The 111,324-nt window shown below is 65.8% G+C and carries 106 protein-coding genes, 2 tRNA genes and 1 other RNA gene (1 of these 109 cut by a window edge); 34 read left to right on the top strand and 75 right to left on the bottom strand.

What is annotated here, in order from left to right; genetic code table 11:
- From AC1Q7F_RS22320 to AC1Q7F_RS22310, 3 genes are all read right to left on the bottom strand, one after another.
- A protein-coding gene (locus AC1Q7F_RS22320) for a glutathione S-transferase N-terminal domain-containing protein (protein ID WP_492510744.1) crosses the window boundary here: on the bottom strand, window positions 1-234 show its beginning. The gene continues 378 nt to the left of window position 1, outside the view; 234 of the gene's 612 nt are visible here — the first part of the coding sequence; its start codon is at window positions 232-234; its stop codon lies off the left edge, out of view.
- Window positions 235-270: 36 nt separating this feature from the next.
- A complete protein-coding gene (gene gloB, locus AC1Q7F_RS22315) occupies window positions 271-1,041 on the bottom strand; it encodes a hydroxyacylglutathione hydrolase (protein ID WP_492510743.1) in 771 nt (256 codons plus the stop codon).
- 211 nt (window positions 1,042-1,252) lie between these two features.
- Window positions 1,253-2,914, bottom strand: coding sequence for an electron transfer flavoprotein-ubiquinone oxidoreductase (locus tag AC1Q7F_RS22310; protein ID WP_492510742.1), 1,662 nt, complete (start codon window positions 2,912-2,914; stop codon window positions 1,253-1,255).
- Between the two features lie 354 nt (window positions 2,915-3,268).
- Here AC1Q7F_RS22310 and AC1Q7F_RS22305 point away from each other — a divergent pair, with 354 nt between their 5' ends.
- Complete coding sequence (locus AC1Q7F_RS22305; RefSeq protein WP_492510741.1) at window positions 3,269-3,958, top strand: uracil-DNA glycosylase; 690 nt, start codon at window positions 3,269-3,271, stop codon at window positions 3,956-3,958.
- A gap of 49 nt (window positions 3,959-4,007) precedes the next feature.
- On the opposite strand, the gene AC1Q7F_RS22300 is transcribed toward AC1Q7F_RS22305, so the two are convergent.
- Window positions 4,008-6,050, bottom strand: coding sequence for an HWE histidine kinase domain-containing protein (locus AC1Q7F_RS22300; protein ID WP_492510740.1), 2,043 nt, complete (start codon window positions 6,048-6,050; stop codon window positions 4,008-4,010).
- A gap of 207 nt (window positions 6,051-6,257) precedes the next feature.
- Here AC1Q7F_RS22300 and trpA point away from each other — a divergent pair, with 207 nt between their 5' ends.
- From trpA to AC1Q7F_RS22275, 5 genes are read left to right on the top strand one after another with little or no spacing between them, the layout of a single operon-like run.
- Window positions 6,258-7,106 carry a tryptophan synthase subunit alpha gene (gene trpA / locus AC1Q7F_RS22295; protein WP_492510739.1) on the top strand — a complete coding sequence of 283 codons (849 nt, stop codon included), beginning with the start codon at window positions 6,258-6,260 and terminating at the stop codon, window positions 7,104-7,106.
- Window positions 7,107-7,109: 3 nt separating this feature from the next.
- A complete protein-coding gene (locus tag AC1Q7F_RS22290) occupies window positions 7,110-7,586 on the top strand; it encodes a hypothetical protein (RefSeq protein WP_492510738.1) in 477 nt (158 codons plus the stop codon).
- On the top strand, window positions 7,583-8,053 hold the full coding sequence (locus AC1Q7F_RS22285) for a hypothetical protein (RefSeq protein ID WP_492510737.1): 471 nt from the start codon (window positions 7,583-7,585) through the stop codon (window positions 8,051-8,053). The genes AC1Q7F_RS22290 and AC1Q7F_RS22285 overlap by 4 nt, the downstream gene beginning before the upstream one ends.
- Complete coding sequence (accD, locus tag AC1Q7F_RS22280) at window positions 8,050-9,003, top strand: acetyl-CoA carboxylase, carboxyltransferase subunit beta (RefSeq protein WP_492510736.1); 954 nt, start codon at window positions 8,050-8,052, stop codon at window positions 9,001-9,003. The genes AC1Q7F_RS22285 and accD overlap by 4 nt, the downstream gene beginning before the upstream one ends.
- A complete protein-coding gene (locus tag AC1Q7F_RS22275) occupies window positions 9,000-10,325 on the top strand; it encodes a bifunctional folylpolyglutamate synthase/dihydrofolate synthase (protein WP_492510735.1) in 1,326 nt (441 codons plus the stop codon). The genes accD and AC1Q7F_RS22275 overlap by 4 nt, the downstream gene beginning before the upstream one ends.
- Window positions 10,326-10,451: 126 nt before the next feature.
- On the opposite strand, the gene AC1Q7F_RS22270 is transcribed toward AC1Q7F_RS22275, so the two are convergent.
- Complete coding sequence (locus tag AC1Q7F_RS22270; RefSeq protein ID WP_492510734.1) at window positions 10,452-10,673, bottom strand: hypothetical protein; 222 nt, start codon at window positions 10,671-10,673, stop codon at window positions 10,452-10,454.
- A 260-nt stretch (window positions 10,674-10,933) separates the two neighbouring features.
- On the opposite strand from AC1Q7F_RS22270, the gene AC1Q7F_RS22265 reads away from it, so the two are divergent.
- Genes AC1Q7F_RS22265 through AC1Q7F_RS22255 form a run of 3 tightly spaced genes read left to right on the top strand, consistent with a single transcriptional unit; the run spans window position 10,934 to window position 13,597 of the window.
- Window positions 10,934-11,293 (top strand): DUF952 domain-containing protein, encoded by a 360-nt coding sequence (locus AC1Q7F_RS22265; protein WP_492510733.1) that lies wholly within the window; start codon window positions 10,934-10,936, stop codon window positions 11,291-11,293.
- Window positions 11,293-12,354 (top strand): quinone-dependent dihydroorotate dehydrogenase, encoded by a 1,062-nt coding sequence (locus tag AC1Q7F_RS22260; RefSeq protein WP_492510732.1) that lies wholly within the window; start codon window positions 11,293-11,295, stop codon window positions 12,352-12,354. The genes AC1Q7F_RS22265 and AC1Q7F_RS22260 overlap by 1 nt, the downstream gene beginning before the upstream one ends.
- Window positions 12,355-12,385: 31 nt before the next feature.
- Window positions 12,386-13,597, top strand: coding sequence for an EAL domain-containing protein (locus AC1Q7F_RS22255; RefSeq protein ID WP_492510731.1), 1,212 nt, complete (start codon window positions 12,386-12,388; stop codon window positions 13,595-13,597).
- A 4-nt stretch (window positions 13,598-13,601) separates the two neighbouring features.
- Here AC1Q7F_RS22255 and AC1Q7F_RS22250 read toward each other — a convergent pair whose 3' ends face one another.
- The 5 genes from AC1Q7F_RS22250 to AC1Q7F_RS22230 are packed head-to-tail and all read right to left on the bottom strand — an operon-like array spanning window position 13,602 to window position 17,768.
- On the bottom strand, window positions 13,602-13,874 hold the full coding sequence (locus AC1Q7F_RS22250; protein ID WP_492510730.1) for a transposase: 273 nt from the start codon (window positions 13,872-13,874) through the stop codon (window positions 13,602-13,604).
- A 26-nt stretch (window positions 13,875-13,900) separates the two neighbouring features.
- On the bottom strand, window positions 13,901-15,070 hold the full coding sequence (gene nagA, locus AC1Q7F_RS22245) for an N-acetylglucosamine-6-phosphate deacetylase (RefSeq protein WP_492510729.1): 1,170 nt from the start codon (window positions 15,068-15,070) through the stop codon (window positions 13,901-13,903).
- The gene (locus tag AC1Q7F_RS22240; protein WP_492510728.1) at window positions 15,070-16,110 is read right to left on the bottom strand and encodes an SIS domain-containing protein; all 1,041 of its coding nucleotides are present in this window, start codon (window positions 16,108-16,110) and stop codon (window positions 15,070-15,072) included. The genes nagA and AC1Q7F_RS22240 overlap by 1 nt, the downstream gene beginning before the upstream one ends.
- An 18-nt stretch (window positions 16,111-16,128) precedes the next feature.
- Complete coding sequence (locus AC1Q7F_RS22235) at window positions 16,129-16,896, bottom strand: GntR family transcriptional regulator (RefSeq protein WP_492510727.1); 768 nt, start codon at window positions 16,894-16,896, stop codon at window positions 16,129-16,131.
- Complete coding sequence (locus AC1Q7F_RS22230; RefSeq protein WP_492510726.1) at window positions 16,893-17,768, bottom strand: glucosamine kinase nucleotide-binding domain-containing protein; 876 nt, start codon at window positions 17,766-17,768, stop codon at window positions 16,893-16,895. The genes AC1Q7F_RS22235 and AC1Q7F_RS22230 overlap by 4 nt, the downstream gene beginning before the upstream one ends.
- 141 nt (window positions 17,769-17,909) lie before the next feature.
- Between AC1Q7F_RS22230 and AC1Q7F_RS22225 the strand changes: the two genes are divergently transcribed.
- The gene (locus AC1Q7F_RS22225) at window positions 17,910-18,788 is read left to right on the top strand and encodes an N-acetylmuramic acid 6-phosphate etherase (protein WP_492510725.1); all 879 of its coding nucleotides are present in this window, start codon (window positions 17,910-17,912) and stop codon (window positions 18,786-18,788) included.
- 71 nt (window positions 18,789-18,859) lie between these two features.
- On the top strand, window positions 18,860-19,324 hold the full coding sequence (locus tag AC1Q7F_RS22220; protein WP_492510724.1) for a hypothetical protein: 465 nt from the start codon (window positions 18,860-18,862) through the stop codon (window positions 19,322-19,324).
- Here AC1Q7F_RS22220 and AC1Q7F_RS22215 read toward each other — a convergent pair whose 3' ends face one another.
- Both AC1Q7F_RS22215 and AC1Q7F_RS22210 read right to left on the bottom strand, forming a co-directional pair.
- Window positions 19,325-20,125, bottom strand: a complete 801-nt coding sequence (locus AC1Q7F_RS22215) for a TrmH family RNA methyltransferase (protein WP_492510723.1) — start codon at window positions 20,123-20,125, stop codon at window positions 19,325-19,327.
- Window positions 20,126-20,128: 3 nt separating this feature from the next.
- Complete coding sequence (locus AC1Q7F_RS22210) at window positions 20,129-20,944, bottom strand: undecaprenyl-diphosphate phosphatase (RefSeq protein WP_492510722.1); 816 nt, start codon at window positions 20,942-20,944, stop codon at window positions 20,129-20,131.
- A 232-nt stretch (window positions 20,945-21,176) separates the two neighbouring features.
- On the opposite strand from AC1Q7F_RS22210, the gene clpS reads away from it, so the two are divergent.
- The 6 genes from clpS to AC1Q7F_RS22180 all read left to right on the top strand — a co-directional run bounded on the left by clpS (window position 21,177) and on the right by AC1Q7F_RS22180 (window position 31,514).
- Window positions 21,177-21,503, top strand: coding sequence for an ATP-dependent Clp protease adapter ClpS (clpS, locus tag AC1Q7F_RS22205; RefSeq protein ID WP_492510721.1), 327 nt, complete (start codon window positions 21,177-21,179; stop codon window positions 21,501-21,503).
- Between the two features lie 6 nt (window positions 21,504-21,509).
- A complete protein-coding gene (gene clpA, locus AC1Q7F_RS22200) occupies window positions 21,510-23,810 on the top strand; it encodes an ATP-dependent Clp protease ATP-binding subunit ClpA (RefSeq protein WP_492510720.1) in 2,301 nt (766 codons plus the stop codon).
- Window positions 23,811-24,298: 488 nt separating this feature from the next.
- Window positions 24,299-25,747, top strand: coding sequence for an NAD(P)-dependent oxidoreductase (locus AC1Q7F_RS22195; RefSeq protein WP_492510719.1), 1,449 nt, complete (start codon window positions 24,299-24,301; stop codon window positions 25,745-25,747).
- Between the two features lie 119 nt (window positions 25,748-25,866).
- On the top strand, window positions 25,867-26,526 hold the full coding sequence (locus AC1Q7F_RS22190; RefSeq protein ID WP_492510718.1) for a glutathione S-transferase family protein: 660 nt from the start codon (window positions 25,867-25,869) through the stop codon (window positions 26,524-26,526).
- A 2-nt stretch (window positions 26,527-26,528) separates the two neighbouring features.
- Window positions 26,529-31,070, top strand: coding sequence for a glutamate synthase large subunit (gene gltB, locus AC1Q7F_RS22185; protein WP_492510717.1), 4,542 nt, complete (start codon window positions 26,529-26,531; stop codon window positions 31,068-31,070).
- A 198-nt stretch (window positions 31,071-31,268) separates the two neighbouring features.
- Window positions 31,269-31,514 (top strand): hypothetical protein, encoded by a 246-nt coding sequence (locus AC1Q7F_RS22180; protein WP_492510716.1) that lies wholly within the window; start codon window positions 31,269-31,271, stop codon window positions 31,512-31,514.
- A gap of 13 nt (window positions 31,515-31,527) precedes the next feature.
- On the opposite strand, the gene AC1Q7F_RS22175 is transcribed toward AC1Q7F_RS22180, so the two are convergent.
- The 4 genes from AC1Q7F_RS22175 to rpoN all read right to left on the bottom strand — a co-directional run bounded on the left by AC1Q7F_RS22175 (window position 31,528) and on the right by rpoN (window position 34,551).
- Window positions 31,528-31,770 carry a hypothetical protein gene (locus tag AC1Q7F_RS22175; RefSeq protein WP_492510715.1) on the bottom strand — a complete coding sequence of 81 codons (243 nt, stop codon included), beginning with the start codon at window positions 31,768-31,770 and terminating at the stop codon, window positions 31,528-31,530.
- Window positions 31,760-32,218 carry a PTS IIA-like nitrogen regulatory protein PtsN gene (gene ptsN, locus AC1Q7F_RS22170; protein ID WP_492510714.1) on the bottom strand — a complete coding sequence of 153 codons (459 nt, stop codon included), beginning with the start codon at window positions 32,216-32,218 and terminating at the stop codon, window positions 31,760-31,762. The genes AC1Q7F_RS22175 and ptsN overlap by 11 nt, the downstream gene beginning before the upstream one ends.
- Before the next feature lie 69 nt (window positions 32,219-32,287).
- Window positions 32,288-32,905, bottom strand: coding sequence for a ribosome hibernation-promoting factor, HPF/YfiA family (hpf, locus tag AC1Q7F_RS22165; protein WP_492510713.1), 618 nt, complete (start codon window positions 32,903-32,905; stop codon window positions 32,288-32,290).
- 113 nt (window positions 32,906-33,018) lie between these two features.
- The gene (gene rpoN, locus AC1Q7F_RS22160) at window positions 33,019-34,551 is read right to left on the bottom strand and encodes an RNA polymerase factor sigma-54 (protein ID WP_492510712.1); all 1,533 of its coding nucleotides are present in this window, start codon (window positions 34,549-34,551) and stop codon (window positions 33,019-33,021) included.
- A 388-nt stretch (window positions 34,552-34,939) separates the two neighbouring features.
- Between rpoN and AC1Q7F_RS22155 the strand changes: the two genes are divergently transcribed.
- Window positions 34,940-36,229: an MFS transporter gene (locus AC1Q7F_RS22155; RefSeq protein WP_492510711.1), complete on the top strand. Its 1,290-nt coding sequence runs from the start codon at window positions 34,940-34,942 to the stop codon at window positions 36,227-36,229.
- A gap of 317 nt (window positions 36,230-36,546) precedes the next feature.
- Here the strand turns inward: AC1Q7F_RS22155 and lptB are convergent, their stop codons facing one another.
- From lptB to AC1Q7F_RS22120, 7 genes are all read right to left on the bottom strand, one after another.
- Window positions 36,547-37,323, bottom strand: coding sequence for an LPS export ABC transporter ATP-binding protein (lptB, locus tag AC1Q7F_RS22150; RefSeq protein WP_492510710.1), 777 nt, complete (start codon window positions 37,321-37,323; stop codon window positions 36,547-36,549).
- Window positions 37,320-38,285 (bottom strand): LptA/OstA family protein, encoded by a 966-nt coding sequence (locus tag AC1Q7F_RS22145; RefSeq protein WP_492510709.1) that lies wholly within the window; start codon window positions 38,283-38,285, stop codon window positions 37,320-37,322. The genes lptB and AC1Q7F_RS22145 overlap by 4 nt, the downstream gene beginning before the upstream one ends.
- On the bottom strand, window positions 38,282-38,965 hold the full coding sequence (lptC, locus tag AC1Q7F_RS22140) for an LPS export ABC transporter periplasmic protein LptC (protein WP_492510708.1): 684 nt from the start codon (window positions 38,963-38,965) through the stop codon (window positions 38,282-38,284). The genes AC1Q7F_RS22145 and lptC overlap by 4 nt, the downstream gene beginning before the upstream one ends.
- Before the next feature lie 122 nt (window positions 38,966-39,087).
- Complete coding sequence (locus tag AC1Q7F_RS22135; protein WP_492510707.1) at window positions 39,088-39,702, bottom strand: ribonuclease D; 615 nt, start codon at window positions 39,700-39,702, stop codon at window positions 39,088-39,090.
- A 170-nt stretch (window positions 39,703-39,872) separates the two neighbouring features.
- Window positions 39,873-39,957, bottom strand: a tRNA-Leu gene (locus AC1Q7F_RS22130).
- A 387-nt stretch (window positions 39,958-40,344) separates the two neighbouring features.
- Window positions 40,345-40,429, bottom strand: a tRNA-Leu gene (locus tag AC1Q7F_RS22125).
- A 152-nt stretch (window positions 40,430-40,581) separates the two neighbouring features.
- The gene (locus AC1Q7F_RS22120; RefSeq protein WP_492510706.1) at window positions 40,582-40,851 is read right to left on the bottom strand and encodes a hypothetical protein; all 270 of its coding nucleotides are present in this window, start codon (window positions 40,849-40,851) and stop codon (window positions 40,582-40,584) included.
- A gap of 121 nt (window positions 40,852-40,972) precedes the next feature.
- On the opposite strand from AC1Q7F_RS22120, the gene AC1Q7F_RS22115 reads away from it, so the two are divergent.
- The 3 genes from AC1Q7F_RS22115 (at window position 40,973) to AC1Q7F_RS22105 (ending at window position 44,465) form a co-directional block, all read left to right on the top strand.
- The gene (locus AC1Q7F_RS22115) at window positions 40,973-41,953 is read left to right on the top strand and encodes a complex I NDUFA9 subunit family protein (RefSeq protein WP_492510705.1); all 981 of its coding nucleotides are present in this window, start codon (window positions 40,973-40,975) and stop codon (window positions 41,951-41,953) included.
- Window positions 41,954-42,020: 67 nt separating this feature from the next.
- A complete protein-coding gene (locus tag AC1Q7F_RS22110) occupies window positions 42,021-42,740 on the top strand; it encodes a Bax inhibitor-1/YccA family protein (RefSeq protein ID WP_492510704.1) in 720 nt (239 codons plus the stop codon).
- Window positions 42,741-42,863: 123 nt separating this feature from the next.
- On the top strand, window positions 42,864-44,465 hold the full coding sequence (locus AC1Q7F_RS22105; RefSeq protein WP_492510703.1) for a glycosyltransferase family protein: 1,602 nt from the start codon (window positions 42,864-42,866) through the stop codon (window positions 44,463-44,465).
- On the opposite strand, the gene AC1Q7F_RS22100 is transcribed toward AC1Q7F_RS22105, so the two are convergent.
- The 6 genes from AC1Q7F_RS22100 to AC1Q7F_RS22075 all read right to left on the bottom strand — a co-directional run bounded on the left by AC1Q7F_RS22100 (window position 44,440) and on the right by AC1Q7F_RS22075 (window position 49,141).
- Entirely contained in the window at window positions 44,440-44,712 is a 273-nt protein-coding gene (locus AC1Q7F_RS22100) for a hypothetical protein (RefSeq protein ID WP_492510702.1), read from the bottom strand. The two genes, AC1Q7F_RS22105 and AC1Q7F_RS22100, sit on opposite strands and share 26 nt — an antisense overlap.
- A gap of 75 nt (window positions 44,713-44,787) precedes the next feature.
- On the bottom strand, window positions 44,788-45,744 hold the full coding sequence (locus AC1Q7F_RS22095; protein ID WP_492510701.1) for a metal ABC transporter permease: 957 nt from the start codon (window positions 45,742-45,744) through the stop codon (window positions 44,788-44,790).
- A complete protein-coding gene (locus AC1Q7F_RS22090; RefSeq protein ID WP_492510700.1) occupies window positions 45,741-46,643 on the bottom strand; it encodes a metal ABC transporter permease in 903 nt (300 codons plus the stop codon). Before AC1Q7F_RS22090 ends, AC1Q7F_RS22095 begins: the two co-directional genes overlap by 4 nt.
- An 8-nt stretch (window positions 46,644-46,651) precedes the next feature.
- Window positions 46,652-47,437, bottom strand: coding sequence for a metal ABC transporter ATP-binding protein (locus tag AC1Q7F_RS22085; RefSeq protein WP_492510699.1), 786 nt, complete (start codon window positions 47,435-47,437; stop codon window positions 46,652-46,654).
- Between the two features lie 12 nt (window positions 47,438-47,449).
- Entirely contained in the window at window positions 47,450-48,427 is a 978-nt protein-coding gene (locus AC1Q7F_RS22080; RefSeq protein WP_492510698.1) for a metal ABC transporter solute-binding protein, Zn/Mn family, read from the bottom strand.
- A 105-nt stretch (window positions 48,428-48,532) separates the two neighbouring features.
- Window positions 48,533-49,141 (bottom strand): HAD-IB family hydrolase, encoded by a 609-nt coding sequence (locus tag AC1Q7F_RS22075; protein ID WP_492510697.1) that lies wholly within the window; start codon window positions 49,139-49,141, stop codon window positions 48,533-48,535.
- 83 nt (window positions 49,142-49,224) lie between these two features.
- Between AC1Q7F_RS22075 and AC1Q7F_RS22070 the strand changes: the two genes are divergently transcribed.
- Window positions 49,225-50,166: a nucleoside hydrolase gene (locus AC1Q7F_RS22070; protein ID WP_492510696.1), complete on the top strand. Its 942-nt coding sequence runs from the start codon at window positions 49,225-49,227 to the stop codon at window positions 50,164-50,166.
- Between the two features lie 48 nt (window positions 50,167-50,214).
- Entirely contained in the window at window positions 50,215-50,997 is a 783-nt protein-coding gene (locus AC1Q7F_RS22065) for a polysaccharide deacetylase family protein (protein ID WP_492510695.1), read from the top strand.
- Here the strand turns inward: AC1Q7F_RS22065 and AC1Q7F_RS22060 are convergent.
- Entirely contained in the window at window positions 50,981-51,766 is a 786-nt protein-coding gene (locus AC1Q7F_RS22060) for a LytTR family DNA-binding domain-containing protein (protein ID WP_492510694.1), read from the bottom strand. The two genes, AC1Q7F_RS22065 and AC1Q7F_RS22060, sit on opposite strands and share 17 nt — an antisense overlap.
- Before the next feature lie 172 nt (window positions 51,767-51,938).
- On the opposite strand from AC1Q7F_RS22060, the gene AC1Q7F_RS22055 reads away from it, so the two are divergent.
- The 3 genes from AC1Q7F_RS22055 to AC1Q7F_RS22045 all read left to right on the top strand — a co-directional run bounded on the left by AC1Q7F_RS22055 (window position 51,939) and on the right by AC1Q7F_RS22045 (window position 56,659).
- The gene (locus AC1Q7F_RS22055; RefSeq protein ID WP_492510693.1) at window positions 51,939-52,730 is read left to right on the top strand and encodes a MipA/OmpV family protein; all 792 of its coding nucleotides are present in this window, start codon (window positions 51,939-51,941) and stop codon (window positions 52,728-52,730) included.
- 37 nt (window positions 52,731-52,767) lie between these two features.
- Window positions 52,768-53,937 carry a fumarylacetoacetate hydrolase family protein gene (locus AC1Q7F_RS22050; RefSeq protein ID WP_492510692.1) on the top strand — a complete coding sequence of 390 codons (1,170 nt, stop codon included), beginning with the start codon at window positions 52,768-52,770 and terminating at the stop codon, window positions 53,935-53,937.
- Between the two features lie 373 nt (window positions 53,938-54,310).
- Window positions 54,311-56,659, top strand: coding sequence for a hypothetical protein (locus AC1Q7F_RS22045; protein WP_492510691.1), 2,349 nt, complete (start codon window positions 54,311-54,313; stop codon window positions 56,657-56,659).
- A gap of 59 nt (window positions 56,660-56,718) precedes the next feature.
- Here the strand turns inward: AC1Q7F_RS22045 and AC1Q7F_RS22040 are convergent, their stop codons facing one another.
- The 4 genes from AC1Q7F_RS22040 to AC1Q7F_RS22025 form a co-directional block, all read right to left on the bottom strand.
- The gene (locus tag AC1Q7F_RS22040) at window positions 56,719-58,575 is read right to left on the bottom strand and encodes a ribonucleoside-diphosphate reductase subunit alpha (protein WP_492510690.1); all 1,857 of its coding nucleotides are present in this window, start codon (window positions 58,573-58,575) and stop codon (window positions 56,719-56,721) included.
- Window positions 58,576-58,948: 373 nt separating this feature from the next.
- Entirely contained in the window at window positions 58,949-59,899 is a 951-nt protein-coding gene (locus tag AC1Q7F_RS22035; protein ID WP_492510689.1) for a DUF2931 family protein, read from the bottom strand.
- Between the two features lie 106 nt (window positions 59,900-60,005).
- Complete coding sequence (locus AC1Q7F_RS22030) at window positions 60,006-61,292, bottom strand: phospholipase effector Tle1 domain-containing protein (RefSeq protein WP_492510688.1); 1,287 nt, start codon at window positions 61,290-61,292, stop codon at window positions 60,006-60,008.
- Entirely contained in the window at window positions 61,285-61,677 is a 393-nt protein-coding gene (locus AC1Q7F_RS22025) for a hypothetical protein (RefSeq protein WP_492510687.1), read from the bottom strand. Before AC1Q7F_RS22025 ends, AC1Q7F_RS22030 begins: the two co-directional genes overlap by 8 nt.
- A gap of 382 nt (window positions 61,678-62,059) precedes the next feature.
- Between AC1Q7F_RS22025 and AC1Q7F_RS22020 the strand changes: the two genes are divergently transcribed.
- Window positions 62,060-63,421: a CRTAC1 family protein gene (locus tag AC1Q7F_RS22020; protein ID WP_492510686.1), complete on the top strand. Its 1,362-nt coding sequence runs from the start codon at window positions 62,060-62,062 to the stop codon at window positions 63,419-63,421.
- Here AC1Q7F_RS22020 and AC1Q7F_RS22015 read toward each other — a convergent pair.
- On the bottom strand, window positions 63,399-64,238 hold the full coding sequence (locus tag AC1Q7F_RS22015) for a hypothetical protein (RefSeq protein WP_492510685.1): 840 nt from the start codon (window positions 64,236-64,238) through the stop codon (window positions 63,399-63,401). The genes AC1Q7F_RS22020 and AC1Q7F_RS22015 overlap by 23 nt on opposite strands.
- Before the next feature lie 165 nt (window positions 64,239-64,403).
- Between AC1Q7F_RS22015 and dgcA the strand changes: the two genes are divergently transcribed.
- Complete coding sequence (dgcA, locus tag AC1Q7F_RS22010) at window positions 64,404-65,405, top strand: N-acetyl-D-Glu racemase DgcA (protein ID WP_492510684.1); 1,002 nt, start codon at window positions 64,404-64,406, stop codon at window positions 65,403-65,405.
- Window position 65,406: 1 nt separating this feature from the next.
- Here the strand turns inward: dgcA and epmA are convergent, their stop codons facing one another.
- Complete coding sequence (gene epmA / locus AC1Q7F_RS22005; protein ID WP_492510683.1) at window positions 65,407-66,465, bottom strand: EF-P lysine aminoacylase EpmA; 1,059 nt, start codon at window positions 66,463-66,465, stop codon at window positions 65,407-65,409.
- A 65-nt stretch (window positions 66,466-66,530) separates the two neighbouring features.
- Here epmA and AC1Q7F_RS22000 point away from each other — a divergent pair, with 65 nt between their 5' ends.
- Window positions 66,531-67,499, top strand: a complete 969-nt coding sequence (locus tag AC1Q7F_RS22000; protein ID WP_492510682.1) for a lipid II:glycine glycyltransferase FemX — start codon at window positions 66,531-66,533, stop codon at window positions 67,497-67,499.
- Between the two features lie 204 nt (window positions 67,500-67,703).
- On the opposite strand, the gene AC1Q7F_RS21995 is transcribed toward AC1Q7F_RS22000, so the two are convergent.
- The 6 genes from AC1Q7F_RS21995 to AC1Q7F_RS21970 form a co-directional block, all read right to left on the bottom strand.
- On the bottom strand, window positions 67,704-68,585 hold the full coding sequence (locus tag AC1Q7F_RS21995) for a sigma-70 family RNA polymerase sigma factor (RefSeq protein WP_492510681.1): 882 nt from the start codon (window positions 68,583-68,585) through the stop codon (window positions 67,704-67,706).
- The gene (locus AC1Q7F_RS21990; protein ID WP_492510680.1) at window positions 68,569-69,033 is read right to left on the bottom strand and encodes a carboxymuconolactone decarboxylase family protein; all 465 of its coding nucleotides are present in this window, start codon (window positions 69,031-69,033) and stop codon (window positions 68,569-68,571) included. Before AC1Q7F_RS21990 ends, AC1Q7F_RS21995 begins: the two co-directional genes overlap by 17 nt.
- Window positions 69,034-69,268: 235 nt before the next feature.
- The gene (locus AC1Q7F_RS21985; protein WP_492510679.1) at window positions 69,269-69,766 is read right to left on the bottom strand and encodes a DUF6265 family protein; all 498 of its coding nucleotides are present in this window, start codon (window positions 69,764-69,766) and stop codon (window positions 69,269-69,271) included.
- Between the two features lie 124 nt (window positions 69,767-69,890).
- Window positions 69,891-70,361 carry a DUF6265 family protein gene (locus AC1Q7F_RS21980; protein WP_492510678.1) on the bottom strand — a complete coding sequence of 157 codons (471 nt, stop codon included), beginning with the start codon at window positions 70,359-70,361 and terminating at the stop codon, window positions 69,891-69,893.
- A gap of 42 nt (window positions 70,362-70,403) precedes the next feature.
- On the bottom strand, window positions 70,404-71,000 hold the full coding sequence (locus AC1Q7F_RS21975; RefSeq protein WP_492510677.1) for a glutathione S-transferase family protein: 597 nt from the start codon (window positions 70,998-71,000) through the stop codon (window positions 70,404-70,406).
- Window positions 70,997-72,154 carry a YbfB/YjiJ family MFS transporter gene (locus tag AC1Q7F_RS21970; protein WP_492510676.1) on the bottom strand — a complete coding sequence of 386 codons (1,158 nt, stop codon included), beginning with the start codon at window positions 72,152-72,154 and terminating at the stop codon, window positions 70,997-70,999. The genes AC1Q7F_RS21975 and AC1Q7F_RS21970 overlap by 4 nt, the downstream gene beginning before the upstream one ends.
- A 105-nt stretch (window positions 72,155-72,259) precedes the next feature.
- On the opposite strand from AC1Q7F_RS21970, the gene AC1Q7F_RS21965 reads away from it, so the two are divergent.
- Window positions 72,260-73,135: a LysR family transcriptional regulator gene (locus AC1Q7F_RS21965; RefSeq protein ID WP_492510675.1), complete on the top strand. Its 876-nt coding sequence runs from the start codon at window positions 72,260-72,262 to the stop codon at window positions 73,133-73,135.
- A gap of 37 nt (window positions 73,136-73,172) precedes the next feature.
- Here the strand turns inward: AC1Q7F_RS21965 and AC1Q7F_RS21960 are convergent, their stop codons facing one another.
- The 5 genes from AC1Q7F_RS21960 to AC1Q7F_RS21940 all read right to left on the bottom strand — a co-directional run bounded on the left by AC1Q7F_RS21960 (window position 73,173) and on the right by AC1Q7F_RS21940 (window position 77,577).
- On the bottom strand, window positions 73,173-73,427 hold the full coding sequence (locus tag AC1Q7F_RS21960; protein WP_492510674.1) for a hypothetical protein: 255 nt from the start codon (window positions 73,425-73,427) through the stop codon (window positions 73,173-73,175).
- Window positions 73,428-73,527: 100 nt separating this feature from the next.
- Window positions 73,528-74,166, bottom strand: coding sequence for an EF-hand domain-containing protein (locus tag AC1Q7F_RS21955; RefSeq protein ID WP_492510673.1), 639 nt, complete (start codon window positions 74,164-74,166; stop codon window positions 73,528-73,530).
- 70 nt (window positions 74,167-74,236) lie between these two features.
- Window positions 74,237-74,977, bottom strand: coding sequence for a hypothetical protein (locus tag AC1Q7F_RS21950; RefSeq protein ID WP_492510672.1), 741 nt, complete (start codon window positions 74,975-74,977; stop codon window positions 74,237-74,239).
- A 108-nt stretch (window positions 74,978-75,085) separates the two neighbouring features.
- Window positions 75,086-76,222 (bottom strand): pentapeptide repeat-containing protein, encoded by a 1,137-nt coding sequence (locus AC1Q7F_RS21945; protein ID WP_492510671.1) that lies wholly within the window; start codon window positions 76,220-76,222, stop codon window positions 75,086-75,088.
- Between the two features lie 224 nt (window positions 76,223-76,446).
- Window positions 76,447-77,577, bottom strand: coding sequence for a pentapeptide repeat-containing protein (locus tag AC1Q7F_RS21940; RefSeq protein ID WP_492510670.1), 1,131 nt, complete (start codon window positions 77,575-77,577; stop codon window positions 76,447-76,449).
- A gap of 230 nt (window positions 77,578-77,807) precedes the next feature.
- Between AC1Q7F_RS21940 and AC1Q7F_RS21935 the strand changes: the two genes are divergently transcribed.
- Window positions 77,808-78,335 (top strand): lysozyme, encoded by a 528-nt coding sequence (locus AC1Q7F_RS21935; protein ID WP_492510669.1) that lies wholly within the window; start codon window positions 77,808-77,810, stop codon window positions 78,333-78,335.
- A gap of 5 nt (window positions 78,336-78,340) precedes the next feature.
- Here the strand turns inward: AC1Q7F_RS21935 and AC1Q7F_RS21930 are convergent, their stop codons facing one another.
- Window positions 78,341-79,201 carry a TolB family protein gene (locus AC1Q7F_RS21930; RefSeq protein ID WP_492510668.1) on the bottom strand — a complete coding sequence of 287 codons (861 nt, stop codon included), beginning with the start codon at window positions 79,199-79,201 and terminating at the stop codon, window positions 78,341-78,343.
- A gap of 101 nt (window positions 79,202-79,302) precedes the next feature.
- Here AC1Q7F_RS21930 and AC1Q7F_RS21925 point away from each other — a divergent pair, with 101 nt between their 5' ends.
- Window positions 79,303-80,181 carry a LysR substrate-binding domain-containing protein gene (locus AC1Q7F_RS21925; protein WP_492510667.1) on the top strand — a complete coding sequence of 293 codons (879 nt, stop codon included), beginning with the start codon at window positions 79,303-79,305 and terminating at the stop codon, window positions 80,179-80,181.
- Here the strand turns inward: AC1Q7F_RS21925 and pal are convergent.
- The gene (gene pal, locus AC1Q7F_RS21920; RefSeq protein WP_492510666.1) at window positions 80,178-80,699 is read right to left on the bottom strand and encodes a peptidoglycan-associated lipoprotein Pal; all 522 of its coding nucleotides are present in this window, start codon (window positions 80,697-80,699) and stop codon (window positions 80,178-80,180) included. The two genes, AC1Q7F_RS21925 and pal, sit on opposite strands and share 4 nt — an antisense overlap.
- A gap of 179 nt (window positions 80,700-80,878) precedes the next feature.
- The gene (locus AC1Q7F_RS21915; protein WP_492510802.1) at window positions 80,879-81,457 is read right to left on the bottom strand and encodes a YqgE/AlgH family protein; all 579 of its coding nucleotides are present in this window, start codon (window positions 81,455-81,457) and stop codon (window positions 80,879-80,881) included.
- A gap of 160 nt (window positions 81,458-81,617) precedes the next feature.
- On the opposite strand from AC1Q7F_RS21915, the gene AC1Q7F_RS21910 reads away from it, so the two are divergent.
- Window positions 81,618-82,100: a peroxiredoxin gene (locus tag AC1Q7F_RS21910; RefSeq protein WP_492510665.1), complete on the top strand. Its 483-nt coding sequence runs from the start codon at window positions 81,618-81,620 to the stop codon at window positions 82,098-82,100.
- 308 nt (window positions 82,101-82,408) lie between these two features.
- On the opposite strand, the gene recN is transcribed toward AC1Q7F_RS21910, so the two are convergent.
- From recN to AC1Q7F_RS21785, 25 genes are all read right to left on the bottom strand, one after another.
- Window positions 82,409-84,100, bottom strand: coding sequence for a DNA repair protein RecN (gene recN, locus AC1Q7F_RS21905; RefSeq protein WP_492510664.1), 1,692 nt, complete (start codon window positions 84,098-84,100; stop codon window positions 82,409-82,411).
- 28 nt (window positions 84,101-84,128) lie between these two features.
- Window positions 84,129-84,956: an outer membrane protein assembly factor BamD gene (locus AC1Q7F_RS21900; RefSeq protein WP_492510663.1), complete on the bottom strand. Its 828-nt coding sequence runs from the start codon at window positions 84,954-84,956 to the stop codon at window positions 84,129-84,131.
- A gap of 162 nt (window positions 84,957-85,118) precedes the next feature.
- The gene (locus AC1Q7F_RS21895; RefSeq protein ID WP_492510662.1) at window positions 85,119-85,931 is read right to left on the bottom strand and encodes a substrate-binding periplasmic protein; all 813 of its coding nucleotides are present in this window, start codon (window positions 85,929-85,931) and stop codon (window positions 85,119-85,121) included.
- Between the two features lie 150 nt (window positions 85,932-86,081).
- Entirely contained in the window at window positions 86,082-86,501 is a 420-nt protein-coding gene (locus AC1Q7F_RS21890) for a hypothetical protein (protein WP_492510661.1), read from the bottom strand.
- An 85-nt stretch (window positions 86,502-86,586) separates the two neighbouring features.
- Window positions 86,587-87,480: a UDP-3-O-acyl-N-acetylglucosamine deacetylase gene (lpxC, locus tag AC1Q7F_RS21885; protein ID WP_492510660.1), complete on the bottom strand. Its 894-nt coding sequence runs from the start codon at window positions 87,478-87,480 to the stop codon at window positions 86,587-86,589.
- 381 nt (window positions 87,481-87,861) lie between these two features.
- A complete protein-coding gene (ftsZ, locus tag AC1Q7F_RS21880; protein WP_492510659.1) occupies window positions 87,862-89,514 on the bottom strand; it encodes a cell division protein FtsZ in 1,653 nt (550 codons plus the stop codon).
- 117 nt (window positions 89,515-89,631) lie between these two features.
- Window positions 89,632-90,912: a cell division protein FtsA gene (gene ftsA, locus AC1Q7F_RS21875; protein ID WP_492510658.1), complete on the bottom strand. Its 1,281-nt coding sequence runs from the start codon at window positions 90,910-90,912 to the stop codon at window positions 89,632-89,634.
- A 12-nt stretch (window positions 90,913-90,924) separates the two neighbouring features.
- Window positions 90,925-91,839, bottom strand: a complete 915-nt coding sequence (locus AC1Q7F_RS21870) for a cell division protein FtsQ/DivIB (RefSeq protein WP_492510657.1) — start codon at window positions 91,837-91,839, stop codon at window positions 90,925-90,927.
- Entirely contained in the window at window positions 91,827-92,762 is a 936-nt protein-coding gene (locus tag AC1Q7F_RS21865) for a D-alanine--D-alanine ligase (protein ID WP_492510656.1), read from the bottom strand. The genes AC1Q7F_RS21870 and AC1Q7F_RS21865 overlap by 13 nt, the downstream gene beginning before the upstream one ends.
- Window positions 92,763-93,001: 239 nt before the next feature.
- A complete protein-coding gene (murB, locus tag AC1Q7F_RS21860) occupies window positions 93,002-93,949 on the bottom strand; it encodes a UDP-N-acetylmuramate dehydrogenase (protein ID WP_492510801.1) in 948 nt (315 codons plus the stop codon).
- Between the two features lie 2 nt (window positions 93,950-93,951).
- Entirely contained in the window at window positions 93,952-95,376 is a 1,425-nt protein-coding gene (gene murC, locus AC1Q7F_RS21855; protein WP_492510655.1) for a UDP-N-acetylmuramate--L-alanine ligase, read from the bottom strand.
- A 3-nt stretch (window positions 95,377-95,379) separates the two neighbouring features.
- On the bottom strand, window positions 95,380-95,583 hold the full coding sequence (locus AC1Q7F_RS21850; protein WP_492510654.1) for a hypothetical protein: 204 nt from the start codon (window positions 95,581-95,583) through the stop codon (window positions 95,380-95,382).
- Entirely contained in the window at window positions 95,580-96,686 is a 1,107-nt protein-coding gene (gene murG, locus AC1Q7F_RS21845; RefSeq protein ID WP_492510653.1) for an undecaprenyldiphospho-muramoylpentapeptide beta-N-acetylglucosaminyltransferase, read from the bottom strand. Before murG ends, AC1Q7F_RS21850 begins: the two co-directional genes overlap by 4 nt.
- Window positions 96,683-97,807: a putative lipid II flippase FtsW gene (gene ftsW / locus AC1Q7F_RS21840; protein ID WP_492510652.1), complete on the bottom strand. Its 1,125-nt coding sequence runs from the start codon at window positions 97,805-97,807 to the stop codon at window positions 96,683-96,685. Before ftsW ends, murG begins: the two co-directional genes overlap by 4 nt.
- Window positions 97,808-97,809: 2 nt before the next feature.
- On the bottom strand, window positions 97,810-99,207 hold the full coding sequence (murD, locus tag AC1Q7F_RS21835) for a UDP-N-acetylmuramoyl-L-alanine--D-glutamate ligase (RefSeq protein ID WP_492510651.1): 1,398 nt from the start codon (window positions 99,205-99,207) through the stop codon (window positions 97,810-97,812).
- Between the two features lie 10 nt (window positions 99,208-99,217).
- The gene (gene mraY, locus AC1Q7F_RS21830) at window positions 99,218-100,303 is read right to left on the bottom strand and encodes a phospho-N-acetylmuramoyl-pentapeptide-transferase (RefSeq protein WP_492510650.1); all 1,086 of its coding nucleotides are present in this window, start codon (window positions 100,301-100,303) and stop codon (window positions 99,218-99,220) included.
- A complete protein-coding gene (locus tag AC1Q7F_RS21825) occupies window positions 100,293-101,771 on the bottom strand; it encodes a UDP-N-acetylmuramoylalanyl-D-glutamyl-2,6-diaminopimelate--D-alanyl-D-alanine ligase (protein ID WP_492510649.1) in 1,479 nt (492 codons plus the stop codon). The genes mraY and AC1Q7F_RS21825 overlap by 11 nt, the downstream gene beginning before the upstream one ends.
- Window positions 101,772-101,799: 28 nt before the next feature.
- Window positions 101,800-103,269, bottom strand: a complete 1,470-nt coding sequence (locus tag AC1Q7F_RS21820; protein ID WP_492510648.1) for a UDP-N-acetylmuramoyl-L-alanyl-D-glutamate--2,6-diaminopimelate ligase — start codon at window positions 103,267-103,269, stop codon at window positions 101,800-101,802.
- Window positions 103,269-105,092, bottom strand: coding sequence for a peptidoglycan D,D-transpeptidase FtsI family protein (locus AC1Q7F_RS21815; protein ID WP_492510647.1), 1,824 nt, complete (start codon window positions 105,090-105,092; stop codon window positions 103,269-103,271). The genes AC1Q7F_RS21820 and AC1Q7F_RS21815 overlap by 1 nt, the downstream gene beginning before the upstream one ends.
- Window positions 105,089-105,532: a cell division protein FtsL gene (gene ftsL / locus AC1Q7F_RS21810; RefSeq protein WP_492510646.1), complete on the bottom strand. Its 444-nt coding sequence runs from the start codon at window positions 105,530-105,532 to the stop codon at window positions 105,089-105,091. The genes AC1Q7F_RS21815 and ftsL overlap by 4 nt, the downstream gene beginning before the upstream one ends.
- Complete coding sequence (gene rsmH, locus AC1Q7F_RS21805; RefSeq protein ID WP_492510645.1) at window positions 105,529-106,494, bottom strand: 16S rRNA (cytosine(1402)-N(4))-methyltransferase RsmH; 966 nt, start codon at window positions 106,492-106,494, stop codon at window positions 105,529-105,531. Before rsmH ends, ftsL begins: the two co-directional genes overlap by 4 nt.
- The gene (locus tag AC1Q7F_RS21800; protein ID WP_492510644.1) at window positions 106,494-106,985 is read right to left on the bottom strand and encodes a division/cell wall cluster transcriptional repressor MraZ; all 492 of its coding nucleotides are present in this window, start codon (window positions 106,983-106,985) and stop codon (window positions 106,494-106,496) included. Before AC1Q7F_RS21800 ends, rsmH begins: the two co-directional genes overlap by 1 nt.
- A gap of 628 nt (window positions 106,986-107,613) precedes the next feature.
- Window positions 107,614-108,042, bottom strand: an RNA gene (gene rnpB / locus AC1Q7F_RS21795) — RNase P RNA component class A.
- A 43-nt stretch (window positions 108,043-108,085) separates the two neighbouring features.
- Complete coding sequence (locus AC1Q7F_RS21790) at window positions 108,086-108,826, bottom strand: N-acetylmuramoyl-L-alanine amidase (protein WP_492510643.1); 741 nt, start codon at window positions 108,824-108,826, stop codon at window positions 108,086-108,088.
- Between the two features lie 22 nt (window positions 108,827-108,848).
- Window positions 108,849-109,724 carry a DMT family transporter gene (locus tag AC1Q7F_RS21785; protein WP_492510642.1) on the bottom strand — a complete coding sequence of 292 codons (876 nt, stop codon included), beginning with the start codon at window positions 109,722-109,724 and terminating at the stop codon, window positions 108,849-108,851.
- Window positions 109,725-109,919: 195 nt separating this feature from the next.
- Here AC1Q7F_RS21785 and AC1Q7F_RS21780 point away from each other — a divergent pair, with 195 nt between their 5' ends.
- Window positions 109,920-111,230 carry a CAP domain-containing protein gene (locus AC1Q7F_RS21780; protein ID WP_492510641.1) on the top strand — a complete coding sequence of 437 codons (1,311 nt, stop codon included), beginning with the start codon at window positions 109,920-109,922 and terminating at the stop codon, window positions 111,228-111,230.
- Window positions 111,231-111,324: the final 94 nt, after the last annotated feature.

The following is a 111,324-nucleotide window of genomic DNA, read 5'->3' as shown; positions in this document are numbered from 1 at the left end:
GCCCTCATGCAGGCTGTCCAGATATTCCACGATGACCGGGCTGTCGAACAGCACCATGCCGTCATCGGTCAGCAGGGTCGGGATCTTGGACAGCGGGTTCTCCCGCACGATCGGGCTGTCGGGCGACCAGACATCGGTGGGTGACAGTTCGATCCGGTCGGCCAGGCCGATCTCATGCGCGACCATCAGCACCTTGCGCACGAAGGGGGAGGTCTGGCTGTAACGCAGCTTCATGTGGGCATCCAGTTTGGGGGGAGGGGGGCTTGGATATCAGCCCCGGAAATCATCCTTCGCCTTGCGGATGGCGGCAAAGACGGTGGCGGGATCGGCGCCGGTCAGGCCCATGCGGGCCGCCAGATCCGGATCATCGGCGCGCAGGAACGGGTTGGCCGCCCGCTCGTCGCCCAGGCGCGAGGGCACGGTGGGCAGGCCCTTGGCGCGCAGACGCGCCACCTCGTCGGCCCGCACTTTCAGCGCCTCATTGTCGGGATCGATGGACAGGGCGAAGCGGAGATTGCTGGTGGTATATTCATGCCCGCAATGGACCCGCGTGTCGCCGGGCAGGGCGCGCAGCTTCAACAGGCTGTCCCACATCTGCGCCGGTGTGCCCTCGAACAGCCGGCCGCAGCCTAGGGAGAACAGGGTGTCGCCGCTGAACAGCAGCCGCGCCTCCTCACAGAAGAAGGCGCAATGGCCGCGCGTATGGCCGGGCGTGTCGAAGACGCGCACCGTTTGCCCGCCCAGGGTGAAGACGTCACCCTCGCCATAGGTCGCGCTCATCTCCGGGATGCGCTCCACTTCCGCCTTCGGCCCGATCAGGACGGCGTGGCTGTCGGCGCGCAGGTCGGTGATGCCGCCGATATGGTCGCCATGATGGTGGGTGGCCAGGATATGGGTCAGCCGCCAGCCGCGCGTCGCCAGAAAGGCGCGAACCGGCCCCGCCTCGCCCGGATCGATGACGGCCGTCACCCCGTGCGGGGCGTCATGGATGATGTGGATGTAATTATCCGTCAGCGCCGGAACGACATGCACCTCGACCATGGGCGGGCCTTTCTCACATCCGTACCGACAGGGTCTTCACATCACAGGAATGGCATGATGCCATCCGTCGTCACCGGCGGCAAACCCTCCATCCTGGCCCGCATCTTTGGGCCAGGATGGTACAAGTGTGGACACACAGGCCGGAACGCTATCGACCCGGCCAAAACCTCAAAGCCACAGCTTGTTCAAACATGTGATCCCCGTCTGGGGATCACATGTTCGGATAGTTCGGGCCCCCGCCGCCCTCCGGCACGGTCCAGACGATGTTCTGGAGCGGGTCCTTGATATCGCAGGTCTTGCAGTGCACGCAGTTCTGCGCGTTGATCACGAAGCGCGGATGCTGGCCATTGTCGTCGCGCATCACCTCATACACCCCGGCCGGGCAGTAACGCTGCGCCGGCTCGTCGTAATTGGGCAGGTTGTGCTCGATCGGGATCGACGGGTCCTTCAGCTTCAGATGCGCCGGCTGGTTTTCCTCATGGTTCGTGTTGGAGATGAACACCGAGGAGAGGCGGTCGAAGCTGATCACCCCGTCGGGCTTGGGATATTTGATCTTCTTCGCCATGGTGGCCGGCTTCAGGCTTTCATGGTCGGCCTTTGTGTGGTGCAGCGTATAGGGCAGGAACTTGCCCAGGCCCAGATCATGCGCCCACATTTGCAAGCCGCCATGCAGGTTGCCCAGCATCAGCCCGGCCTTCAGGCCCGGCTTGACGTTACGGACCTTGTACAGGTCCTCATGCACCCAGCTGTCCTTCCAGGACTGCTCGTATGCCGTCAGCCGGTCGCCCGTACCGACACCGGCCACCAGCTTGTCGAACGCCGCTTCGGCGGCCAGCATGCCGGTCTTCATGGCATTGTGCGTGCCCTTGATGCGGGGCACGTTGACGAAGCCGGCCGAACAGCCGATCAGGGCGCCGCCGGGGAAGGTCAGCGTCGGGACGGACTGCAACCCGCCCTCATTGATGGCGCGGGCGCCATAGGACAGGCGTTTGCCACCCTCCAGATATTTGCGGATGAACGGGTGCTGCTTGAAGCGCTGGAATTCCTCGAACGGCGACAGATGCGGGTTCTGGTAATCCAGATTGACCACGAAGCCGATGGAGACCTGGTTATCCTCCAGATGGTACATCCAGGAACCGCCGGCCGTGCTGCCATCCAGGGGCCAGCCCTGGGTGTGCATGACCAGACCCTGGCTGTGCTTTTCCGGGTCGATCTGCCACAGTTCCTTGATGCCGATGCCGTATTTCTGCACGTCGCAATCGGACCGCAGATCGAACTTCTCCATCAGCAGCTTGGACAGGTTGCCGCGCACACCCTCGGCAAAGAAGGTGTACTTGCCGTGCAGTTCCATGCCGGGCGTGTAATTGTGGGTATGCTCACCATTCTTGCCGATACCCATGTCGCCGGTGGCGACACCCTTGACGCTGCCATCCTCATGGTACAGCACCTCGGCCGCCGCAAAGCCGGGATAGATCTCCACCCCCAGCTCTTCCGCCTGCGTCCCCAGCCAGCGGCAGAGGTTGCCCAGGCTGATGGCATAATTGCCGTCATTATGCATCAAAGGCGGCAGCAGGAAGTTGGGCATGCGGATGCCGCCCTTTTCCGACAGGATATAGAACCGGTCGTCGGTGACGGGCGTGTTCAGCGGCGCGCCCTTTTCCTTCCAGTCGGGGATCAACTCGTTCAGCGCCTTGGGATCGATGACATTGCCCGACAGGATGTGGGCGCCGACCTCCGATCCCTTCTCCAGCACGCAGACGCTGACTTCCTGGCCCTTCTCGGCCGCCAGTTGTTTCAGCCTGATCGCCGCCGACAGGCCGGAAGGGCCCGCACCGACGATCACGACATCATATTCCATCGATTCGCGTTCCATACCCCATCCCACCACTTGTTCTCAGCCTTGCCATGCGACCGTTCGTGCCTTTTGCGGGCACCGGGGGTCAGTCACATCGCGGCTGCCGGCCCTTCCAGCGGGGCCATTCCTCTACGATGCTGTTAAGACAGCATAGGCAAATGGTAGGGTCAAACCATGATTGGGCTTGTCGAATCCGTCTCCGCCCTGCGTTTCCTTCTGGATTGCGGGGTTGACGAGGTGATCGGGGAAGATCCGACCGATTGGTCGGCGCTTGCTCCCCACGCGCGTGCGAAAGCGGCCGTAGCGTCACCGGCCCCCGTCCCGCCGCCGGCCGCACCCGTCAGATCGCCCTCCATCGCCCCGGCGCCACAGATGGCACCGCGACAAAATGCGCCATCATTGCCGCCCGCCGATCCCGGTCCGCTGGGGGCCGCGGAGGCCGGGCAGTCGGCCCGCCTCGTCGCATCGGCGGCCCAAACCCTGGATGCGCTGAAGGACGCGCTGGCCGCCTTCGATGGCTGCGCGCTGAAGAAGACGGCGACGAACCTTGTGTTCGGGATGGGCAGCCGCACGGCCCGCATCATGCTGATCGGAGAGGCGCCGGGCGAGAACGAGGATCGGCAGGGCCTGCCCTTCGTGGGCCCGGCGGGGCAGTTGCTGGACCGCATGCTGGGCGCCATCGGGCTGGACCGCAACGCCGACGACCCGGCCAAGGCCGTCTATATCACCAATATGCTGCCCTGGCGCCCGCCCGGCAATCGCAGCCCGACCGACAGCGAGATCGCGGCCTGCATGCCCTTCATGGTGCGGCATATCGAGCTGCTGGCACCCGACTTCCTGATCTTTGCAGGCGGCATCAGCGCCAAGGCGATGTTGAACCGGACGGAGGGCATCACCCGCCTGCGCGGCCGCTGGTTCGATTATGGCAGTGCCGGGTTGAAGAAGCCGGTTGTGGCGATGCCCATGCTTCACCCCGCCTACCTGCTGCGCAACCCCGATGCCAAGCGCGAGGCGTGGAAGGATCTGCTAGCACTGAAGCTGCGGCTGGAGCAAGGGCAGTGATATTGTAGGTCGGGTCGAGCGAAGCGAGCCCCGACCTACGAACTGGCTTTCAAACCTGTGCTCCCAGCGGCAATGTGATATGGCAGCGCAGGCCAGTCGCGGCCCAATCCATATCGATCTTGCCCCCCAGCTGATGGCGCAGCACCTGGCCCAGCAAAGTGGAGCCAAAGCCCTGGCGTGTGGGTGGGGCCATCACTTCCGGTCCGCCCGTCTCCGTCCAGGTCAGGTCCAGCGTGCCGCGACGCACGGTCCAGTCCAGCGTCACTACGCCTTCCGGCCGTGACAGGGCGCCATGCTTGGCGGCATTGGTGGCCAGTTCGTGGAAAACCAGGCCCAATGATTGCACCATGTCGGCCCCCAGCCGCACGCGGGGGCCGCGCAGGGCCAACTGGCCGGGATTGACCGCGAAGGCCTGCACCTCATGCTCAACCAGCTTCTCCAGATCGGCACCCGACCAGGAGGCCTGGGCCAGCAGGCTGTGAGAGCGGGCCAGGGAGGAGATGCGACCCTCCACAGCGCTGGTGAAGGCCTCGATCGTGTCGGCGCGGCTGAGGCGCACGACAGCTTGCGCGACGGCCAGGGCGTTCTTGGCGCGGTGATCCACCTCGCGCATCAGCAGCCGCTGCCGGTCCTCCGCCTCATACCGGCCCGTCACGTCCATGGCGGTGGCGGTACAGCCGATGATGCGCCCATCCTCGTCCCGGATGGGCACGGCATTGACGGACAGGATTTGCCGCGCGCCGGTCTTGGGATCGCGCAGGGCATACTCGCCATCGCGCACCTCCTCCCCCGAAAGCGCCCGGGCGGTGGGGAAATCGACGCTGGACAGCGGGCGGCCATCCAGGCTGGTCGCCTGCCACAGGGCGGCGTCATGGCGTACGCCGATGATCGCAGCACGCGACAGGCCCAGGATGCGCTCCGCCGCCGCATTGACGTCGGTATAGCGGCCCTCCGGCCCGATCTCCATGATCGCCACGGGGGCGGTATTGACCAGCCGGCTCAACCGCTCCTCGCTGAGGCGCAGATCGTCCAGCGCGATGTCCAGATGGGCAGTGCGCTCGCGCACGCGCGCTTCCAGCGCCACGTTGGAACTGCGCAGCTGGCCCTGCGCTACCTCCGCCTGCCGGGTCTGCCGCAGCGCGATGACGGCCAGCGGCAGCAGCAGCAGCGTGGCCAGGATGGCGAAGCTGAAATGTCCCAGCGCTGCCCAGCCCCAGTCGGCCTGCAACCCGGCCGTGGAGATGCCATACACGATGCGCACCGGCACCCGGTCGACATCGGCAACGGCATAGAGCCGTTCCTGACCGTCGAATGGCGATGGTGTGGTCAGCAGGCCCGTGGTCGGGTCGCGGCGGCCGATCAGATCGGCGACATTGCCCAGGTTGGAACCTGACTCCACCGGTGCGGGGTGGCGAACCAGCACCTCGCCGTCGTCGCGGACCAGCATGACCTCCGCATCGGGATGGGCGGTGACGCTGGCATAAAAGCTCTCGAAATAGGCCGGCCGCAGAGAGACCTGCACGACGCCCAGGAAGCTGCCATCATCTCCCTCGATGCGCCGGGACAGGGCAAAGAATACTTCCGGATTCAGCCGGCCAGACAGGCGGGGGCTGACATGGGGGCCGACCATGCCGCCCTCATGCGGCATGAAATAGGCGCGATCGGCCACGTTCATGTCGGGTACCGGCCAGCGCAGCGTGCTGATCCGCACCTTGCCCGAGGCATCGACCAGCCAATAGGATTGCACTTCCGGCGCCTCGCCGGCCAGGTCGCGCAGCCATTCGAACAGGTGGGGCGTGCCGGACACGCCATCCCAGCCCTGGCTGCGCACCAGCCACTCGGCATTGCGCAGCACCAGGGCGTGGGCGCCCATCATGCGGGCGGCATGTTCGGAAAGCTGGTCGGCCTCTGCCTTGGTGTCGGTGGTGGCGCGTTCCATGACGCGGGCCCGGCCCAACAGCAGTTCCGCCGCGAACAGGGCAAGCGCCACCAGCAACGCCGTCAGCGCCAGCCAGACGACGGCACGTGACGGGTTGGCCGGGCGTGGCGCCGATCCGGACGGGGACGCCGGCTGTTCGAAGACATCCTGCAAATTGAACGACCTCGCTGGACACATGATTAGCAGATACGCGTGATACCGGCTTGCGTGAAGCTGTTTAATCGACAGAGGCCGACCTATGCCGAAGCGCATATGAGGCTTTACTTGCGCCGGTCGGACGCGCGTAAAGCGGCGTTGTTTCGCGCCTGAGCCGGGGCTATGGTGCGCCGCCTTTTCAAAGCCGTTTGGAAACATACCCGCATGACCAGCGCCCCGATCCAAGCCGCCACCCGCATCGACCGCCGCTTTGCCGCGCTGAAGGCCCAGGGCCGGGCCGGCCTGGTCACCTTCATCACCGCCGGTGATCCGGACCACGAGACCTGCCTGGCCCTGCTGAAGGGGCTGCCGGGTGCAGGTGCCGATGTCATCGAACTGGGCATGCCCTTCACCGACCCGATGGCTGACGGCCCCGCGATCGAGGCGGCGGGCCTGCGCGCGCTGAAGAACGGTGCCCGCATGACCCGGACGCTGGATCTGGTCCGCGGCTTCCGGCAGGGAGATGACGAGACGCCGCTGGTGCTGATGGGCTATTACAACCCCATCTATTCCTATGGCGTGGAACGGTTCCTGGCCGATGCCAGGGAAGCCGGGGTTGACGGTCTGATCGTCGTGGACCTGCCGCCGGAGGAAGACCGGGAACTGTGCGAGCCGGCACTGGCCGCCGGGGTCAATTTCATCCGCTTGACGACCCCGACCACCGACGATGCCCGCCTGCCGGCCGTGCTCGCCAATACGTCCGGCTTCGTCTACTACGTCTCCGTCACCGGCATCACCGGGGCCGGCAGCGCCAGCGCCGCCGCTGTTGACGAGGCGGTGAGCCGCCTGCGCCGCCATACCGACCTGCCGCTGGCCGTCGGATTCGGCATCAGCACCCCGGAACAGGCCGCCGCCGTCGCCCGCGTGGCCGACGCCGCCGTGGTGGGCAGCGCCATCGTGCGGAGGGTGGAAGCCAACCTGGATACCGAGGGCAAGCCGGCTGTCGGGCTGGTGGGCAATGTGCTAGACTTCGTGCAGGCGTTGTCCAAGGGAGTGCGTGCCGCCCGGGAGTAAGCCATGGCCTATGCGTTTGATCATGACGATGAAGTCGAACCACCCCCGCTGACACGGGAGGAGGTTGAAATAGGAATCGCCGAATGGCAGCATCGCTTGAGCGGTCTCATGGATTTGCTCCAGAGCTGGGTGCCTGATGATGGGAGATTTCGGGTAACCCGGAATAATACTTATTCCTGTGAGCCCAGAATGATGACAGTTGGCATACGGGAAGCCAGACCTTTTCCGGCGCTGACAGTGGAGCCCACGTCGCTAAAGCAAAGTGCCAGCCGCCCGATGCTTCATATCAATGCCGATGCGCGGTGGGTTTTGTTGACGATGGGTCGGCTTCGGGTCTTTCACCCCAAGGGCATGACCTATATCGAGGATCACGGCGAACCTGGCATTCCGGGATGGATCATCTACCCGCATCGGGATTTATTCAACGGTGTGCCATTATCCAGTCAGGAGATGTTGACGCTGCTGGATGATCTGTCGTGAAGCATTTCGAGGATATTGTTGCGGCGCACCTTGAAGTCGACCGTCTCATATCCGATTTGCCGCCCACGGCAGCGCCCGAACAGCCACTGTCGTCTGTACCGCGAGCGATCCTTGATGCGCGTACCGTAAATGATCAGGCTTACCTTATTCTACTGGTCGCTCAGCTCGACGATTTGGCTACCCGGTCGGTCGAACGCCTGATTTCGACGGCAAAACAATCGGTGGACTGGCGTCATCGGGAAGTTTGGCTTGCAATGGTTCCACGCACCAACCGCGTCCAGGATATTCCCTTCAGAACCCGTCTCGCACTGCTGGTTGACAGACAGAGGGTTGAGTATCGGGACGCCTGCGGACTATATGATGCCCGTAACAGGATCGCCCACGGCACGTTGGACAGCCAAGTGAGTATCCAAACAGCCATCAAGCAGCTGCGGGCCGTCGCGTCGCTTATCCAGGAAGTCCCATGAACTGGCTGACCAATTTCGTCAAACCCAAGATCCAGGCCCTCGTCGCGAAGAAGGAGGTCCCGGATAATCTCTGGCACAAATGCCCGGCCTGCGGCGCGATGCTGTTCCATCGTGACCTGGAGGAGCAGCTGCATGTCTGCCAGCATTGCGGCCACCATATGCGCCTGGACCCGGTGCGCCGGCTGAAGACCTTGTTCGATCCGGGCTATCAGACGATCGAGCTGCCCAAGGTGGTGGTCGATCCGCTGAAGTTCCGCGACCAGAAGCGCTATACCGACCGCCTGAAGGAGGCCCAGTCCAAGACGGGCCGTCAGGACGCCATCGTCGTCGCCCATGGCAAGATCAACGGCCAGGGCGCCGTAGCCGCCGTCTTCGACTTCAATTTCATGGGCGGGTCCATGGGCATGGCGGTGGGTGAGGGGCTTCTGGCCGCCGCCCGGCTGGCCGTGCTGCAGCAGGTGCCGTTGGTTGCCATCCCGTCATCGGGTGGGGCTCGCATGCAGGAGGCGATCCTGTCGCTGATGCAGATGCCGCGCACCGTCATCGCAGTGGAGATGGTGAAGGAAGCCGGCCTGCCCTATATCGTGGTCCTGACCGACCCGACCACCGGCGGCGTGACGGCCAGCTTCGCCATGCTGGGCGACATCCATATCGCCGAGCCCGGCGCACAGATCGGCTTTGCCGGTGCCCGCGTCATCGAAAGCACGATCCGCGAGACCTTGCCGGAAGGTTTCCAGCGGTCGGAATATCTGCTTGACCATGGCATGGTCGATATGGTCGTCCACCGCAAGGAACTGCGTGAGACGCTGGGCCGCGTCATCGACCTGCTGCGCCGTCCCGGCCCCAGCGCCGACATCGTGAAGATCGGCCGCGGCAGCGACCGGCCGGCCGGCCGCAAGGGCGGCGGTCCCGCCGTCAGTGCCATCCAGGGCGGCGCCGGATTCCAATGATCAAGGCGGCGCCGCTGGTGCCCGCCTCCCCCCGGCTGGAGGCGGCGCTGGATCGGATGCGGCGGCTGCATCCGGTGGTCATCGACCTGTCGCTGGGCCGGATCGAAGGGCTGCTGGCCCGCCTGGGCCATCCGGAGCGGCGCCTGCCGCCGACAATCCATGTTGCCGGCACCAATGGCAAGGGCAGCACGGTGGCCTTCCTGCGCGCCTTCGCCGAGGAGGCCGGGCACCGCGTCCATGTCTATACCTCCCCGCATCTGGTCCGCTTCAACGAACGAATCCGTCTGGCCGGATCGCTGATCAGCGATGACGAACTGGCGGATATATTGGAGGAGGTGGAGCAGGCCAATGATGGTCAGCCCATCACCTTCTTCGAGGTGACGACGGCCGCCGCCTTTCTGGCCTTCGCCCGCGTGCCGGCCGACCTGCTGATCCTGGAGGTGGGCCTGGGCGGGCGGCTGGATGCCACCAATGTCATCGACGCCCCCGTGGTCAGCCTGCTGACCCGCATCTCGCTGGACCATACGCAGTTCCTGGGCCCCACCTTGGCGGAGATCGCGGGGGAGAAGGCGGGCATCGTCAAGCAGGGTCGCCCCGCCATCGCGGGACCGCAGGCCGAGCGGCTGGTGGAGCAGGTGTTCATTGACCGTGCGGCGGCACTGGCCGCCCCTTTGTCGCTGTATGGGCGCGACTGGTCGGTGACGCCGACCCCGGCCGGATTCCGCTTCATTGACGCCTCCCGCACGCTGGACCTGCCGCCGCCGGGACTGCTGGGCGCGCATCAGGTGAGCAATGCCGGCCTGGCCATTGCCGCCACGGCCTTTCTGCCGCTGACCATCGGGGAGGATGCCATCCGCCGGGGGCTGGAAAGCGTGGAATGGCCGGCGCGGTTGCAGCGCCTGACCCATGGGCCGCTGACGGACACGATTCCCGCCGGCTGGGACCTGTTCCTGGATGGCGGGCATAATGACAGCGCCGGAGAGGTGCTGGCCGCGCAATTGGCGCGCTGGGCCGCCGATGGCCGGCCGCTGGACCTTGTGTTCGGCATGCTGGGATCGAAGCGGCCGCTGGATTTCCTGGCTCCGCTGGCCCCGCATGTCCGCCGGTTGCGCGCCGTGGCCATTCCGGCAGAGCCCAACAGCGTGACGGCCGACGATGCCGCCGGCTTCGCGCTGGAGGCGGGGATCGAAGCGTCCGCCGCCGCCGATGTCGATACGGCCGTGGCGGAACTGGCCGCCCTTGGGCGCGCGGGGCCGGCGGCCCGGCTGCTGATCTGCGGATCGCTCTATCTGGCGGGGACCGTGCTGGCCCGCAACGGGTGATGACGGGCGGCCTCAGCAAAAGAAAATGCCGTCCTTCCATGGTAATGGAGGGACGGCATGAAGTTTCCTCTGGGAGCAAAGAAAAGAAGAAAGCAGAGATGAAGACCAGATTGCGGGAAGCGGAAGTTAATCCGCCGCCCGCAACATGGCAGTGTAAACAGCCATCACGGACTCGATGCTGATGCCACCGGCGCGGGCGCCGGCCGTCAGCATCTCCTGCGTCGGCTTGACGGGAACGGCCGTCAGGCCGCGGATGCCCATCTGCTCCACCTCGTTCAATGCGAAGCGCATCCGCTCGCTGAGCATGGTTTCGCTGACGTCGTTGAACATGCGGGCCGCGTCCTTCATGGCGGTTACTCCTGACCCTAGGCTAGGCCGGGCCGGCGGTCGCAACACCGTCCCGCCCTGTGGATGAATGACTATAGGCGCAAGACCGGCATCTTCACTACTGTGCAGACGTATAGTTCGCATCATTACTGTTGGGTTCACATTCACCCGTGAATATTCTCGCGTCACTTGTGTCTCTTCCACGGATCATGGGCACGCTGGCGGTCGCATCGCTTTCGGATTAGGGTGGCGTCCTTCCTTTGTCTTTTCACATGAAGACCATGGCATCCCCGATCTTCCATATGTGCCGCGCCGATGAATGGCAGGCTGCCCAGACCACTGGCCGCTATGATGGCTCCTCCCAGGACCGGGCGGATGGCTTCATCCATTTCTCCACGGGCGCGCAGCTGCCTGAAAGTGCCGCCCGGCACCGGACGGGCCAGACCGGCCTGCTGCTGTTGACCGTCGATCCCGACAAATGTGGCGATGCGCTGAAATGGGAGGCGTCGCGCGGCGGGCAGCTGTTCCCGCATCTCTACGGTCCGGTGCTGCCCGATGCCGTCATCCGCGTCGATCCGCTGCCGCTGGGCGCCGACGGCCTGCACATCATGCCCGCCCATGTGGCGGGGGAGGGGGCCTGATGGTCGATCTCTATCCCCTGGCCCGTCCGCTGCTGATGGCCATGGATGCCGAACAGGCCCACAATCTGACTATTGCGGCGCTGAAGACAGGGCTGGTGCCCGGCGGGTCGCGGCGTGACCCGGATATCCTGGCCACCCGCGTCTTCGGTCTGGATTTCCCCAACCCCATCGGTCTGGCCGCCGGCTTCGACAAGAATGCCGAGGTGCCGGACGCCATGCTGAAGCTGGGTTTCGGCTTCACCGAATGCGGCACGGTCACGCCGCGCCCGCAGGATGGCAACCCCAAGCCGCGCCTGTTCCGGGTGCCTACGGCCCAGGCGGTGATCAACCGCTTCGGCTTCAACAACCAGGGCCTGGACGCCTATGCCAGGCGGCTGCTGGCCCGGTCGGACCGGCCGGGTATCGTTGGCGCCAATGTCGGCAAGAACAAGGATACGGTGGACGCCGCCAGCGACTACACCACCTGCATCCGCCGGGTGGCGCATCTGGCAAAATATCTTGTCATCAACGTCTCATCGCCTAACACGCCCGGCCTGCGCACCCTGCAATCGCGCGACGCGCTGGCCGACCTGCTGGGCCAGTGTCTGGCCGCGCGGGCGGAGACCGGCGTGAAGCCGCCGCTGCTGCTGAAGGTCGCCCCCGACCTCACGGACGAGGACAAGGCCGACATCGCCGCCGTCGTCCTGGACAGCGGCATTGACGGTCTGATCGTGTCCAACACCACCCTGGCCCGTCCCGCCGCCATTCCGCCGGCCCTGGCGGCGGAGGCGGGGGGCCTGTCGGGCCGGCCGCTGTTGGAACCATCCACCAGGGTGCTGGGGGAATTCTACCAGTTGCTGGGCGGCAGGCTGCCGCTGGTCGGCGTGGGGGGCGTGTCGTCGGGGGCCGATGCCTATACCAAGATCCGCGCGGGGGCCAGCTTGGTGCAGCTCTATTCCGCACTGGCCTATCAGGGGCCGGGGCTGGTGGGACGCATCAAGGCGGAACTGGCGCAGCGCCTGGCCGATGATGGCTATGCCCATGTGGCCGATGCCGTGGGGGCCGCCCACCGCAAGGGCTAGGGTCGGGGATAGGGCAGGGGGAGGATCGCGCATGCATTGGTTCCGCCATCTGGTGTTCGCCGCCGTCTATGTCGCCCTCGCCCTGGTCGTGGCGTTGACCCTGCCCCTGTCGGTCGGGGGCATGGATGGGCATACGGCGCTGCTGTTCGGGCTGGCCATCCTGACCTTCGGCGGCCTGCTGCACGAATTCTGGGCCCGCCAGGACGAGCGCAACCGGCTGGAGGCCCGCATCTGGGAACTGGAGGGGGGGCTGGAGGAGATGCGCCTGGAACTGGATGCCCAGCGGGGTCATTCCGGTGCCATGCCCGCGGACCCGTCGGAAGTGGCGGCCGTCCTGTCGGAGGCGCGGGTGCTGGAACGGCTGGCCGACCGGTTGCCGGCACCGCCCGGCCGCGTGGCCCCGGTGGTTGGCGGCGTGGATGCGGGTCCGCTGTTCGCGCCGCGGCCGCTGACCGCCCATCCGGCGGCACCGCCCGATGCGGCCGCCATTCTGGACCATGTGCGCGAGGCGTTGCGCACCGATCAGGTGGATATCTTCCTGCAGCCCGTGGTCAGCCTGCCGCAGCGCAAGCATCGTTACTACGAGCTGTTTTCCCGCATCCGCGCCGGGTTGGACGCCGAGGGCAAGCCGCACTACCTGCTGCCAGAGCAATATCTGGGCGTGGCGGCCGATGCCGGGCTGATCGCCACCATCGACAATCTGCTGCTGTTCCGCTGCATCCAGCTGCTGCGGGAGACGGAGAAGCGGCACCAGAATGTCGGCTTCTTCTGCAACATCTCCGCCGCCACCCTGAACGACGCCGCCTTCATGCAGGAATTCGTCACCTATATGGGCCAGAACCCCAATCTGGCGACCAAGCTGGTGTTCGAACTGTCCCAGGACGATCTGATGCAGGGCGGGCTGTTCGCCACCGGCTTTCTGGACGGGCTGCGGCGGCTGGGCTTCCATTTCTCCATGGACCAGGTGGTCAGCCTGGATCTGGACTGGAACGAGCTGGCGCGACACGAGATCCGCTTCGTGAAGCTGGACGCGGCCCGCCTGCTGGACCCCGATGGCCGCTTCGCCGATCCCCGTGTGGTGCGCGAACTGCGTCAGCAGTTGGACCGCAACAATATCGACCTGATCGTGGAGAAGATCGAGACGGAGGCGCAGCTGTTGGAGCTGCTGGACCTCTATATCGATTTCGGCCAGGGCTATCTGTTCGGGGAACCGCGTCTGGCCAAGAAGCAGACGATGGGGTAGGGGTTCAGGCCGCCACCGCGGCTTCCGGCCGGTAACCGGCGCGCAGAAGGTCGGCCAGCCGGCGGCGCAGGTCGCTATTCTCGCGCTCCAGCTGTTCCAGGCGGCGGACCATGGCCGGCTTTTCCCCGGCCTGATCCTGGCGCCAGCGGTAATAGGTGACGCGGGTCACGCCCAGCTCGCGGGCGATATCCACGATCTTGTAGCCTTCGTTCAGCAGCGCATCGGCAAGGGCCAGCTTCTGCTCCACCTCTGCGGCGGTGTAACGGCGCTTTGTCATGACCTTAGTCCTCCCTGTTGGTGGTTTCAGTCGGCGGCATCCCGCCATTGCCCGGCCACCCAGGTGCCGGCGACCTGCAGATGCTTGTCCAGCAGCACCAGATCGGCCTGGTACCCATCCTGGATGCGGCCCAGCCGGTCATCCAGGCGCAGGAAGCGGGCAGGGTAGAGCGATGCCATGCGCAGCGCCTCCTCCACACCCACCCCCATCAGGGCGATGGCATTGCGCACGGCCTGTGCCATGTCGATATCCGCCCCGGCCAGGGTGCCGTCATCGGTGACCAGCCTGCCGTCGCGGCGGTGGATGGTCTGGCCGTAGAGCTGGAAGCTGGTCACATCCGTGCCCGTGGGCGGCATGGCGTCGGTGACCAGCATCAACCCGCCCGGCCCCTTGGCGGCCAGCGCCAGGCGCAGCATGGCGGGATGCACATGCACCCCGTCGACGATGATGCCGCAGATCGTGTCGCGGGCCGACAGCGCCGCCCCGGCGATCCCCGGTTCCCGGTTGGCCAGCGGCGGCATGGCGTTGAACAGGTGGGTAAAGCCCGACAGGCCGGCATCCACCGCCGCCATGGTCTGGGCGAAGGTGGCGGCGGAATGGGCGCCGGCCACGATCACACCCGCCTTCACCAGCCGCTCGACATGGGCCGGCTCCACCCGGTCGGGCGCCAGCGACAGCAGCACCCGCGCCCCATCCCCGAACCGGGCAGGCAGGGCTGTCAGGAAATCCAGATCCGTCTGCGTCGCCACGCGGACATGGGCCAGCTTATGCACCCCCCGCCGCTCCGGCGTCAGGAACGGTCCCTCCAGATGCACGCCGATGACGCCCGTCCCTTGGGTGACGCTGGCCGAAGCGGCCGCCAGGGCCGCCGCCCGCATCCCTTCCACCGCGTCGGTGATGAAAGTGGGCAGCAGCGCCGTGGTGCCGAACCGCCGATGGGCCGCCGCGATGGCCAGGGCCGCCTCTTGCGTGGGCGTATCGTTGAACAGGACCCCGCCGCCGCCATTGACCTGGGTATCGATGAAGCCGGGCGCCAGCAGCGCATCCGCATCCAGCTGCCGTGTGGCCACGCCCGTCGGTGCGGGGGTACCGGGGGGCAGCACGGCGTCGATCCTGTCGCCCCGGATCAGGATATCGGCCGCGATGGTACGCGCACCGGTGAAGACACGCGCACCGGTCAGCAGGGTCCCCGTCATCACACCGTCTCCGTCACCTTGCGCAGGTTGGTCGGCACGTCGGGGTCCAGGCCCCGGCGTTGCGACACGGTATGGATGGCCATGTAGAAGCTCTGCACGGCGGCCAGCGGCGCCAGTTCCGGCGCCAGGCCGGGCACCGACGGCAGGACGGTCACGCCCGGTACGCTGTCATCGCTGCTGAACACCGGTGCGCCCAGCGACACGCAGCGGGCAATGGCGGCGCGCGTGGCGTCGGCCGTCGCATCTTCCTGGTTTATGGCCAGCACCGGGAAATCGGGGCCGACCAGGGCCAGGGGGCCGTGGATCACCTCCGCCGCGCTGAACGCCTCGGCATGCAGGCGGCAGGTCTCCTTGCATTTCAGCGCCATCTCCAGGATGGCGCCGGTGCCCACGCCGCGACCGATGACATAAAGGCCCGTTTTGTCCGTCAGGTTCAGCAGGGCAGGGGTCCAGTCCAGGTCCGCCGCCGCCGACAAGGCGGCCGGCGCCTGGGCGGCAGTACGGCGCAGGGCGTCGTCGCCTTTCCATTCCGCCACCATGGACAGGAAGGCGGCACAGGCGGTCAGGTAGGATTTGGTGGCGGCGACGCTGATCTCCGGTCCGGCGCAGAGCGGGATGAACAGGTCGGCGGCCTCTGCCAGGGGTGAGGTCTCGTCATTGACGAAGGCCACCACATAGGCGCCACCCTTCTTCGCGGCGGCGGCCAGACGCAGCAGGTCGGGGCTGCGGCCGCTCTGCGACACGGCCACGAACAGCGCACCCTGCACCTTCAGGTCGGTGTTGTAGAGCGACACGACCGACGGGCCGACAGACGCCACGGGCAGGCCCAGATGCGTCTCGATCAGGTATTTGCCATAGGTGGCGGCATGGTCGGAGCTGCCACGGGCGCAGGTGACGACCACGGACGGCTTCATCTCGCGCAGCCTGACGCCCAGTGCGGCGAACAGGGGGCCGCAGCGGTCGATCTGGCGCTGGATGGCGGCGGCGGATTCCGCCGCTTCCACGGCCATCTTGGTGCTGGTGCTGTCGGGCTTGGTCATGGGTCGGATCTCAAAACATCACGGGTTGGGCGGAGCGGTCAGGTTCAGCTCCACGATGAAGTCATAGGCATCGCCCCGGTACTGGCTGCGCACGAACTCCAGCGGGCGGCCATTTTCCAGGAAGCTGCGGCGTTCGATGAACAGGGCGGGGGTGCCGTCGGGCACCTGCAGGATGCCGGCCTGATCCGGGTTCAACAGGCCGGCCGACAGGCGCTGCAGCGCGCGGTGCGGCGGGTATCCCAGTCCGCGCAGCACGTCATAGAGCGAGCCCGTGACCAGCAGCGGATCGGGCAGGATGCGGGCCGGCACCACCGACAGTTCGATGGCCATCGGCGCCTCATCGGCCAGACGCAGGCGCCAGAGCCGGCTGACCTTCTCCCCCAGCGCCAGGCCCAGCACCATCGCCTCCTCCGGGCTGGCCGGCGCCACGGTGCGCGACAACCAGCGTGAGGAGGGTTCCAGGCCGCGCGAACGCATGTCTTCGGAAAAGCCGGTCAGCGCCGACAGCGGCTGTTCCACATGCGGGGCCTTGGCCACGAAGGTACCGGCGCGCGGGCGCTGATGCAGCAGCCCCTCATCCACCAGCGCCTGCACGGCCTTGCGGATGGTGACACGCGACACGGCGAAACCTTCGGCCAGATCACGCTCGGCCGGCAACGCATCCTCGGCCGCCAGGGTGCCGTCGCTGATCAGCCGCTTCAGATGCCGGGCCAGTTGCATATAGAGCGGCAGGGGGCTGTCGGCCGACAGGGCGGCGCTGTCGTAGAGCGGCTCTGCGATGCTCATCCCCGCACCCCCCGCATGGCCAGCAGCACGCCGCCCGCCATGGCATCGCCCTTGGGTTCCGCCAGCACCCGCTTGACCCAGGGCGGCATCCATTCCAGCAGCACCGGCCCCAGCCCGCCCATCAGGCAGATGGTGGGGGCCCCCAGTTCCAGCAGCCGGCGGATATGCATGACCAGATGGTCGGCCTGTTCGCGCACAATGCGCTCCCCCACCGCGTCTCCCTGGCGGGCATGGTCCAGCACCAGCGGCGCCAGGGCGCCGTAATCCCCCGGCCGGGCCGGCCCGACCCAGGCGACCACGGCCGGCGGATCGCCGCCCAGCCGTTCCATCACCGCCCGCGTCAGCCCGGTCTCCGGCCCCAAGCCATCATAGCCCAGCAAGGCGGCCCGCACCGCGTCGCGCCCCATGGCGGCACCGGAGCCCAGGTCCGACACCTCGAACCCCCAGCCGCCGATGCCGCGACCCTTGCCGCCGATGATGATCTGCGCCGCACTGCCGGTGCCGGAAATCAGGATGGCGCCATCGGCACCCGCATGGGCGCCCAGGCAGGCGGTGAAGGCGTCCGTGTCGGACAGGATGCCGGCGAACGGGGCCGGCGCGCTGGCCGCCACCCGTTCCTGGTCCGCCACCCCGGTGATGCCGGCCAGACCCAGGCCGATATAAGTGCGGGACAGCACCTCGCGCGTCAGCCCGGCCTGGGCCAGGGCCCCATCCGCCGCCTCCATGATCGCAGTCCAGGCGACATCCAGGCCCAGGCGGATATTGGCGGCCCCGCCGATGCCTTCGCCCAGCGTGACGCCGGCCCCATCCGCTAGCCGTGCCCGGCAGCGCGTGCCGCCGCCATCGATGCCCAGGAACAGGAGGGTGTTCATGCGGGTGCCTGTGGTCTGTATCCGATTTTGGCAGGTACGATACCAGATAAATACCAGATGGCAATATCTCCCGCTTCTCTTGGCGATGGAAAAATCATCTGGTATGGTCTGGGCCATAAGTTAACAAGACCAGAGCTTCATATGTCCGCGACGGAGAAGGTGGGCCAGCGTTTCCGGGAACTGGACCTCTGGTCCACGCCCGACATCCTGGAGGCGCTGTGGGGTGGGCAGGCGCGGGCCGTGTCGGCCTGTCTGGCGACCTTGCCGGCGCTGGGTCGGGCCGTGGAGGATGCCGCCGGCCGGATGGGGGACGCGGGCCGGCTGATCTATGTCGGCGCCGGCTCGTCGGCCGTGCTGGCGGCGCTGGACGGGCTGGAACTGCCCGGTACGTTCAGCTTCCCGCTGACCCGCGTGGAACTGGTGCTGGCCGGGATTTCCGACCTGCGCCAGGGCTTCGACGGGGCGGTGGAGGATGCGGGCGATGCCGGGGCCGATGCCGTGCGTGGGCTGAACCCCGGCCCCGTCGACATCGTCATCGGCGTCTCGGCCAGCGGGCGCAGCGCGTTTACCGTCGGCGCCCTGGACGTGGCGCGGGCGGAAGGTGCCCTGACCATCGGTATTGCCAGCAATGAAGCTTCCCCCCTGTTGCGGGCCGCCGAACATCCCCTGTTCGTGGATAGCGGGGAGGAGGTGATCGCCGGCTCCACCCGTCTGGCCGCGGGCACCGCGCAGAAGCTGCTGCTGAACCTGTTTTCCACGGCGCTGATGGTGCGGCTGGGCGGGGTGCATGGCAACCTGATGGTCAACCTGCAGGTCAATAATGTGAAGCTGCAGGCCCGCGCCCTGGACATTCTGCGCCAGATCACCGGCGCGGGTGCGGATACGGCGGCGCAGGCCCTGGCCGATTGCGGCGGGGCGCTGAAGCCGGCGGTGCTGGTGCTGTTGCGCGGGCTGGCGCCCGATGCGGCACGGGCGGCGCTGGCGGATGCGGGTGACAATCTGCGCCGGGCGCTGGGATAAAGCCGCACGTGCGGTGTGAGCCCAGGGCGCGGATGCGCCCGCCCGGCGATTGAGGGAAATTAAGGTAAATCATGGACCTGCTCGTCAAGCTCTACGCCCTTCCCCCCGGCCCGGACCCCCTGCCGCCCGGCATCACCCTGCGCCGGGCCATTGGCCCCGAGGCGCCGGTGATCCTGGCCTGGATCGAGGAACGATTCGGTTCCGGCTGGCGGGCGGAGGCGGCGACGGCGCTGGCCGCCTGTCCGGCCCGCCTGCATGTCGCCCTGTCGGCGGCCGGCAATCTGCTGGGCTTCGCCTGCCATGACGTGACGGCGCGCGGCCTGTTCGGGCCGACGGGCGTGGATATCCAGGCGCGGGGGACGGGTCTGGGCAAGGCGCTGCTGCTGGCCGGGCTGCGGGCCATGGCAGCGGATGGCTATGCCTATGCGGTGATCGGCGGGGCGGGGCCGGTGGAATTCTACGTCAAGGCTGTCGGCGCCATCCCCATCGCAGGCTCGGAGCCCGGCCTTTACCGGGGCATGCTGCGTCCCGGTTGATCACGCCCGTGTCATCAGGAACACCAGGATGGCCGTCGTCGCCGATACGTTCAGCGATTGCACCCGGCCGCTGCCGGCGATGGTGACCAGGTCGGTGCAGGCGGCCTGGCTGTCGGGCGGCATGCCATGTTCCTCATTACCCATCACCACCGCCACCGGCTTGCCCCCCGGCTGGCGCGACAGGTCGGACAGGGGCGGGAAGGGACCGAGGGCTGTGCCGATGGTGCGGTAAAGTCCGCCCAGCGCCTTCAGCGTGGCGGCGAAATCCGTGGCCCGGTGCAGGGCCACATGCTCAAACCCGCCCTCGGCCACGCGATAGGCGGCTTCCGACGGCAGGGCTTGGCCCGGATGGTCGGAGATGACGATTCGTTCCACCCCGAAAAAGGCGGCGGTGCGCACAATGGCGCCCAGATTATGCGGGTTGGACACGCCGTCCAGGACCAGCAGCGGCGTGCCCGAAGCCGCCCAGTCCCTGGCCAGATCCAGGCTGAAGGGCAGGATGGGCCGGGGCGACGCCTCCACGATGATGCCGCCATGCATGGCGGACCCGGCGATCTTTTCCAACTCCTCTCCCGGCACCAGCCGGAAGGGTTTGCGGGCCGCGGCCATGCGGGTGCAGAAGGCGGATGCCGCCTGTTTCAGCCGTTCATCGAAATACAGTTTCTCCGCCCGGTCGGGGTCCTGATCGAACAGGGCCGACACGGCCGGCAGGCCCGCGATACGGAACGGCTTGCGCCGCGCCTTGCCTTGGGCAAGTGCGGGCGGTTTCGGCTTCAACGACAAGGTGGGGCGGTCGGCCATGGGTCAGCCTGCGAAGAAGGTCAGCCAGGCCAGCATGATGCTGCCGATGACGATACGATACCAGGCAAACGGCGCGAAGCCGTGGCGGCTGACGAAGCCCACCACCCAACGCACCACCAGCAGCGCCGACAGGAAGGCGGTGACGAAGCCCACCGCGATCATCCCGACATTGTCGAACTGGAGGACCTCGCGATTCTTGTACAGATCATAGGTGGCGGCCCCCAGCATGGTGGGGATGGCCACGAAGAAGCTGAACTCCGCCGCTGCCTTGCGTTCCACCCCCATCAGCAGGGCGCCGATGATGGTGGCGCCCGATCGCGACACGCCGGGGATCATGGCCAGGCACTGGGCGAAGCCGATAGACAGCGACAGCTTGGGCGAGAAATCCTCCACCGCGAAATGGCGCGGCTGCGGCACCAGCCGTTCGGCCAGCAGGATGACGATGCCGCCCACGATCAGCGCCACCGACACCACGGTCGGGTTGAACAGCACGCCCTTGATATAGGAATGGGCAAAGACCCCGATCAATGCGGCCGGCAGAAAGGCCAGCAGGATGGCGACGGTAAAGCGTACGCTCTGCTGGCGGCCCTGCACCAGCCCGGTCAGCACGCCCCACAGCTTGGCGAAATAGACCACCAGGATGGCCAGGATGGCGCCCAGCTGGATCACCACCTTGAACAGGTCTTCCGCCTGGCCCTTGAAGCCCAGCATCTCCCCCAGCAGGATCAGATGGCCGGTGGAGGAGACGGGAATGAACTCCGTCAACCCTTCCAGCAGGCCCAGAAGGATGGCGTCGAGATACTGCGCGATGTCGGTCACGTTCCAAGGTTCCTGCTGTCCGCGAGAGCCGGCCTTATAGCAGCCGTGACCGGGGGCGGCGAGGGGCATGATGGTGACAGGGCCCTGTTGCCGGGTGGCCCCGGACCCGTCCTTTTTCAAGTATCCTTCAAAACCTTTCGGGCAATGCAGATACGCCCTTCCAACCAGGGCGATTCATTTCATATGATCGAAGGGCGCGATAAGGGGACCCATCAATTGATCGTTAACCGCCATGGCTGAGGATAACAAGCACGGGAATGGGGGGCCGTCGACAGGCGTGGTCGTGAAGGCCAAGCCGAAGACGAAGAAGCCTGCCATGTACAAGGTGCTGATGCTGAACGACGACTACACCCCCATGGAGTTCGTCGTGCATGTGCTGGAACGCTTCTTCAACAAGAACCGTGATGAAGCGACGCAGATCATGTTGCATGTCCATCGGCGGGGCGTCGGCGTTTGTGGCGTGTTCACTTATGAAGTGGCGGAAACGAAAGTGTCCCAGGTGATGGACTTCGCCCGCCAGAATCAGCACCCGTTGCAGTGCACCCTGGAAAAGGATTAGCGCATTATGCTGTCGCGGAACCTCGAACAGACCCTCCACCGGGCCCTGGCCAACGCCAACGAACGGCGTCACGAGTATGCGACGCTGGAGCATCTGCTGCTGGCATTGACGGAGGACCACGACGCGCTGGCCGTGCTGCGCGCCTGTGGCGTCGATGTGACCAAGCTGAAGACCGAACTGGTCGAATATCTGGACGGGGAACTGTCCAATCTGGTCACCACCCGCCAGGATGACGCCAAGCCCACTGCCGGCTTCCAGCGCGTCCTGCAGCGCGCGGCCATCCATGTGCAAAGCTCCGGCCGCGAGGAAGTGACGGGCGCCAACGTCCTGGTCGCTCTGTTCTCCGAACGCGAGAGCCATGCCGTCTATTTCCTGCAGGAGCAGGAGATGACGCGGTTCGACGCCGTCAATTACATCTCCCACGGTATCGCCAAGGCGCCCGGCCGGGCCGAGCCCAAGCGGGTGTCGGGTGCCGATGAGGAGGCGCATGCCGAGAAGGTGGTGAAGAAGGGGACCGACGCGCTGGAGGCCTATTGCGTCAACCTGAACAAGAAGGCCCTGTCCGGCAAGATCGATGCCCTGATCGGGCGCGACCAGGAGGTGGAGCGCACGATCCAGATCCTGTGCCGCCGGTCGAAGAACAATCCGCTCTATGTCGGCGATCCCGGCGTGGGCAAGACTGCCATTGCCGAAGGGCTGGCGCGCCGCATCGTCCATGGCGAGGTGCCGGAGATCCTGAAGAAGGCCACCATCTTCGCGCTGGACATGGGTTCGCTCTTGGCCGGTACCCGCTATCGCGGTGATTTCGAGGAGCGGTTGAAGGCCGTGGTCTCTGAACTGGAGGCCTTGGACGGCTCGATCCTGTTCATCGACGAGATCCATACGGTGATCGGTGCCGGTGCGACCAGCGGCGGGGCCATGGATGCCTCCAACCTGCTGAAGCCCGCGCTGGCATCCGGTTCGCTGCGCTGCATCGGCAGCACGACCTACAAGGAATACCGCTCCTATTTCGAGAAGGATCGCGCCCTGGTCCGCCGTTTCCAGAAGATCGACGTGAACGAACCCTCGATCGAGGATGCGGTCAAGATTCTGGAAGGTATCAAGGTCTATTACGAGACCCACCACAAGGTGCGTTACACCAAGGATGCCATCCGCGCCGCCGTGGAACTGTCAGCGCGCTATATCGGCGACCGTAAGCTGCCCGACAAGGCCATCGACGTCATCGACGAGGTGGGGGCGGCGCAGACCATGCTGCCGGAAAACAAGCGCAAGAAGACCATCACCCAGAAGGATGTGGAGGCGGTGGTCGCCAAGATCGCTCGCATCCCGCCCAAGTCGGTCAGCCGCGACGACAAGGAAGTGCTGCTGAACCTGGAACGCGACCTGAAGACCATGGTCTTTGGCCAGAACCAAGCCATTGAGGCCCTGGTCTCGGCCATCAAGCTGGCCCGCGCCGGCCTGCGCGAGGCGGAGAAGCCGATCGGCAACTATCTGTTCTCCGGGCCCACCGGTGTCGGCAAGACGGAAGTGGCCAAGCAGCTGTCGCGTACCCTGGGGATCGAGCTGATCCGCTTCGACATGTCGGAATATATGGAGCGGCACACGATCAGCCGCCTGATCGGCGCGCCCCCGGGCTATGTCGGCTTCGACCAGGGCGGCATGCTGACCGACGCCATCGACCAGCATCCGCACTGCGTGCTGCTTCTGGACGAGATCGAGAAGGCGCATCCCGACATCTACAACATCCTGTTGCAGGTGATGGACCATGGCAAGCTGACCGACCATAACGGCAAGATCGTCGATTTCCGCAACGTCATCCTGATCATGACCACCAATGCCGGTGCGTCCGACATGGCCAAGCCCGCCATCGGCTTCGGCAGTGGCGTGCGCAGCGGGGAGGACCAGGAAGCCATCAACAAGACCTTCACGCCGGAATTCCGCAACCGCCTGGACGCGATCATCCCGTTCGCCAATCTCGGGCCGGAAGTGGTAGCCCGCGTGGTGGACAAGTTCGTGATGGAGCTGGAAGCGCAGCTGACCGACCGTGGCGTAACCATCGAACTGACCGATGGTGCCCGCGCCTGGCTGGCCAAGAAGGGCTACGACCCGGTCATGGGTGCCCGTCCGCTGGCCCGCACCATCCAGGAATATGTCAAGAAGCCGCTGGCCGAGGAACTGCTGTTCGGCAAGCTGTCGAAGGGCGGGGCCGTGCGCGTCATCCTGAACAAGGAAGGCGATGGCCTGGATTTCGACTATGCCGAGCCGAAAGGCCAAAAACGCGAGGAGAAGGTGGAGGAGCTGGCGTAAGCCTGTTCCGTCTGCACTGGATGAAAAACGCCCGGCGGGGAAGCCTGCCGGGCGTTTTTCTATTTCCGTAGGTCAGGTCGAGCGGAGAGAGCCCTGACAGCGACAGTGCCAGGGAAGTCAGGGCTCGGCTTCGCCTCGACCTGACCTACGGCTTCGGACGACAATTGCCACCGAAAAAGGCGGTTTGCCTCGCTGGAAATCAGATTGGTCCCATTTCGGTCCTATTAACGCACCTGCGAATGACTCTCAATGGGGGTTATGCGGATTTGCACGGGCACTATGCGGGGCAATATGGTCAGCTATACTGACCTATCGCTAAAAAACTGCTGGAACGGGCCAATTTTCCGCTTTATATGAACATCGACGGCGCCAATCGGGAAAGGGCATTACCCACCCGCTGGCGCCTTTTCCAACGGTGCGGGACATTTCGTGTTTTGCACTGCGGCAGATGAGGGGTCCCCGCCCCTGTTGATGTAAGGATTGGTTTCATGGCGACGCAGAAGATGCTCGGGTTTGTCCACACCGACCAGCGCATGCCCGAAAAGCGCGAAGCCGACCTGCGCCGCCAGGATTTCAACGAGATTTATGCCCGTTTCACCGACAAGGGCGCGGTGGAGCAGTCAAACCGCTGTTCCCAGTGCGGCATCCCCTTCTGCCAGGTGCATTGCCCCGTCTCCAACAACATCCCCGACTGGCTGAAGCTGACGGCCGAGGGCCGGTTGGAGGAGGCGTATGAGCTGTCGCAGGCCACCAACAACCTGCCGGAAATCTGCGGCCGCATCTGCCCGCAGGACCGGCTGTGCGAGGGCAATTGCACCATCGAGCAGTCGGCCCATGGCACAGTGACCATCGGGGCGGTGGAGAAATACATCACCGACACGGCCTTCGATAAGGGCTGGGTCAAGCCCATCGCGCCGCGGGTGGAGCGGGCGCAGTCTGTTGCCATTATCGGCGCCGGCCCGGCCGGTCTGGCCGCTGCCGACCAGCTGCGCAAGAAGGGCTATCAGGTCCATGTCTATGACCGGTATGACCGGGTGGGCGGCCTGCTGATGTATGGCATTCCGGGCTTCAAGCTGGAAAAGGATGTCGTCATCCGCCGCTGGAAGCTGCTGGAGGAAGGTGGCGTCAAGTTCCATCTGGGTGTGGAGATCGGCCGCAACACCGACCTGCGCACCCTGCGCGCCCAGCATGACGCCGTGCTGATCGCCACCGGCGTCTACAAGGCGCGCGACCTGGGCGGGCCGGGATCCGGCCTGGACGGTATCGTGCCGGCGCTGGATTACCTGACGGCCAGCAACCGCAAGAGCCTGGGCGACACGGTCCTGGATTTCGAGACGGGCAAGCTGAACGCCAAGGACAAGAATGTCGTGGTCATCGGCGGCGGCGACACGGCCATGGATTGCGTGCGCACCGCCATCCGTCAGGGGGCGAAGTCGGTGAAATGCGTCTATCGCCGCGACCGCAAGAACATGCCGGGTTCCCAGCGGGAGACCGCCAATGCCGAGGAAGAGGGCGTGGAATTCGTCTGGCAGACCGCACCGGAGGGTTTCACCGGCGACGCGCATGTCACCGGCGTGAAGGCCTATAAGATGCATATGGGCGTGGCCGACGCCACGGGCCGCCAGACCCCGCTGCCCATCGAAGGTTCCAACTTCACCATGGATGCCGATCTGGTGATCAAGGCCCTGGGCTTCGACCCGGAGGAGATCCCCAGCCTGTTCGGCGTGCCGGAACTGAAGGTCAGCCGCTGGGGCACGGTGCAGGTGAAGTACGCCACCATGATGACCAACCTGGACGGCGTCTTCGCCGCCGGCGACATCGTACGCGGCGCTTCCCTGGTGGTGTGGGGCATCAAGGACGGCCGCGACGCCGCCGCCGGCATCCATCGCCACATTCAGGCCAAGATCGCCCAGGGCGTGGCGGTGGCGGCGGAGTGAGCGGTCGCAACAATACCGTAGGTCGGGTCGAGCCACAGGCGAGCCCCGACATTCCCAGGTGCCGACGCTTGTCAGGGCTCGCTTTTGGCTCGACCTGACCTACGAACAGGACATGCATCATGCTCCGCCTCTACGACAACCTCTCCTCCGGGAACGGCTATAAGTGCCGCTGGCTGCTGACGCAGCTGGCGCTGCCGTTCGAACGCGTGGAGATGGATATCGACACGGGCGAGACGCGCACGGATGCCTTCCTGGCCCTGAACCCGAACGGGCGCATCCCGCTGCTGCAGCTGGCACCCGGCGATTTCCTGGCCGAAAGCAATGCCATCCTGCGCTGGCTGGCTGAGGATACGTCCTTCTGGCCGGACAACCGACGGGACAAGGCGGCCGTCCTGCAATGGCTGTTCTGGGAGCAGTATAGCCACGAGCCGAATATCGCCACGGCACGGTTCTGGATCACCCACAAGGTGGCGATGGACCCGGAACGCATCCATGCCCTGATCGTCAAGCGCGAGAATGGGCATGCGGCACTGCGGATGATGGAACGCCACCTGACGGGCCGTGACTGGTTCGTGGGGCAGAGCGCCACCATCGCCGACGTGGCGCTCTACGCCTACACCCATGTGGCGGAGGAGGGTGGGTTCGACCTTGCCCCCTATCCCGCCATCCGCGATTGGCTGGACCGGTTCGCCGCCCAGCCCAACCACATCAAGATCACGCAAGCCGTGGGCACGCCTGTGCCCGTGGCCGACGCATTGACTTCCGAACCGAGGGCCTGACCATGACCGACGCCAACATCCACGCGGGTGAGATTTTCGCGGCCGAATACACTGCCAACAAGGCCCTGTTGGATAGCACCGCCTTCGTCGATACCGAACAGCATGATGCCTGCGGCGTCGGCTTCGTGGCCGCCATCGACGGCAAGCCCCGGCGCGAGGTGGTGGAAAAGGCCGTGGAGGCGTTGCGGGCGCTGTGGCACCGCGGCGCGGTCGATGCCGACGGCAAGACCGGCGATGGTGCGGGCATCCATGTGCAGCTGCCCCAGGCCTTCTTCCGCGAGCATGTGGTGCGCACCGGCCATCCGGAGCCCAAGGGCCTGATCGCTGTCGGCCAGGTCTTTCTGCCGCGCACCGACCTGTCGGCGCAGGAGCGCTGCCGCGCCATCGTCGAAACCGAGATCCTGAACTGGGGCTACACGATCTATGGCTGGCGCCAGGTCCCCGTCGATATCTCGATCATCGGCGAGAAGGCCAATGCCACGCGGCCGGAGATCGAACAGATCATGGTCGGCAACCCCAAGGGCGTGGCCGAGGAACAGTTCGAGCGTGACCTCTATATCCTGCGCCGCCGTATCGAGAAGGCGGTGGCGGGGGAACAGATCGGCGGCTTCTATATCTGCACGCTCTCGGCCCGTTCCATCATCTACAAGGGCATGTTCCTGGCCGAACAGCTGACGGCGTTCTACCCCGACCTGCTGGACGCGCGGTTCGAGAGCAATTTTGCCGTCTATCACCAGCGCTATTCGACCAACACCTTCCCCACCTGGCAGCTGGCCCAGCCGTTCCGCACGCTTGCCCATAATGGCGAGATCAACACCCTGCGCGGCAACGTCAATTGGATGAAGGCGCATGAGACGCGCATGGACCATGAGGTCTTTGGCGCCAATATCGAGGATCTGAAGCCGGTCATCCAGGTCGGCTCGTCGGACAGCGGTGCGCTGGACGCCGTGTTCGAGCTGATGGTGAAGGCCGGCCGTTCCGCCCCCATGGTCAAGACCATGCTGGTGCCGGAAGCCTGGTCGAACAAGGAAGTGATGCCCCAGGCCCACCGCGACCTGTACTCCTATGCCAATTCCGTCATGGAGCCGTGGGACGGCCCGGCCGCACTGGCCATCTATGACGGCCGCTGGGTCGTGGGTGGGGTGGACCGTAACGGCCTGCGTCCCCTGCGCTATGTCATCACCGGCGACGGCCTGATCATCGGCGGGTCGGAGACCGGCATGGTCAAGATCAACGAGCAGGCCGTGGTGGAGAAGGGCCGCCTGGGTCCCGGGCAGATGATCGCCGTCGACCTGGTTGAGGGCAAGCTGTTCCATGACCGCGAGATCAAGGACAATCTGGCCGCCCAGCGCCCCTATGGCAAATGGATCGGTGAGATCACCGTCCTGGACGATCTGGTGAAGAAGGCCCCGGTGGAGCCGGCGGAACTGTCCAAGGACGAGCTGCGCCGCCGCCAGCTGGCCTATGGCATCACCATGGAGGATCTGGAACTGATCCTGCAGCCCATGGTGGACGATGCCAAGGAGGCCGTGGGCTCCATGGGCGATGACAGCCCCATCGCCGTGCTGTCGGACAAGTATCGCGGCCTGCACCATTATTTCCGCCAGAACTTCGCCCAGGTCACCAACCCGCCCATCGACAGCCTGCGCGAAACCCGCGTCATGTCGCTGAAGACCCGTCTGGGCAATCTGGGCAATGTGCTGGACGAGGATTCCACCCAGTGCCGGCTGTTGCAGCTGGAAAGCCCGGTGCTGACCAGCGCCGAATTCCGCGCCATGCGCAAATATATGGGCACGACGGCGGCGGAGATCGACTGCACCTTCGACGTCACCGCCGGCGACAATGCCCTGCGTGACGGTCTGCGCCGCATCCGCCAGGAGGCGGAGGATGCCGTGCGCGGCGGCGCCACCCATGTCATCCTGACGGATGAGGCCATGGGCGGGGACCGCGCGCCGATGCCGATGATCCTGGCCACGGGTGCCGTCCATACCCACCTGATCCGCCAGCAGCTGCGCACCTTCACGTCGCTGAATGTGCGGTCGGGCGAATGCCTGGACGTGCATTATTTCGCCGTGCTGATCGGCGTGGGGGCGACCACCGTCAATGCCTATATCGCCCAGGAAGCCATCGCCGATCGCCACCGCCGGGGCCTGTTCGGGACAATGAGCCTGGAGGACTGCCTGAAGCGCTACAAGAAGGCCATCAATGACGGTCTGCTGAAGGTCATGTCCAAGATGGGCATCTCCATCATCAGCTCCTATCGCGGCGGCCTGAATTTCGAGGCCATCGGCCTGTCCCGCTCCCTGGCCGCCGAGTATTTCCCCGGATTGCCGTCCCGCATCTCCGGCCTGGGCCTGCTGGGCATCCAGGAAGAGGTGCTGGGCCAGCACCGGCTGGCGTTTGATGAGGATGTCGTGGCCCTGCCGGTTGGTGGCTTCTACCGTTTCCGCAAGGGTGGCGACCGCCATGCCTGGGAAGGTGGGTTGATCCACCTGATGCAGACGGCGGTGGCCACCGACAGCTTCTCCACCTTCAAGAAATATTCCGAGGCGCTGAACAAGCGTCCGCCCATCAACCTGCGCGATCTGCTGGACTTCAAGCCGGCGGTCAAGGCGGTACCGGTGGACGAGGTGGAGAGCATCACCTCGCTCCGCAAGCGCTTCGTCACGCCTGGCATGTCGCTGGGGGCGCTGTCGCCGGAGGCGCATGGCACGCTGAATGTCGCCATGAACCGTATCGGCGCCCGCTCGGTCAGCGGCGAGGGGGGAGAGGATCCGGCGCGCTTCAAGCCGGATGCCAATGGCGACAACTGGAACAGCGCCATCAAGCAGGTGGCGTCCGGCCGCTTCGGTGTGACGGCGGAGTATCTGAACCAGTGCCGCGAGATCGAGATCAAGGTGGCCCAGGGTGCCAAGCCTGGCGAAGGCGGGCAGCTGCCCGGCTTCAAGGTGACCGAACTGATCGCCAAGCTGCGCCATTCCACGCCGGGCGTCATGCTGATCAGCCCCCCGCCGCACCATGACATCTATTCCATCGAAGACCTTGCCCAGCTGATCTATGACCTGAAGCAGGTCAACCCGACGGCCAAGGTCTGCGTGAAGCTGGTGGCAAGGTCGGGCATCGGCACCATCGCCGCCGGCGTGGCCAAGGCGGGGGCCGACATCATCCTGGTGGCCGGCCATAATGGCGGCACCGGCGCGTCGCCGCAGACGTCGGTGAAATATGCCGGCGTGCCGTGGGAAATGGGCCTGACGGAAGTGCAGCAGGTGCTGACGCTGAACCGCCTGCGCCACCGCGTGACGCTGCGCACCGATGGCGGCCTGAAGACTGGTCGCGACATCGTTATCGCCGCCATGCTGGGGGCGGAGGAGTTCGGCATCGGTACCGCGGCCCTGGTCGCCATGGGCTGCATCATGGTCCGCCAGTGCCATTCCAACACCTGCCCCGTCGGCGTCTGCGTGCAGGACGAGGAACTGCGCAAGAAGTTCACCGGCACGCCGGAAAAGGTCGTCAACCTGTTCAGCTTCATTGCCGAGGAGGTGCGCGAGATTCTGGCCAATCTGGGCTTCCGTGAACTGCGTGAGGTGGTGGGCCGGTCCGACCTGCTGCATCAGGTCAGCCGCGGTGCCGCCCATCTGGACGATCTGGACCTCAACCCGCTGCTGGCCGTGGCCGATCCCGGCGAATATGCCCGCTATTGCACCCTGGAAGGCCGCAACGAGGTGCCGCCGACGCTGGACAAGCAGATGATCGAGGATGCCCGCGCCCTGTTCGAGGACGGGGAGAAGACGCAGATGCAGTACCATGCGCAGAACACCCACCGCGCCATTGGTACCGCCCTGTCGGGCATGATCACCCGCAAGTTCGGCATGAAGGGCCTGCAGCCCGGCCACGCCACTGTCCGCCTGCGCGGTTCGGCCGGCCAGTCACTGGGCGCTTTCGCGGTGCAGGGCCTGAAGCTGGAAGTGTTCGGTGATGCCAACGACTATGTCGGCAAGGGCCTGTCGGGTGGCACCATCGTGGTGCGGCCGCTGACCGCGTCTCCGCTGAAGACCAACGAGAACACCATCATCGGCAACACGGTCCTCTACGGTGCCACCGCGGGCAAGCTGTTCGCGGCGGGGCAGGCCGGTGAACGGTTCGCGGTGCGCAATTCCGGTGCCACGGTCGTGGTCGAAGGCTGCGGCTCCAATGGCTGCGAATACATGACGGGCGGTCTGGCCGTGATCCTGGGCGCTGTCGGCGACAATTTCGGTGCCGGCATGACGGGCGGCATGGCCTATGTCTATGACGAGGAAGGTCAGTTCCCGTTGTTCGTGAACCCGGAGAATGTCATCTGGCAGCGCCTGGAGGTCCCGCATTACGAGGATCAGCTGAAGTCCCTGATCCAGGAGCATATCGACGAGACGGGCAGCCGCTGGGCGGCCCAGCTGCTGAACGACTGGGACTTGGTGCGGGGCAAGTTCTGGCAGGTGGTGCCCAAGGAGATGCTGAGCCGGCTGACGGTGCCCGTTACGGCACCGGAACGGCTGAGCGCGGAGTAAGGTCAAGTAAGGATAGGGGGCTGGAAGGCCCCCTTTTCTTTTGCCCGCGCGACTCGGGGGGCCAGGGTTTGCGCGGGTTGCGAGTCGCGGCGGTGAGCAGCGAGTCGAATCTATCCTTACTTGGAGTCGGGAGAGAGTCTGTAAGGGATGGGGTGGGCCGGGCTGGTTTCTCCGTCATTGCTGTATTATGTTGGTGTTATGTCCAGCACCCTGCTCGAACGCGCATTCAGCGAAGTCCGCAAGCGGCCTGTTAGTGAACAAGATGCCATTGCATCGTTTGTTCTCGACGCACTCTCGGCCCCCGTGACCATAGCTCCTGATCGTCTAGCGGTTATTCAGGCGGGCATCGCCAGGGGGCGGGCTGATGCTGTTGCCGGCCGTATTGTCGATGTCGACACGTTGGAGGCGGAGTTGCGGGCTGAATTCGGCATGGACGCCGACTGAGGATGCTGCGTCCTCACTTCACGGAATTCGACATGATTTGTCGATTGATGCGCGGGTATTCCCTTACCGAAACCATCTGATTTTCTACGACATCACCCGCACCGGCATCCTGGTCCTGCACGTGATCGGCACCCGTCAGGATATCCCCAACCTGCCCCTCTGATTCCCAAGCGATTCCCAAAAAGAAACCGGCGCCCCGTGTTCGGGACGCCGGTTCCACACTCTTTGCAAGTGCGCCCGAAACCTTACGCGGCATGCACCTGTTCGGTCTGGGCCAGCAGCGCATAAAGGGCGTCGCCCGATTCAGCACCGCGCAGCTTGTCACACAGCACCGGGTCCCGGAGTGCGCGGGAGACGCGGGCCAGCGCCTTCAGGTGATCGGCGCCGGCCCCTTCCGGGGCCAGCAGCAGGCAGATCAGATCCACCGGCTGTTCGTCGATCGCCTCGAAATCGACCGGCTTTTCCAGCCGGGCGAAAATGGCGGTAACGCCGGTCAGGCCCGGCAGCTTGCCGTGCGGGATACCGATGCCACGCCCCACACCTGTGGTGCCCAAGCGTTCACGCTCCACCAGAACATCAAAGATGGCCCGTTCATGATGGCCGGTAAGATCGGCCGCTTTCCTGGCCAGTTCCTGAAGGACCTGCTTTTTGGAGCCAGCCTTCAGGTTCGGGAGGATCGCCTCCGGCGTCAAAAGATCATTCATCGCTGCCGAAGGGGTTGGGAATGAAGGGGATACGGAACGCAAGGATACAGCCATGGGGAACGCATCACCTTACTGTTTCACCGACCCTGCCGCCCCGGCAGGGTCCACCCAGCCGATGTTTCCATCGGGCCGGCGATAGATCATGTTCAAGCCGCCATGTCCGCGGTTCCGGAACATCAGTGCCGGCAGCTCGCCAAGGTCCATGCGCATCACGGCTTCGCTGACCGTCAGCATTTCGATGGATGTTTCCATCTCCGCGACGACCGTGCCGTGATGCCCGTTCACCTCCGGAGCCGGCGCATCATCCGCCTCATAATCGTCGGAATCCACCTCGGCTTCAAGGATGTACTTGCGGGCGGACTGGACCGGCAGCTGCGCGATCGTCGTTCGCTCATGATGGTCCTTCAGGCGGCGCTTGTACCGGCGCAGCCGTTTGGCAACACGATCGGCGGCCTCATCAAAGGCGGGATAGGGTTCCGTTGCCTCGGCATTTGACTGCAACAGGATCCCCCGGCCCACATGGACCTGGATATCCGCCTTGTAGAGATGTGCATCCTTGGACAGGATGACAGTCGCCTCCATGGGGTTGCCGAAATATTTTCCGACCATCGATGCCAGCTGGTCCTTCACATGGGTCCGCAGAGCATCGCCCACATCCAGTTGCTTGCCTTTGACGGTGACTTGCATATTCGACCTGTCGTTTCAGGGCGCATGACCAGACCCGAAGGAACCATTTTCCAGGAACCGGCATCCAGACCGGGAGTCCCAGGACGGTGTTCCTTCAGCGGCCAGCGCAGGGGTTACAACCCAAGGGCCTTTTCCCGACGGCGCTGGACTGAAGAGGGGATCTTCATACCCTCACGATACTTTGCCACCGTCCGCCGCGCAATGTCGATCCCGTCTGCACGCAGGATTTCGACAATTTTATCATCCGACAGCGTGTCATCCGGCTTCTCCGCATCGATCAGGGCCTTGATGCGATAACGCACGGCCTCAGCCGAATGGGCCGCCTGCCCGTCGGCACCTTGGATGGCTGAGGTAAAGAAGTATTTAAGTTCAAAGACTCCGCGCGGGCTGGACAGGAACTTATTGGTGGTAACCCGGCTGACGGTGCTCTCATGCATGCCGATGGCTTCCGCGATGTCGCGCAGGATCAGCGGCTTCATGAACTGCAATCCGTGCAGGAAGAAGGCGTCCTGCTGGCGCACGATCTCGGTCGCCACCTTCAGGATGGTGTTGGCCCGCTGATGCAGGCTTTTCACCAGCCAGCTGGCCGACTGGAACTGTTCAGCGATATAGTCCTTGTCCTGCTTGCTGCGGGCCCCGGTATTGACGCGGCTGTGATAGCGCTGGTTAACCAGCACGCGCGGCAGCGTTTCGGTGTTCAGCTCCACGACCCAGCCGCCGCCGGGGCTGGCCCGCATCAGGATGTCGGGCACCACCGTCTGCACCGGCTCGAAATCGAAGGACAGTGCCGGTTTGGGGTTCAGCGCCTTGATCTCGGCCACCATGTCGGCCAGATCGTCGCCGTCACAACCGCAGACCTTCAGCAATTGCTGGAGATTGCGGGCCGCCAGCAGGGGCAGGTTGTTGAGCAGCGCCTGCATGCAGGGGTCCAGGCGGTTCTTTTCCCGCAGCTGGATCGACAGGCATTCAGCAAGCGTCCGGGCGAAGATGCCGCCGGGATCGAAGCGCTGCAGGCGCTTCAGGACGGCTTCCACCTGCTCCAGCTCGCAGCCCAGCTGGACCGCCACCTCTTCCAGACTGCCGGTGAAATACCCGGCCTCGTCCAGATGGTCCATCAGGGCATAGGCGACCAGGCGGTCCAGGCGGTCGGGCAGATCCATGGCGATCTGCTCTTCCAGATGATCGCGCAGTTTGGGCCGCTCGGTCAGGGTCGCCTCAAACCCCTCCCCATCATCATCGAAGCCGCCGCTGCGCGAGGACCAGTCGCCAAACTGCTCGCCCGAACCCAGACCGGCACTCTCCATGTCGGCGACGGAGCTGTTGGTGTAGACATTCTCGTAATCGGTATCGAGCGGCGCGTCGCTGGAGGAGCCCATGCGGTCGCTGGTGGCCAGTTCCACCGTGTCGGCGACCCGGCCTTCCTGGATGGGGGCCGCCACTTCCTCCCGGTCGACACCAGTGGTGGGGGCGTCGTTCCAGTCGCCGCCATCGTCGCGTTCCAGCAGCGGGTTGCGCTCCAGCTCCGCGTCCACATATTCGGCCAGTTCAATGTTGGACAATTGCAGCAGCTTGATCGCCTGCTGCAATTGCGGCGTCATGACCAGCGACTGTGCCTGGCGGATATCGAGCCGTTGCTGGAGCGCCATTCTTGCCGAGGGACCTGTTCTGACGGGGTGGCTGGCTGCCGGTGGTGACGATGCCAGGGCACGGACGCCGACGATGGTCTTTCCTGGAAAGCCGCCGCCGTCACCCTTGACGGCCCGTCGGCTGGTATACCCCCGTCGGCTGTTCCCCAGCGAGGCCAAAGGTAAGGCCCAAGCCGCGCGCCCGCAACAGTTTGGCCCTATGGGAGCAAAAATTATTCCATTGCTTTCTGCTGCGTTTTACGGCTGGAACAAAGGCTGAAGGCCAACCGGCAAGGAATGGCGGCACCAAATGCTACGGGGCGGATGAGAGCCGCCCTGGTGCGACGGTGCGGACCATCATGTCGACAGCGACCTGAACCGGCTTTCACTCCAGTCTCAGGATCATGCCATGTCTATCCCCAAATCGCCGGCCGATGCGCGCCGTGCCGTCTTCGCCAATCGTGATTTCCGCTGGCTGGTGGCCGGCGGCGTCATCTCCATGCTGGGCGACCAGTTTACCTTGCTGGCCATGCCGTGGCTGATGCTGAAGCTGACGGGCGACAGTCTGGCGCTGGGCCTGGTCCTGGCCATCATGGGCATCCCGCGCGCCCTGTTCATCCTGGTCGGTGGCGCTCTGACCGACCGCTATTCCTCGCACCGTGTGCTGATGCTGACCAAGCATGTCAACACCGCCCTGCTGGCTGTGCTTGGGGTGCTGGTCTGGACTGATACGCTGCCGCTCTGGTTGCTGTATCCGCTGGCGCTGGGCATCGGGCTGGCCAGCGCCTTCTCCATCCCGGCCGGCACCTCCATCCTGCCGACGGTCGTGCCGCGCGAACATCTGGCGGCGGCCAACGGGGTGATGATGGGGTTGCGGCAGATGACGCTGCTGGCCGGTCCCGCTCTGGCCGGCCTGATGATCGCGCTTTCCGCCGATGGCGGCAGCCGGGGTGGGACGGTGGGAGCGAAGGAGAGCGGGACGGCGCTGGCCTTCCTGCTGGACGCCGCCACTTTCGCCCTGTCGGCCTGGACACTGGCCAAGGTGAAGGCCGCGGCGGCCGACCCGGCGGCCCGCGATGTCTCCATCCTCCGCTCCATCGGCGAGGGCTTGCGCCATTTCTGGAACGACGCGCATTTGCGCACGCTCTGCCTCTATTTCGCGGCCGTCACGGCCTGCATTTCCGGCCCGGTTCAGGTGGGGCTGCCGTTGCTGGTGGATCAGCGGCTGCCGGGCGGGGCGGGGGCACTGGGCACCATCTTGGCCGCACATGGGGCCGGCATGATGGCGGGCCTGGTCTTCTCCGCGGCCAGGCCGGGTTTGCGCCTCGGCACGCTGGGCCTGACCATCCTGGCCATCGACATCGTCTGCGGTGTGTTTTTCCTGCCCTTGGCCTTCGTGACGGCCACTTGGCAGGTGATGGCGCTGCTGTTCACGGTTGGCGTCCTGGGTGGCTTCGTCCAGGTGCGGATCTGGACCTGGATGCAGCGGCGCGTGCCGCCGGCCATGTTGGGCCGCGCCATGGCCCTGTTCATGTTCATCTTCATGGGCGTGGGGCCGCTGTCGGCCGCCCTGGTCGGCGCCGTGATGCGTCAGGTCAGCGTGACCCAGATGATGCTGGCAACGGGCCTGCTGCTGACGGTGCTGGCCCTGGCCGGTGTGCTGTTCACGCCCATCCGGCAGGTGCGGGAAGAGGCCTGATCCGCCAAGGCCGGCGCGTAATAGTGTATGGACTTTCTATTTACAGGGCAGGCCAGATGCCGCATGTGGAAACGGCGGGTCGGAATTGGCCGGCCCGCCGTTCACGGAGGTAAAGAGGCATGAGTAAGATGCCCTTTATCCTTGTACTTCGGGTTCCGTTCTGGCGGGGGCGTGTGTCGCACGTCTCCATCATGATCGACCGAGGCTAAGGTGGGTGGGTCGGAGCAGCAACTCCGGCCCACCTCCTTCGATTATACGAGAAAATGCGGCGGATTTCTAGCGTCGCGGGGGGCGTTCGGAACGCGCAATGCCGATGGTTACAGGCTGAACCGTTCGCCCAGATAGACGCGGCGGACATCCTTGTGGGCCACGATCTCCGACGGGGCCCCCTCCATGAGCACGACGCCGTCATGCAGGATGTAGGCGCGGTCGACGATGTCCAGCGTCTCGCGCACATTATGGTCGGTGATCAGCACGCCGATGCCGCGTTCACGCAGATGGCTGACCAGCTCGCGGATCTCGTTGACCGCGATGGGATCGACGCCGGCGAACGGTTCGTCCAGCAGGATGAAATGCGGCTGGCTGGCCAGGGCGCGGGCGATTTCCGCGCGGCGGCGTTCACCGCCCGACAGGGCCAGCGCCGGCGTGCGGCGCAAGTGCGTGATGGAGAATTCGGCCAGCAACTCGTCCAGCCGCTGTTCGCGCACGTCGCGGTCGGGTTCCACCACCTCCAGCACGGCGCGGATATTGTTCTCCACCGACAGGCCGCGGAAGATGCTGGCCTCCTGCGGCAGATAGCCGATGCCCAGCCGCGCGCGGCGATACATGGGCAGCGACGTGACATCCATGCCGTCCAGGGTGATACTGCCATGATCGGGCAGGATCAGGCCGGTGATGATGTAGAAGCAGGTGGTCTTGCCGGCACCGTTGGGCCCCAGCAGCCCCACCGCCTCGCCCCGGTTCACCGACAAGGAGATGTCGCGCAGCACGGGCCGGCCCTTATAGGCTTTGCCGATGCGGGACGCCACAAGCCCCGTATTGTCGGTCACCAGCCTGGGGCCGGTCGCGGACTTGTCCTGGGTCGGCTGCGTCATGGCTTCTGGCTCCCCGGCGGGTTGGCGGGCGGGCTGGGCTGCTGCGGCGTACCGCCCTGGCCCTGCCGGTTGGGAATGAACAGGCCCTGCACGCGGCCATCCGTCGCCGTGGCACCCGGAGGGCTGCCCGGCGGGGTGGTCGTGGGTGTGGTACCCGGTACACGCGATAGAATACGGCTGATACCCGACTTCAGGTCAACCTCTGCCGCAGGACCGTTCAGCTGATTCTGGCCGCGGGTGACACGGACATTGCCGGTCAGCAGCGCACGCTCGCTGTCCAGGTCATAAGTACCCTTGTCGCCACGCGCCGTTTCAGTCTTGGTCGTAATGATGACATTGCCACTGCCATCGACGCGGGACAGGCCCAGCTTGTCCTGGCTGTTGCGGGCCATCAGCGCCACCAGACGGTCGGCGCGGATGCGGTCCTGCGGGCGGGCGGCCAGCGCGTCGCCGCGCGCCACGGCCAGTTCCTGCTCGCGCCAATATTCCAGGCTGTCGCGGGCCGTCACCGTTTCGTTCGGTGTCACCAGGCGCAGACCCTCGCCGGTCAGCACGGCCACCGACCGGTCCAGGTCATAGATGGCGCGAGAGCCAAAGGCCGTGCGCTCGCCATTCTTCAGGCGCACATTGCCTTCGGCCAGCAGGCGGTAGACCTCGTTGGCGCCACCGGCCTCCTTGCGGAAATAGGCGGCCAGCGTGTCGGCGGTCAGCACCATGTCGCCCTGGGTGGCGGTGGCGCCGCCCCGGGCGATGGCGACCTGCAATTTCTCATGATATTCGAACCCGGCCGGGGCATCGACCTCGATCGGCTTCGACCCGCCGATGGCCAGCGATGGGCCGGGGGCGGCCGATGCCGGTGCCGCTTCCGGTGCCTGCTGTGCCAGACCCGTGCCGGTCGCCAGCGCCAAACCCAGCGCCATCAGCCCGCCCCAACCGATCATCGCCCTTTTCACCGCACTCATGGCGCCGTTTCCTTCGGCTTGTCGTTGCCCTTCGTGCCCGCCTTGTCGCCGGCGCTGAAAGCGCGCAGCCTTGCATGGCCCGTGAAGACCAGCACGTCGCCATCATCCAGCACGCGGAAGCCCCCGGCCTCCACCGTGCCCATCGGCCCCTGGCCCTCCACGGGCCGGTTGCCCCAGGCGATCCCCTTCTTCACGTCCAGCACGGCCTCCTGGGTCCGCAGTTCATAGCCGGAACCGTGGAAGAAGGAGACGGTACCGTCCAGGGCCAGGACCTGGCTGTCCTGGTCGTACTTGCCCTTGTCGGCGGCCACCGACAGCCAGGTGCCGCGCTTCAGCGTGATGTCGGCCTGCGGCACCGACAATTCCACGTTGGACCGGTCGCCGCCCTGTTGCGCCGCGCGCTGGGCCCGGATCTCGAACGGCTGGTCGCCGGTGTCGGTGCCCAGATAGCGGGCCTGGGTCAGTTCCAGATCGCCCTGGGCCGGGCCGGGGCGCGACTTGTCCGCCGAACCGCCGAACAGCGGCCAGATGAAGATGGTCAGCAGTACCACGCCCGCCACCGCCGGCAGGGCCACCCGCGCCACCCGCACCGCCTTGCTGTGCGCGTAGGGATCCCGTCCGCCGCCTGCCGGCTGGCGTGCCGTGGTCGGCCGGTTGGACGGGGTTTGGGGAATGGCCATCGGCAGGGAGGGGTCCTCGAATGATGGTGCTTTGGATCAGGGGTGTCAGCAGATGACAGAATAGAAGGGCATTTCTGTGACGGGCCGCACAGGGACGGCCCGCCATGCCCGCCGCGCTTGCCTCAGTGGGAAAAAATGTCGGGCTCTTCCCAGCCCAGCAGATCCAGCTTGCCACGCGCCGGCAGGAAGGCGAAGCAGGCTTCCGCCAGCTCGCGCCGGCCTTCACGCTCCAGCAGCGCGTCCAGCTTGGCCTTGATCTGGTGCAGATACAGCACGTCGGACGCGGCGTATTTCAGCTGCTCCTCGTTCAGGTCCGCCGCACCCCAGTCACTGGATTGCTGCTGCTTGGACAGCTCGATCCCCGTCAGTTCCTTGCACAGGTCCTTCAGGCCGTGGCGATCGGTGGAGGTGCGGACCAGCTTGGAGGTGACCTTGGTGCAATAGACCGGGGCACAGGTAATGCCCAGCGCCCGGTACAGCACCGCCACGTCGAAACGGGCGAAATGGAACAGCTTCAGCACCTTGGGGTCCGACAGCAGGCGCGCCAGGTTGGGTGCGCTGGTCTGACCCTTGGTGATCTGCACCAGATGCGCATTGCCGTCGCCCGAGGACAGCTGCACCAGGCACAGCCGGTCGCGGTGCGGGTTCAGGCCCATGGTCTCCGTATCGACGGCGACGACGGGGCCCAGATCAAGGTCATCGGGCAGGTCACCGACATAGAGGGAGGTCTGGGACATCGGATGCGTTCCTTCGCGGGCGGGCAAATATTCGTCACCTCCCTTATCGGTTGCCGGCACGGTCACCGCAAGGGGTGATGCCGCAAGGGTCCGATGCCGGGGAGGAGGGCAGTCCAGAAACGCTTAAGGCCGCCGGGGTGAACCGGCGGCCTTAAGAGCGTTCATGCGGATGGTGCCCAGAAGAAGACTCGAACTTCCACACCTTGCGGTACAGGTACCTGAAACCTGCGCGTCTACCAATTCCGCCATCTGGGCGTCTCCGACCCGCACCGTGCATCGTTGCCCCAGGGGGCGGCCGCTGGGCGGTGCGTCGTGGGGCGGGTGTATAATCGGGCCGGACGCGGGCGTCAACAGCTTTATTCGATGAGCGTGCCGCAGGAATGGATCGGTGGGACGGTCGATCGGCGGGCCCCGTTTGCGAGGCGGGCTGGCTCCCCCGCTCCCCGATCCCTTCTACCCGCTGCCCCGGCAGGAGGACAGACATTGCCGGGTTGGCGCCATGGCCGGGATGGCAAACTCCCCCGGCCGCAGCAGGTGATCGAAGGATAGGGCGCAACTGACACGATGTCACCGGTTAACGAGGCCCAGAAACGCTTAAGGCCGCCGGAATGAACCGGCGGCCTTAAGTGCGTTACATCGGAATGGTGCCCAGAAGAAGACTCGAACTTCCACACCTTGCGGTACAGGTACCTGAAACCTGCGCGTCTACCAATTCCGCCATCTGGGCGCTTTTCCGAACCGCGCTATCCATCGTTACCGGTGGGCGTCGCGTCGTGGAGGGGGCTTATAATCACTGGCGCGGGTGCCGTCAATGTGTGTTTTGACAGCTGTCGCAATTTTTTAGCCAGCGGATAGGGCGCCATTGCGTGGGGCTGGACATCAACTGATGGCGACGAACGTGCCCGTCATCCGTCCTTGGGAGAACAGGATCGGGCCGGGCACCCCGCCAAACACGCCATCATAGGTGTCCAGATGGCCCTTCAGGTTGACCGAGGTCGACAGGGATGCGTAGCTGATGAGGCCGATATAGGTGTGGTTATTCTCCACCCCCGCCGGGAGCATGACATTGCCGGGATTGACGATCACGAGGTTCTGATTGGCGGTGGCCTGCCGGTTTATCGGGCCCGGCCCCGTATACTGGAACTGCACGTTCTTTTCGGGGCCGGTATATCGGGGCACCGCCGTGCCGTTTACTGTTAGGGTCCGGTGACTTTTCCCGCCTGGCCTGCGCGCCATATGGGGAAGGGAGCGGCGCCCAGAGGAGGAACAGATGCAGGCGGTTGGGGGCAGGGTGGTGGTGTTCGGTGGTTCCGGTTTCATCGGACGCCAGGTGATTGCCCGGTTGGCACGGGCGGGGTCGCTGGTTGTGGTGCCGTCGCGCCATCCCGGACAGCTTGGATATCTGCGTTGCGCCGGCGAGGTGGGGCGGGTGGTGCCCGTGGCCGCCGATATCCGGGACGACGCCTCGGTCGCGGCCGTTCTTGCCGGGGCGGATGGGGTGGTGAACCTGATCGGCATCCTGGCGCCCAGCGGCGGCAATGGTTTCGACGCCGTGCAGCATCGGGCGGCCGCCCGCATCGCGGCGGCGGCGCGGGCGGCGGGTGCCAGGACATTCGTCCAGATGTCGGCCATCGGGGCCGATGCCGCTTCCGACAGCGCCTATGCCGCCAGTAAGGGAGCGGGGGAGGCGGCCGTGCGGGCAGCCTTTCCCGATGCGGTGATCCTACGCCCTTCCATCGTGTTCGGTCCCGGTGATGGATTCTTCAACCGCTTCGGCCGGATGGCGAAGCTGTTGCCCTTCCTGCCGCTGATCGGCGGCGGACGCACGCGGTTCCAGCCGGTTTATGTCGGCGATGTCGCCGATGCGGTGATGGTGGCCTTGACCGACCCTGCGCGCCGGGGGCGGACCTATGAACTGGGCGGGCCCCGCAGCTACAGTTTCATGGAACTGCTGGACTATATCCGCCGACAGGCCGGGGTGCCGGGGCGCTGGCTGCTGCCGCTTCCCTTTCCCATCGCCACGATCCAGGCCGCCTTCATGGAATTGCTGCCGGGCAAGCCGCTGACGCGTGATCAGGTGCGGCTGCTGAAACGGGATAATGTCGTGTCCGGTACCCTGCCGGGGCTGGCGGATCTGGGCATCGTCCCGACAGCGGTGGAACTGGTGGTTCCCACATATCTGAGCCCGCCCCGCGTTTCCATCACGGCTCGGCCTGTGAAAATGCGCGGGGCGAAGACCGATTTCCATTGATCGGAACCCTATGCCTCCCAATATAAGCGTCGTGTACCTCTCAACAGCCCCTGTCGAGGATACTTCGATGGTAAACGGACCCTATAATCCGTATGCGGCGGGCAGCCGGACCATGGACCAGGCGTCGTTCGACGCCGGCCTGCGGACCCATATGCTGCGCGTCTATAATTACATGTGCTTGGCGTTGGCAATCACCGGCGGCGTCGCCTTCCTGGGCGCCCAGAGCGAAACCCTGGTGGCGGCGATCTTCGGTACCCCCCTGAAATGGGTGGTCATGCTGGCTCCGCTGGCCTTCATCTTCTTCGGCTTCAAGCCGGATCGGATGTCGGCCTCGGCGCTGCGCACCAGTCTGATCGTCTTCAGTGCCCTGATGGGCCTGTCGATGATGGCCATCTTCCTGGTGTATACGGGCGCCAGCATCGCCCGCGTCTTCTTCATCACGGCGGCGATGTTCGCCGGCACCAGCCTGTACGGCTACACCACCAAGGCCAGCCTGGCCAAGATGGGCAGCTTCATGGTGATGGGCCTGATCGGCATCATCATCGCCGGTCTGGTGAACATCTTCCTGGCCTCCAGCGCCATGCAGTTCGCCATCTCGGTGATCGGCGTGGTGGTCTTCACGGGCCTGACGGCCTGGGACACCCAGAACATCAAGGAGAACTACGCGTCCTCCTGGGGTGATGAGACCAACAGCCGCCTGGCCGTCATGGGTGCTTTGTCGCTGTACCTGAACTTCATCAACCTGTTCCAGATGCTGCTGTCCCTGATGGGCCAGCGCGACGAATAAGGATTGGCGGGTCCAGGACCTTTTGGAACGCCCGGCGCGGATGCCTCCGCGCCGGGCGTTTCCATTTCCGGGGCCGGGCCGCTATGATCCGCGCCGCGATTAAGGTGACTGAGGGCGATCAAGGTGGCGACGGGTGAGGCGGAACTGGCAGCGCTGACAGCCGCCCTGCGGCAGGACCTGTCGGCAGGGCTGGAGGAGGCGCTGTTCGATGCCGGCCGCTGGGCCCGTGCCCAGGATTTGGTGGAACGGATCGGGGCCTTGGTGGCCGCCGGGGCCGATCCGGCCGGACCGGCGGCGATGCTGGACGGGCTGCCGGCCCCGCGCAACCGGCGTGAACGGGTGATGGGGCATCTGCTGCGCGCCAGCCTGTTGCTGGACGGGGCGGCGCCCACCGCCGCGATCATGGCGTTGATTGATGATCTGGAAAGCCCCGCACCCCGCCACAGTCTGGCCCAGGCCGATTATATCCTGCGCGCCCTGGTCTTTGCCGTCTGGAGCAACCGCATGCGGCTGATCGATGCCGGGGCCCACGACCTGGCCCTGCGTCGGCTCTGGCATCTGATCCTGGACCGGTATCGCGCGCAGATGCCGGTGCGTGCGCCGGTGGCCCCGGCGGAGCGGCAGCGCGATCTGGTTGTGCTGATGGTCGGGCAGTTCATGCGCGGCATGCACCAGCCCTCCCTCGACACGCTGGATTTCGTGTCCAGGCTGGTGCTGCGTTTCGGCCGGCGGGTTGTGCTGGTCAATACCGCTGACGGCCCGTCGGGCGTGCATTATCCCTATCTGGGCCGCTTCACCGGCAGCGTGGATGAGGGGCTGGTTGCGCAGACGCAGTTGGTGATCAACCGGCAGCCGGTGCCCTTCATCCACCTGCCGCCGGGCTTCACCGACCCGGAGATGGCGGCCGCCACGCGCGACCGCATCCTGGCCCTGAAGCCCGATCTGGTGCTGTCCTTCGGCACCCTGAACCCGGTGGCCGATCTGTGCCGCGGCCTGCTGGACGTGGTGTCCGTGCCGTTCGGCACCTATCTGCCGATGGCGGCGCCGCGTTATGTCGCCCTGCCGCGCCAGCTGGCGGCGGGGGATGGCGAGGCGCTGGCCGTGGCCGGGCTGGGGGCGGCGCAGGTCATCCCCATCCATTACGCCTATGAACTGCCCAAAACCGGTACACCGCGCACCCGTGACGAGCTGGGGCTGCCGGGGGATGCCATTGTCACCGCCCTGATCGGCCTGCGGCTGGAGCAGGAGGTGACGGCGGATGTCGTCCGCACCCTGGACGCGTTGATCCAGGCGGAACCGCGGCTGTTTTTCCTGTTCGTGGGCAAGCTGGAGGGGTATGGGGCCCTGTGCGCCGGGCTGCCGCATCTGGCCGCCCGGTCGCGCGCCCATGGCTATGACCCCGACGTGCTGTCGATCCTGCCGGCCTGCGACCTGTATCTGAACCCGCCGCGTGGCGGGGGCGGGGCGTCGGCGGCCTATGCGCTGGCGACGGGTGTGCCGGCCTATACGCTGGGTTTGGGCGATGTGGCGACGGTGGCGGGTGCCGGCTTCCATCTGGCGCGACTGGCGGATTTCGCGGATGCCGCCCGGCGCTTTGCCGATGACCCCGCCCACCGTGCCGATCAGCAGGCCAAGGCCCGCGCCCGCTTTGCCGACATCTCCTCGCGTCAGGTGATGCTTGCCCAGATCCTGGACGGGGTCAAGGCGATGCGGGCGACAGGATAAGGGGCGTCTGGTCGGGCCAGCAGCGGGCATTCTCCATCAACGCCTCGGCCCGGTCGGCTTCATCCTGCGGGTCGCCGGGGATGAACACGGCGCGGCCCCGGCTGCCGGTATTCAGCTCCAGCGTCAGGCGGTGGCCGGCATCCTGGTCGGTTCCCATGATGGTGAAGCAGCCGCCTTGGGCGGCCAACGTCCGGCAGGCGGCCGCAATCGCCGGCGTCACGCCCAGCACCACATAGGACAGTTCCATGGGCATGAGCTTTCTACTCATGCCTATACAGGCCGGTGACTGCCCGCCCGGCGCATGAGGGAACATGAACCTTATTCACGCGGGCGCTCCCTGCATCACCCGCCTGGTATTGCGGGCGATGACGCCATAGCGCGGCGCCAGCAGGATGGAAAGCCCCAGGATGACACCCGCCAGCACGGCGATGCTGCCGGCGGCACTGACGGCACCATCAAAGCCCAGCAGCCCCGGCCCAAAGGCGCCCAGGCCATAGCCGCCGATGCCCGTCACCCCGCCGATCAGCAAGGACAGGCCCAGCTGCGGCGCCATCCGGTCGGTATAAAGCCGGGCCGTGGCAGCAGGGCAGATCAGCATGGCGATGACCAGGATCGATCCCACCGCCTCGAACGAGGCGATGGCGGCCAAGGCGGCCAATGCCACGATCACATGCTGCACCAGCCCACTTTTCAGGCCCAGCGTGTTGGCCAGGCCGGGATCGAAGCTGACCAGGGTGAATTCCTTGAAGAAGGCCAGGATGATGACCAGGCAGAAGGCAAAGACCGCGATCAGCTGCAAAACCTGCCTTGGCAGGGTGGCCCAGATGCTGGGATCGGCCAGATCGGCCCAGCCGCCGGGGGTGAGCCACAGGATGGCCTCCAGCTGCCCGTACAGCACGCAATCGGCATCCAGATCCACCTGCCGCGCCGGCCCCTGCTCGATCAGCACGACGCCCAGCGCGAACAGGCCGGTGAACACCACGCCCATGGCGGCCCCGGCCTCCACCCGCCCCAGGCGGCGCACCAGCTCGATCATGCCGCCGGCGATCAAGGCAGCGGTCAGGGCGCCGGCGATCATGGGGAAAGTATCGCGGGTGCCCGCCACCAGGAACCCCGCCACGATGCCGGGCAGCACGGCATGGGAAATGGCATCGCCCATCAGGCTTTGCCGCCGCAGCACCAGGAAATTGCCGACCAGCGCGCAGGACAGGCACGCGAACAGGGCCGCCAGCAAGGCCGGCAGATCAACGGACAGGAAGGTGACGGCATCGATATTCATGGCGCCAGCTCCCCGGCCAGCAGGGCCTTCTTCATCCGGGCGCGACGCAGTTCCCGGCTCAGCAACCCGCGCGCGGGTGCGACGATCAGACTGACGAAGAAGAACAAGGTGGCCACCAGCACGATGATGGCCCCGGCCGGCAGATCGGCGAAACGGGCCGACAGCAGGGCGCCGATGCCGCCCGACGCCGCGCCGACAAAGCCGGCGATGACCAGCATGCGGGCCAGATCATCGGTCCAGAACCGCGCCGTGGCGGCCGGCGTGATCAGCAGGGCGATGATCAGCACCAGCCCCACCGTCTGCAAGCCCACCACGGTGACCAGCGTGACCAGCGCCATCAGGGCCAGATCGACGCGGCCGGTGGGCCAGCCCGACGCGCGGGCAAAGCCCTCATCAAAGGCCAGCAGGCGGAATTCCTTGAAGAATATCCAGACCATCAGCGCCGCCAGCAGGGCCAGACCGCCCAGGCCCAGCGCTTCGCCTGTGCGCATCGCCGCAGTCTGGCCGAAGATGAAGCCCTTCAGCCCGGCGGCATTGGCGGCAGGCAGTTCCTGCACCACCGACAGCAGCACGACGCCGGCCCCGAAGAACACCGACAGCACGGCACCGATGGCCGCATCCTCCGTCAACCGTGTCCAGCGCTTGATGGCCTGGATGGCGGCGACGGAAAGGGCACCGCTGATCGCGGCACCGGTCAGCAGCAGCGGCAGGGACCGGCCCTCGATCCCCAGCGCGATGCCGACCAGGAAGGCGGTGACGATGCCGGGCAGGGTGGCATGGGACAGGGCGTCGCTGACCAGGGCGCGGCGGCGCAGCACCATGAAACAGCCGACCATGCCGGCGGCCAGTCCCAGGGCCGTGGCCCCGCCCAGCACGACCAGGGTGTTATGTCCCACCATCTCCATGATCAACGCGGCGCCAACAGCAGGCCGCTGGCCCGCTGGCCATAGGCGCGGCGCAGATTTTCCTCGGTCAGCGCCTCGCGCACCGGGCCGGCGGCGACCAGCCCGCCATTCAGCATCAGCACATGGTCGAAGGTCTCGGCCACCGTCTGAAGGTCATGATGCACGCAGATGACGGTACGGCCCTCCGCATCCAACTCCCGCAGCACGGCCAGGATGGTCTGTTCCGTGGCGGCGTCCACCCCGGCCAGCGGCTCATCCATGAAATAAAGGCGCGCTTCCTGGGCCAGCGCACGCGCCAGGAATACCCGCTGCTGCTGCCCACCCGACAATTGCCCGATCTGGCGGTTGGCATAATCAGCCATGCCCACCCGGTCCAGCGCCTGCATGGCGGCGGCCTTGTGTTTGCCCGTGATGCGCCGGCCCCAGCCGATCAGGCCGTAACGGCCCATGGTCACCACATCCAGGGCACTGACGGGGAAGTCCCAATCCACCGATTCGCGCTGCGGCACATAGCCGATCAGGGCACGCTGGCGCTTCAGCGGGCGGCCATAGACCTCAATGGTGCCGGTCAGGGCCGGCACCAGACCCAGCACGGCCTTCAGGAAGGTGGACTTGCCGGCCCCGTTGGGCCCGACCACCGCCACCAATCCCTGGGCCGGGGCGGTCCAGGTGACATCGCGCAGCACCAGCCGTTGATGGTACGCGACCGACAGGCCGGTCACCGACAGGGCCCCGACGCCGGCATCGGCGCTGGGGATGAAATTATCGGTCAGCAGACGTTGCAGCATAGTGTCCGTCCCTTACCGCGCGGCTAGCCGGCCCTGGAACCCGCCGGCCGGTACGGTGCCGCCCAGGGCCAGGGCGATGGTGGTGACGTTATGGTCGATCATGCCGACATAGGTCCCTTCATAGGTGCCGGGCGAACCCATGGCATCGGAATAGAGCGATCCGCCGATGGACACCTTGTGCCCGCGCGCTGCCGCCCCCTGTACCAACGCCTGGATATTGCGGTCGGATACGGAGGTTTCGACAAAAACCGCCGGAATCTTGCGATCGACCAGCAGGCTGACCATGCTTTCGATGCGCTGCAGCCCGGCTTCGGATTCGGTGCTGATCCCCTGGATGCCCACGACCTGCAGCCCATAGGCGCGGCCCAGATAGGAGAAAGCGTCATGCGCGGTAACCAGAACGCGGGACCGTTCCGGCACGCTGCCCAGCACCTTGCCGGCATAGGCGTTCAGCGCCTCATAATCCTTCGCGGCCTTGTCGGCATTGGCGGCATGGAGCACGGCATTGGCGGGGTAGAGCGCGGACAGCTTGTCGCGCACGCCCAGCAGGGCCAGGCGCCACAGTGTGGGGTCCATCCACACATGCGGGTCGGGATGGGCATCGGCCCCTTCCGGATGGATCAGCCTGTCCTTGGGCAGGGCAGAGGCGGCCTCATGCACCGGCTTGCCGCTGGCGGTCATCTTCTCCAGCATTTCAGCCATCTTGCCTTCCAGGAACAGGCCGGAATGGAACACGGCATCGGCCTTCATCAGGGCCACCGTGTCGGACCTTGTCAGCTTGTAGCTGTGCGGATCGATACCTTCGCCCATCAGGCTGGAAATCGTCGCCGTATCGCCCGCCACGGCGCGCAGCAATTCTGCCACCTGGCCCGTGGTCGCCTGCAGCACCGGCCTGTCCGCCGCCCGGACCGGCAGTGCGGCCGACAGCATACCGGCGCCGGCCAGGGCAATCAGGGTGCGGCGGGAAGGGGTGGCGGCGGCTGTGGGCACGGGATCAGGGCTTTCTGGAATCATTCCAAACTCTGTATCGCACCAGCATATAAGCGCTTTCCGGGCCGGGGCAAGGCAAAGTCCTGTGATCCTTCTATCGCAAGATCACGTCCTGGGCACGGTGGGAATCACCGTGGGATGGCTCATCAGCGCCAGAAAGGGCAGGTCGGATGGGCGGTTGCCATATCCGTGCGTCTCGTCGAACGGACCCAGCTCATGCAACAGGGCCGCCACGCGCCGGGCCTTTTCCGCCCGCACGCAATTGCCGCCCTGCATATGGCCGGTCAGAACATTGTCCCGCACCTCCATCTCGGTGGCCAGGATGCGGTGGACGGGCAGCCCATCCAGCAGGATCGGGATATAGAGCGACAGGCCGCCGGTGGCGACCACCACCATATCGCCGGCATCGGCATGGCGCTTCAGGGTGTCGAGCGTCGGGGCGTGCCAGCGCGGCCACGGTCGCATCCGTTCCGCCGCGGCTTGCGCCACCTCAAGTGGCACGCCCTTCAGCGCCCGGTGCAGCATCCCGCTCTTGATGCGGGTGCGCAGATCATCATCGGGATTGGCGCCGGCACCCATCAGCCCCGCCCGGATGGCGCGGGCGAAGACCAGGCCCGACCGCATACGCCCCGCCACCCGGCCCAGATAGGGCAACAGGCTGTCGCCCCCCACCAGGGTGCCGTCGAAATCGAAGATGGCGATGCGTCGCGTCATGGTGACGGCATAAAACAGGGGTGGGTCTTCCCGCTCAAGATTTTTCCCGCTATGTGACGGGCATTCAGTGAGGGAGACCGGTTATGCTGCGCGAAAAGATCATCATCGACACCGATCCCGGCCAGGACGATGCCGTCGCCATGCTGCTGGCCTTCGCCTCGCCCGACGAGATCGAGGTGCTGGGGGTGACAGCGGTGGCCGGCAACGCGCCGCTGGCCCACACAGAGATCAATGCCCGCAAGATCTGCGAACTGGCGGGCCGGCCGGACATCAAGGTCTATGCCGGCTGCGACCGGCCTTTGTTCCTGGATCTACATACGGCCCCGGAGGTGCATGGCGATACCGGCCTGGACGGTCCGGACCTGCCCCCGCCCACCATGCCGTTGCAGGCGCAGCATGCGGTCGATTTCATCATCGGCACGCTGCGGACCGAGCCGGCGGGCACGGTGACCCTGTGTCCCCTGGGCCCCCTGACCAACATCGCCACGGCCCTGACCAAAGCCCCCGACATCGCGGCCCGCATCCGGCGCATCGTGCTGATGGGGGGTGCGCAGTTCGAAGGCGGCAACAGCAGCCCGGTGGCGGAATTCAACATCTTCGTCGATCCGCACGCGGCGCAGATTGTGCTGAAATCCGGGGTGGATATCGTCATGTTCCCCATGGACGTCACGCATCAGGTGCTGACCACCCAGGCCCGCATGGATCAGGTGCGTGCCATCCCCGGCGCGGTGGGCCGGGTGACCTATGAGATGCTGGATTTCTATCGTCAGTATGACGAGGCGAAATATGGCACCGATGGCGGCCCCCTGCATGATCCCTGCGTCATCGCCTGGCTGATCAAGCCCAACCTGTTCCAGGGCAAACAGGTGAATGTGGAGGTGGAGACGGCGTCGGCCCTGACCATCGGCCAGACCGTGGTCGACCGCTGGTGCATCACCGGCCGGCCGAAGAATGTGCATTACATGCTCAATGCCGATGCCGACGGGTTCTTCGACTTGCTGCTGGACCGGCTGGCGCGGTTGTAAAACCGGTCGGTTGGTGGATAATTCCGCCCCTGGATGGAGGGGGCGGACATGAAACGGATCTGGGCACTGATCGCGGCCTTGCTGGGTGTGGTGCCGGTGTTGGCCGCACCGGCCTGGAACTGGCCCGATGGCCATCAGGCCGCCATCGTCCTGACCTATGACGATGCCTTGCCGTCGCATCTGGACGTGGCCATCCCGCAGTTGGACAAGGCCGGCCTGAAAGGCACCTTCTTCCTGTCCGCCATCTTTGATCAGAGGCTGGTTCCCGGCTGGCGGGCGGCCGCGGCGCGGGGGCATGAATTGGGCAATCACACCGTCCTGCATCCCTGTGCGCGCGGTACCTTCCCGATGCCGGACCACCAGAATGCCGAATCCTATCAGGTCGGTGACATGCTGACCGAGATCCGCGTGCAGAACACCCTGTTGCATGCCATCGATGGCCGGACGGCCCGTACCTTCGCCATGCCCTGCGGCCAGAAGCTGGTCGGCAGGGGACAGGACTATGTGGAGGCGTTGCGCGGGGCCGGGCTGGTGCGCTTTGCGCGCGGCATTGCCCCGCCGGCAAAGACGCCGGGGGAGGTTGATCCGTTCAACGTCCCCTCTACCTTTTTCGCCGAGACGGTCACCGGTGCGGAATTGATCGCTTTCGTCGAAGAGGTGCGCATCCGCGGCGGGCTGGGCGTCATCGGGTTCCATGGTGTGGGCGGGGATTATTCAATCACCACGGCCCAGGCGCACCAGCAACTGGTGGATTATCTGGCCGCCCATCGCAAAGAGGTCTGGGTGGCCACCTTCGATGAGGTGATGAGCAGGCTTACGGGGCAGCCGTAGGCTGCCCGAACCGATCGGTCGCTGCCTTCAGATAGGGCTGGGACACCGGCACGGCCAAGCCGTTCTGCAGGTCCAGCTGCACGGTGCGGCCGCGCTTGGCCACCTGCCGCACGGCATCCGCCGCCACCCACCAGGACCGGTGGACGCGCAGCCCCTCCGGTGCCTGCGCCACGGCATCAATCATCCGCATCAGCACCAGGGCCGATCCCTGCGTGGTATGGATGCGGACATAATGATCCTCCATCTCCAGGCACAGGATGGGGCCACGGATGGATGCGGGCAGCTTCTCCTGCAGCCCATCGCCTGTTCCCGCTGATGGCGGGGCGGCATCCGGCAGGATGTCGGGCATCGCTGCCGGCGCCGGCGCCCGCGCCGCGAACCCATCCAGCAGCGTGTCGGTCAGGAAGCTCAACCCGGTGCCGACCAGCAGGATCTGCCCAAACAGCCCCGCCAGTTCATCCGGCGTCGGCTGCCAGTCGAAGCCCATGGCCTGGTTGGCCAGTGTCACCACCAGCATCATGGGAAATGTGGCCAGCAGCACCCGCAGGCCCAGGGACGGTATCCGCGCCAGACCGGGGCGGTGGCGGGCCAGCACTGACCGGGCGAGTGCCGTCAATCCGGCCCAGCAGGCGGTGACGGAGATCCAATACCCTAGCGACAGCAGCAGCCCGCGCTCGAACGTGCCGAACGGCCCCATGACAGCCAGCGCCAGGGCCAGCAAGACCGACAGCCCCAGTTCCGCCGATATCCGCTGCATATTTCCAGGCATCAAGCACATCCGCGAAATCGCGCAAACGGCTCGATCCCTATCATGCCGGCCCCGCGAATTCACGAACTTAACGGCGTAAGGGCGTAGAAGCGGTCGCCGCGTCCGCACCGTCCCCCTAACCCGGAAAGGCACCCCATGTCCGGCGGTGTTCCCGATCCTCGTGAGAATGTCGATGCGTATACCGATCCTGTGCCTGTCCGCCGCCTGCCTGATCTTCGCGCCCGCTGTGGCGGGGCAGGAGGCCCCGCAATGGTCGGGCGTTGTTGCCCTGGGTGGGGGCCTGAAGCCGGAATATACCGGGGCTGATAAGGTGGAGCCCATCCCGTTCGCCGTCGTGAACCTGGAGAAGGGGCCCTATCTGTTCGAAATGGCGGGCCTGACGGCGCGGGCCGGCATGGAACTGGTGCCCGGCCTCTATGCCGGCCCGGTGATCAGCGTCGATATGGGCCGCGACGATGATGTGGACAGCAAACCCGTGGCCAGGCTGGACAAGATCGACAGCGGCCTGGATGCCGGCGGTTTCGTCGGCGTGCGCTTCGGCGGCAACCAGTATGGTCAGGGGGAGGTGGGGATCGACCTGACCGCCCTGTTCGATGTGTCGGACGTGCATGAGGGCATGGTACTGACGGCCGAACTGTCCTATGCCGCACTCCGGCGCCAGCAATGGTTCGTGAACCTGGATGCGCAGGCCACCTACGCCGACGCCTCCTACAATCGCACCTTCTTCGGCATCACGGCGGCAGAGGCCGGGCGCAGCGGGCTGGCGGCATACCGTCCCGGATCGGGCCTGCGTGATATCGGGCTTGGTGCCACAGTCGGATACCAGTTCGACCAGAACTGGGGCGTGATGGGCCGTGTTTCCTACGATTACCTGCTGGGCGACGCGGCCGACAGCCCCATCGTCAAGGATGAAGGCTCCCGCCACCAGGGCCTGGCCGGCCTCGCCCTTTCCTACCGGTTCTGACGCCATGATGCAGACGAACCGAAACCGGGTCCGGCGCATGGCGCTGACCGCACCCGTTGCCGGCCTGTTCTTGCTCTGGGCGCTGGCCTATGGCGGGATGGAACCACCGCCGGAGCGGCTGTATCAGCAGACCATGACGCCCGGCCTGGATGAGAATGTCGCTATCGCATCGCGCGACAGCGCCCTGACCTTCGCCCGCTACCGGGATGGAGAGGTGCTGAACCTGATGCTGGTCGAGCATTATGTCGATGGCATGGTGGCGGGCACGCTGCTGCCCGGTGGCAGTGACCCGATCAGCCTGTTCAATGAACAGGGCCATGACGGGGTGGCCGCCCTGACCGGGCCTTTCGTGCGGGTGCCGGCCACCGCCCTGGTGCAGCCGTTCGACGGTACCGCCAGCCAGATCGCCATCGGCGTCAATTATCCCGCGCACAAACATGAGGCCGACATGGAGGAACCGTTCCTGTTCCCCAAGCTGTCGCGGGCTGATCGGTGGGATGCGACAGTGCCGGCGGGCGACGGTCTGCTGGATTACGAGGTGGAACTGGGCTTCGTGGCCCTGAGCGACCTGTCGGCGAACAACGAGCCTCGCACCATGGGCCTGATCCTGGCCGCCGATTACAGCGACCGTGCCGTGCTGCTGCGCCGGGTCAACCTGCTGGACCCGGAATCCGGCGACGGATTCACCGACGCGAAAAGCCAGACGGGCTATATGCCGGTGGGCAATCTGCTGGTCATACCGCGCGACCTGCGCCGCTTCTACGCCGACCTGCGTCTCCAGCTTTTCGTGGATGGCGGGCTGCGGCAGGTGGCGCGACCGCGCGACATGGTCTGGCAGTTGGATCGGATGCTGGAGGAGAGCCGGGCCAGAGCGCATCTGTCCTGGGCCGCGGAGGGCGGACCCGCCGCCCTGCCCATCGACAGCGGCGGTACCATCCCGGCTCGCACGATCATCCTGTCCGGTACGACCGACGGTGTGGTGTTCCGCCCGCCAAGTGTGCGGCAGACTTTCATCGGGGTGATGGAGACGCTGTTCGCGCCCTGGCACTGGCCATCCTGGCGCGACCGGCTGGTGGAGCGCACCATCGCCGAGGCGCTGGCCGCCGGTCACTATCTTCAGCCTGGCCAACGGGTGGTGATGCATGCGGACCGGCTGGGAGTGATCGGCAATACGGTTATCGGTGCCGAGGCGCCGGTGACCAGATGAACGCACACCATAGCGGTCCCCGGGTGGGGCAGGGGACCGCCATGGCGACGTCACGGGGCGCTGACCCCCTCAATGAGGCGCTTTGGAAGGGTGCGGTTGTCCTGCGACACACCCCCTCTGACCCGACGACTCGCACCTGTCAGGTGGGCCGATTCCGTATCCCGGTGAGTTCTCGTCGATGGGCCGTGGCGTTGGGATGGGCGGCGGGTCCGACCAGCAGGGGGTGGTGCATGCCGATGGGCCCGGGGGCTTTCACATCCCGATCAACGGACCACCCTTAATCATTTCGCATCCATTATTACGAGAATTAGTGGTATATCAATTTGGCGCAAAATGCGCCTAAGTCATATCTTCATGCCAATGGGAGGTCAAAATGACCGATGAACCGGCATCCACGGCGGCATTCCCGTCTTGGACCTTCGCGATTCCGGCCGATGTGATGGCGGCGGGGTTCGAAATCGCCATTTATGGGCAGGATCCCAGCAGTTCCAACTGGCTCTACTGGGATTTCACCACCAGCGCCTATGTCCAGTTTCCCGCCAGCGCCAACGGGCAATATACGGCACCGCTGTTCACGGTGCCGGCGGCGGCTGGCGGCGCCACAAGCTATGAGGTGAGTTTGCCGGCAAGCCAGCAGGTGCAGTCCGGCGTGGTCGCCTTGTTCATCGGCGGGGCCAGCGGCATTCCCGTCACCAACGGCACCCCGGCTTCGCCCACCCTGGGCACCAATCCCGATGATGTGTTCAGCATCTTCGAATTCACCTATGCGACGCCGGCCACGGGCAGCGGCGCCATTCTCGATATCGACATTTCCAATATCGACCAGGTTGCCTTCACCTATACCGTGGCCAGCACCGGCAGCGTCCCGTTCCCCATGGCCAGTATCGGCAGTTCGGTGCCCCAGGCCACGCTGTTCAGCAGTTTTGCCGACAGCTTCCCCGCCGGCAGCCCGTTCCATGAATGTCTGGTGCTGGGCCAGTCATCGGCGGGCACGCAACTGCGTCTGGTGGCGCCGCAGGATGTGTTGCAGGCGGTCACCGCCCCGGTTTCGCCCAGCTATCTGGCCCCAGGTGGCGCGCCGGGCACCTCCGATCCCTTTGCCGCCGATAACAGCTATTTCTATCTGGTCTGCGAAGGTTCCCCCACGGGGGAGACGGTGCCGAACCCGCAGGGTGTCTATGGCGGCTTCCTGTTGAGCGCGAGCGGACAGCCGGCGGCGTCGCATATTTCGATCGGCTGGCTCAATGGCACCAGCCCCGGGCCCTATGTGCCGGTCAATCCCACGGCCACGACCATCAATCTCTATCGCGCCCCCGTCCCGGCGCTGGAGCCCGGTACGCCCCCGCCGGCGCCGACGCAGACCAGCGACTACAAGCTGATCACCAGCCAGTCGATCAGTGCGTGGAACAAGCTGACCAACTGTGTCTATGTCGACAGCGCGCTGACCACGGGCACGCAGGTGCCGGCGACCTCCTCCTACGGGTTCAGCGCGCTTTCCACCTGGTTCGACCAACCGCTGCGCGATTTCTTCGCCTACTACATGCAGAACGGGTTCCAGCTTTACCAGTTCAACCAGGCGGGTGGTGCCAACGGTACGCTGTGGACCGGCAATGTCCAGTGGGTCTGGCCGAATGAGGGCCAGCCGATCACCACCAGCACCTATATCGATGACAGCGGCAATGCGAAGCCCATCGCCGCGACATGGCAATGGGGCGACGGCACCCAGGCCTATCTGGCCCTGCAGCTGGTGGGCAATGCCTACGACCCCAATGATTATTCCAGTGCCCCGGCCGGCGGCACGGGTCTGGTCGCGGGCGAATACCAGGGCGCGGTGGTGAACATCTATTTCCCGTATTTTATCGGCAACACGGGCCTGGGGTCGGTCAATCTGCCGGCCACCCTGACCGACATGGCGACATCGAACTACTCCCTGTCCCCCGCCCCTGCCTGGATGAACAATGCCGTCAATGATCCCAGCCAGATGGTCTTCGGCTGCGCCGGGACATTTGCAACCCCCAACGATCCTGACGCCCTGGCCCAGGGTTTCACGCTTCTGGCCGCAAATGCCCTGACCAATATCGAGAATGTGATCGTCTCCGCATTGAACCGCGGCGTCGCCACCGGCTATGGGTTCAAGCTGGGGCCGCAGCAATATACCTGCCTCTACGCCTTCTCACAGGCGCCGCAAGCGGCGGCGCAGGCGAATGCGGTTCCGGCCGGCACCTACACCTATTACCTGTCGGCCCTGCTCAACAATGGCGCGGAAACGGCATTGACCTGGGGGCAGACCATCACGCTGGCGGCACCGTCGGCCGTGTCCCTGGCCTGGGGGCCGCTGCCGGCCGCCCTTTACAGTCAGGCGAACATCTATCGTCAGGGTGCCGATGGAACGATCATTCTGGTCGGGACGGTCGCCAACAGCGCCGCCAGCATGGCGCAATCCTTCACGGATCAGAACGTGTCGGTCACCCAGCCGACCAGCGGGGCGCCCTACATCTTTTATCCATCCTGGAACGGTGCCGGCGGTGCCACCTATGTTCCATCCAACCTCTACTCGGCTTTCCTGCACCAGAACGCCACCGCTGACCCGACCAGCGGCATCAGCATCAATGGCCTGGCCTATGGCTATCCGTTCGATGATCAGGGCGGCTTCTCGACCAACATCAATTATGGCAGCAGCTTCCCGACCGCTGTCACCTTCACGATCTCGTCGCTGACCTGAGGATGACAAAAATGGCGGGCATCGCTGCCCGCCTTTCTACCTCAACCAGACTTGGCCGTTTACTGGCAGGCCAAACATTCCTCATACTTGTTGGTCTCCGCCATCGGGGCGGCCTTGGCCTTGCCGATCTCCTTGGTGGCGTTGCTCTCGGCGCGCTGCACCGACATGGAGCGCAGGTAGTACAGGCTCTTCACGCCCTTCTTCCAGGCCATCATGTGGATCTGGTGCAGGTCGCGCTTATGCACGTCGGCCGGCAGGAAGACGTTCAGCGACTGGCTCTGGCAGACGAACGGCGTGCGGTCGGCGGCATGTTCGATCAGCCAGCGCTGATCCAGCTCGAACGCCGTCTTGAACACGTCCTTCTCATCCTGGGTCAGGAAGTCCAGGTGCTGGACCGACCCGCTGTTCAGGGTGATCTCCGACCAGGTATCCTCGTCATTGCGGCCCTTCTCCGCCAGCAGGCTCTCCAGATACGGGTTGCGCACCGAATGGCTGCCCGACAGGGTCTTGTGCGTATAGGCGTTGGCGGCCACCGGCTCAATGCCGGGCGAGGCACCGCCGGTGATGATGGAGATGCTGGCCGTGGGCGCGATGGCGATCTTGTTGGAGAAACGCTCCATAACCCCATATTCGGCGGCATCAGGGCAGGGCCCGCGCTCATGCGCCAGCTTGACCGAGGCGGCGTCGGCTTGGCGCTTGATATGGGCGAACATCCGCTTGTTCCAGACCTTGGCCATCACGCCCTCGATCGGGATCATCTGGCCCTGCAGGAAGCTGTGGAAGCCCATGACGCCCAGACCCACCGACCGCTCGCGCATGGCGGAATACTTAGCCTTGACCATGTCATCCGGCGCCTTCTCGATGAAGTCGGTCATGACATTGTCGAGGAAGCGCATCGTGTCTTCGATGAAGGTCGGATGGTCCTGCCATTCCAGGAAGTTTTCCAGGTTCAGCGACGACAGGCAGCACACGGCCGTGCGCTGCTTGCCCCACGGGTCCATGCCGGTGGGCAGCGTGATCTCGCTGCACAGGTTGGACATCTTCACCGTCAGGCCGGCCAGCTTGTGATGTTCCGGGATGGCCCGGTTCACATGGTCAATGAACAGCAGATAGGGCTCACCCGTCTCCATGCGCGCCGTCAGGATGCGGATCCACAGGTCACGCGCCTTGATGCGGCGCAGAATCTTGCCATCCTTGGGGCTGGTCAGCGCCCATTCCTCATCCCCCTCCACCGCGCGCATGAACGCGTCGGGGATGGCGATGCCATGGTGCAGGTTCAGCGCCTTGCGGTTCGGATCGCCACCGGTGGGGCGGCGCATCTCGATGAATTCCTCGATCTCGGGGTGGCTGACCGGCAGGTAGCAGGCGGCCGAACCCCGGCGCAAAGACCCTTGCGAGATGGCCAGTGTGAGGCTGTCCATGACGCGGATGAAGGGGATGACGCCGCTGGTCTTGCCGCTATCCTTCACCTGCTCGCCGATGGAACGCAGATTGCCCCAATAGGAACCGATGCCGCCGCCCTTGGCGGCCAGCCAGACATTCTCGTTCCACAGGCCGACAATGCCTTCCAGGCTGTCGGTGGCCTCGTTCAGGAAGCAGGAGATCGGCAGGCCGCGGACGGTGCCGCCATTCGACAGGACCGGGGTGGCCGGCATGAACCAGAGACGGGAGATATAGTCATAGAGGCGCTGGGCATGCGCAGGGTCGTCGGAATAATAGCTGGCGACGCGGGCGAACAGGTCCTGGTAGGTCTCCCCCGGCATCAGGTACCGGTCATCCAGCGTGGCCTTGCCGAACGCCGTCAGCAGCTCGTTGCGGGAGTGATCCACAGTGACCGGCGCATGTTTGCGCATCTGGATCTGGCCGAATAGGTCGGCACCCTGCGGGTTCCACTCGTTCACTTCACCATCGCGCATGACTTATCCCCGTTTTCCCCAGTGCCCCGGCTGTGGATAACTGCCCACAGAACACTATATCTTGTTGGCTAGGGGACGGATCGTACCAAATCCCGTGTTCGCCACAAGGCGGAAAATTCCGCCCTGTCCATCATGAATAGGCTTGACGTCAGCCATTCCAAGGGGAGGGAGCTACGCGTCCTAGGCATGCGTCGCGCGCGGCTTGACGGAGGCGTATTGGCGGACTAGCGCGCAGTCCCGTGCCTTTTCTGGTGAACCTCAGTGAGGAGCGGACAAGAGTGCGAGCCCTGCCGACCGATTGACCGTGGCACGCCGCCGTCTCCAGCCATGCTGGATGATTCTGGATGGTGGTCATACCATCCATTGTGGGGGGTCAGAGTGGCGCGGCGGATATTTCCAACGACACACGCTCGAACTGGTAGCGATGCTGTGGTCCTGCCAGGATCAGGTTCAAGGTCGTCCCCAACTCCCCGGCCTCCACGATCAGGTTGAACGCAGCGCCGCCCGACATCTGGGCCATATGGTCGAAAGCGGCCAGGGTCTCCCCCTCATCCAGCCGCACCGAAGCCCGGTACCGCGTGCGGTCCAGCGTCCAGGTGACGATCATCGACAAGGGGGCGGGGCGCCCGGAGCCGGGGAGCGTATCGGCCGCCGTCACCGGCAGCGTTTCCCGCTCGCCATTGGTGTAGCGCACGATGATCTGGAGCAGGGTGATCGGACCGGCGGTGACGAAGGTCCAGGGATGACGCCGGCGAAAATGATCGAACAGGCGTGGCGGCACTCCCTTGCGGGTAAGCCGGTCCAGGTCGCCGGGGGCCAGCAGCTCGGTCAGGATGTCCCGGACATGGTCCTCGCGCGGCACCCGCGGATTATCCAGGACCAGCCGCCATTCCAGATCGGCGGCCGGAACCTGGAAGGCCGCCACCTCCACCGTGAAGCCCGGCCCGTCCGCCCAGACCGAAAGATGTCCATCCAATCCGAAACCGACGATCAACTGGTCGAAAGAGGTGGGCCTGCCGAGCTTGTCGGGTGGAAGCGGCTGACGGAACAGCGACTGCATCCGTTCCAGGGGCAATTCGACATTGCCATTGAAGAATCTGTTCTCGGCATAGGAGAACCAGACGGCTTCCAGCCTTAACGGCAAGGGCTTCCGGTGATCCCCGGATATGATGGTGGCACCCAGTTCGCCCCAGCCATTGTTGGCATCGCAATTGTCCGGCACGCGCACGGTCATGTCGCCCGGGCCGGTTAGCCGGGCCCGGACGATGAAAACCGGATAGGCCTTGTGGGCGGACTCGGTTGCCCGCCAGGCGAAAGCTTCCATCTTCTGCTTCCCTTCCTTGCATGCCGGCAGCATCAGCAGCGCAGCGCAAGCCGTCACCCAGCGCGCCAATACCTCCCGTCGCCGCAGCGATGGTTCAGGGTGGCCGTCATCCCGCATGGACCTGCCGTTCCCGATAGCCCTTGATGGGGCCTCCGTCCGACCAGCGGGGTTTGTGTGCTCCGATCAACGTATATCGGGCGGAGAAGTGCAGATATTTCCCGCGCAGCGCACGCATTTCCGGCGACTGGTCGTTGCGCCAATCCGCACAGGTGCCGGCTTGCCGGCCTGTTGGATATCCCTCAACCCTTTGCCATAACCAGTGAAGGTCGTCGGGCACGACGAACTTCTTCTCCTTCATGTCGGGGGTGTGCTGTGATCCGTTTTGAGCGGCGAACGCCTGCATGAGAAGCAACGGTATGAAGCTGTATTTGTTGCTGATGCCGGCTCTGTTCGCGGTATTGGTGGATGAAAAATCGGAAACCTCGAGCTGGCAGTCGGTGTACCACCCGCGCTCGGTGAACCATTTTTTATCGTTGTCGTGGGCTTCACGTCTGGTCCGCGGTGTAGCGAAATGGCCCTTGCTATCGAATACTATCCAGTCTTCTTCGTTATCCAAGTCATTATAGCCTCCGCCGACATCGGAATGGGCTCCCGGTAGAAGGATTTCGATGCCATGCGATACGGAGCGGATATCGGTGAGCGCGAATTTCGCCCGATACTCCTCCGCTGCCGCAAGCTGTACGACGGCAGCGGCTGTGGAGATTTCATTCAGGCCGAGCTGTTTCACATCATCGTCGAAATCGAGATCTAAGCCAAAGGAGGATACCGTATCGAACAGTCCCAGGAACTTGACCGCGACGGCCCCCACGCTCAATCCCTCTCTCGTCAGGCGCTCATGAAGGCTCCCTTCCTGTGCTTTGACGATTTGCTGGACGAAATGCCTGGCCGCTGCGGCACCACGGCTGAATCCGAACACATCGAGATGGACATAGTCGATGTCCGAATCCCCGCGCTTCTTGATCTGGTCAATGACTTCCTTTACCGCCTCCTTCACGCGCGCTTCGATGCCCGTGTCTCCAGTCCCTGTCGCATAACCCCGCGTGTTGTCATCCTGGCTTCTTGTGGTGCCGATGCCGTCGATATAGATTCGAAAGGTGTAATCAACGCCCTTGTGATTACGGAAATTATCAAAAAGGCGGGATACATTGCTATATTCTGCCAAATAACTATCGTCTTCATTTGTTGATTTTCCTGATTTTCTATCATCTATATTTATTTTATTATTTCCAGTTCCATCAAAATATACACTAATTCGAAATTTCCACTTTATTCTGCTTTGAACTGGGGCCTGGCTGCAATTGCAGATGCTGTTCGACCATGGAGCTTCAGCCATGATAATACCCCATGATGGCGTCGCCTTCGGGCAGCCGGATCCAGGGCCGGGGCGGGTTTGCCAGTTCGTGCAGATAGAGGCTTATGCGGGTCGGTTCCGAATGCCCTTTCCCGGGCAACTGCGCATCGGGAGCGTCCGCGATCCGGCCAAGCAAGTCCCTGTCCAGGACGCTCTCCATCAGAGATTGAATATGATCACGGCGGGCGATGCCCGACCGTCGGCACAGGTGCCACAAGGTTTGCGCAACCTTTGTAATCTCCGCATCCGAATGAGTGATGCCCTTCCGGGTGGCGTAGGTTTTCAGCTCCCGAATGGCACCGGTCTGGAAATACTCTTCAAATCTGCTTTCTAGTATATTCATGTGTTTGGTACCGATGGCGAGCATCCGGAGGCTCCTGACGTCATGCGTTGATAAATTGTATCAGTCGTATAATTTGATCAATATTCATTTGATTTTACGGAATAATAATTTAACTTGTAATCGGCATTGGTATATTCTTTTCCTTCATTGAAGGGCTGGTGCAGCCAGCAGACAGGTCTCTCTTAAACGTCACAGTCCGCCGCCTTGCCCGTTTCCCCGGTCCGGGCTATTCATTGAAGTCGTTCCGGTGCCGGGACGACAGCCATACCAGCCCAGGGGCTGGTTCGGCGGCGATTGCCGCCGCGCCGCATGTGCGGCGTAGCCAGGCCCACGGATGTGGGCGCCGGCGCCTGAGGCCGGTGATCGGCGACGATCATCGGGAAAATGGCTTACGCGCGGGGGCCGGATGTTCATCGAATGCTCCAACCTGATTGCCGGCAACCTGCCCGCGCTGAATTATGGCGTCGCGGTCGCCGATATCGATGGCGATGGCCAGGATGAGATCATCGTCGCCGGTTATGGCGGGCCCAACCGCGTGCTGAAATGGGGCGGGCAGGGGCTGGTGGACATCGCGCCGCCGCTGATCGCCGATGACGGGCGCCGGGCCATCGGACTGGCCTGCGGCGATATCGACGGCGACGGGCGCGAAGAGGTCTATATCCTGAACAGCGACGGGTTTTCCGGGCCGAAGCAGGTGACGGACCGGCTGCTGGCCTGTTTCGGGGACCGCTGGATCGACCTGTTCGCACTGTCGGAGAATTTCGCCGCCGCTAACCGCTTCGCGGGACGGTCCGTCGCCGTCATTGATCGGGCGGGTACGGGCCGTTACGGCTTCATCGTGGCCAATTATGGCGGGCCCATGCGGCTTTACGAGATGGGGGCGCGCGGCCGCATCGTCGATGTCGCGGACGAGGTGGGGCTGGACGCCATCACCGGCGGCCGGTCGCTGCTGGCCGCCCCCATCCTGGGCGACCGGCCCGACATCTTCGCGGGCAACGAGATCGGGCCCAACCTGTTTTTCCAGAACCAGGGCGACGGGCAGTTCGTGGAGATCGCGGACGCGCTGGGCCTGGGCGACACCGCCCAGCCGGCCCGCGGCATGGCCCTGGTCCAGGGTGAAAGCGGGTTCGACATCATGCTGGCCAACTGGGAAGGGCCACACCGGCTGTTCCAGCACCAGGCGGGCGGCGGCTTTGCCGACATGGCACCGCCGGAACTGGCCCGATCCTCGCGCGCCCGCACCGTCATCGCCGCCGATTTCGACAATGACGGGTACGAGGAAATCTTCATCAACAATCTGGGGGAGCCCAACCGCCTGTTCGGCTGGCGCGACGATCGCTGGACCCAGATCGATATCGGCGAAGCGGCCCTGCCCGGCGGCTTTGGCACCGGGGCGGCTGTGGCCGATCTGGACGGGGACGGGCAGCTGGAACTGCTGGTGGCCCATGGCGAACAGGCGCCACAGCCTTTGTCGCTGTTCATCGGCGAACCCCGCGGCCACCATTGGCTGCGCATCCGGCCGCTGACGGCGGCCGGTGCCCCGGCGCGCGGTGCCCTGGTCCGGCTATGGGCGGGCGACCGGATGCAGATGCGGGCCATCTGTGCCGGGTCAGGTTATCTCTGTCAGATGGAGCCGGTGGCCCATTTCGGGCTGGGACGGGCGCAGAAGGTGGACAGGGTGGAGGTGCGCTGGCCCGACGGGGCGGTCACGCGCATCGACGCGCCGGGCACCTGTCGCACCCTGGTCATTCCTCATCCCGCGCGATGACCGGCGGCGCCTCGGGGCCGATGGCCACGCCATAGATGCGGGCCCAGAGCAGGGCCGTCATCGCCGTCACCAGCGGATGGGTGACGGACAGCAGGATATTGGCCAGGACCAGCAGCACGATGCTGCCATCCTGCACCCCTGTCAGCCAGAAGAAGGCGGCCGGCGCCTGCAAGGGCAGGTTCACCAGGATCAGCGCGAACAGCGGCGGCAGGCCGCCCATATGCGACGTGGCCTTCCAGCTGGCGCCCATCACGAACTTGCCGTCCTGCACCACCGACCCGATGGCCGGCCCCAGCCGCGCCACGGGCCACAGGGTCATCAGCGTGATGACGATGTATGTGGTCAGGAAGAACCAGTCGGGCATGGCCGATGCCAATGCCGCGGCGTCGGCCGGCCCCTGGCTGGGATTGGTGGCCAGCCGGTGGCCGGTGACACTGGCCAGCAGGGTCATCACCACCGAGGCCGGCAGGATGGAGGCGAGCGCCGACAGCAGCACCATGGACAGCATGATGCCGCCCACCCGCCAGTTCCGCCCGTCGAACGGCATGTCCCAGAACTGGGCCTTGTCCTCCCCCAGCAGCAGGAAGCGGCTCCAGCGCACGGTCCACAGGCCCAGACCCCAGACCATGCCCAGCACGGACAGGAACAGCAGCAGGGTGCCGCCGCTGCCATCGCCCTGCGCCCGCGTCATCTGGGCCAGACCCAGCACGGCCAGCACCAAAGCCGGCGCGCCGGCGAAGCGCAGCACGCGGCCTGGATCGGACAGAAGCAGCAGATAGATCGCCAGTGATTCGCGCCAGGCGTCTCTGAAATTCATCGGGGACCCGGTTTCCGCAAAGCGTGGGACGTTGGGGCAACGGTCTATCACATGGGCTGTTCCCGCGCGACCGCAATGGTGTGCTGTCGCGTCACGGGGCGCTTTCTTCGACAAGCCCCTGTCATTGCTGTAGAAAAGACCGGCACGCCCCCGCCGGAGCCCTTGATGCCTTTCGCACCCGCACCAGCATCCATCCTGACTGTCCATCAGGAGCACTTTCCCATCCGCGGCACCTTCCGCATCTCGCGCGGGTCCAAGACCGAAGCGGCCGTGCTGGTGGCCGAACTGCGCGACGCGGACGGGCATGTGGGCCGCGGCGAATGCGTGCCCTATGCCCGCTATGGCGAGAGTGTGGAGGGTGTGGCCGCTGCGATGGAAGCGATGGCGCAAGCCTTCGCCCGTGGCATGGGGCGGAAGGCCCTGGCCAATGCCCTGCCGGCCGGTGCGGCCCGCAACGCGCTGGATTGCGCGCTGTGGGACCTGGAGGCTAGGCGCAGCGGCAATCCCGCCTGGACCCTGGCCGGTCTGGCGCCGCTGGAACCCGTGGTGACGGCCTTCACCCTGTCCATCGACACGCCCCAGGCCATGGCCGACGCCGCCCGCGCCGTGGCCCGGCCGTTGCTGAAGCTGAAGCTGGCCGGCGATGGCGGCGACCTGGACCGCGTGGCCGCCGTGCGGGAGGCAGCACCCGCCAGCCGATTGATCGTGGATGCCAATGAGGGCTGGACGCCCGACGATCTGGCCACCCTGCCCGACGCCTTCGCCCGGCTGGGGGTGGAGATGATCGAACAACCCTTGCCGGCCGGGGCCGACCAGGCGCTGGACGGGTTCAAAAGCCCGGTGCGCCTGGGCGCGGACGAGAGCGTCCATGGGCTCGACGGGCTGGAGCAACTGGCCCGGCGCTATGACGTGGTCAATGTCAAGCTGGACAAGACCGGCGGCCTGACGGCGGCGCTGGCCGTGAAGGCGCGGGCGCAGGCGCTGGGCCTGGACGTCATGGTCGGCTGCATGGTGGCAACCTCGCTGTCCATGGCCCCGGCCCTGCTGCTGGCCCAGGGGGCGGATTATGTCGACCTCGACGGGCCGCTGCTGCTGGCCCGCGACCGGGAACCGGGGCTGGTCTATGAGGGCGCCTTGCTGCGGCCGACCGACGGTGTGTGGGGGTGAGTTACGCCGTCGCCACTGGTGCCCAAAGTACATCGTCGATTCTGTCCGCCCCGGCGATGATCATCGCCAGCCGGTCGAAGCCCAGCGCGATGCCGGCACTATCGGGCATCAGGGGCAATGCCGCCAGGAACTCCTCATCGATCGGGTAGCGCTCGCCATAGAGCCGTTCCTTTTCCGCCATGTCGGCCTCGAACCGTCCGCGTTGCAGCACGGGGTCGGTCAGTTCTCCGAAGGCGTTGGCCAGTTCCACGCCGCAGCCATAAAGCTCGAACCGTTCCGCCACGCGCGGATCGTCGGGCTTGGGCCGGGCCAATGCTGCCATGGAGACGGGATAGTCGGACAGGAAGGTGGGCACATCCATGCCCAGATGCGGTTCGATCCGGTCCAGGCTGACGCGGAAGAACAGATCCTCCCAGGTGTCGCTCTCGGCCACGCGGATGCCGATGCGCGCCACCTCCGCCGCCAGCCTGTCGCGGTCGGGGTGCAGCGGGTCGGGGGCGGTGGCCAGCAGGTCGATGCCGGCATAGTGCAGGAACGCGTCCTGCACGCTCAGCACGCGCCAGTCGGCAAACGGATCGCACGCCACACCCCGGAAGCGCAGCCGGTCCTTGCCCGCCGCGATACAGGCCGCGCGGACCAGGGCGATGCAATCCGCCATCAGGTCGCGATAGCCGGCCCCGGCCCGGTACCATTCCAGCATGGCGAATTCCGGATGGTGCGTGCCCGACCGCTCCCCGTTGCGATAGACATGGGACAGCTGGAACAGCCGGGACACGCCGGCCGCCAGCAGCTTCTTCATGGTGAATTCGGGGCTGGTATGCAGGTACAGGCGGCGGCGGTCATCGGGATGCGGGCCCACCAGATCGGTGGCGAACGCCATCAGATGCACCTCCAGGCCCGGTGAGACCTGCAGCGCCGGCGTCTCCACCTCGTCGAACCCCTGATCCTCGAACCAGCGGCGCACGCTGCGCATCACAATCTGGCGGACGGCCAGATGCGGGCGCTTCTTCTGGAAATGGTCGGGGTGCCACCAGGCGGGCTGAGCGGGACTGTGACGCATGATCTCTCGACAGGCGGGCGGCAAGACGGGCACTCTCGCCTTCCCCTTCGCGACTTTCAATCCCCATGACCGACCCGCACACCATCCCGCATCTGCGCATCGTCTGGGACGTGGGCCGCCTGTCCGAATGGGCGCGGCTGCTGGCCGACTGCGGACAGAGCAGCCTGACCCAGGGCTTCGGCTATAACCAAGCCATGCTGACGGTGGAGGGATGGAAACCCCGGCTGGGCATCATCGAACTGTCCGATCATCCCATCGGCCTGGTGGTGATGAGCGAGCGGCGGCTGTTCCGGCTGGTCCGCATTGCCCGCCTGCACCGGGGCCCGCTGCTGCGGCCCGAAGCGCGCAAGCCGGCGGTGTTCGCCATGGTGATGAAGCTGATCCGCCAGGAATATCCCAGCGGCCCGCTGAACTGGACGGCTGTCGTCCCGGAATGGCCGGCGGGGGAAGACAGCAACGCCATGCTGCGCTGGGCCGGATTCCGGCGCGACAAGGGACCGGGATACCGGACAATCTGGCTGGACCTGTGCCAGACGGAGGTGGCGCTGCGTGCCGGCCTGGCCCAGAAATGGCGCAACGCCCTGAACCAGGCCGAACGCTCAGGCCTGAGCGTGGAGGTCGACCGCGACGGCAAGCAGCAACTGGCCTGGCTGCTGGAACAATACCAGCAGGACAAAGCGGCGAAGGCTTATCGCGGCCCGTCGGCCAAACTGGTCCTGCGCATGCGCACCGGCATGTACAAGGATGGCGACATCCTGCTGATCCGTGCCTGCAAGGACGGGGTGCCGGTGGCCGGCATCCTGGTTCTGGGGCATGGCAAGGCCGCCACCTACCAGATCGGCTGGACGGATGCGGCGGGGCGCGCCGCGCGGGCGCACAATCTGCTGCTCTGGCGGGCGATCTTGGAACTGAAGGCGCAAGCGCGCGAATGGTTCGACCTGGGCGGCGTTCTGCCCGGCGCCGCCCCCGGTGTGACAGCCTTCAAGCGCGGCATGGGCGGCGAAGAGGTGGAACTGGTCGGGGCGTGGCGGTGACGCGGATTTTGCCCCTTGGGGTATAGCGCCAATGCCCTTTTCCCGCCTTCCCGGCGGAGGCCGGGACCCAGGGGCCCCATGCACAACGTTCCGGCGGCGTCCATCAACGCAGCTGAGATGTTTTCCCGGTGGCCCCTGGGTCCCGGCCTTCGCCGGGAAGGCGAGGAGAGCGGGGGGAGAATGTCGGGACGGTCCGCATGCCCCTCACGCATTCCCCACCAACGCCACCAGATGGCGCAGCTTGTCCGGGTTGCGGGTGATATAGACGGCCACGATGCGGTCGCCATCGATGGCCAGGGCCGTGCTCTGCACCTCGCCGTCGCTGGCCAGGGTGGCATAGCCGGGCAAGCCATCGATCAAGCCCCGCCACAGCACGGGCGGCAGGACATGGTCGTGCTTCCTGGCCAGACCGGCGAAGAAGCGGGCAACCTTGTCCTGGCTGGTGACGGGGTTCATCACGGCGGTGCGCTTGCCGCCGCCATCGGCATAGAGCACCACGTCGGCCGCCAGCAGCCCGCGCAGGCCCGACACATCGCCATTATGGGCGGCGGCCAGGAAGGCGTCGGCGATCTCCCGCCCCCGGTCCGGGGAGACGGGGAAGCGGGGCCGGGCGGCCCGCACATGGGTGCGGGCGCGCGACGCCAGCTGCCGGCACGCCGCCTCGTCCCGGTCCAGGGCTGCGGCCACCGCCTCGAACGGCTGGCCGAACACGTCGTGCAGTAGGAAGGCGGCGCGTTCCAGCGGCGACAGGCGTTCCAGGGCCAGCATCAGGGCCATGGTCACCTCCTCCCCCTGTTCCATTCTGTCATCGGGGTCGATGATGGGCTCCGGCAGCCAGGGGCCGATATAGGTCTCATGGCGGGCACGGGCGGAGCGCATCTGGTCCAGGCACAGCCGGCTGACCAGCCGGATCAGATACGCTTCCCCATCCACCACGCCCGCATGGTCCACCCCGGCCCAGCGCAGCCAGGCCTCCTGCACCATATCCTCGGCCTCCGCCTGCGACCCCAGCATGCGATAGGCGATACGGGACAGGCGGGGGCGCAGGCGGGTGAAGGTAGCAAGGGCATCAGGCGGCGGAGACACGAACCTTGCCCTTCGGGTGCTGCGACCGGAAGCCGACGGCGAAGCGGTTCCAGGCGTTGATGGTGGTGATGGCCAGCGTCAGCTTCACCTGTTCCTCCGGCGTGAACTGCGCCTGGAGAGCTGCGTAATCCTCATCCGGGGCGCCGGTCCGGGCGATGTCGGTCAGCGCCTCCGTCCAGGCCAGCGCCGCGCGCTCCCGGTCAGTATAGAGCGAGGATTCCCGCCAGGCGTCCAGCAGATAAAGCCGCTCCTCCGTCTCCCCCGCCGCGCGGGCGTCACGGGTATGCATATGGATGCAGAAGGCGCAGCGGTTGATCTGTGAGGCGCGGGTCTTCACCAGTTCCAGCAGACTGTGCTCCAGGCCGCAATTTTCGACCTTGGCGCTCAGATCCAGCATGGCCTTGATGGTTTCGGGGGCGGCGGCATAGAAATTCAGGCGCGCGGTCATGGCAGTCTCCGTTTCTGTCTATCGGGGCCCCGCGATGGGACCTTCAATGGTCAGGACGGAACGCCATGGCCGCGTGTGACATGGGAGGTGAAGTTTTTTCCAATCACCTTCAGGCTAAGGCCAAACCTTTTGGCGGCGACTGCCGCCGCGCCCACGTGCGGCGCAAGCCCAAGCCGCCGGATGGTGGCGCCCAGCGCCTGAGGGAACATTAAAAAAGCCTGTCATTCAGACAGGTTCAAGGCGCGTCCCCCGCCCGCTTCCAGGTCCAGCGGAAGCGGCGGATGCCGCCATTGCCGTCGGGGCCTTCCAGGGCCGCCACGACATTGCCGCCATAGCGGTTGAAGACGATGCGCTGCGGATAGCCATGTTCGGTATTGGCGAACACGGCCATGTTGTCCCCCGATTCGACCAGCTTGTAGGGGATGATGTCAGGGCTGCCCAGTGGCTGGCCGTAATAGATCACGCTGCCATCGGGCTGGGCCACGATGCGCATGAATTCGGTGTCGGCGCCGCGGCTGGGCGACATGGACCGGCGCATACCCAGCATCACCCCGTCGCCAGGCTTCATGAAATGTTGTTCGGTGCGGGTCGGCCCCTCGCGGCCCACCCACTGGCCCGACAGCCAGAGCAGGGATTTCAGCGGATCATTGGCGGCATGGCCAGCCTGGGGCAGGGCCAATATCAGGCCCAGGAGCAGCAGGACGGACAGGCGGGGCACAGAGAAGGTGGACATGGGCATGCTCCTCCGTATGGCTTTTGTTTTAACCATGCTACGCCCTTATTATCCCCCCGTCCCCGGTGGCGGTGATTTTGACGATTTTGCAGCAGTCCGTAGGGGAACAAAAACCGCCCCCGCGTCACGGTGCCGAACCTGCCAGCCGCCATGACCAGCCGAACCGCTTCACCGCCCCGTCCTTGCCCGGCCCCTCGATCGTCGCGGTCAGGCTGTCGCCCGTGCGGCGATAAGTGATCTTCTGCGGGAAATCATGGGTGGGGTTGGCGAACACGGCCAGGCCGGGGGCGGACTCGATCAGGGGAAAGCTGGCCAGTGCCTGGCCCATCGGATGGGCATGGTAGGCCAGCTTGCCGTCGGCACCGGTTGTGATGCGGATGAATTCCACCTCCGGCACCTTGCCCTGCCGTACCGTGCGGCTCATGCCGACGATCACGCCGCCGGCGGGGCGCATGTAATGCTCCTCCAGCCGCTTGCCCGCCTCATCTCCCAGCCATTGGCCGGACAGCCAGGACAGATCTTCCACCGTTACCTCCGCCGCCCCCGCGGGCAGGGTCAGGAACAGCAGCAGCGACAGGATCGGCAGGTGGCGCATGACATCATCCTTCCATGATGGGGAAGGAGACAGCATAGGCGATCAGCGCGGGTCCGTCGCGCGCAACGAGGGGCGGTCGGCCACCGACGCGAACCACGCGGCCAGTGCAGGATGCTCCTGGCGCCAGTTCAGACTGCCATGGCGGAAATCCAGATAATCCAGGGCGCACGCCACCGACAGGCCGCCCAGGCCGAACCCTTCCGCCGTCAGCTCCGCCACCGATGCCTCCAGCACCGGCAGGGTGCGGGCGATGGCCGCCTTCTGGCGGGCAACCCAGCCGGGCGATTGTTCACCCGCCGGACGGCGCCCCTCCACCACGGCGCTGAAGGCCGCATCCAGCAGACCCTGGGCCAGGGCCGACAGGCGCAAGGTGCGCCAGCGGTCGGGGCCATCGGCCGGCAGCAGGCGCCGGCCGGGCAGCACCGCGTCCAGATAATCGGCGATGGCCCAGCTTTCCCCCAGGCTCCAGCCTTCGTCCTTCTCCAGGGCCGGGACCTTGCCCGAGGGCAATGCTGCGTGCAGATCCGCCGGGTCGATCCAGGGGTCCAGTGTCACCACGTCCAGCACCGCCCCCTTCTCATGCACCAGCGCCAGCACCTTGCGGGCATAGGGGGAGGTCTTGGCGATATAGAGCTTCATCGGACGGTCTCCTTCTTCAGCAGATAAAGGCCTGCCAGCCCGGCCAGCGCGCCCAGCGCCAGCACGGCGGCCCCGGCCGCGAACAGCGGGCGGTGGCTGCCCGTGGCGGTGAACAGGGCGGTCAGGGCATAGCCGCCGCCGGCCTGCAACAGGGCGAAGATGGCGGTCATCCGGCCCCAGGCCGCCGTATGCCCGGCCGCACCCGCCAACTGTCCCGCCACACCTGATGCCAGCGCCACGCAGCCGGGCGTCAGTGCGCCGACGATAAAGGCCGACAGGCCCAGCGGCAGCGGCGCCGACGACAACAGCGGCAGCGCCACGGCCACGGCCTTCACCGCCAGCGCCAGGGTCAGGGCGGGCGCAAAGCCGATGAGACGGGCCAGACGGGAGATCAGCAGCGGCCCCGCCACGGCCCCCAGACCAAAGATGAACCAGTAGGCCCCGCCCAGGGCCAAACCCAGCCCCAGGCCGCGCGCTACATAGTCGGACAGGAACAAAGTATGGGGGATGAAACCCATGCCGTCGGTAGCATAGGCCAGCGTGAACAGCCAGAGCGGCCAGGACCGTTTCGCCCCCGACGCCGCCGCGGCCAGCGGGCGCGGGCCCGGCGGCCATTGCGTCCAGGCCAGGCCCGTCAGCACCAGGGACAGCAGGCCGATCCCGGCCCAGGCGGTGGCCGCCCCTTGCAAGGCCAGCCAGGGCAGCAGCGTGCCGCTGACCATCACCCCGGCGCCGATGCCGGAAAACACGATGCCGGCCACCAGCGGCTTCTTATCCACCGGCACCTGCGCCATCAGGGTGGGGGCGGCCAGGATCATCAGCATGGCGCCGCCGACACCGGCCAGGAAGCGCCAGACGCCCAGCCAGACCAGCCCGGCATTCCAGGCACAGGCCAGCAGCGACAGCGCCACCAGCAGCATGGCGGCGCGCAGCACCGGTACCGGCCCCAGCACGCGGCCGATGCGGGCGGCGGTGACGGCGCCCAGCAGATATCCGGTCAGGTTGGCGGCCCCCAGCAGGGCCCCGCCGGCCGCATCCACCCAGCCCTCGCCGATCAGCGCCGGCAGCAGCGGCGTATAGGCGAAGCGGCCCAGCCCCACGCCCAGCAGCGTGCCCGCCATCCCCGCCATCGCCAACCGCCAGACCCCGGCCATGAACCGCTCCGTTCCATCCCGAATGGGGACGGTGCCACAGCGTTGACATCATGAAAAATGAAATGTCAGGATAGGAGAAATCGCCCCTATTGATGGGTTCGGACCATGGACAGCACCGATCTTTCCTTCTTCCTGGCGGTGGTGGAAGAGGGCGGGGTGACGGCGGCGGCGCGGCGGCTGAACTGCGTGCAATCCAACGTCACGGCCCGCATCCGCTCGCTGGAGGCAGCACTGGGCGTGCCTTTGTTCCATCGCAACGGGCGCGGCGTGGTGCCGACACGGGCGGGCGAGCAATTGGTGCCCCATGCGCGGCAGGTGGCGGCGGCCCTGCGCGCGGCCCGCGACAGCCTGTGGGATCTGCTGAACCCCGACCGGCCCGCGGGGCAACTGGCCATCGGCAGCATGGAAACGACGGCGGCCTGTCGTCTGCCACCGGTGCTGGCCGCCTATCATGCCGCCTTTCCCGATGTGGAACTGAGCCTGCGCACGGGCGGCACCGGGGTGCTGGTGGAGGATGTGCTGGCCTACCGGCTGGATGCGGCCCTGGTCGGCGGACCCATCGACCATCCCGACCTGATGGCCGCCGATGCCGGCGTGGAGCATATGGTGGTGGTGACGGCGCCGGGGGCGGACTGGCCGGGGCTGCTGTCGCGCCCGACCCTGTCGGCCCTGTGCTTCCGGCGCGGTTGCGCCTATCGCGAGCGGCTGGAAAGCCTGCTGGCCGGCCTGGGCGTGCGCCAGCCGCGCCTGCAGGAATTCGGCACACTGGAAGGCATCATCGGCGGGGTGGCGGCGGGGATCGGCATCTCCCTGCTGCCGCTGGCCGCGGTGGAGCGCTCCCCCCTGCGGGCGTCACTGGGCGTGCGCACGGCGCCGGAACCTTGGGCTGTGGCACCGACGCAACTGATCCATCGCCGCGACGCCGTGATGACGGCCGCGCTGGCCCGCTTCATCGAGCATGCAAGGCTTGGCTGGGCATAGTGATTTGCATTATGCATATATTTGCATAATGCAAAACTCACCAGACCAGGGAGACGGCGGGGCGATAGGGGGCCTGTTCGAACATGCCGTTGATCAGGCCCTGAAGCTGCAACCGGGCCCCTTCCGGCTCGTTCGACGGCACATTGGCCTTGGACAGGGCGGCGATATGAAAGCCGCTGCCGCGCAGCCGCTTCAGCGTGACGCGGGCGTCGTCGGCGCGGGATGGATGGATGGCGGCCACGGTGGCCACCCCCTGGGGTGGGCGGACGATGAACAGGCCGAATTCGGTCATGGAAGCCCCCTATGCCAAAGGATAGGGGGACCAAAGCAATCGGGGTGCCAAGCGGTGCCCTATCCGAAAGGGGTAGGGGGCGGCGCTTGAGGCGCAAAGATCACTGCGTGGCCCAGGCCCGCATCGGGCCTTCCGCCTGGTCCATGAATTCAGGCAGGGAGACGACGCCGTCCTTGTCCTTGTCCATCATGGCGTGGCGGCGGGCGGCCTCGGCCTGCAGCTCGTCCCGCGTCACGCGGAAATCGGCGTTGCTGTCGGCCGACATCACGGGATCGATACCCATGCGGTAATCGGGCCGGCCGCGCCCGTCGGTGTGCGCGGTCGCGGCTTCGTCCGGGGTCATGTCGATGCGGCCGGGGCGCAGGCGGCGGCCGCTATCGGCGGGCGGTGCATGGGTCGGCAGGTTGACGCGATAGTTGGTCAGCTCGAACGAGGTGATGAACCCATCGCCATTCAGGTCATAAAGCGGGAAGACGCGGGCCGCTTCCGCCGTGAATTCGGCCGGCGACAGCTTGCCGTCATGGTCGCTGTCGCTGCGGGTGAACCAGTCGCGCATGGTGGTCCGATATTGCTCCGCCTCGCGCGTCGGGGCGCCCAGCGGCTCCCCCAAGGGGCTGACGGCGCTGAAGCGGATGCCGGGCGGGCGGTTCTTGTCGGGTCCACCGCCACAGGATGCCAAGGCCAGGCACAGCGCCGCCAGACCCAGCCCATATCCCGCCCGTACTTTAGAATTACGCATCCGCCGCTCCGTCCGCTATCCGTTTCTGATTAGCCCGGTCGACGCATCGGTGCCAGCATATTACGGCGGATCAAGGGCCGCGACCGCCACCGGGCGGACCGCCGCCCTCGCCAGGGGGACCGCCGCCCCTTCCAGGCCGGCCGCCCATGCCGCCGGGGCCGCCCCGCATCGGCCGTTCATTATAGGCGGTGACGGCGCCGGCATGGATTTCAGCCAGGCTGGTGCGGCCATCCTTGTCCGTGTCCAGCGACTTCAGCCGTTCCAGGGTCAGGGTCTCCAGTTCCGCAGCCGTCACGCGGAAATCCAGGTTGCGGTTGGCCTCCATCACCTTGTCCGCCCCGGACCCGCCACCCATCATGCCGCCGCGGCCGCTGGGGGCGACGCCGTCACGCGGCGGGGGCGGTCGGTCGGCGCCGGTACCACCGGACGGGCCGCCATCTGGTGGCGGGCTGCCGGGTCCGCCATTGCGCAGGGCGGCCAGCCGGGCCTGTCGATATTCGCCCAGCTCGCGCGCATTGATGGCCCCATCCTTGTCGGCGTCCACTTCCTTGAAGAAGCGGGCGATGTCGGGCTTCAACTCGTCCGGCGACAGGAAGCCGTCGCGGTTGGCGTCCAGCCCCTTGGCCCAACCCTCGACGATGTCGGCATAGGCGCCCTCGTCCGGGGCCAAGCGGCCCAGCGGCTCCCCCGCCAGCGACAGCGGCGCCCTTCCCATTCCGCCCCGGCCACCCCCGGGCCCGCCGGGCGGCGCATCGGCATGGGAAGAGCAGGCGGAAAGCAGCAGCAGGGCCGTAAAGGCAAAATGGCGCATGACCGGAACCTTGGTGGTGTCCGGCTTACACGAGTGCCGCTTGCGGCGGCTGTCGCGCTGTTCCGGAAGGCCGCAAACGGCGCCGGGACATTCGGGCAAAGCGAGAGACTAGGAGGCGCCTTGCGGCACGGTGCAGTCGCGCAGCTTCAGTCCCTGCAGCCTTTCCCGCGGGATCGTGACACCGGTGAAATCCACCCATTCGATGGCGGCGTCGCGCAGCCGAACGGGCAGGGCACCGCCACCGCGCAGCTGCAGATCCTCCATATTGGCGGCCTCCAGTATCGTGTTGCGCAGGGTGGCGCCCTCGAACCCCGCGCCGCGCAGGTCGCTGCCCGACAGGTCGGCATAGGCCAGGTTGGCGCCGCCGAAATCGCTGGCCGCCAGCTTGGCGTGGGACAATTGTGCACCCGACAGGTCGGCGCCGCGGAAGGACATGGCCGACAATTCGCGTCCGCGCAGATCGACGCCCTTCATCTTGCGGCCCGTGAAATCGGCCCGCGTCCCGACCTTGCCGCCGCTATCCACCCATTCCTCGTGCGCGCTGACGATGCGGTCGATCTCCGCCAGGTTGTTCAGATGTTCGGTGAAGGCCGGCAGCCCGTGGAACAGGCGCCGCGTGGTATCATCGACCGTGAAGGTGGCATCCTTGATATCGGCATGCAGGAAGCTGGCGCCCTGCATCTTGGCGCCCAGCAGGACCACACCCTGCAGGTCGCTCTCGCTGAAATCGGCATTGGCCAGGTTGGCGTTGCGCATATTGACGCCGCGCAGCCGCACCTTGCGCACCACGGCCTCCTCCAGCGACGCCTCCTCCAGATTACAGAAGGACAGGTCGGTGACGAATTCGCGGCTCACCGCTTCCTGTCCGGGGCGATGCAGGGTCAGGTTGCCCATGCGCATGTCGCTGCCATTCAGCTTGGCCTGGGCCAGGTCGGACTTGTAGAAGCGCGCGCCGCGCAGATTGGCGCGGGTGAAGTCGCAATGTTTCAGATTGGAACCGATGAACAGGCTGTTGGCCAGATCCGTCTCCCGGAACTTGCAGCCCTCCAGGTTGGTCTGCGACATGTTGCAGGCGAGTATCGTCGCCTGCGACAGGTCGAACCCCTTCAGTTGCACGCCTTCCATGCTGGCCAGCCGCAATTCCAGCCGCTTGCCGCCCCTGTTCTTCAAGAACAGGGAATGCATGGCCAGTTGTGTGGTCAGATCGGTGCGTGCGGAACCGATATCGGGAGTTGGGCTTGCCATGAACATTCGTTCGTATGCGATTTTGTTATGTCATGGCCAGATGATGACTGTCCGTGCCACGTCCAGGATAGTGGCGCGTTCAATAGCAAAAGAAAATGATTAATAAGTTAATATTCCAGATACTAAAGGTTATATCGGACTGAGAGCGGGCCGTTCCACCGCCTCGCACAAAACGCTGAGATCAAATAGATTTCCAACAATATCAACTCGTTGGAAAAATGGGGTCACGCCTCTTCCGGCATCCGGCATTCTCGCAGCACGGCACCAGAAAGTTGTTCCGGTGTAATGGCGCACTGTTCAAAACTTGTCCATTCGATGGAGGCGCCGGCGAAGCGGATCGCCAGTTTGCCGCCACCGCGCAACTCCAGATCGCCGAAATCGGCACCATCGATGATGGTGTGCAGCAGGCGGGCATTCTCCATGCCGGCACCCCGCAGATCGGCATTGGACAGTTCGGCATAGGCCAGGGTGGCGCCGTTGAAATCGGCGGCGGCCAGGCGGGCATGGGCCAGCTTGGCGCCGGTCAGGTCCGCGCCACGGAACGACACGGCCGACAGTTCGCGCCCGCGCAGATCCACGCCGCGCAGGGCCATGCCGGCGAAATCGGCGCGCGCCCCGGAACGGCCGCCGGAATTGACCCATTCCTCATGGGCCGCGACGATGCGGTCGGTTTCGCGCAGATTGCTCAGATGCTCCTCGAACGCCGGGTTGCCGGCGAACAGGCGCCGCGTCTCGTCATTCACGGTGAAGACGGCGTTCTTGATATTGGCACCGGTGAATTTCGCCCGGTCCATCTGCGCACCCAGCAGCACCACGCCCTGCATGTCGGCGCCCGACAGGTCGGCGCCCGACAGGTCGGCATTGCGCATATTGACGCCGCGCAGGCGCACATTATGCAGCACGGCGTCCTGCAAAGTCGCCTCTTCCATGTTGCAATAGGAGAGGTCGGTGGTGAATTCCCGCTGCTTGGCCACGCCGCCGCTATTCAGCGTGATGGAGCCGACGCGCATGTCGGACCCGGTCATCTTGGCCTGCTGCAGGTCCGATTTATAGAAGCGGGTGCCGCGCAGGTCGGCGCGGGTGAAATCGCAATGTTTCAGGTTGGCGCCGATGAACAGGCTGTTCGACAGGTTGGCCGCCTGGAAACTGCATCCTTCCAGATCCGTATAGGACAGGTTGCAGGCCAGCAGCAGGCATTGCGACAGGTCGAAATTGTTCAGTTTGATGCCGGACAGGTTCTGCAGGCGCATTTCCAGCCGCTTGCCGGCGTGACCGCGGGCGAAAAGCGTGTGCTGGGCCAGCATGACCTGCATGTCATGCGACGGCAACGTATGGGCGCTCTGCGGCTTGTTCATCGTACCGGGGGCTGTTTGATCTGATGTCGAGTTCGACTATGCCATACACGCTGTCATCGGTAATCCACCAACATCTCCAGGCGGTCCCGGCCAAAAGACATATCACGCTTCCACCGTCCACGGACGGGAAATGGGGTCGTGGATGGGACAGGATGGAAAGATTCTTGACGCCGATATCCAGACCATGATCCTATTTATGACTTAAATCACATATCGGGGTGGAGTCTGAAATGGCTAATATGATCAACGGGGCCACGATCGACCTGGTGAAGCAGTTCGAGGGGCTGGGAGATGGCGACAAGGACAAGCCGGGCCTGCAACCCTATATCTGCCCGGCCGGTTACTGGACCATCGGCTATGGCCGCGTCGTGCGCGGGGCCGATGGCCGCATGTTCAAGGGGCAGGTGGACGCCAAGGCCGCCAACGCCGTCTATCCCGACGGGATCGACGAGCGGCAGGCATCCGCCTTTCTGTCAGACGATCTTGCCGGTGTGGGGCGTCAGGTGGCGGCCAAGGTAAAGGTGGCGCTGACCGACAACCAGTTCGGGGCCTGCGTGGCCTTCGTCTATAATATCGGCATCGGCGCGTTCACCGCCAGCACCTTGCTGAAGAAGCTGAATGCCGGGGATTATGCCGGGGCGGCCGACCAGTTCCTGGTCTGGAACAAGACCACCGACCCGCGCACGGGCCGGAAGGTGGAACTGACCGGGCTGACCCGCCGCCGCCAGGCCGAACGCGGCCTGTTCCTGACGGCGTAACGGCCTCAGCAACGCGGCGGCCAGGCGGGATCGGCATCCGGCGACAGGTCGGTCAGGAACATCTCCCCCGACCGGTCGCCAGGGTTTTGCGCGAACAGCAGCCGTTTGCCGTCGGGCGACAGGGTGGGGCCGACCTGGAACACGTCGCCCCGCGCCGGCACCCGACCGGCGGGCGTCCATGTCCCTCCATCGCGCCGGTAGACATAGAGATGGGACCGGTCACCCCGGTCGGCGACCACCACCAGGATGCGGCCGTCGCGTGACACTTCCGCCTCGTACTCCACGCCCTCGCCATTGACCGGCGCATCCAGGCGGGTGACGCGCCAGCCGCCCGGCGCCGATGGGTCCGGCTCCGCCCTGTGGATCTCGCTGCTGCCATTGCGCGCCGATCCGAAATAGAGCCAACCTTGCCCGTCCAGGCGCGGCAGCAGTTCCGACGCGGGGGAATTCACCGGTGCCGGCAGGCGCTGCGGCGTGCCCCATTGTCCATCCGGCTGTCGGTCGACATGCCAGATGTCAAAATCGTCCCCGCCCGGTGCGTGGCGGGTGGAGATGAAATAGAGCCGCTTGCCATCCGGCGTCACGAACGGGTCGGCATCCATGGCGGGCGGGGCAGCGGCGAAGGGCACCGGCACAGGGGTCGACCATCCCTGATCGGTGCAGGCGGATTGCAGCAGGCGATAGCGGGCGAAACCTGGATCGGCTCTCATGAAATAGAGTGTGCGGCCATCGGGTGTGAAGCTGGGCGTCGCCTCATACGCGCCCGACATCAAGGCCGGCGGCGTCCAGTGACGCGGCGCCGACCCGTCTGCCAGCGCCAAACCGTCCGGCAACAATACGGATACAACCAGCCAGACGACGCGCATCGCTTCCTCCTCGAATATTCCGGTTCCGGATAGCGCGGAAAGGCGACGCCCAAAAGCGAGCTTTGCTTGGGGCTCATGTTAAGCTGTGCTTAATATCAGGGATGAAAAGCCGTCTGCCATCCCTGGAAGCCCTGCGCTATTTCGAGGCCTGCGCCCGTCACACCCATGTGACGCGGGCGGCCGGTGAACTGGGTGTGACGCCGGCCGCCGTCAGCCTGCGTATCCGAACGTTGGAACGGGAGCTGGGTATCGACCTGTTCTGGCGCACCGGTCCGCGCATCGCCCTGACGCCGGCTGGGCAAGAGCTTGCCCTGCACATGACGGAGGCGCTTGCCATCATCCGCGCGGCGGTGGAGGCCTGCCGGGCCACGCCGGAGCCGATCAGGGTGACGGCGGCACCGACCCTGGCCAGCCGCTGGCTGCTTTCCTGCCTGGAACGGTACAGCCGGCTGCCGCACGCCGTGCCGGTCATGTTGGATGTATCGGTGGAGGTGCAGGCGGCGGGGAAATTCGATGTGGCCCTGCGCAGTGGCGCGGGAGATTGGCCGGGGCTGACGGTGGAACGGCTGTTCGCGCTGGAAGGCACGCCAATGCTGAGCCCGGCCCTGGCGGCCGAAATACACCTGACGGGGCCGGGCGATCTCTCGCGCTGTCCCCTGATCCCGGATGATCGCTGGTTGGATTGGCTGCGTCTGGCCGGGGTGACCGGCGGTGTCGGTCCGATTGTGGCGACGACCTTTCCCACGCAGGAGATGGCGGCGGGGGCCGCCCTGGCCGGTACCGGGGTGGCGCTGTTGTCACCAACCCTGTTCGCGCCGCTGCTGGCCCAGGGTCAACTGGTACAGCCCTTTGACATCGTCCTGCGTGGCCCCGGGGCCTGGTTCCTGGCGTGGCGGCCGGAAATGGCGGGGCCGTCCGTGCGCGGCTTCGTGGCGTTCATCCTGGGGATGGCCCGCGAAGCCGCGCCGGGTGGTCCTTAATTCACCACGCTGACGGCGCGGCGGTTCTGGGCCCAGACATCGGCCGAGGAACCGGCCACCGCCGGGCGTTCCTTGCCGAAGGACAGGGTCTGCAGGCGGTTATTGTCGATGCCGGCGGCGGCCAGATAGCGCTGGACGCTGGCGGCGCGCTTCTGGCCCAGGGCCAGATTGTACTCGCGCGTCCCACGCTCGTCGCAATGGCCCTCGATCGTCAGGGTGATGGACGGGTTGGCGCGCAGCCATTCTGCCTGCTTGTCCAGGGTGGCGGCACTTTCCGGCGACACTTCGAACTGGTCATAGCCGAAGAATACGCGGTCGCCGATCTGCGCCAGCTGCTGCTGCGGCGACAGGTTGGAATTTAGGTTGGACTGGTCCACCGTGCCGGTGCCGGCCGCGTTGCCGGGGAACGGCGTGGTATAGCCGCCGGCGGTGCTGGCGTCCTTGTCCTTGTCGCTGACGGAGGAGCAGGCGGCCAGCAGCATCAAGGGGGCCAGCAGCAGAAGGTTGGTGCGTTTCATCTTTTGGTCTCTCATTCCCAGATGTTTACCGCCGGCGATTAAAGGGCCGGCGGCCCCACATCATCCAAACCCCTGATTGCGGCGGGACTTGGACCAAAGCCGGGCCTGTCTTGGGCATCAGGCGGAGCATAGGGCGTACGGGCACCATGGCACGGATCGGCGTGCGGGTGGCGGCCTGTTCAGGCGTGGCCGATATCCGCCGACAGCATGGACAGGTTGATGCCCAGCTTGGCCAGCGCCCGCTCCCATTTGCCATCCAGTTCGGGATCGAACAGGATGGAACTGTCGGCGGGGGCGTGCAGCCAGCCATTCTGCTGCATCTCCTGGTCCAGCTGCCCCGGCCCCCAGCCGGCATAACCCAGGGCCAGGATGGCGCGCTCGGGCCCCTGGCCTTCGGCGACGGCGCGCAGGATGTCGATGGTGGCGGTCAGCACCACCTCATCATCGACGGGCATGCTGCCCTCGCGGTTGTAGTCGGCGCTGTGCAGGACGAAGCCGCGGCCTGATTCGACCGGCCCGCCGAAATGCACCCGCAGCTCCCGCGCCGGGCTGGTCACGTCGATATCCAGCTGGTTGAGAAGGCTGGTGAAGGTGATGCCGTCGAACAGCCGGTTCACCACCAGCCCCATGGCCCCATCGGCGTTATGGGCGCAGATATAGATCACGGTCTTTTCGAACCGCGGGTCCGGCATCTGCGGCATGGCGATCAGCAGATGGCCGGTCAGGGAGGTCAGGGCTTTCTTGCCGGACTGCGGCATGGGTGTTGCCTGGCTGTCGAAACGGAACCTGATCATAGCAGCCACCGTTGCCCAAGGGGCGCATTTTCGACAGCCGCCCGTTTTACTTGTCGTGCCGCCGGCCGTGGCCTAGAAACAGGCCATAGGTTCCATCAACATTCCCCATGGGGAGGATAAGCAGATGAGCGTGAAGGTTGGCGACCGCATCCCGTCGGTCACCCTGAAGCACCTGACCGAATCCGGCATGCAGGAGGTCAGCACCGACGACCTGTTCACGGGCAAGAAGGTCGTGCTGTTCTCCGTGCCCGGCGCCTTTACCCCCACCTGCTCGGCCAAACACCTGCCGGGCTTCGTCGATAATGCCGAGGCGTTCAAGGCCAAGGGCGTGGAAGACATCGTCTGCATGGCCGTGAACGACCCGTTCGTCATGCAGGCCTGGGGCAAGCAGAACAATGTGGCCGGCAAGGTCACCATGCTGCCCGACGGCAATGGCGCGCTGGCCAAGGCCCTGGGGCTGGAGATGGACGGCACGGCCTATAATCTGGGCCACCGTAGCCAGCGTTTCGCCCTGGTGGCCGAAGATGGCGTCATCACCCGCCTGGAAGTGGAAAAGCCCGGCGCGTTCGAGGTGTCGAGTGCCGAGTACATTCTGAAGGTGTTGTAAGCGGGTGGCGTTGGGCGCGGTGGCCGACGGTCATCGCACCCCCCCATCTTTTGTTCCCCGCCATCGCCATGGCGATCCATCTGGGGATCATCGCGTCTTGGGCAGCGCTATATCATTTCTCCCGCCTTCCCGGCGAAAGCCGGGACCCGGGGGCCCCGGGCCCAAACCTAAACGCTGCGTCGATCGAAGCCGCCGACAGGTCGGGCGCTTGGCCCCTGGGTCCCGGCTTTCGCCGGGAAGGCGGGAGAGGGGTGGTGGCGGATTGAGCGTGGCGGCGCGACGCTCATGATTCGAACCTCCCCTGGAGGCTATGGAAAGAGACTATCCCCCCGCCCGGCCAGCAGGCTTTCTGCCGCAGCGCGCGCGGCCTGGGTGATTTCCGCGCCCGACAGCATGCGGGCGACCTCTTCCAGCCGCTCCGGCGGCGACAGGGTCACCACCTCGGTCGCGGTGCGGCCACCGGCCACCTTCTTGCGGACGTTCCAGTGATGGGCGCCGCGCGCCGCCACCTGCGGGCTGTGGGTGACGACCAGCACCTGCAGATCATGCTGGCCCAGCCGCGCCAAACGTTCGCCGATGGCATCGGCCACGGCCCCGCCCACGCCGGTATCCACCTCGTCGAACACCAGGGTGGGCACGGTGCCCACCTGGGCCAGCACCACTTTCAGGGCCAGCATGAAGCGCGCCAGCTCCCCGCCCGAGGCGATCTTGGCCAGGGGGCCCGGTGGGGTGCCGGGGTTGGTGGCGACCTGGAAGGCGATGTCGTCGATGCCCGACGCGCTCCAGCCTTCCTCGCCCAGCTGTTCCACCTTGGTGGCGAAACGGGCCTTTTCCAGGCGCAGCGGCTTCAGCTCCGCGGCCACGGCCTGATCCAGCTTGGTCGCCGATTTGGACCGGGCGGCGGACAGCACCTTGGCGGATTCCAGATAGGCGGCCTTGGCCGTCTCTGCCTGAGCCGCCAGCTTGGCCAGCAGGTCGCCCTGATCCTCGATCAGGTTCAGCTTGGCGGCCATCGATGCGCGCAGCGTGACCAGCCCGTCCACGTCCGTGCCATGCTTGCGGGCGGCGGCGCGCAGCGCGAACAGCCGTTCCTCGATCTTGTCCAGGTTGCCGCCGCCGCCGTCCATGTCGGCCGCAAAGCCCTGAATGGCGCGCGAGGCTTCGCCCACCTCGCTGGCTGCCTGGTCCAGCACGCTGATGATCGGGTCCAGCCGGCCGCCGGCCTTGTCGGCGATGCGCGACAGGGTGCGTAGCGCACTGGCCAAGGCCCGTTCGGCCCCGCGTTCGCCCGACAGTTCGGTGGATGCCTGGGTCAGGCTGTCGATCAGCTTTTCCCGGTGCTGCAGCACGGTGCGCTGTTCGGCCAAGCTCTTTTCCTCGCCCTCCTCGGGCGACAGCTGGTCCAGCTCCTCCACCGCGTGGCGCAGATAATCCTCCTCCGCGCGGGCGCGGGTGGCGTCGGTGGCGGCCGTCAGGCGCGCCTGTTCCACCTGCCGCCAGGCGCGCCAGGATGCGGCCACCTTCTGCCCCTGCACCGACAGCTGGGCGTAATCGTCCAGCAGGTCGCGATGGGTGCGCGGGTCCAGCAGGCCGTGCGTGTCGAACTGTCCATGCACCTCGACCAGCGTCTCGCCCAGCCGGCGCAGCAGGGTGACGCCCACCGGCTGGTCATTGACGAAACAGCGGGAGCGGCCGTCATTGGTCAGGGTGCGGCGGATGACCAGCGTATCCTCCACCTCCAGCTCCTGCTCGCGCAGGATGGCGAAGGCGGGATGGTCGCCGCGTCGTCCCAGATCGAACTCCGCCGTCACGCTGGCCTGCTCGCTGCCATGGCGGACCAGGGAACTGTCGCCACGCGCGCCCAGGGCCAGACCCAGCGCATCCAGCAGGATGGATTTGCCGGCACCGGTCTCCCCGGTCAGCACGCACAGGCCAGGCTGGAACGCCAGTGTCAGGCGTTCGATCAGGACGACGTCGCGGATCGACAGGGTGACAAGCATGGCCTAGCCGGGCGGTGGGGAAAAGGGATCAGAACAGCCAGTCGACGGCCCGCGTGAACAGCGACGGCTTCTCGCCGCGCTCGCTGCGGTTCATCAGGGCATAGGTATCCTGGTACCAGACGGAACCGGGGTAATTATGACCCAGCAGCGCGGCATTGGCCTGCGCCTCTTCCCGGATGCCCAGGGCCAGATAGCTCTCGACCAGGCGATGCAGGGCTTCCGGCACATGGCTGGTCGCCTGATATTCGTCGATCACGCGGCGGAAGCGCTTGATGGCACCCATATATTCGCCCGTGGCCAGATAGAAGCGCCCGACCTCCATGTCCTTGCCGGCCAGATGGTCGCGGGTCAGGTCGATCTTCAGGCGGGCGTCGCGGGCATAGGGGCTGGTAGGGAAGCGGCGGACCACTTCCTGCAAATTCTTCAGCGCCTCATAGGTCGTGCCCTGATCGCGGCGGACATCGCTGATGCGTTCGTAATTGCACAAGGCCTTCAGGTAGAAGGCATAGGCCGCATTGCGGTTGCCGGGATGCAGCGCGATGAAGCGGTCCAGCGTGGTGATCGCGTCATCATAGCGCAGCGCCTGATAATGCGAATAGGCGGCCATCAACTGCGCGCGCACAGCCCATTGGCTGTACGGGTGCTGGCGCTCGACCTCGTCGAACAGCAGCGCCGCCTTCGTGTAGTTGCGGTTGTCGATGGCGTTGGAAGCTTCAGAATAGATCTGTTCCACCGGCCGCTCGACATAAGGCAGCTCATCCTTCTTGCCCGAGCAGGCGGCGAGGAACAGAAGGGCGACCGGCGCCAGATGGCGAAGGACACGGGCGCGGCGGTTCGGACGTTCGGTGCGGAGCATCGGCAAAGACAACCAAGCAGCAAGCATGAATGCGGGATGCCTTATAGCACGCGCGGGGACGCTGCCGCCAAGCGGCAAACGTAACAGGCATGCACGCAAAGGCGCTTTTCGCGGAAGATGGGGGTGAATCCTGGCGGAACCATGGCGGCCTTGGGGGCGCGATCAGCGTTTGGCCTGCGGCAGCACCGCCTCCAGCACGGACTCCGGTGGGCCCAAGGCCAGCGCCCGGTTGAAGTGGTGGCGCAGCGCCTCGCCTTCCGGCCCCGGCCGGAAACAGACATGCAGGGTCTTGTCCTCCAGCAGGCGGCTATTGAAGCGCAGCTGATCGCGAAGATGCCGCAGGTCCGGACCGGTGGACAGAAGATGGTTCATGACATTGGCGTCGATCACCACCAGATCCAGCCGGCCGGCCGCCAGCTTGCGCAGATTGGTGGCGTCATCCACCGCCGGCTCCACGTTCAGGCTGCCCTCGGCCGCGGCTCGGTCGAATGCATCGGTATTGACATAGCCGCGTACCGTGCCGATCCGCCGGTCCTTCAGGTCGCCCAGGATACGCCATTCCACCGGGGTATTCATCCGCTCGGCAAAGCCCAGCGGACTGCTGCCGATGGGGTCGGACATCAGGCAACGCCCACCCTCCAGGCCGGCGCTGGCATATTCGGGATAATAGCCGAGATAGCCGTCATCATGCAGGCCGGTACTGACGGCCCGCTGCCAGGGCAGGAACTCAACCGCCAGCACCATGCCCGCCTTGGCCAGCGTGCGGGCGACAATGGCCGTCGACAGGCCGCCATTGGCGAGGCCGGCACCGCTGAACGGGGGCCATTCCAGGCTGGTCAACCGGACGGTGGCGGGCAGGGTGGGGGAATCCGCCCGTGCACCGGCAGGTGCCAGACAGGCGATCAGAAACAGGAAGGCCGTCGCCAGACCCCGCAGGGTGGCGTGCTCGGGGCAGGGCGTCGGCCGTCGCGTCATCAATCACCTTATGAACAGGATCGATGATGCCGATGGACGCGTGTGGGGCCAAGTGAACATCCTGTGAAAGATGCGGCGTCGTAGAAGCACAGCTTTACCCGCCTTCCCAGCCTTCGCCGGGAAGGCGGGGAAGGTGACTTTATCAGGCGGCTACCGGTGGCATTCATAGGGCTCCAGGTCGGGCCGACCGGGCAAGCCTTGGGCTGTCTTGCCGTCCGCCCAGGCCTGCTGGTCGAGCAGGAAACGCTTCCAGGCCGGTATCGGCGGCTTGCGGCAATAATGGCGGTTTGCATCGACCGCCGTGGGGTGTTCGGGCCACGGCATCATCTTGTCGCGCAGCCGGTCGGTCACCTGCGGCGCCAGTTGCAATTCCCAGGAGGGCCGGGGTGCGGGCCGCACATGGTCCGGCCGGGAAGGTATCCACAGGTCGGCACCCCGATCGCGGGCCCTGTCCGGGTCGTTGGGACGGCTGAGATCAAGGGTGGCGATGACAGGTCCGGTGTCCGCCAGAGCCGGTGGTACCATCAGGACCAGCACAGTGAATGGAACGCGGACAGACCATTGCGGCACGGAGCACCCCCCGTTTGGATCGGCTGAAACCCGCGAACGGTGAAACCCCATCCGTTCCGTCCGCCGACCCAAACCGGGGGAGCGGTTACGCCACGGCGGCGCGGTCGCCCCAGACCTCCGCATCCTCGCGGCGCCAGGCGCCGGCATCGGCGAACAGGGCGCGCAGGATGGCGTTGTTCATGGCATGGCCGGGACGCACGCCCTGGAAATGGCCCAGGATCTGCCCGCCCGCCAGATACAGGTCGCCCACGGCGTCCAGGATTTTGTGGCGGATGAACTCATCCCCATGGCGCAGCCCGCCGGGGTTCAGCACGCGGTCGCCATCAATGACGATGGCATTGTCCAGCGACCCGCCCAGGCCCAGGCCGGCCTTGCGCATGGCTTCGACCTCATGGGCGAAACCGAAGGTGCGGCAATCGGCCACTTCCGCCTTGAAGGCACCGTCGGTCAGGCGCAGGAAGCCTTCCTGGCGGCGAATCAGGGCGGTATTGTCATAGACGATTTCCGCCCGGAAGCTACTGACCGGGGCGGGCGACAGGCTGACCACCTTGTCGCCCTCCTGCACGCGCACCTCTTTCAGCACGCGGATCAGGCGGCGGGGCTGGTCCTGCACCTTGATGCCGGCGCATTCGATCAGGAAGACGAACGGGGCGGCGCTGCCATCCATGATCGGCAGCTCCGGTGCGTCCACCTCCACCATGGCATTGTCGACGCCAAGGCCGCGCAGGGCCGCCATCAGATGCTCGATGGTGCCGATGGTCGTGCCGTGATCATTCTTCAGCAGGGTGCAGAGACGGGTATCCGCCACCAGGTCCCAGCGGGCCGGGATGACGGCGCGGTCGGCAGGCACATCGGTCCGGATGAAGACGATGCCATGATCGACGGCCGCCGGCCGCAGGATCATGCGAACGCGACGGCCCGTATGCAGGCCGACACCGGCGCAATGGATGGTCGTGTTGAGCGTCTGTTGCCAGGACATGGGCTTGTCCCTTTCCAAGAATTCGACAGTAACGCCCCCTGATACGAAAAGCCAGCGACCGGCCCCACATGCCCGTCCCCTCCTTCGTAGGGGGAGCCGGTTGGGGGTGCAGCGCCATCCCACCTGCGCTGCAATGCGGTACTGCTGATTTCCGCATCGTGAAAATGCCAGAGATTCCGTCCAGCCTCAAATCACTCTTTATTACCGATTGTTACGAAACACACGGGTAAGTACCTGAAACCCCATCACAATTTTGTCGCAATTGTGGCGGGCTCCAAAAGGGAAGGGGCCGGTCCCCGCCGGACCGGCCCCTTGTGCAGTGCGATAAGCGATTGATTTTGAACGAAGTTCAGGTGCCTTGCCGTAGGTCAGGTCGATCCCTCAGTTCGCTTGACGACGCAGGAAGGCCGGGATGTCCAGCATCTCCTCCTCGCTCTGCGCGGCCTTGGGACGCGGGGCCTGCTCGACCGGGGCGGCCGGCTGCGGGGCAGGTGCCGCCTGGCGGGCCTGGGCGTGGAACTGCGCGGCGGGCTGCGGCGCTGGCATACGCGGGGCTGCCGGGGCCGGCTGCGGCGAACCACCGCCGAACAGCTTGGAGAACAGGCCGCGCTTTTCCGGCTGCGGGGCCGGGGGCACGAACCGTTCCGGCGTCGTCGGCTGGGCGCTGCGCGGGGCCCCTTCGGCCGCGCGCGGCGGGATGAAAGCGTCGTCGCGACGGGCCGGGGCCGCCGGGCGCATGTCCATGGGGCGCAGCTCGTGGGCCGGCTGCGGCGCCGTGGCAGCGGTCATGGCGGCGGCGGCCTGGGCCTCGGCGGCGGGTTCTTCCCCGACCGGGGCGGGGGACTCGGCGACGGCGGCACCCGGCATCGGGGCCTGCTGCATCGGGGCGAAGGCCGCACCGGGGATGGCGGCGGGCTGCAGGCTGGGGCGGGCCGGGATCGGGTTGGCGGGTGCTGCCGGGATGCTGGCGACGGCCGAGCCCGGGGCGGCGGCCGGGGCCGTCGCGACCTTGCGGCCCGACACGACCTGCAACTGCGGCTGGCCGACCGGCGGGCGCATCTGCACGGCATTGTCGATGCCGGTGGCAACGACGGAGACGCGCATCTTGCCCGACATGTGCTCATCGAAGGTAGAGCCGAAGATGATGTTGGCTTCCGGATCGACCTCGTCACGGATGCGGTTGGCGGCCTCATCCACTTCGAACAGGGTCATGTCATGACCACCGGTGATGTTGATCAGCACGCCGCGCGCACCCTTCATGCTGATATCGTCCAGCAGCGGGTTGTTGATGGCGGCCTCGGCGGCGTCGATGGCGCGGCGGTCGCCCTCGGCCTCGCCCGTACCCATCATGGCCTTGCCCATCTCGCTCATCACCGTGCGGATGTCGGCGAAGTCCAGGTTGATCAGGCCCGGCATCACCATCAGATCGGTCACGCCGCGCACGCCGGCATGCAGCACGTCGTCGGCCATCTTGAAGGCGTCGGCAAACGTCGTCTTCTCATTGGCGATACGGAACAGGTTCTGGTTGGGAATGATCAGCAGCGTGTCGACATACTGCGCCAGCTCCGAAATGCCGCTCTCGGCCGTGCGCATGCGGTGCGCGCCTTCGAAATTGAAGGGCTTGGTCACCACGCCGACGGTCAGGATGCCCTGTTCACGCGCCGCACGGGCGATGACGGGGGCGGCACCGGTACCGGTGCCGCCGCCCATGCCGGCGGTGATGAAGCACATGTTGGTGCCCGACAGATGGCCCAGAATCTCTTCCAGCTGCTCTTCCGCCGCCGCCCGGCCCACATCGGGGCGCGAGCCTGCGCCCAGGCCGCGGGTGATGGTGGAGCCCAGCTGCACCCGCTTGTTGGCCAGGTTGCCCTGCAACGCCTGCGCGTCGGTATTGGCCACCACGAACTCCACCCCTTCCAGGGCGGAGCGGATCATGTTGTTGACGGCGTTGCCACCGGCACCGCCGACACCGAACACGGTGATGCGGGGCTTGGTCTGCACTTCGACGCTGGGGATACCGAGTTTGATGCTCATCTGGCGGGACTCCTCTGGCGGGGGAGGGAATTCGGGAAAGGCGGCTGGGGCGGTCTCAGGATCAGGCTTGGGCTGCCGTATATCGGCGGGCACGGGGCCTGCGGCATGGTCTTCGGGTCATAGATTCTCCCGCAGCCAGCCATTGACGCGGCCCCACAGGCCGGAGGATTTCTCCGGCATGGGGGCCAGCGCCGGCATTTCGTGGTTCTGCTGCATGGCATAGGCCAGCAATCCTGCGGCCGACGCGAAGGCCGGGCCGGAAACATTGGTGGCCAGTCCGCCGATGCGCAAGGGGCGGCCCAGGCGGACCTGCTTGTCCAGCACATTGGCGGCCAGTTCGCGCACGCCCGACAGCTGGCTGGCACCTCCGGTCAGCACGACGCGGCGGCCGGCGGCCTTGGCGAAGCCGGAACCGTCCAGGCGGCCATGCACCAGCTCGAAAATCTCTTCCATGCGCGGCTGGATGATGCCGACCAGAAGCGACTTGGGCACATGGTTGGTCTGGCCGCGTTCCTCCTCCCCCACCTGGGGGACGTCGATCATCTCCCGCTCGTCCGACACGGCGGACACGGCGGAGCCGTACAGTGTCTTCAGGCGCTCGGCCTGGGCCACCGGGGTGGTCAGGCCGCGGGCGATATCGTTGGTGACATGGCCGCCGCCCAGCGGGATGCTGTCGCACCAGACCATCTTGCCGTCATTGAACACCGCCATGCTGGTGGTGCCGCCACCCATGTCGATGACGGTGACGCCCAGCTCCATCTCGTCCTCGACCAAGCACGACAGGCCGGCGGCATAGGGGCTCATCACGAAGCCCTCCACCCCCAGATGGCAGCGTCCGACGCAGGTGGACAGGTTACGCACCGGGCCGGCGGCGGCCGTCACCACATTCATGCGCACGCCCAGCCGCTCGCCCACCATGCCGCGCGGGTCGCGGATGCCCTTGGTGCCGTCGATGGCATAGCCCACGGGGATGGAATGGATCAGTTCGGCATCGGCCGACACGTCCAGCTTGCGCGCCTCGGCCAGGGCCCGGCGCACGTCACCGTCGCCGATCTCCGCCCCGTTCACGGCGGTGTCGGCCACCAGGATCTGGCTTTCCGGCTGACCACCCGACAGGCTGACCAGCACCTCTCGGATCTGCTCGCCGGCCATGGTTTCCGCCGCGTGCACGGTGGTGCCGATGGCGGTTTCGGCGGCGTCCATATCGACGATGCCGCCCGACCGCACGCCACGGCTGATCTGGTGGCCGATGCCAACCACGCGGATGCTGCCCGGATCATCGACCTTGGCGATGAAGCAGACGATCTTGCTCGACCCCACATCCAAGGCGGCGATGGTGCCACCGCGGGGGACCTTGCGCGATTTGGTGCGGGTGTTGAGGGCGCCAGGAAATGCCATGATCTCAAGCCCTCAGGTCTTCTGCTTCTTTTCGGGGGGCTTGCGGCGCAGGTCGGCCGCAGCGGCGGAAGTCTGGATCGACAGGCGGTCGGGGATACGCAGGTCGATGGCGACCACGTCCTTGCCCAGCACGTCGTTGGTCTGCTGCACCATGGCCAGCTGGCGCAGCGCCTCCTGCACATCATGTTCGGGCAGGCGGATATCGACGCCATTCTTCAGCCGCAGGTCCCAACGGCGGCCGCCGACCAGCACGGCGGCTTCCACCATCTGGCCGATCATCGGTTCCTTGGCCAACAGCTGCAGCAGGGCGGGACCGCGCTTGGGCGCATCGGGGCCGACCAGCAGCGGCAGGTTGGGCCATTTCGACAGGTCGCTGGCCGTCAGCACGATGCCCTCGGCATCGATCAGGCGCATCTGCCGGTCCTGCTGCCACAGGGCCATCGGCTCGCGCTCGACAATGGTGATGGCGATCGTGTCGGGCAGGCGGCGTTCCACGCGCGCCTGGCGGACCCAGGGGATCTGCTCCAGTGCCGCGCGCGCCTGATGCGGGTCAAACGCCAGGATAGGCGTGCCGCGCTGTACTTCCAATGCCGCCAGCAGGTCGGCCGGGGCCGCCTTCTCGCGCCCCACCACCGTTACATCCTGCACCGACAGGCCGGCATCGACACTGGCCGTCAGCACCTTGTCGGTGGCGGCATTGGCCAGCATCTGGGCATAGCCGGTACCCCAACCCCAGGCACCGATGGCGGCCAACAGCAGCACCGGGGCGGCGCGCCGGCCGGCCTTCATCGCCGGTTCGGCCCATCGCGGCAGGGCACGGCGGCGATTGGCCTCCTGTGCCGCACGGATGGTGGCGCGCTTGGCCGTCTCCGCGAAGCGGGCGCGGGGATTATCGGACGGCGGTGCGGCGGGGGTTACGCGTGGCATCTTGCGTGCTCCACAATCCAGGCGCAGAGATCGGCATAGCTGATGCCCAGCGAAGCCGCCTGTTCGGGCAGCAGGGAGGTGGGCGTGAAGCCCGGCTGGGTATTGATTTCCAGAAAGCACAGGCCGGTGATGCCGGGCTTGCTGTCGTCCCAGCGGAAGTCCGACCGTGACACGCCGGAACAGCCCAGCACCTGATGCGCCAGCAGCGACAGGCGCTTGGCCTCCGTCGCCACATCGTCCGGGATCTGCGCCGGGCAGACATGGACAGAACCGCCATCGGCGTACTTGGCCTCATAATCATAGAAGGCGGTGCGCGGCACGATTTCCGTCACCGTCAGGGCGTGGTCGCCCATGATGCCCACGGTCAGCTCGCGGCCGGGAATGAACGTCTCCACCAGCACGCGGCGGCCATAGACCCAGCTATCTTCTTCCAGCACCGTGAAATTGTCGTTCTCGCGCACGATGCGCACGCCGACGCTGGACCCCTCGTCCACCGGCTTCACCACATAGGGCGGGGCCAGGACATGGCCGGCCAAGACCTGTTCCTTGGTGGCGATCACGCCCTCGGCCACCGGCATGCCCACCGTGGCCAGGATGCACTTGGTCAGCACCTTGTCCATGGCCACGGCGGAAGCCATCGTGCCGGAATGGGTGTAGGGCACGCCCAGATATTCCAGTACGCCCTGGATCAGCCCATCCTCCCCGCCCTTGCCATGCAGGGCGTTGAAGATGACATCGGGGCGCGGGGTCAAGGCGGCGATCAGGCCGGGCAGGTCGCGCTGCACATCGACGGCGGTGACTTTATAGCCCTTGCTCTCCAGCGCCTCGGCGATGCGGGATCCGCTGACCAGGGACACCTCCCGCTCGGCAGACCAACCGCCCAGAAGGACGGCGACATGCTTGGCGCGGCTTTCGGTACCCATCACAACAGACTCCCCCCTGGCCGGCGCGTGGGTACGCGCCGCCATCCCTGCCGGGCTCTCCGGCAACTTCCGCGATAACGCAAGATGTGGTGTGAGGTGGCCCCAGCCTTCCCACAAGATTCGGTGTAAGCGACGGAATACGGGGCCGCAAGCAACAAAATGGAGCGCTTTTAAAAAAGCGACTCGGGGCACCGCCACCTGTTGCAGCGGAGACTCACATTTGAAAGCGGCGGTGACATTCATGACTCACCCCCGTTCGAACGGGGTAGGCCGATCCGCCGTATTTCCCAGCGCAATTCCACGCCACTGCTGGCTTTCACCCGGGCGCGGACCTCTTCACCCAGCGATTCGATGTCGTGCGCCGTGGCGCTGCCCAGGTTCAGCAGGAAATTGCAATGTTTCTCGCTGATCTGCGCCCCGCCCATGGTCAGGCCCCGGCAGCCGGCCTGGTCGATCAGCTGCCAGGCCCGGTACCCGTCGGGATTGGCGAAGGTGGAGCCGCCGGTGCGGGCGCGCACGGGCTGGCTGTCGGCGCGGGCCTGCTGGATGGCGTCGATCCGGGCCTTGATGGCGGCGGGATCGTCTACGGTTCCCTGGAAGAGGGCGCGGGTGAAGATCACGTCGTCGGGCACGCCGCAATGGCGATAGGTCAGGTGCAGATCGTCGCGGCGATAGGTCCGCAGCACGCCCTGGCGGTCGATGCCCTCGGCCGACACGATCACATCCACCGTCTCCGCCCCATAGGCACCGCCATTCATGCGGACCGCGCCGCCGATGGTGCCCGGTATGCCCGACAGGAATTCCAGCCCGGCCAGCCCGGCCCCCTGCGCCGTCAGGGCCACGTTCAGGTCCAACGCACCGGCGCCGGCCACGATCCGGTCACCCTCCACCGTCACATCGGCAAAGGGGCCGCCCAGGCGGATGACGACGCCAGGCACCCCGCCATCGCGGACCAGCAGGTTGCTGGCCACACCGATGACCGTGACCGGCACATCGGCCGGGCAGCGGGCCAGGAAATAGGACAGGTCATCCGTGTCGGCGGGGCGGAACAGGGCCTCGGCATTGCCGCCGACCCGGAACCAGGTGCTGGGGCCCAGGGGCGCATCCGGGGCCAGCCGGCCGCGCAGTTCCGGTGCGGCCTGCCGCAACCGTCCAACCAGCGCTTCTCCGTCCAGCACCCGTTCCATGGTCAATCGCCCCCCTGGTTGAGGGTGGCGAGCTTGTCCAACTCACCCGGCAGGGCGTTGGCCCATTGCGTGATGGTGCCGGCACCGAGGCACACCACCATGTCGCCCGGCTTGGCCATCTCGCGGATCAGGCTGGGCAAGGCGGCGGGGCTGGCCAGGGCCGTGACGCTGCGATGGCCGCGCACGCGCAGCCCTTCCACCAGATCGTCGCGGGACGCACCCTCGATCGGCTGTTCGCCGGCGGCATACACGTCCGCCACGACCACGGCGTCGGCATCGTTGAAGCAGGTGCAGAAATCCGCGAACAGGCTCTGCAGACGGCTGTAGCGGTGGGGCTGGACCACGGCGATGGTGCGGCCGGTGCCGGCCATGCGCGCGGCTTTCAGCACGGCGGCGATTTCCACCGGATGGTGGCCGTAATCGTCGATGATGGTGACGCCATTGCTCTCACCGGTCTTGGTGAAACGGCGCTTCACGCCCATGAACTTGGCATAGCTGGTGCGGATGCTGTCGTCGCTGATGCCCAGGCTGATGGCGACGGCGATGGCGGCCAGGGAATTCTGGACATTGTGCAGCCCGTACATGGGCAGGTGCACGCCGGTGATGGTGCGGGCCTCGGCCGCCGCGCGGTCGGACAGTTCGACATCGTAATAACAGCCGGACGTGTTGGTCACGATATTGACGGCGCGCACATCGGCCTGCGGGCTGAACCCATAGGTGACGACCCGGCGGTCGACCCGGCCCAGCATGGCCTGCACCTCCGGATGGTCGATGCACAGGGCCGCGAAGCCGTAGAAGGGGATGTTCTCCACGAAGCGGTCGAAGGCCTTCCGCTCCTCCTCGAACGTGCCGTAATGGTCCAGATGTTCCGGGTCCATGTTGGTGACGATGCCGATGGTCGAGGGCAGCTTGGTGAAGGTGCCGTCGCTCTCATCGGCTTCCACCACCATCCATTCACCGCTGCCCAGCTTGGCATTGGTGCCCAGCGAATTGATGATGCCGCCATTGATGATGGTCGGGTCCATGGCCCCACCTTCCAGCAAGGCGGCGACCATGCTGGTGGTGGTGGTCTTGCCATGGGTGCCGGCGACCGCGATCGACCATTTCAGGCGCATCAGTTCGGCCAGCATCTCCGCCCGGCGCACCACGGGGATCATGCCGGCCCGTGCCGCCACCACCTCCGGGTTGTCCTTCTTTACGGCGGACGAGATGACCAGCACGGCGGCATCGCCCAGGTTCTCGCCCCGATGCCCGATCTCCACCTTGATGCCCAGCTTGCGCAGGCGCTGGACATTATAATTGTCGGCCATGTCGCTGCCCTGCACGGCATAGCCCAGATTGTGCAGCACCTCGGCGATGCCGGACATGCCGATGCCGCCGATGCCGACAAAATGCAGAGTTCCGATATTCAGCGGCAAAGCCCGCATGGGTCAAACTCCAAACCGACGGGTGATGGTGGCGTAATCATGATGCAGACGCGGCGCGATCTTCCGTTCCATATCCGCAACAATTTCGGCTTTCAAAGGACGATCGGGCGGCGCCACGCTGTAGCGCGCCCGTATCAGCCCGCCCAGCAGCAGCGGGTGGGCGCGTTCCAGGTCGGCCAGGGTGGGATCGTTCATGGAGATGCTCATGCCGCCTTCCCCTTCACCAGGCTTTCCACCGCATCGGCCAGACGGTCGGCCGCATCCGGGATGGCCCAGACGGCGGCCGCCTTGGCGGCCACGCCCAGACGGGTGGGATCGGCCAGGAAAGCAGCCAATTGTTCCGATACCGCAACAGGTGTGAAATCCTGCTGCGCCAACATCCAGGCGCCGCCGGCATCGACCAGCGATTTGGCGTTCGCCGTCTGGTGGTCATCCATGGCGTACTGATACGGCACCAGCAGGGATGGGCGGCCGACCACCGACAATTCCGCCACCGTTCCGGCACCGGAACGGGCGATCATCATGTGGCAGCCGGCCAATTTCGACGGCATGTCCTTGAAGAAGGTGTTCAGCTCCGCCTCCACCCCCATCTGGGCGTAGGCCGTACGGGCGACCTCGATATTCTCCGCCCGCGCCTGCTGCACGATCTTCAGCCGATAGCGCACATCCTCGGGCAGCATCTCCACGGCGCGGGGCAGCACCTCCCCGAAGATGGCCGCACCCTGGCTGCCGCCGGTGACCAGCAGGTTCAGCGGGCCGCCTGCATAAGGGGCGGGATAGGGCGCGTCGCGCAGGACCAGGATGTCCGGGCGCACGGGATTGCCGGTGCGCACCACGCGCCGCCCATCGGCGGCACCCAGACCGGCCACGCTGGGAAAGCTGGTGCAGATCATCCGCGCCTTGGCCGCCAGCAAGCGGTTGGCCCGGCCCAGCACGGCATTCTGCTCATGCAGCAGGGTGGGGATGCCGGCCATCTGTGCGGCAAACAATGTGGGCACTGACGGATAGCCGCCGAACCCGACCACCAGCGCCGGGTTCAACTCGCGCAGCAGCGACCGGGCCTGTGCCGTGCCGAACACCAGCTCCACCACCATCCGCACTTTTCCCAGGATACCGGGGGCGGATGTCGCGGCGCGGATACGCTCCACCCGCACATCAGGCAGACTGTCGCCGAACGCCTTGCCGCGCTTGTCGGTGACCAGGATGACCGAATGCCCGCGCTGGGTCAGCGTGCGGGCAAGGGCTTCTGCCGGGAACATGTGGCCGCCGGTCCCCCCGGCCGCCAGGATGATGGGGCGGGGATCGGTCATAGCGCCTCTCCCGGTCCGAAGCGCTTGCGGGTCAGGGCCAGCACCATGCCCATGCCGATGCCCAGCGCGATCAGCGAGGAGCCGCCATAGGAGATGAAGGGCAGGGTCATGCCCTTGGTCGGCATCAGATGCAGGGCGGAACCCATATTGATCAGGGCCTGCAGGCCGAACTGCATGGTCAGGCCGGACGCCGCCAGCATCACGAACAGGCTCTGGTCATTGGATGCGCGCGCGAAGCTGCGCAGCACCACGAAGCCGAACAGGCAGATGATGATCATGCAGGTGATCATCCCCATCTCTTCGCCCGCGACGGAGAAGATGAAGTCGGCATGGCTGTCGGGGATCGACATCTTCACCGTGCCCTGGCCGGGACCGGTGCCCCACACGCCGCCCTTCTCAAATGCTTCCAGGGACCGCGCCACCTGGTAATTGTCCCCCGTGCCGGGGTCCAGGAAGCGGTCGATACGGCTCTGCACATGCGGGAACAGGAAATAGGCGCTGATCAGCCCGCCGATGCCCAGCACGACGCAGGACGCCACGAACACGATGGGCAGGCCCGCCAGGAAGAACTGGCCGAAGAAGATGCAGGTGATGACGAAGGTCTGGCCCAAATCGGGCTGGCTCATCAGCAGCACGACGATCAGGCCGTACAGCCCGATGACCACGGGGATGCCGGGCACATTCTCCTGCGTCCGGTGCAGGGCGAACAGCCAGGCAGCCACCACCGCGAAGGCCGGTTTCAGGAATTCCGACGGCTGCACCGACAGGCCGGGGAATTGCAGCCAGCGGGTGGCCCCCTTGATCTCCATGCCGATGAACAGGGTCAGGAACACGCCCAGGGCCGCACCCAGGAACATGCCCACGGCCAGCCGGCGCACGCCCTTGGGTGACAGCAGCGACACGCCGAACATCAGGCCCAGCGAGGGGATCAGCACCAGCAGGTGCTTTTCGATGAAATGGAAACTGTCGGTGCCGATGCGGGTGGCCACGGCCGGGCTGGCCGCCTGCACCAGTACCACGCCGATGGTGGCGATCAGGATCACCGCCGCCATGGTCCAGCGGTCGACCGTCCACCACCAGCGGCCCAGGATCGAATGATCGGTACGGGAGAAGGATACCATGATCAGACGATCTCCCCTTCGGACAAGGCCTTGACGCGGGCGGTGAAATCATCGCCGCGCACTTCGAAATTCGGGTACTGGTCGAAACTGGCGCAGGCCGGCGACAGCAACACGACCGGATGGTCGCTGCCGTCCTCGCGTGCCCTGTCGAAGGCTTCACGGACGGCGTTCTCCATGGTGCCGCAGCGTGTATGCGCCACGCCACGGGCCTGCAGCCAGGCGGCAAACACCTCCGTCGCCTCGCCGATCAGGAAGGCATGAGTCACGGCGGGCATATATTCGTCCAACCCGTCCAGCCCGGTATCCTTGGCCTTGCCACCCAGGATCCAGTAGATGGGGCGATAGCAGGCCAGCGCCTTGGCGGCGGCATCGGCATTGGTGGCCTTGCTGTCATTGACGAAGCGCACGCCGTCGATGGTGGCCACCAGACTCTGGCGATGGGCCAGGCCGGGGAAGGTGCGCAACCCGTCCAGGATGTCGGCATGGTTGATGCCGACCGACCGGCACAGGGCATAGGAAGCCGCCGCGTTCTGCCAATTGTGCGTGCCCGGCAGGGTGGGCAGGCGGCGCAGGTCGGTCACCGGATGGTGATGCCCGCCGCGATCATCGACCAGCACGCCATCTTCCACGCCGATACCATCCGGCACCGGGCCTTGCGCACTGATGCGGATGATTTTGCCGGGGAATTCGGCATCCAGTTCCAGCGCCATCTGCGCGCAATGCGCATCGTCGACGCCAATCACCGCCACCTGGGTGCCGGCATTCAGGCCCTTCTGGAAAATGCGCTTCTTGGCGGCGATATAGCCATCCATGCCGCCATGGCGGTCCAGATGGTCGGGCGTGATGTTCAGCAGCACGGCGGCGTCGAAGCCCAGCGAGGGCGTCAGTTCCAGCTGATAGCTGGACATTTCGAGCACATAGACCCCGTCGGCCCCCAGCGGGTCGAAGGACAGGGCCGGAATGCCCAGATTGCCGCCCACCTGCGTCGGTCGGCCCGTGCCGGCGATGATATGGGCGGTCAGGGCCGTCGTGGTCGATTTGCCGTTGGTGCCGGTGATGCCGATATAGGTCGCATCCGCCCGCGCCTGACGCAGCAGTTCGACATCGCCGATGATGGGCACGCCCGCCCGCCTGGCCCGTGCGGCCACCGGGTTGGGCGTGGGCCAAGTGTGGGGGATGCCGGGCGACAGGACCAGGGCATGCACGCGGGCAAAGTCCGCCTCATGCAGGTTGGTGAGCGCGATGCCGGCCTCGGCCGCCGCCTTCTGCCCGCCGGCGCCATCGTCCCAGGCCAGCAGGTCGGCCCCCGCCTGCTTCAGGGCGCGCGCCGCCGTCAGGCCCGACCGCGCCAGGCCCATCACCGCAACTCGTCTGCCCTTCAGATGGCCGAGATCGATCATTCCCCTGTCCTCAACGCAGCTTCAGGGTGGACAGGCCGATCAGGGCCAGGATGACGGCGATGATCCAGAAGCGGATCACGACCGTCGGTTCCGACCAGCCTTTCTTTTCAAAGTGATGATGGATCGGCGCCATGCGGAACACGCGTTTGCCGGTCAGCTTGAAGCTGGCCACCTGGATCATCACCGACAGCGCCTCCAGCACGAACAGGCCGCCGACGATGGCCAGCACCAATTCATGCTTGGTGATCACGGAGATGGCGCCCAGCGCCCCGCCCACCGACAGCGATCCCGTGTCGCCCATGAACACCATGGCCGGCGGGGCGTTGAACCAGAGGAAGCCCAGGCCTGCCCCCACCAGCGCGCCGCAAAACACGGCCAACTCGCCCGTGCCCGGCACATGATGGATGCCCAGATAAGCGGAGAAGATGGCATTGCCCGACAGATACGCGATCAGGCCGAAGCACGACGCCGCGATCATGATCGGCACGGTGGCCAGGCCGTCCAGCCCGTCTGTCAGGTTCACGGCATGGCTGGACCCGATGATGACCACGATGGCAAACGGGATGTAGAACCAGCTCAGATGGATCAGCAGATCCTTGAAGAAGGGCAGGGCCAGGCCGGTTCCCATCTCCCACGGCGTGACCATCAGGTACCAGCCGGTGGCGACGGCGGCCACCACCAGGGTCGCCACCAGCTTCACCTTGGACGACAGGCCCTTGGTGTTGCGCTTGGTCAGCTTCAGGTAATCATCGCCGAAGCCCACGAGGCCGAAGCCCACGGTGACCAGCAGCACGATCCAGGTATAGGTGTTGGTCAGATCGACCCAGAGCAGGGTGCTGACGATCACGGCGATCATGATCATCAGCCCGCCCATGGTGGGCGTGCCCTTCTTCTTCAGATGCGTTTCCGGCCCATCGGTACGGATGGGCTGGCCTTCGCCCTGCTTGGATTTCAGCCAGCGGATGACGCGCGGCCCGATGACGAAGCTGATGATCAGCGCCGTCATCACCGCCCCGCCCGTCCGGAAGGTGATGTACCGGAACAGGTTGAAAATCTGGAACTCGTCCGCCAGCGGATAGAGCAGGTTATACAGCATCGTCGTCTCTCGGTTTCCCCGCCTTGTTTCCGGCGGTCGTCCCTTGCGGGTTATTGTCCTGGTGCGCGCGGTCCAGCGCCTTCAGCGCCTCCACCACCAGCGCCATGCGGCTGCCGGCCGACCCTTTGACCATCACGGCGTCACCTTCCTTCACGGCTGCGGTGATGATGGGGGCCAGGGTGGCGCTGTCGCTGCTATGGGCGCCGCGCTTGTCGTCCGGCAATGCGTCGAACAGATGGCGCATGTTGGGACCGCAGCAGAAAACCAGATCGGTGCCGGCCGAAAGGACGGGGGCGGCCAGGCCCGCATGCAGGACGGGCGCGTGATCGCCCAGCTCCCGCATGTCGCCCAGCACCGCGATGCGCCGGCCACCGGTGCCCACCTCCGCCCGACCCAGCACGCCGGCGGCGGCGGCGACCGAGACGGGGGAGGCGTTGTAGCTTTCGTCGATCAGGGTGAAGGTGCCCCCTTCCAGCTCCACCGCCCGGCGCTGTCCGCGCCCCTTGATGGGGGCAAGGCCGGCCAGCGCCTCGGCGGCACTCACCACATCCCCGCCCGCCGCCTTCACGGCCAGCAGGACGGCCAGTGAGTTGATCGCATGGTGACGGCCGGGTAGGGGGATGGTGTAGGTGACATCCACCCCGTCGATGCGGGCCGTGACCAGGCCATGCTCGGCATGCGGCGTGTAATCCAGCAGGCGGCCATCGGCGCTGTTATGGCTGCCGAAGGATTGGATATGCGTCAGGCCTTGCGTGCGGGCGGCGGCCAGCAGGCGGGCATAATGCGGGTTGTCGCGGGGCAGGATGGCGGTGCCCGACGGGTCCATGCCCTCGAAAATCTCCGCCTTGGCGTCGGCGATATGCTCGACGCTGGCAAAGAACTCGATATGCACGGCCTCGACCGTGGTGATGATGGCGATGTCGGGCCGCACCATGCGCGACAGGGGCCCGATCTCGCCGCTATGGTTCATGCCCAGCTCGAACACGCCGAACCGGCTGTCGGCCGGAAAGCGGGCCAGCGACAGCGGCACGCCCCAATGATTGTTCAAGGACCCGACGGTGGCGAAGGTCCTGCCCTGGCTGTCCAGGGCGACCTTCAATGCCTCCTTGGTGCCCGTCTTGCCGACCGACCCGGTGACAGCAATGACTTTGCCATGGGCACGGACCCGGCCCATGCGGCCCAGGTCCTGCAGGGCCAGCATCGTGTCATCCACCTTGACCAGGCGGGCATCGCTCTCCAGCCCGGCCGGAACGTCGGCGACGACGGCGCCCGCCGCACCCTGGGCCAGCGCCTGAGCCACGAAGGCATGACCGTCGAAATTCGGGCCCTTCAGCGGGATGAACAGGTCGCCCTTGGCAATGGTGCGGCTGTCGATGGATACGCCCGTGACCGTCCAGGCAGCATCGCCCAGCGTCTTGCCATTGCAAGCCGCCGCCACCTCGTCGCCCGTCCACAGGATGTCAGCCATCCGACCCACTCCAAACCCGAAATTAAACTCACATCCCCGCCACGACCTGGCGGGCCACCGTTGCATCATCGAAGGGGCGAACCTCAGTCCCCACGATCTGACCCTGTTCATGCCCCTTGCCGGCGATGATCAGAACGTCGCCGGCCGCCAGTTCGCCGATGGCCACCGCGATGGCCTTGGCGCGGTCATCGACCTCCAGGGCGCCGGGGCAGGCGTCCATGATCGCCGCACGGATCGTCGCCGGCACCTCGCTGCGCGGGTTGTCATCGGTGACGATGCAGCGGTCGGCCAGCCTTGCCGCAATGGCGCCCATCATCGGGCGCTTGCCCTTGTCGCGGTCGCCGCCGCAGCCGAAAGCCACCGACAGCCGGCCGGTCGTATGGGGGCGCGCGGCGCGCAGCACCGTCTCCAGCCCGTCCGGCGTATGGGCGTAGTCCACATAGACCGCCGCACCATTCTTGAGGGTTGCAACCATCTCAAGCCGGCCGCGCACGCCCGTCAGGGATGAAAGCTGATCGGCGGCCTTGTCGGCATCCTCGCCCGTGCCGATGGCCAGGCCCAGGGCGCACAGCGCGTTCCATACCTGGAACCGCCCGACCAGCGGCATCTCCACTGTGCGGCGCTTGCCGAACAGCTCCAGCTCCAGGCGCTGGCCATGGGGCAGGGGCGTCACACCGATGACGCGCAGTTCCTTGCCGGCCTCACCGAAGCCGATGACATTCTGCTTGCGGGCATGGGCGGCTTCGGCGATCTGGTCGAATTCCGGGATGTCGGCATTGATGACGGCGGTGGCCCCCTTGGGCATCACCCGCTCGAACAGCGCCAGCTTGGCCTTCAGATAGGCCTCCATGCTGCCGTGATAATCCAGATGGTCGCGCGTCAGGTTGGTGAAGCCGGCGGCTGACACCAGCACCCCGTCCAGGCGAAACTGGTCCAGCCCGTGGCTGGATGCCTCCAGCGCCAGATGCGTGACGCCGGCTTTGGCCACATCGGCCAGCGTGGCATGCAGGGCGACCGGGTCAGGCGTGGTCAGGCTGTCGCTGGCTGGAAATCCCTCGGCCACCAGGCCCAGCGTGCCCATGGCCCCGGCCTTGTGGCCCAGCCCGGCCCAGATCTGGCGGGTGAACTGCGCCGTGCTGGTCTTGCCGTTGGTGCCGGTGACGGCGGCGATCTTCTCGGGCTGCTCTCCGGAAAAGGATGCGGCCAGCAGGGCCAGACGGCGGCGGGGATTGGCATCCTCGATCAGAGTCACGTCGCCGCAACCGTCGGGCAGGACGGTACCCTTGGGCGCCAGGATGGCGACCGCACCGGCGGCAATGGCCTGGGGAATGAAATCACGCCCATCACGCAGCGTGCCCGGCAACGCTGCGAACAGCGTTCCGGGCACGACCTTGCGGCTATCCGCCGTCAGGTTGGTGATGGGCGGGTCGCGTTCCAGCGCCAGGGCCGATACCGCCAGTTCCGTCCGTGATGCCATGATCTCCGACAGCCTTTTCATCAATCGCGGTCTTCCCCGGTCTGGAGCGAGGCCGGGATGGCGGCGACCTGTGCGCCGTTATGGGTGGGGGCCGCCGGGGGCATGGGCCGGACCGCCAAGGCCTGGATGATCTCCGGTGCGGTGTTGTCGACCGGCTTCACGCCCAGCAGCGGGCCGATCTGGGCCACGATATTACCGGCCAGCGGGGCGGCGACCCAGCCGCCGGTGGCAAAGCCGAAGGTCTTCTTGGTGCCCTTGGGCTCGTCCACCATCACATAGATTGCATAGCGCGGATCGTTGATGGGAAAGGCGCCGGCGAAGCTGGAGATGCGGGCATTGCCGGCATAGGAACGGCCCTTCACCTTGTCGGCGGTGCCGGTCTTGCCACCCACCAGATAGCCAACCGCGTCGGCCTTGGTGGCGGTCCCTTCCGTCACCACCAGCCGCATCAGCTTGCGCATCATGTCGGAGGTCTTTTCCGAGATGATGCGGTTGCCCGGCACCTCGTCAGGGTTGTCACGGCGCAGCAGCGTGGCCGGGTGCATGACGCCGCCATTCACCACGCCGCTGACGGCGGTGATCAGGTGCACGGGGCTGACCGACATGCCATGGCCGAAGCTGATGGTCATCATGTTCACTTCACGCCACGGGTTCGGCACCATGGGCCAGCCGCGCTCGGGGATTTCCAGGCTGGCCTGGCGCAGCATGCCCAGCTTGGTCATGAACTCCTTCTGCGCGGCCGGGCCGACCTCCATCGCCATCTTGACGGAACCGATATTGGACGAGTGCTTGAACACGTCGGCCACATCCATCCACTTGTTCTCCGGATGGAAGTCGCTGATCGTGAAGCGGCCGATGCGGATGGGGCGGGTGGCGTCGAACATGTCATGCATGCGGACATGGCCGGATTCCAGCGCCATCGCCGTGTTGAAGATCTTGAAGGTGGAGCCCATCTCGTACACGCCCAGCGTGTTGCGATTGAAGCGGGGGTCGGTGTCCTGCTCCTCCTGCGGCGGCGGCGGGGCATGCGGGTCGAAGTCGGGCGCGCTGACCATGGCCAGGATTTCGCCGGTCTTCACATCCATCACCATGCCGGCGGCACCGACGGCGCGGAATTCCTCCACTGTGGCGGCCAGTTCCTTGCGCAGCACATGCTGCAACCGGACATCGACCGACAGGCGCAGCGGCTCGTCGCTTTCCTTCAGGCGGGTGTCGAAGGATTGTTCGATGCCCATCAGGCCGTTATTGTCCACACCGCTGAAACCCACGACATGGGCGGCCAGGGGCCCTTGCGGATAGACGCGGCGCTCCTCGCGCTGGAAATTCAGGCCGGGGATCCCCAGGCGGAAAATCTCCTGCTGCTGGCGCGGCGACAGGTTGCGCTTGATCCAGACGAAGCGCTTGTCCGACTTCAGCTCGGTCAGCAGCGTCTGGGCATCCAGTTCCGGCAGGACCGTGGTGATCTTCTGGGCGGCTTCACGTGCATCCAGGATCAGCTTGGGATCGGCGAACAGTGAGGCCGTGTGCAGCGAGGTGGCCAGCAGCACGCCGTTGCGGTCGACGATGTCGGCACGGCTGTTCATCATGGTGCGGCTGGCGGCGCGCGCAGTGGTCGGCTCCTTGGCGCCGCCGAAGCTGACGGTGGCATCCACCAGCTTGACGCTCACGGCACCGAAACCCATGGTGAAGGCGGCCATCAGCACGACCAGCCGCGCCTTGCCCATGGCCAGGGCGCCGGCGGCGCGGCCATTGACGCGTACGCGCGGTTCGGCCCGTCCACCCTGGCCATAGCGGTCACCACCGGCCAGATCGAAACCCGTCAGGCTGTAGTTAGCGTCGGTCATCGGGTGGCTCCGTATGTCGCCAGGATCACGCCTTCAGTCGGGCGGCGGGACGGGGCGGGGGGAACGGGGGTGGATTTGGGCGTCGGCGCACGTTCGATCATTTCCGGCTTGGCACTGCCGGGCTTGCGGCCGGGGATCGGGGTATAGGGGGCCGGCTGATTGGGGTCCTTGTTGGGCAGATCCGTCAGCGTGGCGATCTGTGCCGCCCCCGTGGGCTGGAGTAGCAGATGCTCGGCCGACAGCTTTTCCAGCCGCGTCGGGTCGTTCAGATAGGCCCATTCGGCCTTCAGCACCTGGATGGCTTCCTGTTCGGCGATGATGGCGCGGTTCAGGCGGCCCAGTTCACGCTCCTGCTCCTGCGCCTTGTAGCTGGTCTGGTACAGGATGCCGCTGGCGGCGCAGGAAACACCGATCCAGACGATGGTGGACTTGCCAATCATGCGGCTTCTCCCTGGTCCCAGGCCGGTGCCTCGGTACGGATGGCGGTGCGCAGCCGGGCGGACCGGGCGCGGGGATTGCGGGCCTGTTCTTCCGTGCCCGGGCCGGTGCCGGACTTGGAGAACAGGCGGAAGGTGGGGGCGGGGCCGGCATCGGCCTTGCCCGGCATGTGGCGCGACGGGCCGGGGACATTGCCCGACCGTTCCCGCATGAACTCCTTGACCAGACGGTCTTCCAGCGAATGGAAGGTGACGACGCACAGCCGCCCACCCGGCACCAGCAGCCGCTCAGCGGCGTCCAACGCCCGCTCCAACTCGCCCAGCTCGTCATTCACATGGATGCGCAGGCCCTGGAAGCTGCGGGTGGCGGGGTCGATCCCGTCCTTGGATTTCGGCACGCAGGAGCGGATGACATCGGCCAGTTCGCCCGTGCGCTCGAACTTCTTCTCCGCCCGGCGCAGGACGATGGCGCGGGCTACGCGGCGCGACAGGCGCTCCTCCCCATAGCGGTAGAGGATGTTGGCCAGATCGTCTTCCTCGGCATTGTTGACCACGTCGGCGGCGGTGGGGCCGGTGTCGCCCATGCGCATGTCCAGCGGCCCGTCGAAACGGAAGCTGAACCCGCGCTCCGGATTGTCGATCTGTGGTGACGAAACGCCGATATCCAGGACGATGGCGTCGACCTTGGCGACGCCCTTGGCCGCCAGCAGCGCCTGCATGTCGCCGAAGCAGCCTTCCAGCAGCGACAGGCGCGGGGCATAGGCGCTGATCAGCGGCCGGGCGCGTTCATGGGCGGCCGGATCGCGGTCGATGGCGTAGAGATGGATGGCGGCGCTGTCCAGCAGGGCGCGGCTATAGCCGCCGGCCCCGAAGGTGCCGTCAACCACCGTCTCGCCATCGCGGACGGCCATGTCACGCACCACTTCCGCCAGCAGAACGGGGATATGGACGGGCCGGTCGCTCATCATGCCCCCTTCGCCAGGTTGGTGGCGCGGGCCAGGATGGTGGAGAGCGAGATATTGTTGCTGCGGGCCTGCTCGCGCACCACCTGCTCATGCGCGGCGAACGCGGTGGGGTCCCACAGCTGGAAAGTATTGCGGCGGCCGATGAAGGTCACATTCTCGGTGATGCCGGCAAAGGCCATCAGATGGTCGGGCAGGATCACCCTTCCTTCGGGATCAAGGGTCAGCTGCACCGACTGGCCGAACACGGCGGTCTCGATCAGTTCGCGATCGTCGTCGGGCATGTTGGGGTTGTCGAGCGCGTCCGACAGCTTTTCCAGGTGGGACAGCGTACAGGCGTCCAGGGCCTGGGCCTTGAGGGAGGGGAAGACCACCATTTCGGTCGGCGTACCCGCCGCCTGCCCGGCCGACAGGGTCGAGCGGAAGGAGGCGGGGATCGATACCCGGCCCTTCTTATCAACCTTGTTGACCCATGTGGACAGGAACAAGCCCATCACGCCCCACCCTGAATGGTGCCACCCCGGCACCGGAAAATCCGCCGACCTCGCCATTGCCGTTCAATCGCCCCTTCCGATGCAGGCCCGCAGGCGGCATCATTGGGGCGGTATCAGGCTGATGGTCCCTGTCATTGGGTTTTTATGGGATATCATGGGCGAAGCCGGGTGGAAAGGGGGCATAATAATGTTTCCGCCCGATTCAGCATTTTTCCACAGCGTGCGACTCGATCTGTGGATAAGGTGGGGAACAAGAATATAAACAAGTCAAACGGCCAAGATATGTCCAGTTTTTCTTGTTCGGATTTGATTCTCAGACACCATCGCACTGGATGTCATAGGCCGAAATGGACAGATTTAACTTTGATATACCCAAAAGATAGAGGGTGTTTTTCTTATATTTCGAATTTTGAAATATCTCGATCCGAACACCAAATGCATCGAAAACCGTGATATTTAAATTTCGAAGCTTTTTAAATGGTCTACATATTGTGGGGTTTCGGCCAAAATCGGCCCCAAATCTAGGCGGTCTCAGGCTTGTGCCAGGCATTCAGCGGGCAGTTGCGCCTGTGATGATTGTCACAGCCGTAAACCAACCGTAAATAGATTCATGTGGCAGTGCAAGATAAGCGCCAGACGGTCTGTAAGCCGGGTTCTGTCCGCCGGACCATATCCCACATGTGGATGGTATCCGGGGGATGGTCATTCCTCTGGGATGCCCATTGCTGGACACCTCACGCAACCCACCCGGACGACAGCGCGGAAGTGCGCCCGGGCGTTGCCGCCCATGCCGTCCCTATTCGGTTTTGCTCCCGGTGGGGTTTACCATGCCGCCCCTGTCGCCAGGCGCGCGGTGCGCTCTTACCGCACCCTTTCACCCTTACCGGAACCCAGCAATCCCAAGGGATTACGGGGCGTCGGCGGTCTGCTCTCTGTGGCACTTTCCCTGGGGTCGCCCCCGCCGGGCGTTACCCGGCACCGTACTTCCGTGGAGCCCGGACTTTCCTCCCCCATGCGAGTTTCCCCGTTGCATGGGAGCGACCATCCGACCGTCTGGCCGCCGGGTTGTAGGCGTTCGGGGGCCGGAAAGCAACCGGCTTTCAGCCCGAGTCTCTCGCCAGCGCCCGCAAGGCCGCCACGCTGTCGCGATCGATGCCCCGGCCCAGGCTGGCCGGCACCCAGTGCCGCTGGAAGGCACGAAATGCGGCTTCGGCATTTTCGTCCCATGATTTCCCATGGGCGCGATGGTCGGCCCATGAAATCCCATCGGCAGCCAGTTGATAGCCGAATTTGGCCAGCAGCAGGGCGATTTCACCCGTTTCCCACGCCATCCCATCGGCGGGGCGCGGGTCCGGCCACAGGCCGATGCCGGCCATGGCCAGGCCCAGCCAGTCGAACAGCTCGCCCGGATCCTGCTTGCGCGACGGCGCGATGTCGGAATGGCCCAGCACATGTTGGGCCGGTATGGGATAAAGCGCCAGAAGATGCGTGCACAGCCCGGCCAATGCGCGCATCTGCGCCTCCGGAAAGGGGCGATAACCCCATTCATGGCCGGGATTGACCAGCTCGATCCCGATCGACCGGCTGTTGATATCCGTCTCCCCTGCCCAGAAGGAGGCGCCGGCATGCCAGGCGCGGCGGTCATCGGCCACCAGCTGGAAGATGCGCCCATCCTCCTCCACCATGTAATGCGCGCTGACCTGGCTCTGCGGATCGCACATACGGGCCAGGGCGGCGGCGCCGTCGAGCATGCCGGTATAATGCAGGATCAGCATGTCCGGCGGCCCGTCGATCCGGCGGGGGCCATGGTTGGGGCTGGGATGGGGGATGAGGGAGGGCATCGACATCCTCACACCCTAAGGCTCACACCGTATTGCGCGCCACCACGATCTTGGGCCGGCGGATCAGGATGATGCCCACACCGCCCACGACCAGGGCACCGCCGACGATCAGCGCCCAGCTCATCGCCTCGCCCAGCCACAGCACGCCCGCCGCCACGCCGAACACCGGCACCAGCATCAGGAAGGGCACCGTCTGGTTCACGTCATATTGCCGGACCATCGGCTGCCAGATGGCATAGGCGATGATGGTGGAGGCGATCACCATATAGGCGATGCCGGCCCAGGCCCCCCAGCTGGCCTGCAGCACCTGCTCCACCTGCCCCTGTTCCAGGAACAGCGAATAGATCAGCAGCTGCGGTACCGCGAACAGGGCCATATAGGCGTTCAGCTGATAGGGATCGACGCTGCCCATCCATTTCACCTGGATGTTGGAAAAGCTGAACGCCGCCGCCGCCAGCACGATCAGCAGCAGGTGGTACGGGTCGCTGTCCCCGCCACCGCCGCGCAGCGCAATGATGGCCACGCCGACAAAGGCGATGCCCATGCCGATGCCGCGGCGCCAGCCCAATTTGTCCTTGAAGAAATACGCCGCCAGCAGGCTGGCGAACGGCACCTGCAGCTGGATGACGATGCTGGCCGTCGAGGCTTCGGCCCCCACCATGCCATGCAGCATCAGCGGGAAATGCACCCCGCCCAGCACCAGGGAATAGAGCAGGATCTGCCGCACCTGCCCGCGCGGGAACTTCACGAAGGGCAGCAGGACCAAAGCCACCAGCCCGAAGCGCACCGCCATCATGATCATGGGCGAGAATTCGCGCAGCGCGAAGCGCGACACGGCGAAGTTCGTCCCCCACAGGGCCATGACGAACAGCGCCCCCATTATGTGCACCGGCTTCATGGCACCCTATTCCCGACAGATTGGCGACAAAAACTACCGTCACCATCCTTGCCGGTGCGAACGCGCAGCCTGCCACCCTGCAATGCGTGGACGTGATGTGGGTCTGGTGACGCATGTCACAGGAACCGGGGTGCCGGGGGCCCTGTTCCCGTGGAGAGGCGTGCCATATGGAGAATGGAGAGCGGGAGGAAAGCCATGGCCGAATTCGATGCCTACGAGCTGTACATGCTGACCCTGGTCAACCGGGCGCGGGCCGATCCTACGGCCGCGGCTGCCGCCTTCGGCATCGACCTGAACCAGGGACTGAACCCCGGCACCATCTCCGCCACGGCCAAGCAGCCGCTGGCCCCCAACGATATCCTGGCGGCGGCGGCAGAAGGGCACAGCAACTGGATGCTGGCCACCGACACCTTCTCCCATACCGGCAATGGCGGGTCCGATCCGGGCCAGCGCATGGATGCCGCCGGCTATGATTTTATCCGCCCCTATACCTGGGGGGAGAATATCGCCTGGAGCGGGACCACGGGCACCATCCGCCAGAGCCAGCTGGCCGGCTATATCGAACAGCAGCATCGCGGCCTGTTCCTCAGCCCCGGCCACCGCGTCAACATCCTGGGCGACAGCTATCGCGAGATCGGCATCAGCCAGCAGATCGGCGAATTCAGCGGCTATAACGCCTCGATGATCACCCAGAATTTCGCGGCCACGGGCCAGGCGCGCTTTGCCACGGGCGTGGTGTTCAACGACCTGAACGGCGACGGCTTCTACAATCCCGGCGAGGGCGTGGGCGGCGTGTCGATCACTGTCAATGGCAATGCCGCCGGGCAAACGACGGCCGCCGGCGGCTATGCCATCCCCATGACCAACGGCACCTGGACAATGGGCTTCAGCGGGGCGGGCCTGAACGGCGCCTATTACCAGACCGTCGGCATGAACGGCCTGAATGTCGGCGTGGATGCCAAGGCCGCGCAGTTCGCCCCCGTCACCTTCCAGGCCTGGAATACCGCTACAGGGTCCTTCGTGCCGGTGACGCCGCAGGCCTATAGCGGGCCGGTCAGCCATCTGGACTGGCAGCTTTTCGGGACCGATGGTGCCGACAATATGGCCGGCAGCGCCCAGGACGATTTCATGAACCTGACGGGCGGCAATGACGCGGCCAATGGCGGGGCCGGCAACGATGTGCTGGATGGCGGCACCGGTTCCAACTTCCTGATCGGCGGGCAGGGGCAGGACATCTTCTTCGTCGATGGGCGCGGCGGTCAGGTCGCCTGGACCACCCTGGTCGATTATGTGAAGGGGGAACAGGTCAATATCTGGGGCTGGCAGCCGGGTACCAGCCGCATGACCTGGACGGCGATGGACGGTACCGCCGGGTACCAGGGGGCCACCCTGCATGCCGACCTGAACGGCGATGGCGGCATCGACATTTCCGTCACCTTCACCGGCCATAGTGTGGAGACGCTGGGCGTGCCGGAAGAGCGGGATGGGTTGCTGCTGCTGATCTGATACCAAATGCCCGTCAGGCATTTGGTTCGGCGGCGACCGCCGCCGCGCGGCTCGTGCCGCGTAGCCAAGCCGCCGGTTGGGGGGGGGGGGGAAA

This window comes from Niveispirillum sp. GW835-FHT14G11, from assembly GCF_058793615.1.
The sequence above is the reverse complement of the archived record's forward strand: the minus strand, read 5'-3'. Positions and strand labels throughout refer to the sequence as shown.

Coding starts and splice junctions, on each gene's coding strand:
- AC1Q7F_RS22225 (WP_492510725.1), top strand. CDS start 17,910: ATGTCCGCGACGGAGAAGGTGGGCCAGCGTTTCCGGGAACTGGACCTC.
- AC1Q7F_RS21965 (WP_492510675.1), top strand. CDS start 72,260: ATGGACAGCACCGATCTTTCCTTCTTCCTGGCGGTGGTGGAAGAGGGC.
- AC1Q7F_RS21900 (WP_492510663.1), bottom strand. CDS start 84,956: ATGCTCCGCACCGAACGTCCGAACCGCCGCGCCCGTGTCCTTCGCCAT.
- AC1Q7F_RS21980 (WP_492510678.1), bottom strand. CDS start 70,361: ATGCGCCACCTGCCGATCCTGTCGCTGCTGCTGTTCCTGACCCTGCCC.
- AC1Q7F_RS21870 (WP_492510657.1), bottom strand. CDS start 91,839: ATGCCACGCGTAACCCCCGCCGCACCGCCGTCCGATAATCCCCGCGCC.
- AC1Q7F_RS22100 (WP_492510702.1), bottom strand. CDS start 44,712: ATGGAACTGTCCTATGTGGTGCTGGGCGTGACGCCGGCGATTGCGGCC.
- AC1Q7F_RS21910 (WP_492510665.1), top strand. CDS start 81,618: ATGAGCGTGAAGGTTGGCGACCGCATCCCGTCGGTCACCCTGAAGCAC.
- AC1Q7F_RS22000 (WP_492510682.1), top strand. CDS start 66,531: ATGACCGACCCGCACACCATCCCGCATCTGCGCATCGTCTGGGACGTG.
- rsmH (WP_492510645.1), bottom strand. CDS start 106,494: ATGAGCGACCGGCCCGTCCATATCCCCGTTCTGCTGGCGGAAGTGGTG.
- AC1Q7F_RS22240 (WP_492510728.1), bottom strand. CDS start 16,110: ATGACCAAGCCCGACAGCACCAGCACCAAGATGGCCGTGGAAGCGGCG.
- murG (WP_492510653.1), bottom strand. CDS start 96,686: ATGACCGATCCCCGCCCCATCATCCTGGCGGCCGGGGGGACCGGCGGC.
- AC1Q7F_RS21970 (WP_492510676.1), bottom strand. CDS start 72,154: ATGGCCGGGGTCTGGCGGTTGGCGATGGCGGGGATGGCGGGCACGCTG.
- gltB (WP_492510717.1), top strand. CDS start 26,529: ATGACCGACGCCAACATCCACGCGGGTGAGATTTTCGCGGCCGAATAC.
- nagA (WP_492510729.1), bottom strand. CDS start 15,070: ATGACGGGGACCCTGCTGACCGGTGCGCGTGTCTTCACCGGTGCGCGT.
- AC1Q7F_RS21935 (WP_492510669.1), top strand. CDS start 77,808: ATGGCTAATATGATCAACGGGGCCACGATCGACCTGGTGAAGCAGTTC.
- murC (WP_492510655.1), bottom strand. CDS start 95,376: ATGCGGGCTTTGCCGCTGAATATCGGAACTCTGCATTTTGTCGGCATC.
- ftsA (WP_492510658.1), bottom strand. CDS start 90,912: ATGGCATTTCCTGGCGCCCTCAACACCCGCACCAAATCGCGCAAGGTC.
- AC1Q7F_RS22050 (WP_492510692.1), top strand. CDS start 52,768: ATGGCGCTGACCGCACCCGTTGCCGGCCTGTTCTTGCTCTGGGCGCTG.
- AC1Q7F_RS21915 (WP_492510802.1), bottom strand. CDS start 81,457: ATGCCGCAGTCCGGCAAGAAAGCCCTGACCTCCCTGACCGGCCATCTG.
- clpA (WP_492510720.1), top strand. CDS start 21,510: ATGCTGTCGCGGAACCTCGAACAGACCCTCCACCGGGCCCTGGCCAAC.
- mraY (WP_492510650.1), bottom strand. CDS start 100,303: ATGCTGTATAACCTGCTCTATCCGCTGGCGGACGAGTTCCAGATTTTC.
- AC1Q7F_RS21930 (WP_492510668.1), bottom strand. CDS start 79,201: ATGCGCGTCGTCTGGCTGGTTGTATCCGTATTGTTGCCGGACGGTTTG.
- AC1Q7F_RS22070 (WP_492510696.1), top strand. CDS start 49,225: ATGCTGCGCGAAAAGATCATCATCGACACCGATCCCGGCCAGGACGAT.
- murB (WP_492510801.1), bottom strand. CDS start 93,949: ATGGAACGGGTGCTGGACGGAGAAGCGCTGGTTGGACGGTTGCGGCAG.
- dgcA (WP_492510684.1), top strand. CDS start 64,404: ATGCCTTTCGCACCCGCACCAGCATCCATCCTGACTGTCCATCAGGAG.
- AC1Q7F_RS22135 (WP_492510707.1), bottom strand. CDS start 39,702: ATGTCCCAGACCTCCCTCTATGTCGGTGACCTGCCCGATGACCTTGAT.
- AC1Q7F_RS22265 (WP_492510733.1), top strand. CDS start 10,934: ATGGCATCCCCGATCTTCCATATGTGCCGCGCCGATGAATGGCAGGCT.
- ftsL (WP_492510646.1), bottom strand. CDS start 105,532: ATGATTGGCAAGTCCACCATCGTCTGGATCGGTGTTTCCTGCGCCGCC.
- AC1Q7F_RS21895 (WP_492510662.1), bottom strand. CDS start 85,931: ATGACGCGACGGCCGACGCCCTGCCCCGAGCACGCCACCCTGCGGGGT.
- accD (WP_492510736.1), top strand. CDS start 8,050: ATGAACTGGCTGACCAATTTCGTCAAACCCAAGATCCAGGCCCTCGTC.
- AC1Q7F_RS22175 (WP_492510715.1), bottom strand. CDS start 31,770: ATGCCGCGTAAGGTTTCGGGCGCACTTGCAAAGAGTGTGGAACCGGCG.
- AC1Q7F_RS22040 (WP_492510690.1), bottom strand. CDS start 58,575: ATGCGCGATGGTGAAGTGAACGAGTGGAACCCGCAGGGTGCCGACCTA.
- AC1Q7F_RS21985 (WP_492510679.1), bottom strand. CDS start 69,766: ATGTCCACCTTCTCTGTGCCCCGCCTGTCCGTCCTGCTGCTCCTGGGC.
- pal (WP_492510666.1), bottom strand. CDS start 80,699: ATGAAACGCACCAACCTTCTGCTGCTGGCCCCCTTGATGCTGCTGGCC.
- AC1Q7F_RS21820 (WP_492510648.1), bottom strand. CDS start 103,269: ATGAAAAGGCTGTCGGAGATCATGGCATCACGGACGGAACTGGCGGTA.
- murD (WP_492510651.1), bottom strand. CDS start 99,207: ATGATCGATCTCGGCCATCTGAAGGGCAGACGAGTTGCGGTGATGGGC.
- AC1Q7F_RS22025 (WP_492510687.1), bottom strand. CDS start 61,677: ATGCTCGCCATCGGTACCAAACACATGAATATACTAGAAAGCAGATTT.
- AC1Q7F_RS22115 (WP_492510705.1), top strand. CDS start 40,973: ATGCAGGCGGTTGGGGGCAGGGTGGTGGTGTTCGGTGGTTCCGGTTTC.
- ftsW (WP_492510652.1), bottom strand. CDS start 97,807: ATGGTATCCTTCTCCCGTACCGATCATTCGATCCTGGGCCGCTGGTGG.
- lpxC (WP_492510660.1), bottom strand. CDS start 87,480: ATGTCCTGGCAACAGACGCTCAACACGACCATCCATTGCGCCGGTGTC.
- AC1Q7F_RS21925 (WP_492510667.1), top strand. CDS start 79,303: ATGAAAAGCCGTCTGCCATCCCTGGAAGCCCTGCGCTATTTCGAGGCC.
- epmA (WP_492510683.1), bottom strand. CDS start 66,465: ATGCGTCACAGTCCCGCTCAGCCCGCCTGGTGGCACCCCGACCATTTC.
- AC1Q7F_RS21790 (WP_492510643.1), bottom strand. CDS start 108,826: ATGCCCTCCCTCATCCCCCATCCCAGCCCCAACCATGGCCCCCGCCGG.
- AC1Q7F_RS22075 (WP_492510697.1), bottom strand. CDS start 49,141: ATGACGCGACGCATCGCCATCTTCGATTTCGACGGCACCCTGGTGGGG.
- AC1Q7F_RS21950 (WP_492510672.1), bottom strand. CDS start 74,977: ATGCGCCATTTTGCCTTTACGGCCCTGCTGCTGCTTTCCGCCTGCTCT.
- AC1Q7F_RS22310 (WP_492510742.1), bottom strand. CDS start 2,914: ATGGAACGCGAATCGATGGAATATGATGTCGTGATCGTCGGTGCGGGC.
- AC1Q7F_RS22020 (WP_492510686.1), top strand. CDS start 62,060: ATGTTCATCGAATGCTCCAACCTGATTGCCGGCAACCTGCCCGCGCTG.
- AC1Q7F_RS21785 (WP_492510642.1), bottom strand. CDS start 109,724: ATGAAGCCGGTGCACATAATGGGGGCGCTGTTCGTCATGGCCCTGTGG.
- AC1Q7F_RS22275 (WP_492510735.1), top strand. CDS start 9,000: ATGATCAAGGCGGCGCCGCTGGTGCCCGCCTCCCCCCGGCTGGAGGCG.
- AC1Q7F_RS22095 (WP_492510701.1), bottom strand. CDS start 45,744: ATGAATATCGATGCCGTCACCTTCCTGTCCGTTGATCTGCCGGCCTTG.
- ftsZ (WP_492510659.1), bottom strand. CDS start 89,514: ATGAGCATCAAACTCGGTATCCCCAGCGTCGAAGTGCAGACCAAGCCC.
- AC1Q7F_RS22090 (WP_492510700.1), bottom strand. CDS start 46,643: ATGGTGGGACATAACACCCTGGTCGTGCTGGGCGGGGCCACGGCCCTG.
- AC1Q7F_RS21945 (WP_492510671.1), bottom strand. CDS start 76,222: ATGGCAAGCCCAACTCCCGATATCGGTTCCGCACGCACCGATCTGACC.
- ptsN (WP_492510714.1), bottom strand. CDS start 32,218: ATGAATGATCTTTTGACGCCGGAGGCGATCCTCCCGAACCTGAAGGCT.
- AC1Q7F_RS22060 (WP_492510694.1), bottom strand. CDS start 51,766: ATGCCTGGAAATATGCAGCGGATATCGGCGGAACTGGGGCTGTCGGTC.
- rpoN (WP_492510712.1), bottom strand. CDS start 34,551: ATGGCGCTCCAGCAACGGCTCGATATCCGCCAGGCACAGTCGCTGGTC.
- AC1Q7F_RS22015 (WP_492510685.1), bottom strand. CDS start 64,238: ATGAATTTCAGAGACGCCTGGCGCGAATCACTGGCGATCTATCTGCTG.
- AC1Q7F_RS21940 (WP_492510670.1), bottom strand. CDS start 77,577: ATGAACAAGCCGCAGAGCGCCCATACGTTGCCGTCGCATGACATGCAG.
- AC1Q7F_RS22180 (WP_492510716.1), top strand. CDS start 31,269: ATGTCCAGCACCCTGCTCGAACGCGCATTCAGCGAAGTCCGCAAGCGG.
- AC1Q7F_RS22235 (WP_492510727.1), bottom strand. CDS start 16,896: ATGAGCATCGCAGAGCCGCTCTACGACAGCGCCGCCCTGTCGGCCGAC.
- AC1Q7F_RS22270 (WP_492510734.1), bottom strand. CDS start 10,673: ATGAAGGACGCGGCCCGCATGTTCAACGACGTCAGCGAAACCATGCTC.
- AC1Q7F_RS22190 (WP_492510718.1), top strand. CDS start 25,867: ATGCTCCGCCTCTACGACAACCTCTCCTCCGGGAACGGCTATAAGTGC.
- AC1Q7F_RS21780 (WP_492510641.1), top strand. CDS start 109,920: ATGGCCGAATTCGATGCCTACGAGCTGTACATGCTGACCCTGGTCAAC.
- AC1Q7F_RS22055 (WP_492510693.1), top strand. CDS start 51,939: ATGCGTATACCGATCCTGTGCCTGTCCGCCGCCTGCCTGATCTTCGCG.
- gloB (WP_492510743.1), bottom strand. CDS start 1,041: ATGGTCGAGGTGCATGTCGTTCCGGCGCTGACGGATAATTACATCCAC.
- AC1Q7F_RS21975 (WP_492510677.1), bottom strand. CDS start 71,000: ATGAAGCTCTATATCGCCAAGACCTCCCCCTATGCCCGCAAGGTGCTG.
- lptC (WP_492510708.1), bottom strand. CDS start 38,965: ATGGCCATTCCCCAAACCCCGTCCAACCGGCCGACCACGGCACGCCAG.
- AC1Q7F_RS22250 (WP_492510730.1), bottom strand. CDS start 13,874: ATGACAAAGCGCCGTTACACCGCCGCAGAGGTGGAGCAGAAGCTGGCC.
- AC1Q7F_RS22155 (WP_492510711.1), top strand. CDS start 34,940: ATGTCTATCCCCAAATCGCCGGCCGATGCGCGCCGTGCCGTCTTCGCC.
- AC1Q7F_RS21800 (WP_492510644.1), bottom strand. CDS start 106,985: ATGGGCTTGTTCCTGTCCACATGGGTCAACAAGGTTGATAAGAAGGGC.
- AC1Q7F_RS22145 (WP_492510709.1), bottom strand. CDS start 38,285: ATGAGTGCGGTGAAAAGGGCGATGATCGGTTGGGGCGGGCTGATGGCG.
- AC1Q7F_RS22110 (WP_492510704.1), top strand. CDS start 42,021: ATGGTAAACGGACCCTATAATCCGTATGCGGCGGGCAGCCGGACCATG.
- trpA (WP_492510739.1), top strand. CDS start 6,258: ATGACCAGCGCCCCGATCCAAGCCGCCACCCGCATCGACCGCCGCTTT.
- clpS (WP_492510721.1), top strand. CDS start 21,177: ATGGCTGAGGATAACAAGCACGGGAATGGGGGGCCGTCGACAGGCGTG.
- AC1Q7F_RS22305 (WP_492510741.1), top strand. CDS start 3,269: ATGGCACCGCGACAAAATGCGCCATCATTGCCGCCCGCCGATCCCGGT.
- AC1Q7F_RS22195 (WP_492510719.1), top strand. CDS start 24,299: ATGGCGACGCAGAAGATGCTCGGGTTTGTCCACACCGACCAGCGCATG.
- AC1Q7F_RS22035 (WP_492510689.1), bottom strand. CDS start 59,899: ATGGAAGCTTTCGCCTGGCGGGCAACCGAGTCCGCCCACAAGGCCTAT.
- hpf (WP_492510713.1), bottom strand. CDS start 32,905: ATGCAAGTCACCGTCAAAGGCAAGCAACTGGATGTGGGCGATGCTCTG.
- AC1Q7F_RS21955 (WP_492510673.1), bottom strand. CDS start 74,166: ATGCGTAATTCTAAAGTACGGGCGGGATATGGGCTGGGTCTGGCGGCG.
- AC1Q7F_RS22230 (WP_492510726.1), bottom strand. CDS start 17,768: ATGAACACCCTCCTGTTCCTGGGCATCGATGGCGGCGGCACGCGCTGC.
- AC1Q7F_RS21865 (WP_492510656.1), bottom strand. CDS start 92,762: ATGGGTACCGAAAGCCGCGCCAAGCATGTCGCCGTCCTTCTGGGCGGT.
- lptB (WP_492510710.1), bottom strand. CDS start 37,323: ATGACGCAGCCGACCCAGGACAAGTCCGCGACCGGCCCCAGGCTGGTG.
- AC1Q7F_RS21990 (WP_492510680.1), bottom strand. CDS start 69,033: ATGACCGCGCGCCTGAATTTCTATGCCGCCGCCCCCGAAACCATCAAG.
- AC1Q7F_RS21960 (WP_492510674.1), bottom strand. CDS start 73,427: ATGACCGAATTCGGCCTGTTCATCGTCCGCCCACCCCAGGGGGTGGCC.
- AC1Q7F_RS22220 (WP_492510724.1), top strand. CDS start 18,860: ATGGACCTGCTCGTCAAGCTCTACGCCCTTCCCCCCGGCCCGGACCCC.
- AC1Q7F_RS22255 (WP_492510731.1), top strand. CDS start 12,386: ATGCATTGGTTCCGCCATCTGGTGTTCGCCGCCGTCTATGTCGCCCTC.
- AC1Q7F_RS22065 (WP_492510695.1), top strand. CDS start 50,215: ATGAAACGGATCTGGGCACTGATCGCGGCCTTGCTGGGTGTGGTGCCG.
- AC1Q7F_RS22085 (WP_492510699.1), bottom strand. CDS start 47,437: ATGCTGCAACGTCTGCTGACCGATAATTTCATCCCCAGCGCCGATGCC.
- AC1Q7F_RS22215 (WP_492510723.1), bottom strand. CDS start 20,125: ATGGCCGACCGCCCCACCTTGTCGTTGAAGCCGAAACCGCCCGCACTT.
- AC1Q7F_RS22045 (WP_492510691.1), top strand. CDS start 54,311: ATGACCGATGAACCGGCATCCACGGCGGCATTCCCGTCTTGGACCTTC.
- AC1Q7F_RS21815 (WP_492510647.1), bottom strand. CDS start 105,092: ATGACCGACGCTAACTACAGCCTGACGGGTTTCGATCTGGCCGGTGGT.
- AC1Q7F_RS21825 (WP_492510649.1), bottom strand. CDS start 101,771: ATGGCTGACATCCTGTGGACGGGCGACGAGGTGGCGGCGGCTTGCAAT.
- AC1Q7F_RS22290 (WP_492510738.1), top strand. CDS start 7,110: ATGGCCTATGCGTTTGATCATGACGATGAAGTCGAACCACCCCCGCTG.
- recN (WP_492510664.1), bottom strand. CDS start 84,100: ATGCTTGTCACCCTGTCGATCCGCGACGTCGTCCTGATCGAACGCCTG.
- AC1Q7F_RS21850 (WP_492510654.1), bottom strand. CDS start 95,583: ATGAGCATCTCCATGAACGATCCCACCCTGGCCGACCTGGAACGCGCC.
- AC1Q7F_RS22030 (WP_492510688.1), bottom strand. CDS start 61,292: ATGGCTGAAGCTCCATGGTCGAACAGCATCTGCAATTGCAGCCAGGCC.
- AC1Q7F_RS22260 (WP_492510732.1), top strand. CDS start 11,293: ATGGTCGATCTCTATCCCCTGGCCCGTCCGCTGCTGATGGCCATGGAT.